Below are 92,747 nucleotides of genomic sequence, written 5' to 3' on the forward strand. Positions count from 1 at the left end.
ATACACAAAATTCTGAATATCTTACAGATTATGAAACTATAGAAACTATATTTAAAAAATTTGTACAAGTAATTTAGAATATAAAAACACGAATAGCTCTAAAAAATGGGGCTATTCGTTTTTTAATGTTTTGAAACTCCGAAACTCGGGTGAGAAGCACTGTTTTTGATACATTTTATATCTTGCTAAATCGTAGACCGATACTGATTTCGAATATTAGTATTGCTTAATACAATACTTGGCAATAAAAACCCTATGCCATAGGCATAGAGCTATATAATAAATATTTTTATTGTTTAATAACTTCAACATCAACGATGCTATCGCCATCTTTAAGGTTGATAATTTTAACACCTTTTGTGTTACGTGAAGCTTCAGAAATTTGATCAATTTGTGTACGTATTGTAACTCCTGAAGATGTTATAACCAGTAGTTCATCGCTTAAGTTAACAAAACGAGCAAAGACTAATTTTCCTGCTTTTTCAGCATTAATTCCTGTTACACCTTTAACACCACGATTTGTTAGTCTAAATTGGTCTTTATTTGTAAGCTTTCCAAATCCTTTTTCACCTAGTGTTAAGACATAATCACCTTCATTATCGGCTGAAGCCGAAATAACTTCTTGTCCTTCTTCGAGTTTTATACCTTTAACTCCTAGAGATGAACGACCTAGAGGTCTTATATCATCTGATTTAAACATTACAATATTCTTAACATTATTTGCAAGAAGTACTGCATCGTTTTCGCCTATAACAAAGGCACGAACAAGTTGATCACCTTCACGAAGTTTAAATGCAATAAGTCCATTTCTTCTAATGTTACTAAATAAACTTAAGTCTGATTTCTTAAACATACCTTGTTTAGTTACTGTAACAAGATATTGATTTTGATCATATGAATCAATATCTAAGATAGAAATAATCTTTTCACCATTTTCTGTATCAAGTCCTTGAATAATATTGATAAATGGTAATCCTTTAGATTGTTTAGAACCTTCAGGGATTTGGTGCCCTCTAAGGTTATATACTTTTCCATAGTTTGAAAATAGTAATAAGTCTGTATGAGTATTTGCATGAATAATCATAGCGATATCGTCATCATCATATGTTTTCATTGAAACTGATCCAACTCCACCACGACGTTGTGTGTTGTATTCATCTAGATCCATACGTTTTACATATCCATTTGAAGACATTGTAATAACGATTTCTCTTTCTGGGATTAAATCTTCATCTGAAATTACTCCAATAGCAGATGCGTCAATTACAGTTCTTCTTTCATCGTTGTACTTATCTTTAACTTCTTGTAACTCAAGAACAATTTCATCAATAAGTTTTTCTTCTGAAGAAAGAATTTCTTTGTAATGAGCAATTTCTGTTTGTAAATCAGTGATTTCAGCATCCATTTTTTCAATGCTTAATCCTGTTAATCTACTTAAACGCATTTCAAGGATTGCTTTTGTTTGTTTTTCGCTTAAAGCAAATCTTTGACCTAATGCAGCTTGAGCATCAGCGTCTGTTTTTGATTTTTTAATGATTGCAACTACTTCATCAATGTTTGAAACAGCAATCTTTAATCCATCAAGAATGTGAGCTCTCTCTTCTGCTTTATTCAAGTCGAATTTTAATCTACGTGTAACAACTTCTTTTTGGTGGTCTATAAACACTTCTAAAGCTTGTTTTAAGTTAAGTGTTCTAGGTTCATTATTAACAATAGCAACTAGGTTAAAGTTAAATGTAGTTTGAATATTCGATTTTTGATATAACTTATTAAGTAAAATATGAGGGTTTACGCCTTTTTTAACGTCAATAACAAGTCTAATACCTTCTCTGTTTGATTCATCTCTTAAATCAACGATTCCTTCAATCACTTTTGTTTTGTGTAATTCTGCAATCTTTTCAATAATTGTAGTTTTCTTAATTGCATAAGGTATTTCTCTGATGATGATTTTGCTTTTTCCGTTACTTTGTTCGATTACTTCACATTTAGAACGAACAGGAATACTTCCTCTACCTGTTTCATAAGCTTCTAAAATTCCCTTAGTACCTAGAATAATAGCTCCAGTAGGGAAGTCAGGTCCTTTAATATATTGCATTAGTTCTCTAACTGTAATATCAGGGTTTTTAGCTAAAGCTATTGTAGCATCAATTGTTTCCCCTAAGTTGTGAGGTGGTATTTCAGTAGCCATACCAACAGCAATACCTGAAGATCCTGAAACTAATAAGTTAGGAAAACGACAAGGAAGTACTGTGGGTTCTTGTTCACTACCATCGTAGTTATCTACAAAGTCAACTGTATCTTTTTTAATACCATCAAGCATTTCTACAGCTATTTTAGCCATTCTAGCTTCTGTATAACGCATAGCAGCTGCAGCATCACCATCAATAGAACCGAAGTTACCGTGTCCATCTACAAGTGGATAACGCATTGAGAAGTCTTGTGCCATTCTAACCATAGCTTCATAAACTGAAGAATCCCCGTGTGGGTGGTACTTACCAAGTACGTCCCCGACAATACGAGCTGATTTACGGTGTTGACTACCTGGTGTGATTCCTAGTTCGCTCATATCGTATAAAATTCTACGGTGAACTGGTTTAAGTCCATCACGAGCATCTGGTAATGCACGTGAAACAATAACACTCATTGAGTATTCAAGGAATGATTGCTTCATTTCGTTATCGATTACTACTGGGTGAAGACCATCGGTAGGTTCTGTAATAATTTGAGAAGCAACTACATATTCTTCACTTTCTTGAGGAATTTCTTCTTCATCTTCTTCAACCACAACTTCTTTTTTCTTTCTAAAAATCATTGTGTTGTTTTCTTCGTATTCAAATTCAGTATCGTCTTGAATCTTTACTTTTGGTTCTTCGTTTTCATTAGGTAAGATTTTATCTTTATCGTTCATATTTAACCTCATAATTTAATTAATAATATTAATTAAATTATATAGATTTTTATGTTTTTTACTAGTGTAGTGAGTTAGTTTTTGCTCCTAGGTCATAGGCTTAAAAGTAAAAAAATCTAATACCGAAGTATTAGAAATTTTCTTAATTGTTTTCTGTGATGATTTCTGCTTTATCATTTAATCATTCTAAAGCATTTGTAACATTAGCTACTTCACCAATAATTGTGATGATATCATCTTTTTGAATAACTGTGTCCCCTGTTGCACGCTTAAAGGTATTACCTGTCTTAATAAGCACAATTGTAATTCCCATTTGAGATAGGTGAAGATCTTTAATTGCTTTATTTTCGAGTTCCTTATTATTTACTTTAGTTGAACCAATAACAAAGTTGCCACCTATTTCTTGAAGGTTTTGTGAGTAACGGATAAAGTTTCTATTTGTAGCGATTAAAGCTGCTCTCATTCCTGATTCAAATTCTGGGCGAATAATAACATCAACACCTATTTGTTTTAGCACTCTCGCATGACGCTTAGAAGTTGCTCTAGCAATAATGTTTTTAACTTTAAGTTCAAGTAATGCAGCTACAATTTCAATGTTATCTGAAACTGCTACAACAACTGTTTCGGCTTGATCTATTCCGAGCGATTTAAGTGTTCTTGTATCAGCAGCATCTCCGATAACAATCCGATCTACTTCATCAGCAAATAGTTTAGCTGTTTCTTGATCTTTATCTAGGACAAAAACACTTTTATCCATTTTTAATAATTGTTCGATAACTGCTTGTCCAAAACGACCAGTACCGATAACCACAATATCATTTTTATAATTTAATTTCATATTTTCTCCTAACCGATAGCTACATCAGCATCGACATATTCAAATGTACGTTTTCAATTCTTCTTACGTTTTCAAACAAGAAGAGTTGATGAAATTCCAAATTGTCCAATAAACATAACGATGATTAAAGCTAATTTAGAAACTGTATTCAAGCTCTTAGTAATACCTGAAGTAAGACCGGTAGTTCCAAAGGCACTAGCTACTTCAAAAATAATGTTTTGTGTATTATAAACTTCATTTGCATTATATGCATCAGACATTGTTTTAATTGCACCACCATAATCTGTAAACGATGAAAATAGCACTAAGGAAGCAATAACTATAAGAATAAAAGCAATTGCAAGCACTTGAGAAGACATATTAACTGTTTCTTGATTAATTGAACGTTTAAATAATCTAACACGTGGAAGACCAAATAACACACGAACAATTCCCATGATGATTAAAGCAAAAGTAGTTGTTCTAATTCCTCCACCGGTTGAAGCAGGAGCAGCACCTATAATCATCATAAAGATAAAGACAAATGTTGAACCTTGAGTAAAGTGCTTAATATTTACTGTAGCAAATCCTGCACTACGTGTTGAAAGTGATGTAAATAAAGTCGCAAATGTTTTATCAAATCAATTTCCATATAGCTGTTCTTTAAATAATTCAGAGTGTTTAGCTAACATATCATAAGATTGAATTGTGTCTTGATTTGCACCACTTCTAAATCATTCAACATATTGATGATGGAATTTTGACATATCAGCAACATTATTATATAAGTTGTCTGGAATGTAATATTGATTTCATAAGGCGTATGGATTTTGTGAGCTTGCTTCAAATCCAATCGAAATTAAGAAACCTACTAAAAACACTAAAACATAAGTTACTAAAGAAATCTTGGTAAAGATAGAAAAATGATATGGAGATTTTTCTCTTCTAATTTTGCGTTTAACTCAACAAGAAAGGTCATAAAGCGCCGGATATCCTAAACCACCAATTACAAGTAAGATAATAAAGCAAATTTGTAAGAAGTAATTTTGATAATAAGGCATTAGACTATTTGAAGACATAATATCAAATCCAGCATTATTAATTGCTGATATAGCGTGGAAGATACCAAACTTAAGTGATAATAAGACATCGCCTTGAGGAGAAATAAAGTTTTTAGCTACTTCTTCACTATTTAATTGCCCATTTCCTAGCATCATTTCAATACCAGTAGTGTGCTTAGGAGTAGCAAAATAAAAGTAAAGAGTAAGTACTATGCTAAAAAGAAAAATTGAAACAATTAGAAACTTAATTGATGAAATTATAATTTGAGTAATCTTAGTGATATCTGTACCACCACGCTCACTTTGGATAAGTTTAATTTCACCTAAAGAGGATGATTTCTTTCCAAAAATAAAGTTGATAATGAAGAATTTTAAAGCAAAGATACCAACACCACCAGCTAAAATCAGGATAGCTATTATAGCTTGACCAAAATCATTTCACTGAGTAAAGGTATCTTTTACTACTAATCCAGTATCACTAAAGGCAGAAGCAGTAGTGAAAACAGCATCAATGTATGAAATTTGTTCTGTAGCTTTCGGATTTTGAGCTCAAGGTGAAAAGAGTAACAAACTAGAAACTAAAACAATTAAGAAATATACAAATAATAAGTATTTTAATTTTGAAACATTAGATTTTCAACGTCAAAATCTAATAATACTTTGTATGAATTTAGAATTGATAATTTTACTTTTTAAGTTGTACTTAAATCGCTTCATATTTCTCCTGTAATAATTGTTTTTAGTTATATTAATATCATTATATTAAATTTATATGTATATATAAATTAAATATAAGTTAGCTAGTTTAAATAAATAAATACTTTTATTCCTATCTCCTAGTACTAAAAATATAAATTAGTTAGCTTAATTTTAAAAAAATGAAATTTTTATAGCTAATTTAATTTAATATTTGCCTTAGAAATCATTTTTATAAAAAAATTCACTCGCTAATAAGTGAATTATTATTAATTGAAAAGCATTATTTATTTTTTGCATTATTCATTGATTTCATAATTTGTCTAATTTGAGATTCACTTGCTGTTCTTCCCATTTGTTTAAACATAATACGAATCATTTTTTCGTTAATAGGTGGATTTTCTCTTAGTTGTTTTTCAAATACTCTTTTAGTTACAAAGAATGTTACTAAAGCTGCTGCAATACCAACTAATAGAACAACTCCAATTATCATCCCTACGAATGCACCTGTAGACATATCAACCATATTACCTCCTTAATGTATGTAAAAATTATATATTAGATTTAATTTACTAAAAACTTTATTTTATATATTAAAAATATGATTTTCCAATAAAGGTCTAATTTTAGTTGTAAAACAAGGTTTTTTAATTTTAAATGTTATTGTATATCATAATATAGTTTTTCTCTCATAAACAGTTACTAAAATGTATTTATTAGACTTATCAAATACTACCGTGCCAATCTTGTGTTGTTGCATATTTTCATTTTGCTGTTGTGTTTTTCGATATTAGATTTTAATTACCTTATATTTTTATTCGTTACAAATTATTTTTTTCTTATTCATTTTGTTCGTGACTATCAGATAATTAAAGTGGTTCATTTCTTTATACTTTTTTATGTTAATTTTTAGTCTTGATACAAACATAAAATCTTTAATTTTTCTCAATTATAAAATAGATTTTTGTGCTATAAATAAAAAGATAAAAGAAGGATATATATGAAAAGAAATAAATTTAAATTTTTATTACCTATTTCAAGTGTTACAAGTATTATTGTACCTGCTGTGGTGGTTTCAGCATGCAATAATGTTAGCGAATCAAACCAAAATGATGATATTAAAAATCTTAAGAAGGAACTTGATGATTTAAGAGGACAGCTTAACGAAAAAATAGATCAAATCACAAGTTTAAATTCAAATATCGCAAACCTAAATAACAATATTTCATCTTTAGAGAGCCAACTTGCAGATTCTAAAAGAGAATATAATGACTTAAATTCTAAGCTAAATATTTCTAACGATAAAAATAAAGCTCTTTTAGAAGAATTAAACAACGCTCAAAACAAGATAACTTTACTAAATAATCAAATCACATCATTGCAAAATGAAAAGCAAAATTTACAATCTCAATTAACTGATCAAATTAATTCATTTAGAAATTTACAAAGTGAAAATACGAAGTTAAAAGCTGAAATAGAAACTTTAAAGAAGAAAATTGAAGAGCTAAACAAAGAAAATAATCAAAATCAAGCTCTTTTAGAAGAATTAAATAAAGCTCAAAACAAGATAACTTTACTAAATAATCAAATTACATCATTGCAAAATGAAAAGCAAAATTTACAATCTCAACTAACTGATCAAATTAATTCTTTTAGAAATCTACAAAGCGAAAATACGAAATTAAAAGCTGAAATAGAAGCTTTAAAGAAGAAAATAGAAGAGCTAAGCAAAGAAAACAATAATCAAAATCAAGATAAACCTACAACTAAGCCAGAAACTAGTCCAGATCAAAATCAAAAACCTAGCGAAAAACCAGACAGTAAGCCAAGTGACGAAAATGATTTAGGAAACAAAACGCAAATGTTTTCTCTTATAAAAAATCCAACAGTTAAAGCTAATACTCAAAATTTTGACTTAAAATCTTTCGCAACCGTAAACAGCTCTTATGAAGCAAAAGAGTCCGATAAAAACGTTACTTTTCCAGCAACTTTAACTGTTAAAGGAATAGATTTGCCAGCATTTCCCGGAACTGAAAAAACTCAAATTGTTAATGATATTACATTTAACGATAATCCACCATTTGATAAATGAATTACAAATAAGTCTTTTGGTGAAGAAAAAAATTATTTCTTTACTAAAAATACTGGTAATTGATACGACACAAACAAATGGTTTAAAGGTGATGATCCTTTTGTTATTGATGGAAAACATATAGGAGGATCTGAAAGATTATTTGGTAACGGTGGAAGTGATTCTAGATGCTGTTGAGCAGCTGCTGCAAGCAACCAAATGATGTGATGAATTCAACAAAATAGAAAGTATATAGATGAATATTACAAAGTTTATCCAGAGGATATAGTTAAACTTTTAGATGGTAAAGATATCAGACAAAGTTATGATGGAACAGATTATTCACCATTTTTAAATTACTTATGTGAATGATTTAATGACAGAAGTGGATATTCAGTATTTGCAGATAAATGAATGTTATCTGGTGAAAAAGATGCCAACTTTGATAATCCTATTAAATTCGAAATGCAAGAGCAAGCTAAAACATTCAAAGGATTTTTCCCTCATTTGTTTAATACTGAAATTGCGAACTCATTAATAGATTATAAAAAAATAGCTGGTGGAATTAACAATGTGAATGAAGTCTTTTCAAATTATGTTAAAGATGCTTTATTAAATAACTATGCTGTTACATTTGCAATCAACCCTCAAGCAAGATATAACCATGCTGTAACATTATGAGGTGCTGAATTTGATGAAAATGGAATAGTACAATATGTTTATTATTCAGATAGTGATGAACTTAATCAATCTATGTTTTTAAGACAAAAAATTCAAAGAATGAAAGTGCTTTATTCTGAAGATAATCGTACAATGAAGCTTTGCTACACAACAGACACTCCAAGTTATTATGAAGGAATGCCTGAAAACGAATACAAGATATACAAGAAAAAATGAGATAAAGAGTCTTGAGTTGTACTTTCAGTTGAAAAATTTAGTTTAGCACATGATACTTGACAAAAATGATATGAAGAAAATTTAGGTAAAAAAGATACTGGTGTAACTATAAGTGTTATCAATGGCGATACTTTTGATGTATCTAAAAAAGGTGTATACAAAATTAAATACCAAGGTACCGATCAATTTGGCAACACACAAACACAAATTGCTTCAATTACAGTTGAATAATTAGATTAGTATATATTAGAAGAAATTTTTAGACACATTCCATATTAAAAGAGGAATGTGTTTTTTATATCTCTAGAAAACGATTTACAATAGAGCAAAAATTAAAGTGTATTTCACTTGCATGAACAAATGGTATCAAAGATGCTAATAATTCATTTGTGGTTTGATATAGCATAGGAAAACTATAAAGAAATCTAAAATATAAAAACACCATATGAATGTTCTAAACATATGGCGCTATATTTCTTTTATCCCAATATATTAATTCATAGATCAATTTTATTTATATTTAATTTCGCTGTATCTATCTTGATTAAATTCTTTTAAGAAAGCTACTAGCAGATCTTTAGCAGCTAATAAATCTGATATTGAACAAACCCCAATTGGTGAGTGTAAATATCTTTGTGGTAGTGAAATTGTAAGTGTAGCAGCTCCACCACGAGCATATTGAAGTTCGTGAGCATCTGTTCCGCCACCCATTGAAACAAATTTATATGCTGGAATATTGTACTTTTGAGATACTTTAACAAATTCATTGATTAGTCCTGTATCCATTAAGTTTCCACCATCTTTAATTCTTAAGGCAGCACCTTTAAATAATGCTGTAGTACCAGGTATAGTTCCGATTGTATCATGTGAAGATGTTGTGTCTAAAGCAATTGCTACATCAGGATTTACGATTGAAACTGATGTTTTAGCTCCACGTGTTCCTACTTCTTCTTGAACTGTACCAACTAAATAAAGATCTACATCTAAATCTTCTTTAGCAATTTCTTTTGCTAGTGTTTCTAATACTGTGACACCAGCTCTATTATCCATTGCTTTACCACCGATAAGATCTTCGTTAGCAAATAAAATAGTTTCACCACTCATTTGTACTTTATTTCCAATTTCGACACCAGCTTCTAGTGCTTCTTGTTCATTTTCGAATCCAAAATCAGCATATAAATCGTCATTTGAAACAGCTTTACCTACTTTTTCTCTTTCCATAATATGAATTGATGTGTGACCAAATACACCTAAGTAAGTACCTTTTTCTGTAATTAATTTAGCTTTAGTTCCTACAACTGTATTAGCTCATATACCACCAATAGGACTTAAAAGTATTTGTCCACTTTTATCAATTCTTCTTACAATGTACCCAACTTCATCCATATGTGCAGCTATCATAACTTTAGGTGCATTAGGATTTTTACTTGCTTTATGGAAAATTATTGATCCCATTTTATCTCTAGAAACTTCATAACCTGTAATGTTTTTTCTTAATTCATCAGCTACTGGTTCTTCATATCTAGACATAGCTTCTATTTCCATGTATGTTATTAATCTTTGCTTAAATTGTTTATTCTTATCCATAAGATTTTCTCCTTATTTATAGTGTTTAAAGTTTATCAAATTCTAGCTTAAGTGATTGTAAAAAGTAATTTTAAATAAATTATTTGTGATATAAAGTTTGAAAAAAATACAAAAATAATTAAAACACATAGCTATTAAAATATTTTAAGTTTTATTCAATAGGTTTTTAAATAATGTTTTTTTAAAATATTAAAGCCTACTTAAATAGCTAATGTTATATAGTGCAATGAATTAATTCTAAAAGTTGTTGCTTGTTATCATTCATTTATTTACTATACATAACATTCAAAAATAATTAATTCGGATTTATTAGACTACTCTAATAATTAAGAATAAAAAATGATTTCATATTCAAAATGCAAATACTAATATTCTAAAAAAATATAGATAATTTAATTTTTTAAAAATATTCCATCAATTTTGAATAATAAATACATAAATTTAAGTAATGTGGAAATTTTCCATAAACATGGAAATAAATTATTTTTTCCATGTTTTTTATAGATTTATAATCGTTTAATAAAATGCTTAATATAATAAAAAAGGAGATATATGATAAATGTAGAAGATAACTTAAGTAATCTATTAAGAAATAACAAAATTGTTGTACACGGTAGCTATGCATTAAAAATGTTAAATTTATTGAATAGAAAATGTAATGATATTGATTTGCTAATTATAGATAATATTAATATTATTGAAAATAATAAAATATTGGATTTTTTTTCCTAAAAAATACAATTTTGATTTTTACTATCGAAATGAATTTATTGCAAAAACAACTTTTTGTGGAAATGTAATTGAATTTATGCAATTTAAAAATATTACAGAGGACATGATTATAAATAAAGAAGGGATTAAATTTCTAAAGCCTAAATGAATATTTGTATTTAAAATATGTCAATTATTTACATCAAAAATTATAGAGTTACGAAAAGGAACACATAAAAATAAAATAATCCAAACAATTGATGATTTAAATTATTTGCTTGAAAAATTGAATTTAAAAGAAAAAGAAATCATTTTTTTATTAATAAAAGCCATCCTTATAAATTTAAAATTTGAAATTTTTACTTACTACACTTCTCCTTATTTAGAGATATATAATTTTGAATCTTTTTTATCTGAATATCTTCATTTAATGTCTAATAAACTAATTAATTTATTGAAATATGTACAAAATAATTTGAATTTTAAAGCATTTACAAGAAAAATATTTCTTTTCTATCAAATATTTAATTTATATTTAAACAAGAAATATTTAAACGATAAATGTGTAAAGAAAAATTTTGGATATTGTTTTCTTTATGAAAATATAAATACATGTATTAATGATTTGTTATTTCTAAATAAACATTTGAATAATATCTGTGTTTTTAAAGCACTTAAATCAATAAACCAGCAAACATATCTTGATTTTAATGAAATAATTAGTATCTATTTTGACATCTTTATAAGGAGGTAAAACATGATTCAATTACAACAAGAATATACTTCGAGCGAACAAAATGATGCATTCAATAATTTGAACGAAGAAGACAAAATACAAATATTATTATTTGTAGATTTTTTATCACAAGTTAATTTAGAAGCAATAGGAATAAAAAATGAGCAAAAAAATCAACTAATTTTAGATTTAAAAAATGAATTAGAATACGAGGAAATGAAAAAATCATTAGAAACACGTAAATACTTTTATCAAGCACGTTCAATAAATAAACGTGATCAATTTTACATTCAGGATTTAACAAGATATCTAAGAGATGCTATAAAACACTTGAAAAAAGGAAGAAAAGATATGCTGATAACAGGATCGATTTATCCTGGAAAATCTTTAATACCCGGAATAGGAAAAGTTGTTATAGGCTTATTTTCTCTTATAAAAAGTATTTGTACAATCGCATTAAACCCAATGGAAATTGGTTTATCACCAATAACAATACCGAATAATATAAAAAATATAGTTGAGGGTAGTATAGATATACATAAATTAACCCAAAAAGAATATGATGTTTATTCAGATATAGTTCAAGAAGCAATAAAATATATCGAAGATAAAGTTGATGAAATGGATAAAATGATAGAAAAAATGCTTAAAAAGAATTCAAAAGACTTTGAGGATAGAATATTCCAAGCCGATGCACTTGAACAAATAAAAATTTGAATTTCAAAATTTAACGAAATGGTTAAAGACATTACAGGCATTAAATATCAAAAGACATTATTAGATAATTACATTTATTTTATTGATATTTTAATTTGAGATAATTACCATTACAATAGCTCATCAGCAAAAAGTTCCTCATTGTATAATCCAATATTAGGAGATTGATATGATCCGTACTAAAAACAAAAGCAATGATTACATTTTTAAATATGCAATTATGATAAAGAACATATTTTGATCAAATATCGGTATAACAATTGCTTTTATTTGTTTTATCATAATTTGAATATGTTTACAAATAACGGGTTCGTTTAAAGATAAAAAAGGCTTATATGTTTTATATGGAGCTTTAGGAACAGTCGCTTTAATATATTGCACATCTGTTGTTACTTATTTTGTTATAGGTTATATAGCAAGAAAGAAAATTTTGACACAAGATTTGGTACAGATAATTTTTGAAACAAAAAGTCTAAAAATGACTAATTTATACAAAAATTTACTTAGATGTATGTATCTATTTAAATACCGTGAAAAATTAGTAGAACATCTCAATATCACTTATGAAGGTGACGAATAATTATGGATAATCAACGTATAAAACTTAAAAAACCAAGTGATTTAAGTATTTATGAAACAGTTTATGCAATTTCGATTTCACGAGCATTGTTAACTTCGTTAATAGTATCATCTAGTTTCTTATATGTTTTGTTATATGTTTTAACAGAAGTTGCTACTGTTGATGGTTCTAAAGCATACTTTGGGTTATGAATATTTAATGAAATTTTTAGTATCATCTATTTTATATTTGTTTTTGCTATTTTTGATTATGGAAATTTATTTTCTAGATACAAAAATATAATTTTTCCTTGAGATTCTCAAAAATTCTCGACAGAAGCACTTATTTACTTATATCTAACAACAGAAAGCTTTATTCTAGAAAGATATATAGTGACTTTTATGAGAAAACAATTCGGCTCTAAGCACTATTTTAACTACATTAAACATTATTTATTGCAAGAGAAAAATAGTTAATGTCTAAGATTTTGGATTAAACAAATTTTTATTAACACAACGCTTTTATTAAAATATAGTAAAAGTGTTGTGTTGTTTTTATAAATAATTAAACATCCATAGAAAAGATTTGGTCAAATTAAACAATAATGTAATAAAGCAAAATTAATGTGATATAAAATCCACCCTTTTTTATTATAAATAATAAAAAAGATTACCTTTTTAACAGTACTGAGCTGATAATGCACTATAATACAATTATGAAAAAAATATACTTGCATACAAATACTGAATATTCATTCCTAAACTCTGCTATTAGAGTTAATGAATTAACTAAATTGGCTCAAGAAAAAGGATTAGATTACCTTCCTTTAACCGATATCAATAATCTATATGCATTGCAATATTATTGAGAAGCTCAAGCAAAAACAGGCATTAAACCTTTAATTGGCCTAGAACTTAATTTGCTTGAAGGTTTTACTGTATTTTTATTAGCTAAAAATAATGATGGATACCATTTTTTAAATCAATTAATATTTAAAAATTCTAAGCAAGAACCTATTTCATACTTTGAATTAGAAAACGAAAATGTATATGTTATTGATCATGAATTTTTGGGGCTAAAAGCTAGAGGAATAAGTGTAGAACGCTATTTAAATAACTTTTATTTAAATGCTAAAACTCCACAAGAAATTCAAACAGTATTTGCTCCTTGCAAGAAAATTTTATATACAGATCAAAATGAGCTAATTCCTATACTAAATAATATAGGTGGTATCGAGTATCAAAATCACTTTTACACTGACTACATAGATGAAGAAGATTTTGCTAACTTGGATGATAGTGTATATCAAAATATGCTAAAGATAGCTGAAAGTTGTAATGTAACTATGCCTGATGGTAGCATTAAACTCGCTAAATACCCAGGGAATGTTAAGGAAGAATTAGCTAGATTAATGTCTAACAAAAAAGCTTTAGATCTTATTTATACCTATGGTGAAGATGTAGTTACTAAAAGAGTATATTATGAATTTGAAGTTATCAAAAAACTAGGTTTTTTAGATTACTTCTTAATTATTCAAGACATTATTAATTATGCTAAAAGCAAGAATATTGCTATAGGTCCAGGAAGAGGTTCTGCTTCAGGCTCATTAATATCTTATTTATTAGGAATTACTGACATAAATCCTCTTGAATTTGACTTACTTTTTGAAAGATTTTTAAATGTAGATAGAGTTTCGCTTCCTGATATTGATATCGATATTCAAGATACAAGAAGAGATGAGCTACTTCAATATATCAAAGATAAATATGGTGAAAATAAGGTAGCTTTAATTACTGTTTTTCAAACGCTAGCTTTAAAAAACTCATTAAGAGATATAGGGCGTTATTTAAACATCCCAATTCCAGAAATCGATAAAATCTGTAATAGCCTTAAAGCAAGTGATGAAAGTTTAAATCAAGCATACGAATACAATGAAAAATATAAAATGTTAGTTGATATGTATCCTAAATTGCATTATTATGCAAGCCAAATTGAAGGCTTACCTCGTCAAGAAGGAATACATGCTGCTGGTGTTATTATTTGTGATCGTGATATCAAAGATGTTGTGCCTGTAACATATAATGCAAACACCTTGCCACAAGTACAATTCACTTTAAATTATTTAGAAAGATTCGGGCTTATTAAGATTGATTTTTTAGGATTAAAAAATCTTACAATTCTTCAAGAAATTGAAGAATTAGTTCCTGAGCAATATCACTTTGATAATATAGTTGGTAGAAGCTATGGAAAATTTATTGATCCCGAAATTGCTAAGTTGCTCAACAAACTATTAACTAATGGTATTTTCCAACTTGAATCACCAGGTATGCAAAATGCTATTAAAGAAGTTGGAATCGATTCTTTTGATGATATTTTTGCTATTATTTCTCTATTTAGACCTGGGCCTATGCAATATATTCCTACATACGGAAGAAATAAGCAAGATCCTAGTTTAATCGAAAAACTACATCCATCATATGATGAAATAGTTAAAAATACGTTTGGAATCATTTTATATCAAGAACAAATTATGCAAATAGCTCAAAAAGTAGCAGGTATGACTTTTGCTCAAGCAGATTTACTTAGAAGAGCAATTTCTAAAAAAGATGAGAGCAAATTACACAGTTATAAAGCAGACTTTTTTGCGGGTGGTTTAGCTAACGGAATTAGCGAAGAAATTCTAGAAAAAATTTATAGCAATATTGAAAAGTTTGCTTCATACGGATTTAATAAATCACATGCTGTAGCTTATGCTTTAATTGCATATAAACTTGCTTACTATAAAGTTAAATACCCACTTTACTTTTATAAGGTACTAATTTCTAATTCATCTTCAGATCAGCAAAACATTAAAAAGTATGTTTCTGATGCTACTTCTCAAGGAATTAAAGTATATTCACCTGAATTAAATCATTCTTCAGATGTTGTTGAAATTATTAATGGAGAGCTATATCTACCACTTTTAATGATAAAAGGTGTAGGTTCTGTAGCTGCTAGCAAAATAGTGGCTGAAAGAGAAAAAAATGGACCTTATAGTAACTTTATAGAGGCTTATTTAAGACTTAAAAATCTTGCAAACTTATCTGATAGTGTGATTGATAACTTAATTAATTCAAATACGCTCAGAGAATTTGGTGGAATCAACACTCTAATGAATGCAAAAGAAAAATTTGCTATTCCATTTAATAAATTATTTGAAGACTCTTATAAGAAAGTTAAAGAAGATAAAACTGAAATCTTGTTAAATTACATTAAAACGCAAGGTATTAATGATATTGTTATTGAAATTATTCCTACTAATATTGCTGAAGAAATGAAACTTGAAGCTTCACTTTTAGGTGCAGTATATAACGCCTTAAGTGGTGTTAAAGATCAATTTGGATATAAACAAATTGATCAAGTAAGTGCTACACCTACTTGAGTTAAATGTTTTATGTCTAAAGTACAAAAAGATCCTAAAGGAAGACCTAGAGTTTCCTTAATTGATAATAGTAAAAGTATTATGGCTTTTGGCTTTAGCTCACGAGCTGGTGAAATACTAAATACAACCGAACCACGTATGATTCTAGCTTTATTAAAATTATCAAAAGCCAATTACTACACATTTATAGATTGAAAAGAGATTAAAGATGAATAATAAACCTAATTTACACTTATTAATTGATGGAAACTACTTAATGTTTCAATCATTTTATGCCAGTTCTTATGGAAATCACCAAAACATAATGAGATCATCTAAGGGTGTTCCGACTAATGGAATCAACTTATTTATGCATCAATTAATTAAATTACTTGATTTTTACAAGCCTACACATATCTTTATAGCTTTTGACTCACAACATAAAAGTTTTAGACACGATATGTATGATAGCTATAAAGCAGGGCGTTTAAAAGCACCAGATGACCTTTATATCCAATTTGATATTATCAAAGAATTATTAAGCAAACTAAATATCGCTTGACAAGAAATGGCTGGATTTGAAGCCGATGATTTAGTTGCAGCTTATTGCTACAAAATCGCACCTGAAGAAGATAAAATCATCTTTTCACGTGATAAAGATTTACATCAATTAATTAATCAACATGTTAGTGTGATAGAAAGAGATCCACACGGATACTCACTTCTAACAGAAAAGAACTACTACTTTAATTATGGTTTTCATCCAAATCAAGTAGTAGATTATAAGGCATTAGCCGGAGATACTAGCGATAATTTAAAAGGTGTTGAAGGTGTCGGAAATAAAACAGCTATTAATCTTCTTGAAAAATTTCAAACTGTTCAAAATCTATATAACTCACGTGATCAGTGAAAATCATGCTTAACTAAATCACTTATTAATAAACTTACAGAAGGTGAACGTGATGCAATGTTCTGCCTAAAAATGGCTAAACTAAATCCAAATATAGATGAATTTAAGACTGATAGTGATTTATATTTATTTAATCCTACTTTAGAAAATGCTATGGATCAATTAAAAGAATTAGAACTTAAAGAAGTTATTGGAAAAATAACCTCAAGATGATAGCGATAGTGGGGCGAATTGCTTCTGGTAAAACAACTTTTTTATCAGCTTGCAAACAATTAGGATACTCAACATTTAACTGTGATGAGTATGTTTCTTACCTTTATAGTTCGGACCAAGAATTTATCTCATTAATTGAGCAAAAAATTGGTCCTTTTTTGATTGAAAATGGAGCAATTTCTAAAAAGAAAATAAAAGTTTGAATGATGCAAGATTTCTCTTCATTTCAAAAGTTGCAAAAAGAGGTGTTTTTAGCGATAAAAAACCACTTATTGCAACATAAATATGATTTTGTTGAAATACCTGTTCTTGCGAATGATTTTGTGGACTTTTCTGAACTTTTTACTTGTATATTTCATATGCAAATTGATGAGTTTACAAGATCAAAATTTAAGCTTTTAAAAGGTGTGGATAACTCAATAATTCAATTTTTAGACAACTTAAACGCCTATAATTGAGAGCTAAACGATTTTTTTAAAAATAAAAGGGTTGTGCATATCTTGTTGGATAAACGTGATAATTTAGAAAAAATATCAAAACTAATTCAAGAGACAAGCGAACTTCTGTAAAATATGATTGCTATCAAATATTTTAGTGTACTAAAAGGAGTGAAAATGGACCTACAATATTCATATTTTGCAATCGAAAAAAATGTCGAAATTACTAATGATGATTTAGTGAATTTCAGAGAGTTTTATGGTCCATTTTTAGGATCTAATCCTATCTTTTTGTACCAATATTTATTAGACTATGTTAGAGATAGTCAATTTAAACGTTTTACATACGATTATTTATCATTAACTGTATTTTTAAACATGGATGAAGCAACTTTATCTAAAGCTAGAAGACAATTAGAAGCTTGTGGTTTAATTAATGCTTATGCTGACCATAATAAAAAAATTATGATCTTCTCATTGCAAAAACCATTAAATGCTTTTGGAATTAAACAAAACCAATTAATTACTGATCTTCTTAAAAATAGAATTGGTGATGAAAACTACAAAAATATGATTATTGCTAAAACACGTCCTACTTCATATAAAGATACTTTTAATGTTGAAGATGTTACAGCAGATTTCTTTACAGAATTTGTTGGAGATTATTCTACAAAACAAAATGTAAACTCAAATATTTTTATTGAAGATGTATTACGTTTAGGAAAAATTAGAAAAAGTAATCTTGATAATCAAAAATTATCTTTCTCATCAGCTACTAGACTTGAAATTGGTAACATTAAATATTCAAATGAATATGAAGCAATTTTAAAACTTGATTGTGTTGCATTTGCTCAACAATTAATTAATGCTGAATTAGAACCAAGTTATTTAGCTACATTGCAACAATGAAGTGATAAAGTGCAAGATGATAAAATTATAAACTTAATTTTATTCTTATCATTCTATCATTCTTCAAAAGCATCAGGTAGACCTATGAAAGAATGATTTAAGCATGCAGGAAGCATGATTAATGAAATTCTTCAAATGAACTTACTTGAATTTAAAGTAGTTGAAAATTACTTTGATGGTAAAATCAAAAATACTTACGATCTAAAAGTGTTCCAAAAGAAAGAAATTCTAAAATCAATGTTAAAGTAAAAGGAGTTAACTATGAGTGGAATGAATATACCAACTGCATCATTTGACTTCCTTAACAATAAAAAAATAGACAAAGAAACATTGTTGTCAGAAGTTAAAAAAGAACCTTTACTTAAAAAATTATTCAAAAAATTAAAAGTCTCAGATTCGGAAATCTGAGATTACTTTAATTATTTTATAGACTATAAAAATCAAATTCTTAATCCAAAATCTTCTCCATACCTAATTGACTTTTTACGTGAAAAAGATGGAAGACTTATTATAGATAAAAAACTAGCACATAATGAAAAAGGTGATAGATTAAGACTACTAAACAATATGATGCTGCAACATATTTCTTCACCTTTTTATGACTTAACTTTACGTGATTTAGATATAAATGATAATTTATATTATGAACTTGCTGGAATTAAGGCTGAAGTTATTTTTGGGCTTGAAGCACAAAACAGAAATTTATCATTACTATATGGCGTTTACTTTCACGGGGCCGCTAATAGTTATAGAGTTAAATACCTTTCAGCATTAGCTAATACTTTTGCTTTAAGTGATGTTCATGTGGCTTATGTTGATATTAATCAATTAGATGAGTGAGCTAAACAATTAATAGGAAATAATGATGATATTAAATATTTAGTGAATGAACTATCAAATGTTCCTGTACTAATTATTGATGAAATAGGTCTTAAAACCTATACTGAATGATTTTTAGAAACTATTTTAGTTAAAGTGCTACAAAATCGTGCTCAAAATAAATTACTAACATATTTTGGATCATATTATCCTTTAGAGATGCTTGCTAAAACTATAGCAACAACAAGAAAAGGAAATACTTTAACATCTATCCCTAAGCCTTTATTAGATAAAATCATTCACCTAATAATCGAACTTACTAAAATAGAAACCTTTATAGGTGTTTAGAAAGGAAGTGTATGAATAAATTAAAAATAGTTTTAGCAGGAACACCTGAATTTGCTGTTCCGATATTTGAAGAAGTCATTAAGCATTTTGATGTAGTTGCCTTAGTTTCGCAACCAGATCGCCCTGCAAATAGGGGTTATAAACTACAGCCTACTCCAACAAAGCTTTTAGCAGAAAAATATAACATACCTGTTTTTCAGCCAAATAAAATATCAGAAATTTATGATGAATTAGCTGAATTAGATTTTGATATCTTTTTAACTTGTGCATTTGGTCAACTAATACCAGAAAAAATACTTAAATTACCTAATTTAGCTGCCTTAAATGTTCATGGCAGCTTACTTCCTAAATATAGAGGAGCCGCACCAATTCAATATGCATTATGAAATGGCGATGAAGTTACTGGAATTACTTTAATGTATATGGTTAAAGCAATGGATGCTGGAGATATGATTGTAAAGGCTGAAGTTAAAATTGAACCTACAGATACTTCAGACATCTTGTTTGATAAACTTTCACACCTAGCAGCAAGCAATATTGTAGTGTGATTAGAAAATTTTGCTTCAAGAAAATATCAACCTGAAGTTCAAAACGAAGCTGAAGTCACTTTAAGTCCTAAATTAAATAAAGATGATGCTTATTTAAAACCTGAATTAGATGTAAATGAAGCATTTAACCGTATCAGAGCATTTTCATCAAATCCTGGATGTTACTATATCATAGGCGAAAAAAGAGTAAAAATTTATTATGCAAGTAAAGAAAAAGTTGCTAATGGTATTAAATTAGACTTTGCTAACGGTTCTTTATGAGCAACTGATTACCAATTTGAAACAAAAAAACGTGTAAAGGTAAATTAGACACCATATTACTAGTTTTAAACTGAGATAAAAGAAGGAAATAATGTATTTCTATTACATCTTTTATCTCAGTTTATTTTTGCCTATTTTAAGGATTTATTAGTTTTAAAACTAATAAAAATGTTTATAATTTAAAAAGTTATTTAAAGGAGGAAAAATGATTTTTGACAAACTATCAAATATCAAAAAGTATGACGTATCAAATTCAGCGATAAAAGCTGCGCTTGAATTAGCTGCTAATGCTGATTTTGATGACTATGAGTATGGAATACACGAGTTTAATAAAGATATTAAGCTTGTCAAACGGAATTTTAGCCCCTTATTTGAAGAAAATTATGGTGAACTACACGATCATACCGTAGACATTCACGTTTATTATCAAGGCGATGAAGATATTTATTTTGATTCACACCCTACATATAGTTCTAAAGATATTTTAAGCAGAAATGAATCTGCTGATGTCTTCTACATTAAAGCACCTGAATATAGTAATCAAGTAAGATTAAACAAAGGTACATTTGCTTTATTCTTTCCAGGTGAATTACACAAAATTACATTTGCAAATAAGCAACTAACTAATAAAGATAAAATAATCATTAAAGTTAAATATTAAGGAGAAAATGCTATGCATTCAATTAAAAAATTTATATTAAAACCAGGTTTCTATGATACTTGAACAGATGTTACAGTTAAAGGATGAGTATCAACTAACCGTGGAAACAAAAAAATTCGTTTTATCGAGGTAAACGATGGTTCTACAGTTAAAAACCTTCAAGTAGTATTTAAGGGTGAAATCTTTGATTTCGATGTTTTAGATAGCTTAAAACCAGGTTCTGCTATTGTTGTAAAAGGAAGTTTACACGCTACACCTAACGCACCACAACCTATTGAACTAGTCGCCGATGAATTAGTTGAATACAAAAAAGTTGATGAAGACTATCCAATTCAAAATCAAGAAATTAACTTAGAAACATTACGTGAAATTCCACACCTAAGACATAGAACTAACTTATTAAGAGCTATTATGCTTGTTCGTTCTACATTAGCTCAAGAAATTCACAAATTCTTTATTGCAAAAGATTTCTATTTAATGGCTAGCCCTATTATTACAAGTAACGATGGAGAAGGAGCTGGAGAAACTTTCTTAGTATCAGATCCAACTAGTCAAGATCCATTTTTCGGGAAGAACAAAAAAGCAACTTTAGGGGTTACAGGACAACTTCATGGTGAATCTTATGCAGTTGGAATGAAGAAAATTTATACATTTGCTCCTACATTTAGAGCTGAAAAATCTAACACAAAACGTCATTTAGCTGAATTCTGAATGATTGAACCAGAAGTCGCTTTCTATGATCTTTTTGATGTTATTGCTTTAGCTGACGATATGCTTAAAGTAGTAATTAGAAACACAATGGCTAAAAACAAAATGGAACTTGAATACTTAGATTCAGTTACAAACAACGGATTAATCGAAAGATTAACTCACTTCGTTGAAACACCACTTAAAATCGTAGATTATAAAGAAGCGATTGCTGAACTTCAAAAAGTTAGAGATATTTTTGAAAACAAAGATATCGAATTCGGACTTGATTTAGGTTCAGAACACGAAAAATACCTTACAGAAAAAGTTTATAACGCACCTATTGCAGTTATTAACTTCCCTAAAGACTTTAAAGCTTTCTACATGAAACAAAATGAAGATGGTAAAACTGTTGCAGCCTTCGATTTACTTGTTCCAGGTGTAGGTGAATTAGTCGGTGGATCACAACGTGAATCAGATTACACAAAATTATTAACTAGAGTTAGAGAACTAGGAATTGATGAAAAAGACCTAGAATGATACTTAAACTTACGTAGATACGGTCATATGTTAACATCAGGATTTGGACTTGGATTCGAAAGACTTGTTATGTATGTAACAGGAACTGAAAACATTAGAGAAACTATTCCTTATCCTAGAACAACAGGAAACATTAAAATGTAATTTAAAGCATCCAATCGGGTGCTTTTCTTATGTAATTGTATAGAAAAACACCCTAGGATATTTCATAGGGCGTTTTAACATATTTTATTTAGCAACTAGCATCTAATCACTAGTTATTTTCTCTTGTGAGAAACAATTAATATCATAGCAGCTAATCATAAGATAGAAGTTGATATTACAACATATGCTCATCAAGGCATTCCGTGTGAGGCTGCTTTAATATCTTTAATAATTGTTGATTTCACTACAAGAGGCATTTTTTGTAATTCTTTTGAAAGTAGAATGTTTTGAAGTTGTTCTACTTGTTCTTTAGTGTATTTGTTATCTGGAGTATTAAGAATATCAAAGTATTTGTTATCGTTTAAAACATTTCCAAAATTTAGGTATTCTTCACCATTTTCTGTTCCAGATAAATTATTAATAGCTTCGTTAAATGCTTTTTGATCTTTATTTTGAAGAGCGTTAACTAAATTAATAATATTATTAGCTTCTAATTTAATATCATCAGCTTTTTCATTAAATGTATTAGCTAAATCGCTTGTTAAAGGATTATCATCATTTGCACTAGCTAATGCTTGAATTGCATTTTGTAAGTTATTTAATGCATCTTGATATTTACTTGATTTTGTATTGCTATTTTTATATGCTTTTAAAGCATCATTTAAGGCATCAAAATTATTTAATCCATTTACTAAATTATTAAGAGCATCTACAATTTCTGGTTTAGCGCTAGCTGCGATCTTATTAATTTGTTCTTGGATGTTGTTAATTTGATCTTTAGATGTAGCTGGAAGGTTATTAATAATGTTTGAGATTGCATCTTTAACACCATTAACTTCATTTCCTAGGCTTGCATTTTGTTTAATAGCATCTTGTAAAATCTTGTTAGCTTCTTCAAATGTTGTTGCTTTATTGAAGTTTTCTTTAATAGTATCTTTAACTGCTTGGCTTAAATTGTTAAGTTCACTAAGCACTTTATCAACATGTGTTGCTGGTGTATTATTAACTTCATATTTAGTATCTGGGAACTTATTAATTTCATCAGCTAATTTTTGAAGATTTTCAAGTGCTGTAGCTAGATTATCTGTATTAGTTTTATCGCTAGCAGTAACCATTGAATTAACAGTATCTAAAGCAGTTTGAGCATTTTTAATGGCTTCTTTATAAGCATTTTGAAGCGCTTCAGGAGCATTAACAAATTGGTTAGAGTTTTCTAATGCTTTAAGGTTATTTAATTTAGTTTCTGCATCTGATTTAATCTTATCAAGATTTTCTTTTCCGTTAAGGGCAGCTAAAGCTTTCTTAAGGTTTTCTAGATAATCATTAATTTCACTTGCTTGATTTTCTCCAACAACTGTTCCTGTATCTTTCTTAAGTACATTAAGGGCTTTATCTAAGGCATCTTTGTAAGCTGTTTTTAAATTATCATCAGCATAAGTGTATTTAAGTGATGTAATAGGATCGTTTTTAAGAGTATCTGAAAGTGAATTGATATAGTCAGATAATTCCTTCATTTTATTATCTAGGTCTGTAGCATTTTGAACAATAGCATCTGCTGCTTCTTTCATATCTTCAGCAGAAATATTGTAAGTCTTGTAAGCTTCTTTTAGTGCATTGTTAAGAGCTTGCATTTGAGCATTATTAAGGTTTTGTTTTTGAGCAATTACATTTAAAGCATTATTAGCTTCACTAGTAGCTTTAACAGGAGCTACAAGTTTATTTAATGCTTCTGGAGTTGCTTCTTTATTATTTAATAATTCCTTAGCTTGGTTTAGAATTTCAGGATTAATGTTTTCAACATTTTGATCTGGAGAAACGAAGTTTTCTACAGCATTAGCTAAATCGTTAGCATTTGAAGCGAATGTAATATCTTTAAGTCCATTTACATAATCCATGTAATTTGGATTTTCAGGCATTGTTTCATATTTAGCTAATGTTTCCTTAAGTTTGTTTGAAGGAACAATTATTTTATTAGCAATTGCTGCTTTGATTTTAGCTAATTTATTTTCAAATGCTTCTTTAGCATCATTAAATACTTTGTTATCAGCCTTAACTACAGTATTTAATTCATCAGCAAATTTATCATAGTAGTCTTGACTTTGAAGTGGATTATTAGCTGCTTCTTGAGCTTTATCAATAGCAGCTTCAAGGGCAGTTTTAATTTGTGCTGCTTCTTCATTTAAGCTTTGACCTTCTTTAGCTGTGAATTTAGCTAAAGCATCCTTAGCATTTTGAAGTGCATTATTAAGTTTATTTGCATTTAAAGCTGTTTGAAGCTTGTTAGTTGCTTGATAGTTAACTTCAGGAGTATTTGCATCAATTGTTTTTGCTACTTCTTTAGCATTATTTAAAGCTGTTTGAAGGTCATTAGACATAGGTTCAGATGAATTTTCAGCTTGATTAATAAGATTTAATAAGTTGTTCTTTCTTAATGCTTGTAGAAGTTTATCAGCTTGAGTATCAAATGTAGCTTTAGATGCTTCTAAGTAAGTATCGTCCTTATCTTCGAGCATATTTTTGCTTTGGGTTAATAAGGCATTAAGTTCATCAGAAAGGGGCTTAATAGCATCTTTAGCTAAATCATAAGCTTCGAATAATTTATCTTTCTTTAAATTGCTTTCGTATTTAGCAATAGCTTTTTCTAAATCTTTTAGTGAAGCATTATCATTAGCAATAATAGCATTAGCTGGAGCTAAAGCCATTTCTTTAAATGATTCAGAATTCTTAAGATTATCACTTGTTTGATTAATAAGTTCTTGCAATTTATTTTTAGCAAGTAAGTGAGCCATCTTGTAAATTTCATCAATTAAGTCTTTAGCTTGAACACCATCATTTTCTAATAATTTTTGAGCTAGTGGAATTTCGGCTTCTAAAGCAGGAGTTTTTGTAGTTTGCTCGTTAGCTTTAGTTACTAAAAGAGTTAATTTATCTTTTAAGTCTTTGATGAATTTAGCAGCAATTTCTTCTGCTTTAGCTAATTTTTCAGCTGCTTCATTATAGTAAGTATCATCCTTATCATTTTGACTTAAAGCTGTGTTAGCTTCTTCAAGTGCTGTATTGAGTAATTCTTTCTTTTGGTCTAAAGTTAAATCTAATCTAGTTTTGTTTGATTCATCAATATGTCCATGTTCAAGAATTTCTTTAATAGCGTTTGCGCTAGCAATTTGTAAGGCTAAATTATTTTTAGCTCTAGCATTCTTAAGAAGTGTTTCGGCTTTGATAATCATATCAAGAGGACTATTAGCAAGATCTTTAAGGGTTTGTTGGGCTAAGTTATCTTTAATAGCTTCAAAAGGAGTTGTTAATTCATTTGGATTAGTAAATGAAATTGTATCGTTTTGAACACCTGTAATAGTATTTACATCTTTAATAGCATTCTTAAGAAGTTCAGAACGTGGATTTTCTTCGCTTTCAGCAGGAAGTGAAGCAACAATGTTATTCATTTCATAATAAGCTTTATTTGCTAACATTTGTTTTTCAAGTTCTGCATGTGTAGGATTTGGTTGTGATAAGTCATCAAATTTATCTGAGCTTACTAATGAAGGAATTTTAGCACTTAGTTCAGAAGCATTCTTTGTAAAGTTGTTATATAAGTTTGTTAATGCTTCATTAGTTGGAGCTACTATACTATTAGTTGTTTCATTAGCATATTTATATAAAGCATTACCATTTGTTGTTATATATAGTTCTTTGATAAGTTCAGCTTCTTTAGTGTCAAATTGTTGACTTTGCATTAAGTCAGCTAAATTAGAATTATTAGCTTTAATTAGTTCACTTCATTTGTTGATGAATTCGTCAGCATTTGAAATGGCTTGATTTAATTCGTTGCTTCTTTGATCTTCAGCTACTTTTTCTTTAGCAGCATTATTAACTTTAACAATCTTGTCTAGTTTGAGTGCAAATTCAAGTTGACTTAGAGCATTGCTATAATCTTCTGTTGTAGCATTTGGGTTAGCTAACACTTCTTTAGCACCTGCAATAATGTCTTTAAGTGGTTGAGCACTATCAGCATTAATTGTTTCAGCTTCTTTAATTTTGTCTTCTAGAGCTTTTTGAGCTTCAGAATGAAGTTGAGCTTTAGTGATAGCATCTCTAAGTTCTTGAGCTGCAGTAGCAACTTGTTCTGGTGTTAGTCCTTCTTGTTCTAAAGTGTTTTTTGCTTTTTCTATAGCGTTAAAAAGTTCACCTGATTGAAGTTTTTCATTAGCTTCCGTTGCTTCTTCAAGTGCTTTATTAAGAGGATCTTTTAAGATAGCATCTTGAAGCGCCTTGATGTTTTCATCATATTTAGCTGTTTCTTTATCATTTGCTACTTGTTTTGCACTAGTTAGAGCTTGTTGTAACACTTTAGAAGGTGTTTGAATTGCTTCAGCTTTTGCAATTTCTTTATTAAGCATATCTAACTTAATAGCATTGTTTAATTTATCTGTGGCTTCTTGAACTTTTGCACTCGTTAAATCAGCATCGTTTACTAAATTGTTTAGATCTTGGTTAGCTTCTTGAATTGCTTGTGTAAGTTCGGCACTTGGACTTTCAACTGCATTAGCATTTTGAATTGCTTGGTAAAGAGGTTGTAACATAACCTTGTTTTGTGTTTCTTTAAGAATTTGACTAAGTTGTTCAGCAGTTAAGTTATTTAAGTCTTTAATTTTATTTAAGGTTTCTTCTTTATATGTTTTTAAAGCTTCTGGAGAGCTTTCAGTTACCTTATTAAGTTCGTTCTTAATTTGACTTGCAAGTAATTCTTTTTGAACTTTGTTAGTTAAATCTTGGATTTTTTGAGTAAGTGAATAAGCATCATCTTTAGAAAGAGATTGACTTTGTGCGTTTTCTTCATTGAATGGGCCAAAAATCTTATCTGTTTCAGCAAGAGCTTTATCTAAATCAGTTTTATCACTAGAAGTTAAATTATCATAATCAACTTGATTATCTGATATTAATTGTTTTGCAGCAGTTTGAGCTTTCTTAAGTTCATTCATTTGTTCATCTAAAGCATTAGCTTCTTGAATAATTGGAACAAGTGAATCAAATGTTGCATTAGGTTGAGTTTTAAGTTCGTTTGCTTTAGCTTTTAGGATTTCTTTTTGAGCTTGTGTTAAGTGTGTTAAAGCATCTATTTTATTAGCTACAGCATCAACTAATTTATTTAGACCTTCAGAGTATCTTTGGTTGTATTCTTGTTGTGAACTAATAATCGGATCAGCTGATGTTTCTTGAGCAACCTTATTAAATTCTGCTGTTGTAACAAAGTTTTTAAGTACATCGTTAGAATTTGCAAAATCTTGTTTTAAGGTTTCATTATATCCATTTAAGTTGTTAAATGCATTTATAGCATTACCAAGAAGTGTTCCTAAATTTTCTGGATCAATGATTGCTATTGTATCTGGAGTAGCTATCTTGTTGAATGCTGTATCAAATGCTTCTTTAGATGTTGCAGTAGCATTCTTATATAAATTACTTGGGTTAGCTGTTCCAATCTTATTTGGATTAATGCTATTTGTAAAGAAGTTTCTAAGTTTTTCCATTTCAGCATCTAACTTAGAAATCGTTTCTTTAAGAGATGTGATTTCAGCTGGTGTATATAAAATTTTGTTAACTTCAATAAAGCTTGAAGCAAGTGCTTGATCTTTAGAAGTAATATTTAGTGTATCTGCATTAAATAAGTTTAAATCAGTAATTTGTTTTAGAAGTGCATCTTTTTGAATTTGGTTAATTTTAGCATCACTATTTACATGTTTTTTAAGCGATTGTACAGCATCATTAATTTGAGCAGCTTGGTAAAGAGTTGCTTGCACTTTTCAGTATCATTGAGGTTGAGTTGTATTTTTAGCATCAAAATCATTAAAGTTAATTGTTCCAATTGTGCTAATAGCATCTATTAAAGAAGTTTTATCACTTTGGCTAAGGTTTTGTAATGAGTTGATGTAGGCTTTTGCTTTTTCTAAAACAAAGTTTGAAAGTTGAACATAGTATTTAGAATCATCTGGGTTAGCGCCTAGAAGTGTATTCTTAACAGCACTAAGGTTTAATGAGTTTGTAAATGTAATTGCTTCATCAGTTGTATAAAGCTGTGTAGCATTATTATCAATTTGACTGAAGAATTTTTGATTTACATAAATTAAGAAGTTGTTAAGTGCTCTATATCTACCATCAAGCTTTTGATATGCATCATTAAGTGAAGACATAAGTGTTTCAACTTGAGTTGGAGTATATGCATATCAAATGTAGTCAGTAGGAACAGAGAATGTTGTAGTTCTAAGTACACTTGGTAAGTTCTTTTCACCTTGAGCTTGTAAAATAGCACTTTCACCTAAACTATTATCTACAATACCATTAATTTTATCAGGCACCATTTGAAGTACTTGCATTGCTGCAGAAAGAAGTGCAATAAAATCTGAATTGTTTTGAGAAAGAATAAATGTTGTGTAAGCACCTTGATCAAATGCGAACTTATCTAAGTTAGTAATTCCGTAGAATTGACCATTTAAAAATGGTGAATCTGTAAAGATTTGATTTACTAAAGCTTTAAGTGCTTTGAATTTATTTGTAAGTGTGTTTACTGAATCGTTTCAAGTGCTAATAATGTTTTGATCATCAGCATTAGAAAGATTTGCATAGTCACGTTGTACGAAATAATTCTTGTATAAATCTGCTAATAATGCTGTATATGAAGCTTCATTTAAGATTACATTTGTTTTATCTTGTTTAGTATTTTCAGCATCATCATATTTAGCAAATAATTCACTTGAATTTGTTGTGAAGGTTTGAACCATTTGGCTATAGGTATCGTAGAACTTCATAACATTTTTGTATGTATCAAGAGCTGTTGCATTAGCTTCATTATTTAATTGAGCTAAGAAATTATCAAGTAGATAAGTACCTAATTTCTTAGATACACTTCTATCTATATATGAGAAAGTATCTGTTGATGTAGGATAATTTTGAGCTTGTCCGTTAAGGAAATATTTAGCTGCAGGTTGTCATACATAGTTAACTGATGCAGATGCAACAGTGGTGTTAGGGAATATTGAAATCATATTTCCACTAGGATCTTTAACAGTAGTTCAATTCTTGTGGTTGTTAGCACTTGAAATAACTTCTATTTCTGAGTTAGTTCCCCCAATTTGGTTTTCAATTAATGAACTCTTAATTGGAGCTTTTTGAATTGAGTTTGTAAGTTCTTCGCTAATTACATTTAGGCTATATTCTTCATTAAGTTCTGAGAATTTATCGCTTTCAAGTCTAATTTGGTTAGTCATCATTGCTTGTACTAAAATTAAAGCAATTGATTTTTCTCTAGCTTCATAGTTTTCAAGTTGTTGGTTAAATTCAGCTGCAGGCTTCCCATTAGCGACAAGATTTCAAAGGTTTGCAATGTATGATTGTTTTTCATGCTTTGTAAGTTTTGTTAAAGCATTTATTTTTGCGATTGTACTTGTAATATCAGTTGTAATTGATGCATATTTTTGTTCAATGAGTTCTGGATTTAATCTTAATGTATTAGTTTCGATTTTCTTGATTGTAGTAAATTCTGGGTTAACTGTATTTGTTTTATATTGTTCAATAACATTTAAAACTTCTTGAGCTTGACCCATAACAAATTCAAATCCTATAAATGTTGCATCTTTTTGATAAGAACCAGGTATCTCACCAGTAAAGTTTTGGATATTAACGTATTTTTCGTTTGAAAGTACCGGAAGGAACTTGTCATACGTTTCTTTAGCTTTTAAGTAATTCTTATCAAGTGTAACAATTGCATTAACATATTTAATAACAGTTGCACGATCTGTTTGTTGTAATATAACTGTTTTAAATGCATTTTTGTATGCTTGAGAATAAATTGATGTTTGATCGATTTTCTTGAATGCTTCTTGTAAGAATTCTTGAGCTGTTAATGGTGTATCGGCTTCAAAACCAGTTGATTTTTCACTTTGGAGTTTGTTATAAAGAACATTATATGAATCTACAATATCCTTGATTTTTTGAGCTGTATTATTTGTATCAACTACATTGTTTACATCAGTATCGTTATATACAGGTGCAGGAAGTTGGTTTCATAAAACAAGTTTATTGTATTCAGCCATATATTGTTTTTTAAGTTCTTCAGGTGCGAATGAAAAGTTTGTAAAGTTATTAATTTTTAAGCTTGTTGCTTTATCTGTTGATAAATAGTTATCATAGTTAAGGAAATTCTTTGTATCAACAATGTTTTGATCAGTTGATGTAGGTTTCTTATTGTATGCTTCAATATTTAACATTCCTTCAGCATTGTTTACTGCTGTAGTTGCATTATAGTCAGATTGTTTTAAATCATTGTATAAAGTTCATCAACTATTATTAGTAAAGTGATTTACTTTTCAGTCGTTGTAGATAGTATTTCTAAACGGACCTTGTTGATTTTGCAATAATGTTGTATTTACATAATTGTAATTTGTTCCAGCATAAATAGAACCTTGAGGCGCTAATAAATTATCTGAAGAAGGCTCAGTAGCCATTTCCATTAGCTTAAGTTTACTATATCCTAGATTTTCGGTTTCATCTTTACCTAATCATTGGAAATCTGAATAGAAAGTAATTTCACCAGTTTTCTTTAGTGAATTAGAATCAAGGAAAGTTCCTCCTATATTTTTTGCTCCATTATTTTGAGGCATTGCATTAATTGAGTGATCTGGATTGTCAGTAAAGAATGAAGCTTCTTGAGCATCTTCTCAATCTCTTTGAAGAACAAGTTTGTTAGGATCCATGAATTCACCGTATGAATTTAACATACCTTGTGGTCATGTTGTTGTATCTGAGTTAAAGGCTAAATTGATTGTAAAGTTTTGAGTTCTGTTGTCGTAGTTGTTAATCTTAGCTTGGTTTACTAAATTAGCAGGAATGTGTCCAATTTCTTGACCATCATAAAATAATTTATATCCATACCCACTTGGAATGTAGTAATTTTGTTGCGCATTGTTTGAACCGTATGGAGAGTTGATTGCTCTTTCTTGAACTTTAACATTGATTGTTCTGTATTTTGTACGTGTATATGAAACTGAGTGAGCAGCAACAAAGTTACCTCCACCACCAATACCTGAGTTACCTCTATAACCTGTAAATAATGCTGTTATACCACCATTATTTGTTGTTTTGTATGTATATTCATTATTTCCATTAATGTTTAAAGTATCTTGGTTATCTACTGTTTCAAATTCCACTACAACTGTAGGTTGATATGAGTTATTATCTCTATATCATCATGATCCCGTTGTTACTTGGAAGAATAACATTGACCCCATATCATTAATATTTTTATTTAATGCAGAATTTGGGTTTCCCTTGTAAAGTAGTGTTCCTAATGACGTTTGTCATGGTGCATTAGGATCTCCAGTTTGGTTTGCATTACCATTAAATAAATCTTGTACTTTAGAAATGTTGTCTTTGTAATTAGGATCAACGGTTTGATACATAATGTTATTTAAGGTAAAAGGTGTATTATATGTGCTTGAATTAGAAGCTCATTGGTTATCACCAGGTATTAAATATGGATTTCTAAATTTGTTTTCGAAATCTGAATTAAGTGTAACTCTTGAAGATTGGAACTGACTAGGGCTAAAAGTTTGAACTTTAGATCTATCAGTTGGATCTTGTGGATTTGGAATATAAATATTCCCTTCATTTGCTGGCTTAGAATCATCTTTATCAACTAAATATGTCACATATCCTTTTACATTAGGCGTGTTAGGTAAACTAACAGGATTATAGTTGTGATCTTTAGCTTGAATTACAATTCTTACTGAGTTATCAACTAATTGTAAGTTTCTAGAAAGCATTAAACCATATGAAAGGTTACCATATGCATCTGGTCTATAGTTTCAGTTAGCATTAGGTAATCCATCTTTATTAGGATCAGCTGGCACAAACCAGTTGTTGAATGTTGCTCTTCATTTACGTCTTGGAGTTTTAGAAATATCGTAGAATGGTGTTTCACCTTCTTTTCATGGAGTAATTTCTTCTAAGTAAACAACACCATTATAGTGCTTGTTCTTAATTTGTGTAGATCATCCACCATTTGGTGATGTTGTATAATTACCATTTCAATTTTGATATACTTCATAACCATCCATTTTAGAATTTCATTCTAAATTATTTTTATCCATTGATGGGAAGAGGTTACCAAAAATAGCACTGTCATTTTGGTTTTGACCATTTTTAACAATGTTAAGATAGTTATTACTTGAGAAGTTACCACTAAAATCTTCATCAATACCACCGAATTCATCACTACCTGTTGCTGATACAGCTGCAACAATAGGCAGTGTAATTACGCTGGCACTTGATAAAGTTAAAACAATATGTTTAAGTTTCTTGTTCATTTTTCTCCTTGTTATATATACATATACTCGAATAAACTTATGATAACTGATTGCTATCATAAAAAATTATTCTTGTATATTTAAATTATAAATTTAAATATTAAAAATTATAAAAAGTTTTATATTGGCCATTATCTTCACATTTTTTGCCATTTTTACTTATTTACAGATAAAATGAATCAAACAAAATAAATCTTATATCTCTAAATTCTAGAATTAAATGTTAAAACTTGCCTATTACAAATTTTCTAGCTGATTTTAAGAAATATCATAATTTATGTTTATAGCTTGTATTAGACTTCTAAATTAGATCAAAAAACTCCTAAACAACTTCTTGTTTATGCTTAAAGATATAAAAAAAGCTAAACCGAAGTCTAGCTAGTTATAATTAAACCTTAAGATTATTTGTTTTTGTTAACAAATTCATCTAATCTTGCATGTTTTCTTGCACCTTTGTTAGCGTGGAAAACACCTTTTGAAACTGCTTTAGCAATTGTTTTGTGTGCAAAAGCTACTAATTCGTTAGCTTTTTCATCTTTAGCTAAAACTGCTTCTCTAGCTTTACGTATAGCTGTTTTAACACGAGATTTCATTGCTGAATTCTTTTTGTGTGCTTCTTCCATTTTTGCTATACTTTTGATTTTTGATTTGATGTTAGCCATAATTATGACCTCCCTTTTTCTAATATTTTGTATTGAAAAATCCTTAATATTATAACTTTTATTTTTTAAAGCTTATTTGATTTTTTAAATTTTATAGTCCTAGCTTCTAGTTGAAAAAGAAAAACCCCATAAGATTTACTTATTATATTAGGATAAAAAATTTAGACACTCAACACCATATGATTAGAATATTCATATGGTGTTTTATATTCTAGATTTCTTTGTGGTCTTCCTGTGTTATATCAAACCACAAATGAATTGATTAAATTATAAACTATTTCATATCCCAATTCATTTGTATTGTAGAAATCGAATAATTCTCTTTGGAATATAGCAAAGAGAAATTCTGATGGTCTATTTCTTAATGAATTTCCTTTTGGCGACATTGATTGTGAAATATTCAATGAATTTAAATAATTCTTGAATGAATTATTAGCATATTCGATGCCATGATCTGAATGAAAAATTTGGGGACTTATATTATTCTTTTGAATACAATTTTGAAGTAATTTTATGCTAGATTCAGCTGTTCTTTCAGTAGATAGAGATCAGTCTAGTATAACATCAGAGTATGTTTCTGTTATTACGTGAAGATAGTGTCAAACACCATTTATTTTCACGTATTTAATATCTGCATGCAGTATTTCTCCGAAATAACTTGAAGTAAAATTTCCTTGAAGTCTATCTAGCGCTCATACTTTATGATATTTCTCTTCTTTTGGTGGTTTATCTTTACTTTTATTTCTATATGCATTAGACTTATAATCTAGTGATTCAAAGTTAATTCTAAAGGCATAACTAGAAATTTTGTGCCCTGTCTCATAGATGTATTTGTAGTAAAGCTTATCTCTTCCGATTACATTGTTAGACAATTTAATTTGGGTTTTTAATCAATCAATAAGTGTATCATCAAGATATTGATTTATTCTATCAATTCTTTCTGCTTTTTCATATTTGCTATAGACAGATGTTCTGTTAAAGTGGAATATACTAGCTGCTAATGAATTGTTATGAAAGGATTTATTCTTTTCCTTCTTTTCTTTTATCTTCTGAAGAATAATATTAGGATTAATGCCGTGATCTTCTAAAATTTCTTCCATAATTTCTTGATATAAATCTCTATCGTGTTCATCAAATTCATTAATGCTTCTTCGTTTAGGTGGTCTACCAGAATTTTTGCCTTTCTTAGGTGATTTACCAGTTTGAGATACTAATTTTTTCATATCTGTATTATATATTTTAATTCAACGCTTTATCAAAGTATCTGCATACCGATATGGATTGACATTTCTATGTTTCTTTGCTTTAGCAAGATATGTATCCTTATACCTTTCTTCTCAAAAATCTTCCACAAATTGAATTTTTGCATATTCAATTCCATTTAACAATGTAAGTTTGATGTACTTTAATTTTTGCTCTATTGTAAATTGTTTTCTTGACATAGAAAAACACACTCCTTTCTTAAATTGGAATGTGTCTAAAAATTTTCTCCTAATATATAAGATTTACTTATAGGATTTTAAGAATTTTAATGATTATTTTTTATTTTTTCCAAATACATAAGATGCAATTCCTGCTAATCAAGTAGCTACTGAAACCACTAATAAAAATGGTCATCATAATGTACTATTATTTGAGCTTGTTTTATTAGCTGAATCCAACATAGCTTTAATTGCTGGAGATGCATTTTTGTATTCTTCTTTTGCTTTTAAGTTTTCTAAAGCTTTAGCTTCTTGGCTATTGATTTCTTTGTTATTTGCAACTTTACTTGATATTTCAAATAATTCAGGTTCATTTGCTAGAACATTAGCTAATGCTTTATTATTGTTATCTAAATCATTTAAGGCTTCTTGTAATGATTTTAGATCTTTATTCTTAATAGAATTTGCTAGTTTACTAAATACTTTAGTTTGTTTTGCACTTTGATTTAATAATTCATTTGCTTTATTTGCTAGTTCTTGATATTCATCACCTTTAACAGGAGATACTTTAGCAATTTCATTAGCAAGTTCATCTAATTCCTTAAAGAATGATTTAGCAATCTTTGTTTGATTTTGTTTATTGTCTAATGCTTTTTGATTTGCATTAATTTTATCAGCTAATGAATCGATATTAATAAGTGCATTTATTTTGCTTTCTTTAGCATTTGCTTTAGCAGCATTGATATTATTCTTAATTTCATCACTATCCATAGCTGTAGAAAGTTTATTATGAATTAATGCAGCAGCTTGATCTAATAATTTCTTAACTTCTTTATTGCTTAAAGCAACATTATTAAGAATTTCATCTGCTTGAGCAAATGTTGTAGCTTTTTCGAACTCTGTAATACCATTTTTAGCTATAGTATCTTTAAGGTGATCAGAATTTTGACTTAAGAATTTTTCAGCTGCTTTAATTCTTTGCCCATTTTCATTTGTATAAGCTTCATTTGAGAATAAAGCAATTTCTTTATCAGCTTTTTGAAGTTGAGATACAACATTATTAAATTCTTCAATTCCACCAAGTTTATCAAATGCTTCAGGACTTTGTTTATAAGCTTGAATTAATTTTTGGGCTTTTGCTGTAGCATCATTATGAGCTTTTTGTAATGCGTTCGTAGCATTGTATAAGCTATTTTCATTTGTTTCTGTAGCAAATTTAAGTGCTTGTTCTACTTTTGCTTTATTATCATTAAACACTTCATCTAATGATTTAAATTTATCTTTTCCTGATAAGTTATTTAAGGCTTTTGTTAATCCTTTATTAAGTTCATCGATTTGACTAGCTTTATTATCTTTATAAACCTTACTTGCAGGTGGAAGAATATTTCTTACATTTTGAATAGCATCATCTAAAGCTTTTTGTTCTTCTTTAGTTGATAAAGCATATTCATATTTAGATTTTGGATCATTCTTGTATGCTTCATCAATATTATTGTATGTATCACCTAAAGTCTTCATGTTTTTATCAAGTTGTTTGATATCTTGATTTAGTTCTGTAACACCATCTACATCTTGAGCTTTAGCAATATTATCTATATACTTATCAATTTGAGCTGGATTGGTATGTTTTAGATCGTTAACATCGTTAATTGATGCAACTTGCTTGTTGTATAAGTTTTGTTTTTGAGTTGCTGCCTTAATTTCTTCTGCTGTAGCTTTATCATTTGCAGAAACTTCTTCAGATTCTGTTGTTACATTATGTAATTTATTATTGTATTTAGGAACTTGAAGAACAGGAGTTTCTTGGATAGTTAAATCAAGTTCATTAGTATTGATCTTGTGTTGAAGTTTATCAAAAGAGTCTTTTATAGCTTGTATATCATCGCCATCATTATCTAAGGTGTCTTCAGCATTCTTGATTTGTGATACTAATTTATTAGATTTAGGTTGAATCTTATTTGCACTTTTAATAAGCTTATCTAAAGAATCTTTTGCATCTTGCAATTCTTGAGCAGCTTGTTCTTTAGCTTTATTTAAGTTTTCGACTCCATTTAAAGCGTCTTTAGCAACATTTAGATCTTTAATCACTTTTTCAAGTTCATTTGTTTCGTTAACAAAGTCATCTAAAGCATTATTTGCCTTAGTTTTTCCTAATTTAGAATTTAGGTCAGATAATTTAGCATCAAATGTTTCTTTCTTATCATTATCAGCTTGTTTATAAGCGATTTTTTCTTTTTCAGCTTCAGCTTGCTTATTAGCTGTATTTCCTTCGCCAATAGCTTTATTAAATTTAGTTACATTATTTTGCATGCTATCTAAATCAATTTTGCTATTTGTTCCTTCTAATAATGCTTTAGCACTATCTTTTTGTTCTTTGTTTAAGTTTTCTAGCTTATCGATAGAATTTTTAGTATTTTCTAAGTTTGTTTCACCATTTAAAGCAGTTAGTGCAGGTGTAATTTGCTCTGAAATAATTTTAGCCACTTCATCTTTATCTATTGTAGTAATTGCTTCTTTATTTAGTTTAGCTCTAGCATCTGGCTGTAAAAGATTATTTACACCTGTTTGATTTCCTTCATCAGAAAGTTTATATGCTTTAGTTTCTTTAGCATGATCTAATTTTTCAACTGCTTTAAGAACGCTATCCATATTTTGATCTAATGCTGTAGCTTTAGATTTAATTTCTGTTATATCTTTAGCAGTATTAGCCACATCTATTTCGCCTTTTAATGAGGTTTTTTGAGCATTTGATAAGTGTTGTAGTTTATCAATTTCATCTTTAACTGATTTCTTAAGTTCTTCAAGACCTTTAAGAGCAGCGTTTGCTTCATAAATAGCGTTTTGCACTTTTTCTTTTGCTTTATCTACTGTAGCTTTATCCTTATCTTTTACTAGTTTACCACTAGGAGTAAGGGCTTTAGTTTCTTCTAGAACATCTTGAATTTGTTTCTTAAGTTGTTCGCTAAAGTCATTTGCTCCATTTTGAGCATTTGCCTCTTCTAATTCAGTAACTTTTTCTTTCAGTTCTTTAGTTGAATTATCCAGAGTGCTTGCTTGAGTTACAATTGGATCAATTTCAGCTTTAGTTGATACAGCATCTACTTTATCAGTAAATTGTTTTTTAGCTTCATCAGATAGGTTTTCTAGTGAATTAATTGTGTCTTTAGCTTGTTGTTTAGCATTGTCTAATTGTTGTAATCCATCTAACACACTTTGTTTTTCTTTAGTATCTGTTGCTTTATTTTGTAAGTTTGATACTAAATTATCAATTGGAGTAGTTCCATTTGATAAATCAGCTTCTTTTGCTTCTGTAATAGCTTTATCTAGTTTTTCTTTAGATGTATCAAATGGTTCTTTTGTATTATTTGAAGCTTCTACGTAAGGTGTAGTGGTTTTAGCTGCACTAGCGCCTTTAGAAACTTGTGAAGCATTCTTGATAGCTTCATCTAATGCTTTAGCTTTATCAGCGATATTATTAGCTTCCGTAGGTGTTTGAGCATTAGAAATTAAGTCTTTAAAATCTTCTTTTTGTTTTGAACTTATGTTTTCTAATCCATTAACTTTTTCGCTAGCTTCTTTTTTAGCATTGTTTAAGTTATCATCACCATTTAAGGCACCTAGTTTTTCATCTAGGTTATCTTTTAATTTATTGATTTCTTCTTTAGACTTACCTTTTAGTCCTTTGTCTAATTCATCTTTAGCTTTATTTTCACTATCTGTTAAGTCTTTTTGTTTATCTGAATCAGATAACTCATAGTTAGGTGTTGCTTTAGTTTTTTCTACTTCAGCTATTTTATCTTTTAATTCTCCTGTAACTTGATCAAGTTCGTTTGCGGCAGAAATTAATTGATCTAAATCATCTGGATTTGTTTTCTTTTCAACTTCATCTTTAAGATCTTGTTTTTGTCCAGTAGTGAGGTTAGATAATTCTTCAATTGCTGTTTTAGCATCTTTTTGGAATTTTTCAATATTTGAAATTAGATCTTGGATGTTATTTATAGCATCACGAAGCTTGCCATCAAGTTCACTAACTTCATTAGATGTCTTATCTCTATTAGCTAATTTTTCAACATTTTCATCCATTATAGCTTTTACATTACTTAAAGCTGTTTCTAGTTCTGATTTGCTTTCAGGTGTAGCTAATTTATACTTATCTTGTTTTACAAGATTATTAGCATCACTTATTGTATATTTCATTGAGCCTACAGAACTATCTAAAATTTCAACTGTATTTAATACTTCCTCGATATCTCCAATATCTGTTTTATCAGCTACCATATCTTTATAATGTTTTTTGACATCATCAGATAAGTTTTCAAGAGTATCGATGTATTGTAAACCATTTCTCTTAGCTATTAGAAGTCTGTTATCACCATCTAATTCTGTTCTAGCAGTTTCCATTTCACTTTTAGCTGTATTAAGTTGAGAAATTGTTTTAGCTAAATTGCTTAAATCTTCATTTGTTTTAGCATTTTGAAGTTTTTGACCTAATGCAGTTAATTTATTATCGAAGTTATTTTGCTTTTCATAATCAGCTTGTGAGTAGTTTGATGTAGTCTTAATGTTATCTGAAGTAGTTTTTTCGCTTACTGCATCTGAAATAGTTTTATTTAGGTTTGCTACATTAGTTGAAATTTCATCCAACTTAGCTTTACTATTAGCTAATATCAATAATTCTTTTGCTTTATTCTTTTGTTGTTGACTTAATTGATCTAAAGTATCGACTTTATCTTTTGCCTTAGTTAAATTATCTTCACCATTTAACTTATCTATAGCAGGAATAATTTGTTCTGAGGCAATTTTTGCTACTTCATCTTTATTTGTTGAAGTAATTGCTTCTTTATTTAGTTTAGCTCTAGCATCTGGTTGTAAAAGATTATTTACACCTGTTTGATTTCCTTTATCAGCTAGTTTATATGCTTTAGTTTCTTTAGCATGATCTAATTTTTCAACAGCATCAATTACACTATGCATAGTTTCATTTAATGCTACAGCTTTAGATTTTGCTCCAGTAACTTCATGTGAAGTATTAACTTTATCAATTTCACCTTTTAATGATGTTTTTTGTGAGCTTGATAAGTATTGAAGATTATCGATTTCATCTTTAGCAGATTTCTTAAGCTCTTCAAGGCCTTTTAGAGCAGTTGTAGCTTCATCAATAGCACTTTGTATTTTTTCTTTAGTTTCATCTACTGCGACTTTATCCTTATCCTTAACTAGTTTACCACTAGGAGTAAGGGCTTTAGCTTCTTCTAGAGCATCTTGAATTTGTTTCTTAAGTTCTTCACTAAAGTTATTTGCACCTTCTTGAGCATTTACTTCTTCTAATTCAGCAACTTTTTCTTTAAGTTCTTTAGTTGAATTATCTAGAGTGCTTGCTGCAGATGCTATAGGGTTGATTTCTGCTATAGTTGTAGCGTTGCCTACTTTATCAGTAAATTGTTTTTTAGCTTCATCAGATAAGTTATCTAATGCATTAATTGTATCTATAGCTTGTTGTTTAGCGTTATCTAGTTGTTGCTGTCCATCTAGATTGTTTGTTGCTGTAGCTAAGGCATTTTCTTTTCTGTTTAAATCATTTATTAATTGATCAACATTATCAGGATTTGGAATTTGTCCTTTAGCGATATTAATTTGTGAACCTAAATCGCTTAAAGCATTATCAAATGGTGTTTTTGTACCTTCTGAAGCCTCTTTATAAGGAATAGTTGACTTAGTTTCTTCACTAGCTTTTGTTTGAACTTTTTGAGCTTGAGCTATAGCTTTATCTAATTTATCAGCATTATTTACTAAAGCTTGAATATCTGATGGATCATTCTTTTCATCAATTTTGTTTCTAAATTGAGATTTTTGTTCAGGTGTTAGATTTTCTAGATCATCTATTTTGGCTTTTTCTTGAGCTTTTAGATTTTCAAGATTTGCATTTCCATCTAATTTTTCTAAAGCGTTTTGAATGTTTGCATTTAATGCATTTATATCATCTTTAGATTTATTAGATAATTCTGCTTCTATAGCATCTTTGGCAGCTTTTACAGCTGTGTCTAAGGCATTTTGTAATTCAGGTGTAGCTAATTTATATTGATTATCATTTTTAGTTTCGTTAGCTGAATTTACTTTTTCTTTAAGTTCTTTTGTAGCTGTATTTAAGTCATTAGCATTATTAAATGCTTCATTAATTGCTTGAACTGTTTTTACTTTATCAACTTCAGCTTTTTGTTCTTCTTTTTGGGCGTTGGTTAAGTCTGATAACTCTTGAATTTTTGCTTTAGCATTTTCTCTTGCTTGATGTATATCACTAGCTTCTTTTAATGCCTTAGTATTTGCTTGAGCAAGAACATTAGCTAATATTTCTAATTCACTTGATTCTTTAGCGACTTTTAATTTATTATCCTCTAATACTTCTTTAGCATTGTTTAAAGCTGTTTCTAGTTTGCTTAAAGTATCATCTGAGGCTAAATCATAGTGGTTTTCAGCTTCTGTTTTATCTGTTTCAACTTGAGAGATAATATCTTTTAAAGCTTCTGTAGATTCATTTACGTTATTTGCTTTTTCAACAACTTTATTAGCTTCTTCTAAAGTAGATTTAGATTCTAATTCACGGATGTAAAAATCTTTTACACCTTGTGATATATGATCTAATGCATTAATTTTAGCTTTATTAGTTTCAAGATTATTTGTTCCATTTAAAGCTTCTTTAGCTGTATTTAGTTCTTCTTGAGCATGAACTAAACTAGATATTCTATCTTCTAAAGTCGCTAATTCATTATCGTTTTTAGCGTTTGCTAGTTTAGAACTTAAATCTGATAATTTTTCATCAAATGTTGCTTTCTTAGAATCATCAGCTTGCTTATATTTAACTTGTTCTTTAATAGATTCAGCATCTGTATTAGCACTTTCGGATTGAGAGATAGCACTATCAAGTGCAACAACTTGAGACTTTTTAGCATCTAATTCTGCTTTATTAGCTGTGTTTTCTAATAATGTTTTAGCTTTTTCTTTTTGAATTGAAGATAAATTATTTAAGTTAGTAATTTCGCCTTTAGCAGTTTCTAAATTATTTGTTCCATCTAATTTAGCTATAGCTTGAGAAATTCTTCCAGCAAGATCGTTTACATCATCTTTATTAGTTGTTGTAATAGCTTCCTTGTTCAATTTATCTCTTTCACCATTATTTGTTAATGCATTTACATCGCTTTGATTTTGTACAGTTGCAAATTTATAGTTATTTGAAGCAACTTGTTTATCTAACTCAGCTACATTAGCAATTAATGCACCCATTGAGTTATTTAATTCCGTTGCTTTTTCAATAGCTTCATCTAATTGCGCTTGTGTTGTAGTGCTATCAACTTCGTTATTTAATTCTTCTTTTTGTTTTGATGATAAGTTGGCTAAGTTATTGATATCAGACTTAGCTTTAGATTTCTTAGATTCAAATTCACTTAAAGATTTTTGCACTTTATCAATAGCATTTTGAAGTTTTTCGTTTGTATTTGTTACAGCATTGTTATCTTTATTATCTTTTAATAGGCTATTATCTAATAACTCTTCAGCTTCTGATATAGCAGCTGAAATTTCATTAGTTAATCCTTGCTCAAAGTTAGCTGCACTTGGTTTATTTTGTAATTCTTTAAGTCTATTTAGGTTTTCTTTTAACGCACTCGTTGCTTTATCGAGACTTGTACCCTTATCAACAATAGGTTGAATTAAATTAGATGTGTTTACGCCTTGGATTTCGCCTTTAAGTGATTCTTTCGCTTCATTAGATAAGTTTACTAACTCATTAATTTTATCTTTAGCGCTGTCTTTCTTAGCTTGAAGTTGACTTTCACCATCTAAAGCACCTTGTTTTGTTTTAGTGTCTTCAACTTTAGAAGTTAGATCAGATACTAACTCTTCAATTGGATTGCTTCCATTTGAAAGATCTACTTCTTTAGCAGCAGAAATCCCTTTGTCTAAATTATCTTTAGATTTTTCAAATGCTATTTTAGTTCCTGCAGAAGCTTCTGTATATGGAGTTGTTTTCTTAGCTTCATCAGCACCTTTTTGTGTTTCTTCGGCTGATTTTATAGCATCATTAAGCACTTTACCTTTTTGCGATATTTCGTTAGCTTCTTGAGGTGTTTTTGCTTTAGAAATAAGTTTTTCTAGATCTTCTTTTTGCTTTTTGCTAATGTTTTCTAATTTTTCAATTTCTTTATTAGCTGTTTCTTTAGCATTAGATAAATTATCTGAACCATTTAATCCATTTATAGCTGTTGCAAGGCTTTCTTGAAGCTTTTGAATTTCTTCTTTAGATTTGCCTTCTAATTGAATAATTAAAGCTTTATCAGCAACATTTATAGCATCATCTAAAGCTTTTTGATTTTGCTCATCAGCTAATTTATAATCATCATTTTCTTTTGATGCTTTAGCTTCTTGAAGTTTATCTTTAAGTTCTTTAGTTGCTTTATCTAATTCTTCAGCTTTTTTAACTTGTTGAGCTATAGATTCTTCATTATTGGCTTTCTTAACTTCAGCAATTTGTTCTTCTTTTTGTTTTGAAGTTAAATCTTCTAATTTATTAATCTTTTCGATAGCATCTTTTTGAGCTTTTAATACTTTTTCAGCTTGCTCATTTAATAATTGACTTGCATGAACTAATTTTTCTTTTAAATCATTAAGTTGATCTACGTTTTGTGTAGGATCATTTAATAATTTAGTTTCATCTAATACTGCTTTAGCATTGTTTAAAGCTTGCTGCAAGTCATTTTGAGCTTGAGATGTAGCTAAATTATATTCAGGTTCAGTTACTAAAACTTCACTTGTATTAACTTGATTTTTTAATGCCTTAGCAGCTGTATCAACTTGAGTTGCTGTAGCTTTTACTTCATTTATTTCTTCAATAGATGTTTTTTGTTCCACTAAAGCTTCATAATGTTTCTTAACGTGATCTGCATCAATATTGACTAATGATTCAATATCTTTTTTAGCTTGATTTTTAGCTTCATCTAAACGAGCATTTCCATCTAGAAGTATATTTTCTAAAGCTTCTTTAGCATTAGATAATTCTTTTGTAGCTGTGGCTAAGTCATCTAAATTAGCATTTGCTTTAGCACTATATAGTTTTTCCTCTAATGCACTTTTAGCTTGTTCGTATTGAGATTTCTTGCTTGAATCAGCTTCTTTATAATTAGGTGTTGTTTTTACTTCATTAGCAGTTGTATCAGCAGAAGTAGCATCTCCGATTGCTTTATCAAAGTTTACAATTGCTGATTTTTTGCTATCTAAATCATCTTTTGTAGTAACTGCTTTAATAATTTCTTCAGCCTTAGATATTTGTTCAGGTGAAAGATTTTCAAGTTGCTTGATTTCATTTACAGCTGAGTTTACTAATTTTTCAAATTCAGTATCACCATCTAGTGCTTGTGTAGCTTTCACTAATGCTTGAGCTTTTTTACTAATTTCACTAGCATCTAATGAAGTTTGTTTTTCTTTAGCTAATTGACTTAACATATTTTCTGAAGTTAAGGCATCAAATGCGTTTTTAGGAGTTTCACTAGCTAATATGTATTTATTAGTTTTCTTAACTTCATTAGCACTTGATATAGCATCAGCTAATGCTTTCATAGCTGTATCTAGGAGTTGAGCTTTATTAAAGGCAGAAGTAACATCATCAAAAGTTTTAGCTTCATTAATGTTTTGAGCTAATTCTTCGCTTTGTTTTACTGATAAGTTTGGATATGTAGCTAATTGAGCCACTTTAGTAGCTTTAAGTTGTTGAAGTTCTTTATATTTATTATTAATTACTTGAGAAATTTCTTTAATTTTATCTTCAACAACCTTAATTGCTTCTTTATTTTGATTTACAATACCTTTTTGCATTGTTTCATCGAAATTAGACTTAATAAATTCGATATCAGCATCTAGGCTTGCTTTTTCAGCTTGATTTGTTAGAGCTTTATACTCATCACCATTAATTAACTTATTTAATTTGTTTAACTCATTTATAGCTGCACCATAAGCATTATTGATATTTGAGTATTCCTCAAATTTACTATTGACATCAGCTGTTGAATTTAATTTGCCAATTTCATCTTTAAAGGTATCTTTTAATTCTTGAGAAATATGTGTAAATTCATCAATTTGAGCTTGCTTTTCTTTAATTAATTCTTTTAGTTTCTCTTCACCATTTAATGCTTTCTTATCATTAGCATATTGTGTTTGAGCTTTAGAATATTTCGCAATAAGTGAATTAGATGCTGATTCTTCTTCATTTGGAGTAGCATCTGCAAATAATTCAGCAACAATTTTAGCGCCTTGTGATGCTAATGAATTAATTAATTCTTTTGACTGTTGATTAATTCCTTTTAAAGATGCAACAGTATTATCGTAGTTATCTTTTAGAGACTTATCAGCATCTAAATAATCTCTAGAAGCAATAACTTGAGGGTGGTCTACATTTACTAAATTATTAACATTAGTGATTTGTTCTTCAAGTTTATTGTATTTGTCGGCAGTATTTCTTGCTTTAGCAATATCGCTTGTAAGTGGTAGGTAATCCTTAAGAAGTTTTTTGCCTTCCTCATCATCAAATAGTGTGTAGTTGCTTTGATTAATTTGTTGATTTAAAGCTTCTAAATTTGAATCACCATTTAATAATTTGAATTGTTCCTTATCTTTTCAAGTATTGTATAAAGATACTGCTTTAGCATCTAAAGTAGAAATAGTATTTTTGTTTAAGTCCGGATTATAGCCAACAATTTCGTTATATTCTTTTTCAAATTCTGCATATGCTTTATCAAAATCATTTTTGTTTTTATCATCTGAGAATTTGTAATTATTAGATTTTTTAATTTTTTCAATATCTAAGAAATCTTCTTTAATTCCTTTAAGTTTTTGTAGATCCTTTTTCAATTGTTCTAATGAAGATTGTAATGATATAACCTCTTTAGCATTATCCAAACCTTCAGCCTCATTATTTACTTTGTTTATGATGTTTTCACTGATATTATGACTTGTTGTCGCTTCTTCAGCAGCTTCTTTGAATGCTTTAATAGCTTTATCAAATTCTTCAAGTGAATCATAAATAGATCTATAGTATTCATCAATAAAGTCATTTTCAGATTCAACAAGCGCTTCCATTGCTTTAGAACTGTCGCTTGAAGATTTGTTTAAATCTAAAGTGAAAATATCACCTAATGAAGCTACATTTGGATCTGTTTCTAGCATCGAAGAAATCGGATCTGATTTAATTCTTTCTTTAGTAAGAACATATGAAGCAATTGTTTTATCTAATTGAGCTTCATATTCTTTAATAAACTTATCTTTATTTTGATGCCCATTATTTGGATAATAAGTAAGTTCCTTAACTTTTTCTTTATATGTGCTTACAGCTTCTTTATAAACCTTAACAAAGAAGTTTTGATCTAATATATTGCTTAATTCAACATCGGACTTAACTTTATTATTTTCTGAATTTTGAGCAGCAAATTTAGTTGCTAAAGCTTTTGAATTACCTAATTTAATTCTTGCTTCAACTAGAGTATTTAGGAAATTAGTTGAATCAATTAAAGCTTCTTTATCTGCAAGTTGTTTTAAAGCTTCTTGAAGAGCATTTAGGATTGTTTTTAGTTCTTCTTGAGCATTCACTTTTGCTTCTGAAGCTTTTGATTCATCACCAGCTAGATATAACTTATTGTTATCAACTAAGAATTTATCTAGTGAGTAGTTGTATAAGGCGTCTAAGTAACCTGAATTATTTAATAAGACAACATCCTCTACTTTAGAAATATTTTCTACTGAGCTTTGTAATTTAGTAAATAATTCATTAATAAATTCTTGTCTCAATGATGAATTATTAAATTTACTTTGTGCATTATTTTTAAGTGTATTTCAGTAGTTAAAGTTATTTTCTTTAAGTATCTTATTTAATTTATCAGCTAAATTTTCATCTTCTTGAATTTTCTTTTCAATAAATTCATAAATATTATTAGCTGGTTTGATTTCAACACCACGAATTGCTACATTACGCATGAAATCAGATAAATATGAGCTTGTATCAAAATTACTTAATGAAGTTGACTTAATTTGAGCTATTTTATCTTCATTTAATTGTCCTGTTTCAGGATCGTATCAAGACTTAATTCCTTCATAATCCGAGTAATATCCTCACATATAAAGAATTGTTTCAATTTGCTTATTAAGAGGAATAATTTTAGGATCATCACCAGGACTTAAAGAATATGCATCTGACTCATCATTGATTCTAGCTACTAAAGTATCTAAGTTATATTCGCCTAGTACATTTTCGCCTAAAGATTCACCATATCCTAATAATTTAGTGATTTGTTTATATTCTTTAGAATCTTTATTTCTAATGTTTGCTACAAAACTTTCAATAACTTGATATCTAGCATAGTTATCTAAATATTTATTTACTAACGTTTTATAATTGGCAACATTTGTGTTTTCATTTAACACAACATCATGCAAGTATTCTTCTAATTTAGATGTATTTTCTGCTAAAGCTTCGTATTGAAGTAGTCTAGAACTTGAATCGATTTGCTTATTATCTAAATTTGAAGCAAGATTATATAATGAAATGTTTTTCTTAATTAATTCTAATTTTGCATCAATTTCTTTAGTGATTTTATCAAAATTGCTTTGACCATTCATTTCAGCAATTAATTTTTTAAGGGCTGAAAATTTTTCATCTAAATTAAGTTCTTTAGGATTGATTTTAATATTATCGTTTAATAATACTTCTCCATTATTTTGAATATTAACTTTTAAATTATCTAAGTCAATATTAGATGCTTTTGTAATTTCAGCTAACAGTTTATCTATTTCAGCTTTATTATCTGAAAGTCTATAGTTAACTCCATCTAGTAAGCTGATTAAGTCTTGTTTTTTATTCTTGTAGTAGTTTAATTGAGATATATGTTTAATTAAATCTTGTCAAAATGTTGAATATAATGTTGAAGCTTTCTTTGAATCGTATTGAGTTTCACCATCAAAACGATGTTTAAATCAGTCTTTTGCATTCATCTCATTTCTTATCGCACTCTTTTGTTGAGTAGTTAGCTGTGTATCATTGTACAATAAGACTGATTCTCATTGAGATCTTAATAATTTATCATCCAGAGCATCTTTAGCTAATTTATATTTAGAAATTGTATATGAAAGATTACCTGTTAGTGTACCTGTAGCTTCATCAAATTTAAACACACTTGATTTAACATCATAGCTAAAATCACCTCTTTGATCCATGATTGGTTTTAAAGTAATTCCATTTAAATCATTTAAGTGTTCAGTATTGAGCTTAAAGTTTCTTAATGTAGCTTTAAATTCTTTTCTTTCTAAAGTACCAGCATTATTTCTTTCGCTGTTTTCTCATTTATAAGTTAGTGTATCAATTAAATTTCCATCTTTATAAACTTTATATCCTGTAACAGTAGGGAATTCGTCATTATACTCTTCGCGTCTTTGAAGTTTTTCGGTTAGATTAATATTGATACCACGGTTAAAAGTTCTATCTGCATAAGAAACATTTAATGCAAAGTGTTGGTTATTACTGTTACCCATTTCTTTAGGGTCTTTTTCTTTTTGCACTTTATCTCTAAAATAATTTCCTTCTGGCTTATCAGAGTGTATCAGTCCCATAACAAATGACGATTGATTCATTTCTTTTTGTTTTTTATCTAGATAAGCCGAACTAATAAAGATATTCAGGACAATACCTTTCGTTTAAAAAATTAATGTATTCGTTTGGACTCATGTAATTTAAGGTTTTAATTGGTCTCTCACTATTTCAATATTCAACATAATTATCAATTAATTTTTTTACATATTTGATATCAAGCTTATTGATGTTATATTGAGAGAAAAGCTCCTCACGAATTCTTCCAAAAATATATTCTATTCATAAATTATCATTTGAATGACCTACTCTACCCATAGATTGTTTTACACCTATGGATTCTAAATAAGCTCTTACATTCTTTTCAAAATATTGAGCACCGTGATCGGTATTCATTATTTTTACATTTAAATCTTTCAATTTTGTTATATCTTTATAAACTACATTTGCTGATTGGTTATCACTTAATGTATATGCAATAATCTTGTGTGTTTTAATATCAGAAATCATATGCAAATGATAATGTTTATCTTTATTTTTTATAATCATGAAATCTGCAGAAACAGCTTCAAAAGGTTTTAATTCTTGACGTTTTTCAAAATCTACAAGATATCCAAAATCATCTTTTGTATTTTTCTCTTCTTTGAACTTTTTAGGCTTATTCTTAGTGCTATTTACATATAGGTGTGAGTTTGACATTATTTTAGATACGGTTGGTTGTGATATATTAATTCCAAATTCTTTTTTAATTAAGCCAGAAATTTTATCTGATCCTATATTTCCTTTGTGAAGATTAAAAACTTCATTAACTAAAGCAATCATTTCAATTTCAGTAACCTTTGAATCTTTTCTTTTCTTGTAGCCAACATTATTTTTTCTATCGTAAAATCTTGAACGAGAAATACCAAAAAGTTTGCATAAATTATTTATAGATGCACCACAATTATTCTTTTTGTTTTTAATCTTTTCAATAACTTCTGAAACCTTATTATTTCGTTCTTTTTTGGTAGAATCTTCCCCTAATAATTCATCTAATAACACATTTAAAATAATTTCTAAATCTTTTTGGGAGATATTTGTTTTACCTTTTACATTACGATCTTTATTCTTTTTCTTACCTGTATTCATACTTTTAAAATATCTTTCTTTATATTTTTTATTGTTATAAGTATTATAAGGTAAAAATTCAATAACTTTTCTATTCGTGTACCTTAATGTATTCCGTTTGAACTGATTAAATCAATGTTTGAAGGTTTTTGCTTCAGTTCACCCATAATCGAGTTCTTTTTTATAAATTTCTTTCAATTCTACATCTTGTGTTAAAAGCATTAATGATTTAGAAAATCTACTAATTCTATGTCATTGTCCCATGATATTTGTACCATTTAGTTGTCCCAGATACCTTTATTAATTCGAGCATTTGAATAAATATATTCTCTTTCTTTTGTTACGGTTCCATCTGGATGTTCAACCTTCTTATCATCATATCCATCACCAATCATCACATCATTGTATTTTTTACGTGTTTTGAATTTAATTGTTGTTAGAGGAATAGGTCTTATGTTACCAGCATATCTATTTTTGTCTAAAGCTGAATAGTAATTAAAGGCGAAATAAGTTCCGATATTATTGTCTAGTGGATTATAGCTTTTACCAAAAACTTTTTCTGAGTTATTATATTTCTGTGTATCAAATGCAACACCTGCACCTATACCAAAATATCTATTATAATCATGGCCCATATTAAGTTCTCAGTCAGGAATCTGTGTTCTACCTAAAATTGTATTTATATCATAAGGAGCAAAACTTTTTCAGCCATTTTCCTTTCCATAGTCTTTTTTATCAGTAGTTATAATTTCTATAGCATCTATACCAGGTCTTTCGTCACCTATTTCAGGGATTATTGGTATAAAGAAACTATTTTTATCATCCCCTCCATACATTCAATTACCTTTTCTTAGAGAACCTGAATCAAGAGGAAATTCATATTTATATTTATTATCAGCTTTACTATTAATATCTCTTACAATGTAGTTATCTATAGTATCTTTTTTGTCATCAGGTCATAGATTAAAAGTTTGATCTGCTGAACTATCAAATTTCCCATTTTTATCATTAAATCTTAGATATAAACCATGTTTTCCTTGAACATATTCATTTGTATCATACATAGTTCCTTCAGCATCATATCCTGAATGTCTTCTTCTATCGGTTTCATTATGAATTTTAAATAGATGATCATTATTACCTGGTCAGATAGTTTCATAATCTTCAGTACCCATATACTCCATTTTGATAGATAATGTACCTGGCACAATTTCTAAGTCATTAGAAAGTGCGAACCCATATGTACGAGTTCCGAAGACATATTCGTTTTTTCATCAGTTGTTAGAGTACATTGTCATTACACCATCAGTCAATGTACCTGATTCATAAATTAATTCTCAAGTTTGCTCATCTTTATTTCAATCATCTTGAGAAGGTTTATTAGCAAACTTTACTAATCTTTCTGCATTAGGAATACCTTTGTTATTTTCAGTTGTTTCTGAACCAAAATCACCATAATCATTTCTGTTTGAAAAACCATAGATCTTATTTGTTACGTTTTCATATTCTTTTTTGTTATCAAATCTGTTCGCATCAACCACTACATCTGGAATAAAATTTTGTTCTACTGTAGTTACGGCTGCAGATTCAGTTTCATTTGAACCTGAAAATAAGGCTAAAGGTAAGGCAGAAATAGCTGATGTTGTCGCTAGTGTTATTACAGCTTTCTTTAGTTTTTTATTTTTAGATTCACGAATATTATTTGGTTTCATATATACTCCTTTATTTATAAAAGAATTAAATTACATTAATAATTATATTAAATTTTTAATTTCATATCTTGTTTTGCAAAACGTTCCACAAATTTAAATCTTTAAATTATTTTTTGAAAAAATCAGTAAAAATATCCAAAAACATAGATAAATTATGTTATTTTTATGAAATATTGTCTTTTTGAAATAAATTTAAATTTTTGCATTTTTTAATAATAGATAATTTAATAAGCATTAATCCGTAAAACATAAGGATCAATTTATAATGAAAGTAAGGTTTTTATAATAACAATATCTGCATACTCAAAACATACTTTTTTAGAAAAAAATGCGCTTATAATCAAGTTATAAGCACATAGATTTTTATATTATTGGGTTCTATTATTTTAATTACTTGTCGCAGGGTTATTTGTTACATAAATACTTGCTGAGCCAGGAATTTGAATTGTTTCATCAGAACCATCTTGACCATTAATTCCTATTTCTAATTGATATTGTAATTTAAAGTCTAATCTGTCGTATTCACCATTAGATAGTTTAAAATCATTAAATTTAACTAAATTTAGACTCATAGAATTAATTTGGAAACCATTTTGATTTGGACCAATTAATTTTGTCGCTAGATCTATTTGGAATGGATCGTATTCATCACCTATAACACCTGTATCGCCATTAAATAATGCATTTATATAAATTTTTTTATTAGCAGGGCTAACACTAATTCGATCACCATCTTGTGAGCCTTCTACATCTCTTATTATTAAGATATTATTATTAGAGAAAATACGTCTAAATTCAGGACTTGTTGAAACAATTTCATAATTTTCTTTATTTTCCACTTTTTTATACTGATCAATTAATTTAACAAGGTTTTTGTTGCTTTCTTTTAATTTTGCTGAATTAACTACAACCACAAATATCTTTTTCAAGAGTTCTGGTGATACTTTTAAAAAGCCTGTAAGCGTTTCTTCTTTAAATGTACTTGATTGATATTTTTCATCACTTCTATTTCCTTCAAATGATAAAGAAATATTCATTGTTAAAGTACCATTTATATCATCAGCTCTAAAGTCAGATTCTAGACTTATAGGAATTTCGTTATATGTATCAAATCCATCTGTTATAGTAAATAATTCACTTGTTAGATCAACGCCTTCTAATTTTCTTCCTTCGAAATATGAAGCATAATATTTAGATATTTCCATACCATTTTCATTACGTTGGACTTTATTTTTTAAAACATAATTTAAGTAATCAGTTTCGTTATAAGAAAGCCCTGATACACTACGTTGATTTGATCCGAAAAATGCTGCTTTGGTAACAGATGTTGGATTATTACCTTCAATCATGGTTCAAACATTATAATCAATGTTTATGTCTACTACATAAGCATCTTTGTTTTTAACAACTGTGAATTTTTTAATATCAAAGTTATTATTTGTTAATAAATCATTATTTTCACCATTTGAATATATACTAAAATCACTTAAATAAGGCTTAATATCATTATATGGTTTATTTATAAAGTATTCAGGTTGTTTTTTCTCAGAAATTATTTTATCTGTATTAAACTTAATTGTTATATTTGATACAACTTCATAAACATATAGTCCACTCAATTCAAATGTTATGTTCTTTAAATCAACATCCTTAAATGTTCCTTCAACACCGAATGATAGGGTTCCTTTTTCATCTGAAAATGATTTAACTAAGATTTTATTTATCTTATAATCTTGATTACTGAATGATTTATTATTTATAGCATTATAAACATCATAAGCACTCATTTTATTGCTTAAATTTAATAGTTTTAACAATTCTAAATGTTTATTAATTGCTACACCATTATGATTTCCACCTTGTATTGAATTAACATCTATATTTGCATTAGGATCATCTCCTTGAGGATCTTTTGTTCCACCATCAGAAGGATTTTGCCCGTTTCCATTTTGATTTTCTGACCCACCATGTTGATTATTATCAGGTTTTTTAGTTTCCTCACCTTGAGTTGATTTGTTTGCACATGCTACAGCTGTTGCTACTGTTCCAAGCCCTAATAAAGAACTAAAACCTAAAAAGTATTTTTTCATTTTTCTCATAATATAACTCCTAATAGAATTTTTTACTATTATACTTTAGTAACATATTATTCCAAATTTACTCCAGCACTAGAACATAGGGAAAAATAATGAAAAAGTGCTTATAGTTTTACCTATAAACACTAAAAATTAATATTTATTTCATCTAATTATCATAATAATAAGTGAATTAAATGTTTTTGTTAATATAAAAATATGTCTTATTCTGTTGTTTTCTTCAAAGTATAAGTTATGTCGTATGTATATTTAATATCATTAAAATCTTTTGATATTAATTCATATTTTAAGTTTAATTTGCCTGAGGCATCATCTGCTGTTACTTCAATTAAATTTACATCGAATAATTCTTTATTGTAGTTGTAGAATTTAATTCCCTTTGCCTTAGCTTGTGATGGTAATAAATTAGCATATTCTACGTCAGAAGTAATACTATTTATAACGTTTGTATATTTAAATAATTCGTAGATATTATTCTTTTTCTTGTTTTCGCTTGAAATTACAAGTTTTTTATTGAAGTAAAGGTCTTCAACCAAACGATTTCATTCGTTACAAATATCCATATTAGTTCAATTATATTGATATATAAGAAATGGCGGATTCGAAGCATATCCTTGAATTTCGGATTCTTTATTTTCAATATAATTTGTCATTTTGTATTTGTTAATCGGATTCATATTCATTTCATTCGATTTAATAAAGCTCTTAAAAGTATATATATTCTTTTGTATTTCAGGCATTAATTTAGTTTCAACATAATTTTTGTCAAAAATAATGTCAGTTCCTATAGTATCTCATGCAACACCTATTAAGAAAGATATATTTCTTAATTCTGATTCCATATTATTTTTTAGCCTTTCAGCAATATCATTAAAATATTTCAAATTACCAAGGTTATTTTTTTCAATCATTTTAATAAATTGATCAGCTACATCTCTATTAATTGCTTTAATAAAATCACTATCATTCTTACTTGCATCACTTATGTTGCTTGAAATTTCAGTCGAATCATCTGTATTATGATTATTCGGATCTAATTTATTAATAAATTTTTCAAAGGAAGGTGTATAAATAGAATCATGACTAATAACATAAGATTCATTTCATTCAGGATGGTTTTTCATTATTTTAATTTTATTAATTCAATCTTCTATATCAGATTTAGGGCCTTTATAATTTTCTTTGTACTTATTAATAATATCTAATAAGTATTCTGCTCATACTTTGGCAAAATCCAAATTATCTAAATTGTATAATCTATTTCAATAGTCTTTTGATAATTCTAGAGCTTCATGTTTTAATTTTTCTATTTCGTGATTATCTATGTTTTCAATCAATAGTTTAGAAATAATTTCATTAGCCTTTTTATAATATATTTGACCTGTATCATTTCAATGTTTAACAGTTACGAAATCAAGCATTCCTAGGATCTCCTTAATTTGAAAATCTCTATATTTAGGACCATCCGTAACACTATTATTCAATCCGTGATAATAATCGTCAAATTTTTCATAATATTCTATATTATCTTTTATCTTTTTCAAATTATTTTCTGTTAATTCATTTTTATTTGCAAAATCTAAAATATATCAGCCGACATAACTAGGCAACGGTCTTCCCTCATACAATTGTTTAAAATCTTTATCAAATTCATCTAATATTCTTTGATATTTTTCTAGATTAGGGTTTGCCTTATTATTGAAGTTTTTTATTTCGAGTTCTAGATTTTTAAGCTCTTTATAATATTCTGGTAATGTTTTTTTACCAGTAAGGTTGCTGAGTGCATCAAATTTATTAGTTAGTTCAGAAGGAATATGCTTTAAAACAGAACTTCCGTTTATAAAGTTTATAATATTTCATATATTATCTTTTAGCTTTTGAATTTCCATTTGTCAAATATTGTAAATTTCACCATGCAATTGACTTATATAATCAAGATAAACCTTTATTGCTGTTAAATTTCTATGGTTTAGTTGATTTGATAAGTAATAATTAGCTATATCATTTAATAATTCATTACATTTATTAACAATAATTGATGAACTTAGTTTGCCATTTAAATGATCATATTCATCTTTATCTTTTTTATCCCAATTCATATATCATAAATAAGATTGAATTAAATCATCTAGTTCAACATTTGATATTTCAAATTGATTTAATGCATTGTTATTTGGAATATGTTTAACACCATAATCAATATTAATAAATGTTTTTTTATCACTTACAATACCTGGATACTTCTTAGATGATAATTTATAAGAAACAATTAGAAGATTAAAGTCATCCATTGGATATAAATCTTCGATTTCATATTCAAATAATTGATTATCATAATTTGAGGCATTTATATCTGAAGGAACAATAGATGAAGGAATTTTATTTTCAGTTACTTCAAATTTTAAAAAGGTTTTTTGTAGCTTATCAACTACTTGATTTTTTGATTGTTCTTCAGGTTGTTCTTCTCTCGGTCTTATTATTCTAAAACCTGTTAAAATTCTTTTATTTTTCGTTTTAAATGTTTCATTATTTTTTATTGCTGCATCGTATGTGATAGTTAATACTCCATAATAATTTTCAGGGAATAATTGAATATTACTGATAACTACGTCATCAGGGTGTTTGATGTTAATTTGTTCTATTGTTACATTTGATGCTAGTAATGATGATTTATCTCCTATAAATTCAATATTATCATGAGATGATAATGTTGAATCATAAACATATTCTTCAGCCTCTGATAAAACAACTTTATTTAATTCTTTAGAAATTGGTAATTTATAAAAATCTTCCAATGATGCTGTTTTTTCTATAAATAAATTCGGATAATTCTTAGATGTTATTTTATATTCAACAGTTAAAATACCATTTACATCATCAGAACTAATTCTTCTAATTTGATAGTCAAAAAGTCCCTTAATAAAACCAGAAATATTAATATTGTTTTTAGTTATATTAGAAGCTAATGTCTTATTTCTATTAATTTCGTTTGATATCCCTATTGTAATTAATGAATTATTCAATATTCTTCTAGTTTCATCTTCATCAATATTTAAATTTCTGAATCCGGTAAAACTTTTATCTGCTTTTAAGCTGATTTCTGGATATTCTTTTGATTTGATAATAAATGTAACGGATAATTTCATTTTAATATCATCTGCAGCAAGTTTTAATACCTCAACTTCAAAAAGATTACTATCAAACCCAGATATCACAATATCTTCTTTTCTAATATTTGATGCTGGATAATTTGATATATTGTTCTTTATAGTGCGTTCTAATTCCACACTAATTCTAGTATCAGAAAGCTTTTCCTGAAGTTCTTTTTTCTTTTTGCTGATTTTAATTTTGTCTATTTCATCTTTTAGGCTGTTCAAGGCTTTTTGTATATTTTCTTTTAATTCTTGAATGTCTTCCTTACTTTTTGCTTCTAATTGAGCTTTGATAGCTTCATCCGCCAATAAAATAGCATTATCGAGTTTGTTTTTATTTTCAAGATCAGCTAATTTATAATTAGCATCTTCTCTTGCATTTTTTGCTTCTTGAAGTTTATCTTTAAGTTCTTTAGTAACTTTGTTTAGTTCTATAGCAATATTAACTTGTTGAGAAATAGATTCTTCACCTTGAAGCCCATTAATTTTAGAAATTTGATCCTCTTTTTGCTTTTGAGTTAAATCAGATAACTTATTAATTTTTTCTATATTCAGATTCTTTACACCATTTAGGTTACTCAAGGAAGCTTCAATATGAGAAATTAATTCTTGAATGTCGTCTTTACTTTTCGACTCTAATTGTGCTTTGATTGCTTCATCTGCCAATAAAATAGCATTATCGAGTTTGTTTTTATTTTCAAGATCAGCTAATTTATAATTAGCATCTTCTCTTGCATTTTTTGCTTCTTGAAGTTTATCTTTAAGTTCTTTAGTAACTTTGTTTAGCTCTATTGCAATATTAACTTGTTCAGAAATAGATTTGTCACCTTGAAGCCTGTTAATTTTAGAAATTTGATCCTCTTTTTGCTTTTGAGTTAAATCAGATAACTTATTAATTTTTTCTACGGCTTCTTTTTGATTTTCTTTAGGAAGAATTTTATATCCAGTACGTTCAGTATCTTTTAAGATAAATAAATCAGGATATTTTTTAGATACAACTTTATAGGAAATTCTTATGCTACCTTCATTATCATTAGATGATAAGTCAACGAAAATGATATTGAAATCATCAATATTATTTCCTTTAATAATTACATTTTCTTTTTTCAAGCTCGAAGGCAGAGTATTTTCTTTTGTGCCATCATGCTTTAGCTCCACAGATAGATTTAAATTTTTAAGCTTTTCCTCTTCGAGTTTTTTAGCTAAAATATCTTCATTTTCTTTATCAATTTGTTTAGACTCTTTATTTGTGTTGTTACATGAGGAAGCAATTATGGTAGTTGCTCCAATAGTAATACTTGTTAAAGTTAATAAAATATTCTTAAATTTTTTCATATTCACTCCTACCATTATTATTCAGTTTTTTTTTTTTTTTTGGAAGCAATTTCCACAAAATGTTTTTTAGCACTATTTTTTAGTGCTAAAAATTGTGGAATAAAAATGATTATTATTTTTACGGGATGTAATTATCAATCGGAATTTAAATTATTAATCATTATAAATTCATATACATAAACATATTTACCTCAACTTTATAAATTTCAAGTGATATGAGAATAAGAAAAATAATATAATTTAAGAATTAAAAATAACAAGGAGAATAAATGAAAAAAGATTTTAAACTTATTGCTTTCAGGATTAAGCATTACTAGTGCAACAGTTGCAGTGGTATCTTGCAGCAATAAAAATGACGCAGGAAATAAAAATCCTGGTAGTGACCAAAATACACCAGGAAATGGAGATAAACCTTCTAATGGTGATGGACAAAATCCAGGCAGTGGTCAAGTAAATCCAAACCCAGAAGATAAACCAGGAGATGGAAATAAGCCTTCTAATGATGGCACACAAAATCCAAGCAACACACCAGAAAAAACAGAAGAAGAATTATATAAAGAGAAAATGAAGGAGTTAGCTTCTTATTCAGAAGAATTCGCTAACTTAGCTCTAAAGTTATTAGAAATAAATAACCTAAATGGAATTAAATTATTCAATGAATATGAAGCTAAAGTTAAAAATAAAATTTTAAATGGAGTAACAACAAGTCAAGAAGCAGAATCCTTAATTAACATAACAAAAGGCTTAATCGAGCAAGCTAAAAATATTTTAGCTAATGCAGGAACAGAAACTTATTTACAAAAATTCCAAAACACTTTAGAATTATCTAAAATGATTCTAAATAAGGTAAATAATCCTGTTTTAAATTTTGTACAAACTGAATATGACGCCTTAAATCTTTTAATACAAAAGGTTGAAAAAATTAATCCAGAATCTGTATCACAAATAGAATTAGAAGGACTTACAACTCAATTAGAAAGCGCTATTAATAATTTAATAATGGCAGTATCGCCAATTGAAGCAAAGTTTGAAGCATTAAATGTTTCTGTTAATAACATAAAGAAACTTATTGCTTCAATTCAAAACAAAGAACAAGCTGAAGCATTTTCAAATGAATTACAAAATGAAGTAGTTAATAATATCTCAAAGGCACAAAATATTGATGATCTTAATGCATTAATATCAAAAACTGCAAAAATATCAAAAGCTGTGATGTTAGAAATATCAAAAACCGATAATACAATCAAGCCTAAAGTATTAGAAGAATTTCAAATGATGGTTAAATCAATTAATATGACAATAGAACAAATTAGCACTTTTAACCCTGCAAAAGCTAATGAATATAAAGCTATATATGACAATCTATCAAAAAATATAAATGAAAACTCTTCTCTTGAACAAATTCTAGATGCACGTGACAACATCATAGAAATTATGAAAGAAATGGAAAAAATAGCTTTAGCACATATGCAAGTAATTAAAAACGTACAAAAAGCTATTGTATCTGTGCAAAATGGAATTTTATCAGAATTAACTAAACCTATTTACAATGCACTACACTCTAAACTTTCATTAGCTATAATTGATTTAACAAAAAATACTAATAAACCAACAGCAGAGTTAGAAAAACTATTAGCTGATTTCCAAAAAACAGTGGCTGAAGTTACAGAAGAAAAAAATAAGATTGATCAAGAACAAGAAGCACAACAAGCACAACAAGCGCAACAAGCTGTTACAGAAGCCAAAAATAATGTTAATAGCTTAGTGTCACAATTGCAAAATAAAATAGCTACAATTAATGCTTACGATACTGAGTTTACTACTCAAGAAACAGCAAAACTAAATGAAGCAATTAAAGGACTTGAAGCCTTAAATTCAGTATCTGAGATTCAAACTGTAAAAACAAATGTAGAAGCAATCTTAAATGAAGTCAATACTTATCTAAATTCTAGAAACAAGAAAATTGAAGAATTAAACAATGCTACTCTAAATATTAATAATGAAATTAGTAAATATAACAAGCCACTTTATAATACAGGTGAAAACAACATCTTACAACAAGCTACTGCAATCAAAGAATTATTAGCTAACTTTAATAATTTATCTCTAGCTCAATTAGAAACATTATCACAACAATACTTAGAAAAATTTAATGCACTTCAACAAACATTAAATAAACTAAACGATGATGCTCAAAAAATAGTTGATTTAGGTAACAACATTAAAAATACTCTATCACAAAAGCCCGAAGCTGAATTAAATGAAGAACAAAAAGAAATGTTAGCATACATCGAAACCTTGCCTCTAGGTAATTATGAATTAATTCAAGGTAGTCAAGTTTTAGAAATTCTTGAAAAATTAACACAATTTCAAGCTAAATTAAATGCAGCAGCTTAATAAGCCTACAAAGCGTCCTACTAGGGCGTTTTTGTTTGCAAAAAGCCCTTCAGCATAGTTGATTAGCGCTGTACTGATACTTTGGTCAACTAATTCGCTATAAGGTTGCACAAAAAATCCCATAGGGCTTGCCTATAGGACTTTTTAAATTATTTCTTCTTAAATATGTAAGATATTATTCCTGCAAATCAAAGGATTACTGATGCACCTAGAGCAAATGGTCATCATGGTAATTCACGATTATTTGCTTGGAAGTCTTGATTTACAAGTGATTGAAGTGCATTAGATGCTTTAGCAAATTCAGGAGATTCCTTAAGTTTATTAATTACATCTAAATCACTTTGTGTAAGGCTATTATTCTTGGTTCTATCAAGAATTTCTGGGAAGTTATTTGTAGCAAGTAAGCTTGCAAATTCTTTATCTTCCTTCATGTTATCACTTAATCCAAGTACTGCTTGTTTTAAGCCTTCATTATTATTTGATGTTATAGCTTTAATTGCATCAGCAAAGCTGTTTACATCATTCTTGAATGAATTAATCTTATCATTTGCTTTAGCTTCTAATTCACTATATTCACTTGCACTTGGGTTTGATAAGCTATTAGCTTTATCAATTTCTGCTTGTAAATTAGCTTTAAATTTAGAATCTGTAGCATTTTGTTTAAGAAGTTCTGCAAAACTATTTGCATTATTATTTAATGCATTTGCGATGTTATCAAGTTTAGCTAAAGGTTTAACTTTTTCTTCTTTTACAGCATCAGCATATGGTTGAAGTAAGTCATTTACATTTTCGTTCATTCTGTTCTTATCAAGTTTAGCATCTACTAATTCTTTAGCTAAATCAATATTAGCTTTAATCTTGTCGTTAGTATCTTTAGCATTGTTAAGAACTTCGTTTGCTTTTGTAAATGTTACATTCTTATCAAAGTCTTCTAAAGCTTTTGCTTTAGCAGCTTCATTTAAGAATTCTGAATTATTGTTTACAAAGTCTTGAGCTTGTGTGATCTTTTCGTTATTTTGATTTAGGAATTCTTTATCTGAGAATTGATCGATTTCTTTAGCAGCTTCAACTGCAGCATTTACAAGCTCATTTGTTTTATCTAATCCACCCTTGTTTATAAATTCAGTTGGGTTAGTGTTGTATAAGTCAAGCATTTCTTGAGCTTTGTCTTTATTATCATTTCATTTATTTTGAAGTGATTTTGGAGAGTTAAATAATTTATTGTCGTTTAATTTGTTAATTGCTTTATCTAGTTCAGCTTTCTTATTATCGATAGCTTCTTTAGTTGTTTTAGCAACTTCCTTACCTGAAAGTGCTTTAAGAGCTGCATCTAAATCATTATTTAATTCAGTAATTTCATCAGCCTTATTTGTTTTATAAACATTTCCGTTAGCAGGTGTAACTTCACTTGCATCTTTAAGAGCTTTATTAAAGGCATCTTTTTGTTCTGGAGTTGAGAATAGATAATCGTATGAAACAATTGGTTTAGCTTTTAATTCACTTGGAACATTGTTGTATGTATCCTTAAGTGTATTCATAGCTTTATCAAGTTCTTTAGCATTATCATTTTCATTCTTAACATCTTCAGCAGTAGTTTTTGCAGTTACATCTGAAACATATTTATCTTTTTGAGCTTTATTTAAGTTGTTTAAAGCATAAACATCATTAATTGCATTAATTTGAGCATTGTTTAATAATTGTTTATCAAGTTGAGCTTTAATTTCTTCATCTGTAGCTTGTTTGTTATTTGAAACAGCTTGTGAGTTAGTTGTTTCAGGAAGAACTCTGTCTTTATATTCGCCTTCTGCGATGCTTGGAGCATTTTGGATAGCTAAGTCTAAATCGTTTGCTTTAGTTGCATGTGTTAAGTTAGTTACTTCATTTTCAATATCAGCAAGGTTTGTATTTTCTAAGTTTGCTTCCATTGCTTTAGCAGATTCTAATTCACTTGTAAGATTATTAGATTTATCTTCTAAGGCTTCAACAGCTTTAATAGCATCTTTAAGAGCTTTAGCAGGTCCTTCAAGAGCTTTCTTGCTTTCTTTAATAAGTTGAGCTAATTTTTCAGCTTCATTATTATAAACATCGCTTGGTTGTTTATCTTTCTTAGCAATTTCTTTTGCTTCGTTTAGAGCTGAATCTAAGTTACTAATAACTGTTTCTCTAAGTTTACTACTGTGACCATTATTAGCATCTTTTAGTTCATTATTAAATTGTTCAGCATCTTCGATTGTTTTAACAAGGATGTCCTTAGCAATTAAGTCTTTAATCTTATCGTTAAGTTCATCAAGTTTATCATTAGCAACTTTATTAGGAGTTTCGATAGCTTTCTTAGCTTCTTCTAATAATGAAGTTAATTCTTGAGATTTATTTTCTGATTGATCAGCTAATTTAATAGTTTGATCTAAATCGTTAGCTTTTGTAAATCATCTAAGTTTTTCAGCTTCTTTATCGTAGTAATCTTTAGTGTTTTCGATATCTGTATTTGCATACTTAAGAACTTCTAAAGCAGCTTGAAGAGCAGGTGTAACTTTGCTTGTTCATTCTGGATTACTTTCAAGTTTCTTAGCATCATCGTAAGCTAATGCTAATTCATCTTTAAGAAGTTGGTGATTTACTTTAGCTAAGATTTCATCATCAGTAGCTTTAGATGTTGAAGCATCTAATTCATCACTAGCTCCTAAGATTGTTTGAGCAAATGCTTCAGATGCTTTTAGGTTTTCTGGAAGGTTATCCTTGAATTTAGCAAGTTCATCTTGAGCTTTAAGATTTTCTAACGTTCTAGCTACTTCTAATATTTCATATAAGTTTTTATTATTTTTCATTAGAGTATCGGCTACTGATTGAGCTTTAGCTTTGATTTTTGCATCAAACATTTGATCTATGTTTGCAAAGTCAACAGCTTCTTTAGCCTTAGCTTCTGTAGCTGTAATTTCAGGTTCAACAGCTTCTTGTAATGAGCTTGATTTAGATAATTCACTTTTTACAGCTTCAAGGTTAAATTCAGAAGATTTTAGCACATTTTCAATTGCTCTTAGCTCTGTTTGTAATACATCTTTATCAACTGCAATACTATTAATTAAGTCACTAAATTCACTTACATGAGCATCGTTGAATAGTCCTGGTTTAATAAATCTTTGCATCAATGTAGATAAACCATCAATTTTTGCTTTTAATTGTCCTTCTGCTGTATCTAAAGCTGTAGCATCAGCAACTAATTTTGATAATTCAGCAAATGATTTTTGTTTTTCTAATGAAATAAATGCTTTAGATCTTTGTTTTGGATTTAAGTGTTTTAGACCTTCAATTGTTTCTGAAGCATTATTAAAGTTTGTTTCACCATTTAATTTATCTGTAGCTTCTTGAATATCATTTACAAGTTTTTCTACTTCTGATTTATCAGTTGTACTAATAGCTTCTTTTTGTAATGAAGCTAATTTAGCTTCTTCAGTAAGAGCATTTACTAAATCTTGGTTTTCAGGATTTGAGAATTTGTATTCTTTTGTGTCCTTGATTGTTTGAAGTGATTTAACTTTAGGTTCTAATTTCGCCATTGCACCATCAAGTTCTGTAGCCTTAGTTACAACTTCTTTTGCTGCTTCTGCATCAAGAGCTTCGTCAATTTCTTTATTAAGTTTATCTTTTTGAAGTTGCGATAAGTGTGTTAAACCATTGATTGATTGTTTATCTTGTGCTTTTTGATCGTTTAATTCGCTTACTTTTTCTTTTGCAGCTTGAAGTAAGTCTTTAAGTGCTTTAGTTTCAGTATCTGTAGCTGGCTTATCGTGACCTGAATTAAGTTTGTTACTATCTAAGAATCCATTTGCTTTAGCAAGTTCTGATGTAATTTGATCTTTAACATCTTGAGGAACAAATTGAGCATCTTTAGAAGCATTAAATGTATTTACATCACTTATAGCATCTTTTAGAGTTTTAGCAGATGCATTAAGTTCAGTAGCATTAGTTACAATATCCTCGGCATCACTTGATGAAGCAGCTTTCTTAACTTGGCTAATAAAGTTTGCTTTAACATCATCTGATAAGTGTTCTAATTGATTAATTGCATCAACTGCATTATCAATAGCACTTTCTAAGTTGCCTTCACCATTTAAGGCATTGATATCTTTAACAACTGTATCACTTTGCTTATTAAGGTTAGATGCAACTTTTTTAACAGCTTCTTGATTACTAAAGTCATTTATAGCAACAGCAGAAGCAAGTTGAGTTTCTAATCCTTTTTCATCACCATCAAGTGTGTCTTTTAATTGTTGATCTGATTCAAGATATTTGTTTGTCTTAACAACTTTATCGTTTTTAGCTTTAGTTTCTTTAGCTTTCTTAATAGCATCATCTAATGTTTTAGCTAAGTTAGCTAATTCTCCAGGTTTAACATTATCGTTAGCCTTGTTAATTTCTTCATGTAACTTATCTTTTTGTTCGCTTGTTAAGTTATCTAACTCATCAATCTTGTTATTAGCTTCTTTTTTAGCATCATTAAGTTTTGTATCTCCGTTAAGAGCATCAGAAGCATCTTTAATGTCTTTAGCTAATTTGTCTAGATCTTCAGCAGATTTGTTTGCAAATTCAGCATCTTTAGCTTCTTTAGCTGCTTGCATTGCGTTGTTGAAGTCTTGTTGTTTATCTTCATCAGCTAATTTATAGTTATTTGCTTCTTTATCTACACCTTCACCATTTGTGATTGCATCTTTAAGAGCTTTAGTTGAAGCATCTAAAGTATTTGCTTTAGTTACAACGTTATTAATATCAGCTTTTGTAACTTTTGTATCAACTTCATCTTTTAGTGTATTCTTTTGAGCTTCAGTTAAGTCAGGTAATTTTTCAATAGCTTCTTTAGCTTCTTTTTGAGCTTTATTAATATCAGCTATATCGTTTGTAACATTTTCAAGAGCTTTAGCAAGTTTATCATTTAGATCGTTAATTGCAGCTTGTGAATTATTATTTGCTTTAAGCTTGTTGTTTTCAAGAATATTTTTAGCATTTTGAATTGCTGTATTTAGAGCTTCTTGATGTTCTGCTGTAGCTTTATTAAAGTCTGTTGAACCTTTAACATTTTCGGCTTTAGCAAGTTCATCTGCAAGAGCTTTTGTAGCTGTATCAAGTTTTTGAATTTCAGCTACTTTATCATTTACTTCGCTTACTAAGTTAAGTTGTTTAATAGCTTCTTTATCAGCAGCAATGTGAGCTGGTGATAAGTTTTGCATATTATCTAAGTTAGTTCCAGCATTTTCTTTAGCTTTAGCAAGGTTTGCATCTCCATCAATGTTTGTATCAGCTTCTTTAAGAGCGTTATTTAATGAAGTTAATTTATTAACCATTTCATCAACATTAGCAGAACTTGTAACACCTTTAGCATTTTCAAGTCCTTCTTGTGCTTTAGTAATAGCATTTTCTAATGCTTGAGTTTTATTTTCTGAAGCATTTAAGTAGTTGTATTTAGTTGGTTCATCTTTCTTAGCTTGATCAATATTAGCTAATGATTTCTTAAGAGCATCAATAGCTTTATCTAGAGCATTAGCTTTTGAAACCACATTATTTACGTCTTCTACTGTGTTTAAGTCTTCAAGTTCGTTTACTAATGGTGATTTTTGGTTTTGTTCTAAGTTTTCTTTAGATGAAATAGCTTTTTTAGCTTCTGCTTTAGCAGTATCAAGGTTAGCTTGTCCATCAAGATTTCCACGAGCATCATTTAGTTCACTAGCTTTTGATGCAATTTCACTAGGAACGATGCTTGTTTGTTTATCTTTAGCTAATGAATTTAAATTATCTTGTGAAGCAACTTTATCAAATGCTTCTTTAGGTTGTTGTGAAGCTTCTGTATAGTTAGGAGTTGTTTTAACATTTGTAGCTTCAGTTACAGCTTGAGCTAGGTTATCCATAGCTTTATCAAGTTCTTTAGCTGTTGTCTTAACTCCATTAATTTCATCTTTTGTATGAGCAGCTGTTACTTTTGCTTTTAAAGCATCTTTTTGAGCTTGTGATAAGTGAGTTAACTTATCAATTTCTTCATTTGCTTGTTGTTTAAGTTGATCAATATCAAGTAAATCACTATTAAGAGCTTCGAGAGCTTGTGTAAGTTTTGCATCAGCAGCTTCAACAGTTTCTTTGCTTACAGCATTATTTAATAAGTTATCACTTAGAAGACCATTTGCTTCGTTTAGAGCAGCTTGCACTTTAGCTTTAGTATCTTGACTAGCACCTTTGTAAGCTGGTTGAGAAGTTTTTTCTGTAAGTGCAGCTAAGTCATCTTTCATTGTACCTGTTGCTGTATTTAAAGCTTTAGCATCTGAAACAACTTTGTTTACATCAGCAATTGTGTTCTTTTGATTTGCTAATGCTTTAAGAGTTTCTTTATATGGAGTAGATAAGTGTTCTAAAGCACCAAGTTTTGTATCAGCTTGTCCTTTAGCATCATTTAATAATTGATCTCCATTTAATGCATTTCTGTTTGTATCAGCATTATCAGATTTAGTATTTAAGTCACCTGCAAGATTGTTAATTGCATCAGCTGAAGTTAAAGCATTGTTTTCTTTAGCTGAATTATAAGTTGTACTTAATGTTGTATCAGCTGATTCAAAATTATTCTTGTGAGTTGAATCAGCTTCTGTGTATTTAGGAGTTTCTTTAGCAGCTGTATCAGTTTCTAAAGCTTTCTTAGCCTTAGCTAAGGCATCATCTAATGATTTAGCAGCATCTTTAAGTTTATCAACTTCTTTATCATCGTTTGTGTCTTGGATCGCATTCTTAATAGCTTCTTTTTGTTCAGAAGATAAGTTGTTATTCTTATCAACTTCTTTTTTAGCATCATCTTTAGCTTTTTGAAGATTTGCTTCACCATTTAAGGCATCCATAGCTTCTTGTAAGCCTTTTGCAAGGTTATTGATATCTTCTACACTCTTAGAAGCTAATCCAGCAGAAATTGCATCAGTAGCAGCTTGTTTAGCTGTATCAAATGTATTTCTTTTTGCTTCATCAGATAATTTATATTTGTTATCTGTATTTTGAATTTGATCTGCTGTTGCTTTTACTTCATTTAATTTAGCTGTTGCTTCATTTAATTGAGTTGCTTTAGTTGAAAGAGCATTTACATCTTGAATTGAGTTAGCTTTATTAATTTCAGATGTAAGTTGAGATTTTTGTTCTGGTGTAAGTGATATTAAGTCATCTAATGCTTTGATTGCATTAGCTCTTGCTTCTTTAACAGCTTGAATTTGTTCTTTAATTGCATCCATAGCTGTTTGGATAGCACTAACTTTGTTATCTATTTGAGCGACAAGTTCGTTAGGTTTCATCTTGTTAGTTTCATCAAGAATGTTATCCTTAACATCATTTAATGCTGTATTTAAAGCTTGTTTTTGTTCTTCTGTTGCAATAGCCTTAACTTCAGCATCTTCTTTATAAGAATTTCCTTCGTTGTATTTAGCAATTGCTTGACCAGCTTTAGTATTATCGTTTGAAGCAGCTTCTTTAAGTTCGTTAACTTTAGCTATTGTTGTAGCTTTTTCAACTTCAGCTTTAACTTGAGCTTTATAAGCATCATTTAAGTTTTCTAGTTTATCAATAGCTTCGTTAGCTTGTTTTTTAGCTTCATTTAATTTAGCAGTACCATTTAATTTCTTGATGTTTTCATCTAAAGTTTTCATAGCATCATCAGCAGGTTTAACAAATTCGCTGTATGTTTCAGGAGTTGTCTTGCTTGCTTCTTTAAGGTTTTCTAATTTATCTTTTAATGCTTTTAAGTTATTATCAACATCGCCTTGTTTTTCACTATCAGCTTGAGTATAGTTGATTCCTGTTTTAGCTTTTTCAGCTTCCTTGATTTTATCTTCAACTTCTTTAATCTTGTCATCGATATTCTTGTATGTATCTTTAAGTTCATTTACTTTTTCTACACTTTGAACATCGTTAAGTAATTCGTTGAAGTCAAGTTTTTGTTCATTATCAAGATGTGGTAACTTAGCAATTTCTTGTTTAGCAGCATCTTTTGCTTCTTCAAGAACTCTATCTCCATCAAGGGCATTAATAAGTTTATTTAAATCAATACCTTTTTGAAGAATATCTACAGGGTTAATTGAGGTTTGTTTTTCTTTTGATAATTTATCTAATTCATCTTCTGTAGTAGCATTTGTAAATTTAGATTTAGGATCTTGTGTAGCTTCTTTGTATTTAGGAGTTGCTTTAACTGCTTTAGCTTTTTCAACTACATCACTTAAATCCTTCATATCTGTATCTAGAAGAGCTGCTTGTTTCATTATCTCATCAAGTTTTGCGCTTGTATTAGCTTTATTAATTTCATCGGTTAATTTTGAAATTTGAGTTTGAGATAAGTTTTTGTATTTGCTTAAGTCAGCAATTTTTTGTTTTTTAAGTGCTTCTAGAGCTGCTAAATCTTTTTTGATAGCTTTATCGGCTTCATCAAGTTTTGCTTTAGCTTGTTCTATAGCTTCTGATGTTGTAGGGTTCTTTAATAAGTTGCTATCAAGTAAGTTATTAGCTTCGTTTAATGCTTCTGTAACTTTTTCTTTTGTTCCTTCAGAAACACCTTCATATGTAGGAAGAGCTTCTTTTGCTTTTAATGCAGTAATTTTATCTTTTAGTTCACCTGTCTTAGTATCTAAGTCATTTGCTTTAGATAAAACATTATTTAAATCAGCAATAGATTGGCTGCCTTTAGCTTGTTCTTTAAGAGCTTCTTTATATGGATCAGATAAATTATTTAAGCCATCAATTGTCTTTTCAGCTTCTTTTTTAGCTTTATCTAATAAATCTTGTCCATTTAAGTTTCCTCTAGCAGTATTAGCATCTTGAGTTTTTTCTTTTAATGCTTCTACAAGAGATTCAATAAGTTCAGGTGTAGCTAAGTTTGTATTTTCTTTAGCACCATTCACAGTGTTATTTAAAGCTTCGTCTTTACCTTTGAAGTCTTCTTGTTTAGGTTCTTCAGCTTCTTTGTAGTTTTGTTTTTCTTTTTCGCTTGCATCGTTGTCTAAAGCTTCTTTAGCATTTGCTAGCGCTGTATCTAACTCAGTAGCCTTATCTTTTAACTTATTAATAGTATCGTTATTATTTTCTTTTTGAACAGCTTCTTTAAGCTTATCTTTTTGAGGTTGTGATAAGTTAGAAAGTTTTTCAATAGCTTCTTTAGCTGCCTTTTTATTATCACTTAGATTCTTTTCACCATCAAGTGCATATAATTTATCTCTTAAATCTTTTGCAAGCGCATTTATATCTTCAATTGATTTTTCAGCTAATTCTTTTGCAAGTTCTTTAGAAACACCTAATTTAGCATTGTCAAAGTCTTCTTTAATATTTGGAGTTGCTAAAGCATATCTATTTTCACTTGGTTGAACTGCTTGTGCTTTATTGTAAACATCTTTAAGAGCTTTTGTAGCTGTATTAAGGTTATTAGCTTTTGTTGAAAGTTCTTGGATGTTTTCTAGAGTATTTGCGCCATTAATTTCATTAATTAAAGCTTGTTTTTGTGCTGAAGTTAAATCAGTTAAGTCATTTAACTTATTAATTGCTTCTTTTCTAGCATCTTTAACATCTTGAATTTGTTTATTAATTGCAGCCATTGCATCTTGAAGCGCTTTTGCTTTTGGTTCTAGATTATTAGCAAAATCATTAGGTTTCATCTTGCTGTTTGAATCAAGAATATTTGTATTTACATCATTTAATGCATTTTCTAAAGCTTGTTTTTGATCTGATGTTGCAATATTAACTGTATCTTGATTTTCTTTTAAAGTTTTAGCTTGAACAGCTTTTTGAATTAATTCACCAGCTTTAGTATTTTGTTCTGTAGCTGTTTCTTTAATTGTATTAATGCTATCTAAGCTATTTGCTTGCTCAATTTGAGTATTAAATGCTGATTTAACATCTTCATTTAAGTTATTTAGCTTGCTTATAGCTTCTTTAGCTGTGTTTTTAGCTGAATCTAATTTGCTATCACCATTTAATGCTGTTGTAGCTGTATCTAAAGCCTTAGATTTTTCTTCAGTTGGTTTTAAGGCTTCAGTTACATTTGCAATTTCAATAGCATTATTAGCTTTAAGATTGTTGAGTTCATCATTAAGTTCTTTTACAGCTTTATCAAATTCTTTTTGTTTTTGTTCATCAGCTTGTGTGTAATTTGTTGATGCTTTTGTTTCTTCAGCTTTAGCTAGTTTATCTTTAGCATCCTTGATTTTATCGTCAACTTGTTTTGCAAGTTTTTCTAGATTATCAAGAGCATCTTTATTATTTGCTTTTGTTACTAAATTTTTGAAGTGTTCTTTTTGACCTTCGCTAATATTTGTAAGTTCATCAATTTTATCTTTAGCATCTTTTTGTAATTTAGCAAATTCAGTATCACCATCAAGTGCATCAATAACTTGTTTTGCTTTAGTTACTAATGTATTAACATCATCAACACTTAATGCGTTAGCAGCATTTGTTAAGTATGTAGCTTCTGGTGTAAATAAGTTATCAAAAGCTTCTTTAGGTGTGTTTGTTGCATAAGTATATGCATTTGTGTTTTTAACTTGACCCGCTCTTGTAAATTGAGCCTCAAGTTCAGCCATTTTAGCATCTAAATTATTAACATTAGTTACTACATCATTTAATAAAGCATTATTGTATGTTTCTTTATCATTGATTTTTTCTACTAATTTAGCTTTTTGAGCTTCGTTTAAGTGAGGAAGTGCTTTTACTTCTTTAACTTTAGCTTCTTTAGCTTTTAGAAATTCTTCATATTTAGTATTAATTGTATTAATTGCTGTTTCAATAGCGCTTGTTACTTTTTTAACTTCTGCTAAAGGTGAGTTAACACTACCTTTATTTTCAGCATCAAAGTTTGTTTTAGCTTGACTTTGGACTGAAGTTACAGTAGCACTTTCTTCTAAACCATCTAAAGCATGGAATTTGTTATCTTGAGCTGTATTTGCAACTAAATCATTAAGTTGAGCTAATTTTTCAGCTGCTTTTCCATATTCATCATCAACAGCTTTGTCTTTAGCAAATACTTCATTAGCTTTAGCCACTGTGTTTTGAGCCTTAATATCTTCAATAAATGCTTTCTTAATTTCTTTTGAAACATGGTTAAATTCACTGTTAACTTTAGTTTCAAGTTCTTTCTTAAGACTGTCTAATTTTTCTGTTCCATTAAGTGCAGCTAAATCAGCCTTATATTTATTAATATCTGATTGGTTTTGAGTTGCTAATGCTTGAAGTTGATCTGGTCAAGTTGGCGCAGCATGATCTGCTCCTTGAGCCAATTGTGCTAATTTAGTTGTGGTATTTTTAGCTATATCAATAAGTTTAGCTTCAGATTTATCATAAGCTGATTTAAGTTCTTCATCAGCATCTAAGTATTTTTGTTGTGATTTAATAGGTGTTTTTTCAATGGCATTATTGATTGCATCAGCTGACACAAATGTTTTATTAAATGTTTCAAATGAAGCTTCTGCTTCAGTTGCTGATGCTAAATCATCTTTATTTTTAAGATTGTTTTCTAGGTCTAATTTTTGTTCTTCTGAAAATGCTCTAAGTTGTGCATCTTTCATTTTTTGAACTAAATTATTAATATTTGTTTGACCATCTAATTTTTCAATAGCTTTATCTATTTTTCCTACAAGTTCTTTACTTGAATTAATAATATTATCTAAATCGCTTGCTTGAGTAATTGAAGTACCATCAATTGTATCTTTTTCGCCACTTAAGCTTGTTAAAGCAGTATCAAATTCTTGTTTAGGTCCCTCTGAAGCAAATCTATAAGGAATGTTTGTTTCAGATTTAGTTTTAAGTGCTTTAGCATTTTCAAGTTTAGTTGAAAGATCTGTGTAAGCTTTAATTACTTGATCAAGTTTACTATCTAGAGCTTTTACTTGTTCAATTGAAGAAGAATTTGAAGCTAATGTTTTTAAGCTTTCTTTAACTGTTTGAGGAAGTTTTGATTCAGTTACTTTCTTATTAAAGTTTTCAATAGCTTTATCTAAATCTTGAAGAGTTTTAAGTTCGTTGTAGTAATATTGATCAACATTTGCATCTTTAGCTGTTAAGATGTCGTTTAGAACTTTTTTGCTTTCTTCAGCTGATAAGTTATCGTTAAGCTTAAAGAAGTTTCCTTTAGTATCTCAATCAGATTTAAGAGTTGCATTATTTTCTCAGAAAACAGGTGATTTAATGTTGTCTAATCTATCTTTTGTAAGAGCAAAGTTAGCAACTGTTTTATCTAAGTTATTCTTAAAGTTTGAAATCACTTGAGGATTCTTAATGTTTTTAAGTTTATCTGCTTCTTCTTTAGCTTTAGTAACTGCTAATTTAAAGATATCGTTATAAACGTTTGCGTCAAACATAGTTGCTAATTCTTCACCACTAAGAACTGTATTACTTGCTTTAGTTGTATCTAAAATGCTCTTAAATGCATTGTAAGGTTCTTCTAAAGTGGCTTTTAATTTAAGAACTAATGTAGCAAGATTTGCTGCATTTTCTTCATTATAAATAGAATTATTTTGTTTGAATCCATTATTACCCGCAATAGGTTCTAAGTATTCAGTAATTAATTCAGATATTTTTTCAGCATTTTGAGCACTAGCTTGTTTTAAAGCTTCTGAATTTACAACAGCAAATTTATTATTTGCCATTAAGTAGTTAGCAACTTGTGATGAATATAATGCATCAAGTAAACCGATATCTTGTGAAATTGCAAAATTTTCTAATGAAGGTTGAATTCCTGATTCCATTAAATCATTAAGTCCTGCTGATAAAGCTTGTTTATTTGCTTCTGAATCAGAGAAAATCTTATCTTGTCAGTTTGTTATAACTTGTGCTAAGCTAAGTTCTCTTTCTTTTAGAATATTATTTAATTTTTCAGATAATTGTTCACTAACTTCATTTTTGTGTTTTAGGAAGTTATAAATATCAGTCTTAAAGCCATTTGATTCTAATTTTTCAATTGCATTTACTTGAGTTGCTACATAACTTCTTGCATCCTCGTTAATTTCATATTTAAATGTAGGTGAGTTTAATGGTAATAAATCTCTATTATTTTGCAAATCATATCAGTGAGATAAATTTTTAAATTCTTCATATGATTTTACGAAATACATAGTATCTTTAAGTTTTTTAAGAAATTCTGGATCTTCACGTCTTTCTTCTAATAATTTGTTTGTTAAATAGTTGATATCGTAGTTATTAATGATTGAATCTTTAAATTCTTTAGCTTTTTGTTCAGACATTTTGTCGCCAACATAGCTGTCTTTGTATCCTAATCATTTAACTAACTTTTTAAATTCAGGATTTTCTTCATTTCCTACATTACCAACAAATTTTTCTAGAATTACATATCCTGGAACATTATTTAAATATTCTTCATATGTATCTTTAAAATCTGATAAGTTGTCTTTTGTAATAACATCTTTTAAGTATTTTTTGATTTCTTCAAAGTTTTTTACTACAGCAACTTGGTCATTAATATCAAGGTTTGGATTTTGTGTATTATCTAAATCTCTTGCTAGTTTGTATAAATCATTTCTCTTTTTAAATTCAGCTAATTTAGAATCGATATCAGCAACCAATTCTTCATATTTAGCTTGACCATTCATTTCTCTGACAAGCTTATTAAAACTATCAACAATATTTTGGTAATCAGTAGTCATAGGATTATCCAATGGTGTATCAAATCCGATTTCACCATTGGATTGATTTATACTCATTTTAAGTTTGCTAAAATCTTGTTTTTGAGCCTCTCTTACCTTAGGAAGAAGTTGATCAATTTCTTCCTTATTATCTGATAATCTATAGTTAACATTGTTTAAAACACTTAAATCAATGTTGTTAAGAGATTTTTTATCATAGTTTAATTTACTAATTTGCTTAATAAATTTAGTTCAGAATTCATCATAAAGAGTGCTATCTGGATACATTACATGCGGAACTGACTTTCCATCAAAACGTTGTCTTCAAAAGTCTAAGCCTATAACAGCTTTTATTTTAAATAATTGATCATTTGTAAGTGGCTCATCTTTGTAAAGTAAATCGGAATCTATTTTTGATTTTGATAATTTATCAAGTAGCGCTTCTTTATTTTTATATTCTTGTGAAACACTATATGTTAGTGAGCCACTTAAAACACCTGTTTTTTCATTGAAAACAAAAGGTGTAGAAAGAATATTAAATTTAAAAGCACCTTCACTATCTGTTACAGGATTTAATGAAATCCCATCCATGTTTTTAAGATTTTCTATATTAAGCTTAAAGTTATTTATTTTTGTCTTATAACCAGATTGTCTATAAATATCTTTATTTTTATTAGGATCTCAAGGAATTTCGATTGTATCTATTTGTTTTCCATTTTGGTAAACATTAAATCCTTTAATTTCTGGATAATTTTCATATCCATCTTTATATTCTTCCATAGCTTCGGATAAATTAATGGTTATAGATCTATTATCAGTTCTTGTTGCATATGAAATTGCAGCACCTGTATATTGATTATCTATATTACCCATTCCACTTGGGTTTATATATCATGTTTTAAATTTTTCTCAATTATATCCAGTGTTTTCCATGGTTTTATTGAAAGCTCACCAGCTTTCTGGATTTGTTGCATCACCAGTTTGATCTTTATCAGAGTGATATAAACCAGCAACAAAAGAAGAATAATCTTTTTGTCCTTCATTCTTTAAAAATGTATTACTTGTAACTTCTTTTTTCGGATCTAAAGTATCCATTACTATAGATGGTGTATATTTTTTTCTGGTTTGGAACTTAACTGTAACAAGTGGAACAGGTCTTCAGTTTGAATTTTCATATCTATTTTTTTCTAAACCTGTAAAATAGTGGAATAAAAACATTGATCCAATATTTTCTACAAATAGTGAATTATCATCTTTTTTCTTAAGAGCATCTTTAAAAGATTTGTTTCCTATAACTGTGTTAGTATTTAATGCTACACCAAAATATCTATCGTACCCATTATCTTTCATTTCATCAGGGATTTGAGTCATTGAAAGCATTTCGTCAATTTGTTTAGGTGAAAAAGCGCCATCATAAGAATGGGAATGTGTTGTATCTGTTGTAATATATTCAATGGCATCAATAGCGGGTCTAGCGCTACCTAAATTTTCATATTCAGGGATGGTATTGATTTTTCAAGGTTTAATTTTTTGATTTTCTTTACTTGTGGGATTTCATCAATCATACATTCAGTTCCCTTGACGATGCGAACCATTTTCAATATCAAATTGTGCACTTTTAACTCAGAAATTATCTATAAAATCATTTCCATATGACCCTAAGTTAAAATCTTGATCCACACTTTTGTCAAAGTTACCTTTATTATCAACTAAACGAAGATATAAACCAGTTTTATCTTCTAACCTTTTTGGTTCATTACCTGTGCGAATAGAATTGTCAGCTTCGCTTGGGATTAAATCTGGGTTCTCACCAGAAATTGAATTCCCCATGTTTTTACGACGAAGCTTTTCATCGGTTGACATATGGTCATTATCTTCAACTCCCATATATTCCATTTTAATAGAAATGGTACCAGGAACAATTTCTAAATCATTAGACAACGCAAATCCATAAGTTCTTTGCCCGAATGGATATTCGTTACCTCATCAAGTACCTAATTTATAAAATTCTTCATCTATTGTTCCATTTTCATAGATTAATTCTCATGTTTGCTTATCTGAGTTTCATTCATCTTCAGTAGGAACTTTTGAAAACTTAACTAATCTTTTAGCATTAGTATCATTCATTATCTTGTCATAAGGTTTTGAAAAACCAAAATTAATATTTTCTATATTTTCATATTCTTTTCTATTTTGATATTGATTAGCATCTATTGTAACATCAGGTGAAAAAATCTTGATGCCTTCTTCAACATCAACACTGTTAGTATTAGATAAAGCAGCTAAAGGTAAAACTGAAGCACCTACTAACGGTATAACAGTTAATAAGGCTTTTTTACTCTTTTTGCTGTTTTTATTTTTAGTGGAATTTTCCGACATAAAATCTCCTCTTTTAACAATCTTTTTTATGATTTAAAGCTCATATATATATATATATGAACCACAATAAATTTATAATTAAATTATAAACCTTTTATAAAAATGGTTATATAGTTCGAACAATTAGAACCTAAAACATATAATTCTAAAAAATAGAGCTATATGTTATTTTTAATCAAATTTGCAGAAAAAAATTATTTTTACTATAAATTTAAATCATTATTTTACTTTTTGATTTTAATTCAATTTTGACTCTTTAAATAAAGTTTGATTCTGAATAGTTTTTTAAAGAAAAAATGAAAAATAGGCTCACTATTCTTAAATTGATAGTGAACCTATTAAATAGTTAATTTATAGCTTAACTTCTATACTATATGAAAAGATTACAGAAGTTAAAATTATTCTTTATTAGCTGATGCATTTTGTCATAAGGATCAATAAGCACCCTTAGCTTTAAGCAGTTCTTTATGAGTACCTTGTTCAAGGATTTGTCCTTGATCTAAAACAATGATTTTATCAGCGTTTACTATAGTTGAAAGTCTGTGAGCTATAATGAATGAAGTTCTATTCATCACAAGCTTATTCATGGCTTTATCTACAATAATTTCTGTGTGTGTATCAATATTAGATGTAGCTTCATCTAAGATTAATACAGGAGGGTTTTTATAACTTGCTCTAGCAATAGAAACAAGTTGTCTTTGTCCTTGTGATAAGTTTGAACCCGAGTTTACTAAAATAGTTTCGTACTTATCGTTTAATTTATCGATGTGACCATTTAAGTGAGCAGCTTCAGTTACATCATTAAGAACAAATTCATTAATTCCTTCTGACCCATAAGCGATATTATTTTTAACACTATCACTAAATAAAACAGTTTCTTGAAGTACATATCCAAGAGAACGACGTAATGAATCTTTTTCAATTAGCTTAATAGGAATTGAATCATATAAGATTTCACCTTCATTAATTTCATAAAATCTTGAAAGAAGGCTTGTTATTGTAGTTTTACCAGCTCCAGTAGCTCCTACTAAAGCTATTTTTTGTCCAGATAAAGCTTCAAAACTAATATGTCTTAAAGTATATTCGGTACCATATTTGAAGCTTACATCTTTAAATTCAATGTGCCCTTTTAGAAGTTTATATTCGAAAGAATTTCCTACAGGTATTTTTCAAGCAAACTTACCATAACTTTCAGCAAGAGGTACTTCTATATATTTACCCATAGCTTCTTCTACTCTAACAAGAGTAATTTTTCCTTCATCGATTTCAGGTTTTTGATCCATGATATCAAATACTCTGTTAGCTCCTGCTAAAGCTAAAACAACTGAGTTAGCATTTTGTGTCATAGAAGAAACAGGACCTGAGAATGATTTAGCAAATTGTGTGAATGAAATAAATGTTCCAAGTGTTAATCCAGCTAAAGCTCCAGCTGTAGCTCCATTTCCAGCTGCTAGAGTATTAATAACCATAATACCACCAAAAATAGACACAACTGCATAAGCTATATTGCCTAGGTTTTGAGCCGTAGGGAAGATAACACTAGCTCAAAATTCTGATTTAAAACTTACGTTAGCTAATTTTGAATTAATTTTGTCATATTGCTTAATTGCATTTTCTTCTTGTCCAAAGATCTTAACAGTTTTTAGCCCACTAATAATTTCTTCAGCATATCCTGTTAATTCTCCTATTTGTTTTTGACGTTTAATGAATGCTCTAGAAGAGAATTTTCCAATTACAAAAGAAGCAATAAAGATAAGAATAATAACACTAATCATTATTAAACTTAGTGCTCAATTTAATACAAGCATAATGATGATAGAAGCTGTAAGAATAATTAATGATTGTAAGATTGAAGGGAATGTTTTAGATAAAAATTGTCTTAATGTATCAATATCAGCAGTAAGGCGTGAAACTAAATTCCCTTTAGCGTTATCATCAAAGAACTTAATTGGAAGAGATTGCATATGGCGATATAAATCTGTACGCATATTTGTCATAGTCTTATAAGTTATATTAATCATGATTCTATTAGCTGCAAATCCTGAAAATATACTAAATAAGAATAAAGCAACTGATCCAAATAGCATTAAGTAGAATTGATCTCAGTTGAATGTATCAACTGTTAAACCATTTTTAAGTGCAGGTTCTAGGAATAAACCTACAACAATTTTCCCGATAAAGACTTGTTGGTATAACATACCAACTGTTGAGAAAACAATTAATAAACCAGCTAGAATTAATCATCATTTATTATCTCTTCATAAGATTTTAATTAATCTACCAAAAGTTGCTTTTTGTTGTGCTTTAGAAAGCTTGCTGTATACTGGTTTTACATTATTATTGAAGGATTTCACTTATACCTCCCATCGCTTGTTGAGCATTGTATAATTCAGCATAAAAGCTTGATTCTTTTAGTAGTTCTTTATGACTTCCTACATGTTTGATTTCACCATTTTCAAATACTAGGATACGGTCACAATCTTTAATTGAGTTAATCTTTTGAGCAATAATGATTTTGGTACAATTTTCAATTTCATTAATTGCTTGTTTAATTTTAGCTTCAGTTTTAAAGTCAACAGCTGATGTAGCATCATCTAAAATTAAGATTCTAGGTTTCTTAATTAGAGCACGTGCTATACATAAACGTTGTTTTTGACCACCAGAAAAGTTTTGACCTTTTTGCGCAACTGGATAATCCAGTTTTTCATCAAGTCCCATTACATAATCATAAATATTAGCTTGTTTTAATGCTTCATAAATTTCTTCATCGGTTGCATTAGCATTACCTCAAAGCATATTTTCACGTAACGTTCCTTTAAATAGGATAGATTCTTGGAAAACTTGAGCTATTTGTTCTTTAGTACGATGTAATTCTAAATCCTTGATGTTGTTTTCATCTAAGAATACTTCTCCTTCTTGAGGATCATAAAATCTAGCAATAAGAGAAGTAAAGGTTGTTTTACCTGAACCAGTTTCACCTATAATACCAATAGATTCACCTGGTTTAATATTTAGATTAATGTTCTTTAAACTAGGTTGATTATTACCGTGATATTTAAAAGTAACATTCTTAAATGTAATTCCACCTTGTAGGTTAGCTTTAATAGCATTTTCAGCATTTTTAATGCTTGGTTCGTGATTAATGATTTCTTTAACACGTTTAACGCTAGGGATAGCCATTAAAACCATTCCAAGCACATTCATAATTCCCATTAAGGAACCTGAAATCATTCAGATATAAGAACCAAAAGCTACTATAGAACCTATTTGAATACTATTTCCTAGTACAAGTCTAGTTCCAATACCTCCAAGAGCAACCACAGACATAAAGATTGTTCCTAAGATAACTGGTGTGTTTCAAGATACTATTTTATCAACTTTAGTATTTGTGGTTTTAAGCTTATTAGCAAGTGTTAAAACTTTTTCTGCTTCAGATTTTTCTGTTACGTATGATTTAATAGTTCTCATACCATTTAGATTTTCTTGAATTTTTTGGTTATAAGCATCATATTCTTTATAAAGTAATTTATATTTAGGATATGAGCTATATCAAATAACAAGGAATAATCCTGCAATTAGTGGTAGAGATACTAAGAAAATTGCAGATAAATTAAGAGATTCTTTTATAGCAAAAACAATAGCTGCTATAAACATGAAAGGTAAACGTACAAAAGCTCTAATTATCATCATAAAAGCCATTTGTATATTATTAACATCATTATTTAAACGATTTAAGATTACCCCATTACTAAATTTGTCTATGTCATTGAATGAGAACTCTTGCACTTGAGCAAAAATTGCATGACGCATATTTTTAGAAAATATGGTTGCAGCTTTTCCTGAGACAAAAGCCACTAATATACCGGAAGCAAGAGAGGCAAGAGCTAATCCAATTAGAATTAGACCTTTATCAATAACGATTTGTTTGTTTTGTTGCTTAATTCCTTCATCAATAACACTACCTACGATTTGAGGCATGAATACTTGCATAAGAACTTCAGCAATTACTAAAATAATAGATAAGATCGCATACCAACGAGCACCTTTAGTTAAATGATATAAAGAAGGCGTTTTACTTTTCACCTTCTTTATAATTCTTTGCTCTTTACTTTTTGTCATGATTATTTAAAATACATTCTTCATCACGGTGCACGTGTACTTGCTCATGTCCATCGTTAAAACATTTGCAGGCATATTGTTGGTAAACATCTTGTTGTACTAAACACATTATTTCTTCAATTAGTACTCCGTATTTAGAAACAAATCCAGGATCTAAATAATAGTAATTAGCCACACCTTCTTTTCTAATTTTAACCACTCCGGCACGTTTTAGGTTACCTAGGTGTTTAGAAACATTAGGTTGTTTTTCTTGTAATGAATTTAGTAAATCATTAACATCACATTCACGTTCATGGCAAGTATATAGGTGAATAATTAGTTTTAATTTAACATCTTTGGATAAGAAGTTAAGTATTTGTAAAGTATCCATATTATCCTCCTTATTCTTCTTCATCTACGGATTCGATAATTCATTCAGCTGTAGCATCATGTATACTTGGTCTATCACTTAATTTAGTATTTCTTTTAACTGAATTTTCAGCTTCAGCAACTTTAGCAAGTGTGTCTTCTTCTAAATCATGATGTAAGACTACTTGTGTTCTATTGTTTTCATCTTCATCATCGTCAAAACTAAAGTTAATTACAAATTCATCATCAGCTAAGTCTTCTTCATCTTCACTAGCTCAAGAAGATTCTTCTTCTATTGATGTTTCATTTGAATCAGACATAGATTCTTCGTTATTTTCAACTTTCTTAATAAATTGAGTAACTTCTTTTGTAAGTTGGTCAGCTGTATTTTCAATAGCTAGTGAAATTTGATTAGCATCTTCTTCATCGTTTGAAAGTTCGCTATGTGGTTCACTTTGAATTTTATCACTAGCATATAGTGATATTTTTTCTTCTAACTTAGAAAGATCAATTCCTAATTCTGAAAAATCAGTTTCAAATTGATCTACGAAACTTTCTTCTAAGTCTAACTCACTGTCATCTTGAATTTCTTCAGACTCTTGAACTTGATTATTATCTTCTTCTACTGTTAAAGTTTGATTTTCTTCAAATTCATTTTCTTTTTGTACTTCTTCAACAAGTTCTTCTGAAGTTTCTAAGTCTTGCTCATTAGCTTCTTTAATTTCTTCTGATGTTCAAGCAAATTCTTCTTCACTTACAACATAAGCATCAAAGTCATTTTGGTCTTCAGAGCCAATTACTTCTAGTTCTTTAGTTTCAAGCATTTCATCTTCTGCATCATGAACCTCATTTTCTTCTTCAAATGAGGTTTCTTCTTCGATTTCTTCAGTGATTTCATCTTGAATTGATGTAGTAGTTGTATCTTCTTTTAATGTTACAGTAGATGTTGAAAGCTGTTCTTCAGTTACATTTAGCCCTATAACATTGCTTGTTTGAGTTTGTTTATCTTCCTCAAGTTCAATTTTATTGATTGCATAAGTGTTTGTTTTATTTGATAAAGAAGATTTTTCAAAGCTATTAATTTCTTTAGTGTTAAATCATTTTTCAACATTGTTTTGTTCATATATTCAAGAAATAGGATTAATTACAGTAACATCATATTTCTTAGATTTAAGGAATTTAATAGCATCATATAGGACAACATATTTTTCAATTGAGTTTGAATAGTTAAAAGTATCAAAGCATATACATTTGAAAGGAATTTTATTATATGTAACTACAATGTCAATATCAATTGAACCTACAGTATAGTCTTTAAAGATTTCAAATCTTGGATTTGAAGCAACAACTTCCTTGATTTTTTCAAATACAATATCTTTAAATCATTGATCCTTATTAAAAGTATTAGAAATAGCACTATGTTTTGTATCAAATGATTTTTTAAGCATCTTTAAGCGTTCTTCAGGTGTTCTTTCTAAGAATTCAAGTCATTTCTTGAAGATACGCATATCTTCACTCATTTCATATTGAGAAACAATATCACTTGATTTTATTGTTTTAATAACAATCATCTTGTCTTTAGCACGTGATATTGCTACGTTTAAGGCATTTTTACCACCCGGTCTACATACATAAGTTGAATTTAGCTTAGTATTTTTGTCGTAAGCAACCGTTGCTACAACTAAGTCAGCTTCATCTCCTTGAATGTTTTCGATATTTCTTATTAATAGACGTTTTGAAGCGATAGCATCTTCTAAATCATGGTGGTTTTTATAAATTTCATTAGTTAAGTAATCACTTTGTTTAGCATTGAATGAAAGAAGGATAATTTTATTATATTTGTCTAGGTTTTCTTTTACTTTTTCAATAGCTAAGTGAGCTTCCATTAAGTTTCGATTGTTATCTCACTCTCCATTTACTTCATAAACCTCGATTGGATCATTATTTCAGACACTAGCTGCATCTAAAACATCTAATTGTCCTTGATAGAAGTTTCTAGAAGAAAAGGTCATAAGAGATGCATGATTAGATCTATAGTTCTTATTAAGCATAATTGAATGTACACCTAAAGAAAGTGCATAATCAAGTACAGATTCAACTTGTCCGAAGATAGAATCGTCTGTATAACGAACACCAAATCAGTTACTTGGCTTCATTTGTTCTGTATCACCAGCTAAAATATTTACTTTAGCTAAATATAAAATAGGAAGGGCATTTTCTATAAAAATTTGACTTGATTCATCTAAAATAGCATAATCAAATTCTTGTTTCTTTCATCCTGAAAGATCTGTGTTAGGTGTTGCAATAATAATAGGATAAATTAGTTTAATCATTTCTGAGTATTTTTTAACGAAACGATATGGCTCTAGGTTATTAATTCTAACTGATTGAGCAAACTCACGGTAAAGACGCTTTTGGTCTTCGTTAAAATTATTAATTCTGTTAAAGATTTTTTCAGTAATGATTTGTTTTAAGGCTTCTTCATTAGAAATTAATGGTTTATGTGCAATATCAGCATTTAATTTAATTAATTCATTAAGTCTTCTAAATGGTGAATATTCAGAATCAACATTATTAAATCCGATGCTGATAATAAAGTCCATTAAGTCAGCTCATGAGCCATCAAAATTAGGCATTCTACCATCTATTTCATTACCTATTTTTCTTAATTCATAGTACTTTTTAACAAATGGGAAGAATGTTAAACGAGAAATCTTAAGTAATTCTTTAGCTGTTTGACAATGTGTAGGATTTTTTGGATATTTTATATCTCTAGGTAGAGATAAGATGAATTCCATATCTTTTACAAAGTCAAAATTGTCTTTATGTTGTGCAATATAGTAGTATGCTTTTAAAACATTTTGAGCTAAAGCATCATTTAAATATTCAGAAGCTTGAGAAATAAATTCAAGCTCACGTTTTGTAATAGTTCCAATAGATTCAATTTTTCTTGAATCATTAAAGTTTTCAAGCATATCTAAATATTCTTTAATAGGCTTATAGAATGCTTTTCTATTCATATCCTTAGTATTTAGGATAAATAAACAAAATGGTGCTAATGAGTTCATTCTGTTTTTAATAACGTCTAAAGCAGCTTTCTTTTGACTAGCAACTATAGCTGTTTTTCCATAGAATAGAATATTAGCAAGTAAATTAACGATTGTTTGAGATTTACCTGTTCCAGGAGGACCTCAAATTACAGTGTTTTGGTTTAATGCCGAAACAATCGCCTTATCTTGAGATAAGTTAGATTCAGTGATTCTAAGTAGTGTTAAATTAGGATTAAAAATTAATTTATTAATTACTTCTTTATAGACATTTTTGTTAAATTCAACTTTGATAATATCATCCATTTCGTTATTTAGGATAATATCCTTCATCCGATTTCGTGAGTAACCACCTCAAGGTTGATAAATACCTAAAACAGCTCCAGGATAGAATCTAATGTTTTCATTAGTAATATCTTCATATGTAAATCTTTCAAACTCACTAGCAAGATTTTCAGGTATTTTATATAACCCTTCTCAATCTTGACGAAGTTTAGAAATCAATGAAGAAATCTTATAATCTTTAAAGTCTGTATCAATACTTAAATTAAATTCATTGTTATTTAAGAAGAAAAGTAACTTTTCATTAACCTTGATATCGCCATCACTTTTAATAATAGGTTTACCATTAGTAAAAGTGATATTTGCTTCTTTTAGGAATAAAGGTGCATAAATAACACGATCATCTTTTTTAAGAGAAAGAAATAAGAAACCTATGTGTAAAGGTCAAATATTAGTTTCATCAAGAATGTTTGTGACTTTATCATTTAAAATTTTTCACTTAAGAATTGATTTTTGCACCTTTAATTCAAGTTGGTTTAAAATCTTTTCTTTGTTATGTTCATAATTTTCGTAGATGTTTTCACTATTAAATCTAATGCCTAATCTTTGAAAATCATCAGAATGAGATTCCATATATTGAACTAAATTTTCTGAGTTTGAAATATTTAAAATGCGCTTGATGTGTTCTACTACACTATCATCAAGTGCTGATACTTGAAATGTTTCATTATTAAAAATTGTCTCAATATTCTTTTCACCTACAAGTTGATAAAGATCCATATAATATTTATCATTTAAACGAGTAAATATTGATGAATCACTTTGTGTAATATCAAGCAAGTTATCAAGCACAATTTTGTATTTGTTTTGTTCTTGCATCATACCCTCCTTACTTAATTAATTTTTGTAACTCTTTGTATACGACTTGTGTATATTCACCTAAAACAAGAGATACTCCGTTGCTACGAGCAACAATTCCACTAATTCCTTTCAATTTGTTTAAATCTTGTAATTTAACTAGTTTAATATCTTTAACACCAATGTTTATACGATTTAATCTAGTCTCAACTTTAGCAATATTATCATCACCTAAGCAAATTAAAAAATCACTAAATTTAAAAGGCAATTTATCGTTTTGATAAATTGTGTTTTTTTCTTTTTTAATTTGTTTACTTCACTTAATTCAAATTAATCCTAGTGTAATGATTGTTAAAAATACTATTAAAAATTTATCCTTTTTCATATGCATTTATTATAATATTATTTATAAATAAATTTATAAATAATTACATTTTTTAGCCTTATTTATAAATGTTTTCGATTTATTTATTTAGAAGTAAAATAACAATAGCATTAAAAAGAAGGTAGCAAAATGCAACATAATAAATACAAAGATATCATCATTTGTTCTACTGATACAGTGTGTGGTATAGGTGGTCCTGTTAACGGTACAACTCTTGAATTACTTTATGAACTTAAACAAAGACCTAAAAGTAAAAAAATAATGATTTTAGTCGGCTCTCTTGCTCAAGCACAAGCCTTTCCACAATGAAACAAAGAAGCAACTAAACTTGCTAAAGAAAAATGACCTGGAGGAGTAAGTATAGTTGTTAATGATCAAGGCTTTAGAATGCCAAATTGTCCTGCTCTTCAAGCTTATTTAATATCAAATGGCCCTATCTATATGAGTAGTGCAAATATTTCAGGACAAGCTGTTTTAACCTTGGAGCAAGTCTCAAAAGTATTTCCACAAGTTTCCAATGTTTATGATTTCTGTCAGCCTAATGGAAAGCCTAGTGATATATATAATTTAGATACTGGAGAAGTAATTATTCGTGAAAAATAGTCTGCTTAGCAGATTTTTTATTTTTAAAAAAAATCAAGCCCTCAATTGAGCCTGATTTGTAGTGGTTTATATTAAGCTGCTGGTCTTGCACTAGGTGTTTCTTCTGTTCCAGATGTTGTATCTTTTCCTGTTTCAGTTGAACCTGTAGAGTTATTAGTTCCTGCTTCTACAGGTTTTTCTCCACCTTCAGCTGGTGTTGTAACAGGTGTAGCTTCAGGTTTTGCAAATTTAATAGTTAATTCATAAGGATTTGAGAATGTATATATATGGTTGATGTCTTTAACAACTCTATATTGAATTGTTAATTCTCGTTTTTCTTGGTCAAATTTTACAATATCAAGAAAGCCGGAAGGAGTTAGATAATTTTTCTTATTTCTAAATGCAATTTTATTTGCTGAAGCAAGCTGTAATTTTAAGTCTCTTATATATATATGACCTTCTGTAAGGTTCACATATTTATTTCTTTCACTAGGGTCTTTTACATTAAGAATGCTTTCTGAGAAATAATAACTTAATTGTTTTTGTCCATTTTGTTCACTGATTAATTTAAATGCAGCTTCAATATCTTTTTGATTTGTTGTTAATGTTATTTCGCCTATTGTTAGTGGTTTTAATGCATCAACATCTTCTTGTGGTACGGAATGGAAGCCTTTAATAACTACAGATTTTTCTGCTTTAACTTTGTTATCAGTTTTTAGTTTTAATTCAAATTTAACTGTTAATGTACCTGCTGGATTATCTGCAGCAATACTTAAAACTGTTGCATCATATTTTTCTGTATCATATCCAGCTAGATTTAATTTACTTGTTGTTAATGCACTTGCATTAACTTTTGCTTTAGAAGCATCAACATTTTCCATAAAAGCTTTCGGTAAATTTACTTGAACTTTTTTAGTTTCTTCTTCAACTAATTGTGCTGGTGTTTTAACAGCTGGATCAGCTTGAGGTGTTTTTTCTGGGGCTGGTTGTTCTCCATCAACTGGTTTAGGTGCAGGTTTTACATCCCCTGGGTTTGTTGTTCCACCTTGAGCTGGTTTTTTCCCATCAGCAGGTTCAGGAGTAGATGTTTCAGGTGCTGGTTTTTTTACATCAGTTTTTTCTGGAGCAGGTTTTTCTGCTTCTTTTTTAGTTCCATTGTTACATGAAATTGCTATCATAGGAGCTGCTAATGCAGTTACTCCTGTTAAAGTTAATAAAATAGTTTTAATTTTTTTCATTTTCTTATTCTCCCTTTGTCATTCAATTTAATTGTAATACTTTCCATTATCGTTATATAGAAAATGGGTAAAAATGGAAAAAAATTCCACATTTGTTCCACATTTTTTATAGAAGATATAAAAAATCTATGCTAATAGCATAGAAATTTAAATTTATTTAAGTAAGTATGCAACATTGTGATTATTGCTGAAATATTGTAATTGATTAATATTGCCAAAAGCCAACTTATATTTAAGAATTAATTCATTTGTTTCTGGATTAAATTTACAAGTGATTAAATAATTGGGTTCACCATTTTGTAGTGCAGGTTTTTCTTGATTTACAATATAAAATTCATATTCAAGTAGATTATCATTTGCATGTAGTATCGTTATATCTTTCCCATTGATATTAGCACATACTAAAACATCAAATAATTCATCCCCTTTTATTATAGGAACTATCTTTAAATTTGCATTTTCCTTTAAATATTTCACTATGGCTTCTTTATTTTTAGCAAAATCATTACTTATTTCAAATAAATTTTCAGTTATAGAATTGTCGAATCCAGATTCAGATTCATCAACTAAGTTTAAATTTGAATCCACTTCATTTTCATCTTTAGGTGTTCGACTTAAAACAATAGTTGATGACTTAAGATCTGAAAGATACACTTTACCCTCATTAGTGCTTGCTATTCTATAAGTCATAACAAACTCATTCCGACTTAAATCAGCACTTGAAAGTATTTTTTTAGAAGTATTAAATAAATTATTTGCATCTAGAACAATTTCTTCATTAGTTAATGTTTCATTTTCTAAGAGATCTAATTTTTGGCTTAATAAAGGTAATTTTCCATTATCTATCAAGCCGTAAAGCATTTTGCTTTGTGGTTCAAAATAAAAGTAATTTTTAATCTCAAAGTCTTTTTTAATTGATTCTAAATTTAAATAATCTAGAAACTTATCTATTTCTTTTCCTTTAGCAGGAGCAAAATTTAATTCTCTATCTTTTTGTTCCTTTTCTCACTTGCTTATAGGTCTGAAACCTTTATAAACAAGATTCTTTGTTTCTATATCGTTAGAATCATTTTTGCTTAAGGATAATTTTATATTTAATGTTCCTTTTTCATCATCTGGTACAAATCCATCTAGGACATAGCTCTTAAAATATTTTGTATTGAGATTGTCCACTTTAAAATATTCTTTATATTGTTCTTTATTAATTAAACTTGGATATATCGAACTGAAAAGTTCTGCTTTTTTAGCGTCCTTAAGCACAAGATTCCCTCAATTGTTTTTATGTTCTTCTTTACTACAAGCCAGCATACTTAAAGGTAATAATCCAACAATCGGTAATGATAAAAATTTTAGCTTTCTACTTCATTTCATTTTGTCTTCTTTCTTATTGAATTATATTATTTTAAGCTGTAGAGACTTGCTTTTAGCTCATATTTGTGGAAATGATTTATTCGTTCCACAAATATGCTGTAAAACTCTTATTTATAAATAAATAAGATATTAAATATGTGGAAAAAAGTTAATTAAATGAAGTTTATTAGTATACATACGATAGGTAAGTGTTAGAATTATATTACTATTAAAATTTGATTTAGATTTAATATTAATACAGGAGATTTTATGACACCACATATTAGTGCTAAAAAAGATGAAATAGCTAAAACAGTTATTATGCCAGGAGATCCACTTAGAGCTAAATACATTGCAGAAACTTACTTAGATCCAGGTTACAAGTTAGTTTCTTCAGTACGTAATGCTTATATTTTTACAGGAACATACAAAGGAAGACCAATAACAATTGCTTCTAGTGGTATGGGAATTACCTCAATGGGTATTTATGCTTACGAACTATTTTCTGTTTATGATGTAGATAGAATTATTCGTACAGGATCAGCTGGTTCTTATAAAGCTGATTTAAAACTTTATGATATTGTAGCCCCTACTGAAGCAATTTCTGATTCAACTTCATTTAGAAGACTTCTTTTAGGTAAAGAAGAAAAACTTTCTTATCCAGATGCTGAACTTAGAAATGAAATTTTAGAAATAGCTAAAAAACAAAATGTAGAAGTTAAAGGTGGTAGAGTACATACAACAGATTCTTTTTACTCAATTCTTCCTTTTGAACAAAGAATAGCTGAAACTGATGCAATTTGTGTCGAAAACGAAGCTCATGCTCTATTTACTGTTGCTGAAGCTTTAGGAAAGAAAGCAGCAGCTATTGTTACAATTAGTGAAAACTGAATTACAAAAGATCACACATCAGCAGAGCAACGTCAATTTACCTTCAACAAAATGATGGAGATAGCTTTAGAATTAGCTAAATAAAGCTTAAATTTATGTAATCTAGAAGCATTCTGGATTACATTTTTAATTAAATTAAAAATTTAATTAGCAGGTTGAAAATTTGCTAGAAACATTCAAAAATCCTATAAATAAATAAGGGTGTAAAAACCTTATTTTTTAATATTTAAGTGTTAAAATTATATTGACTATTAAAGTCCAAATGTCATAAGCATTTTAATTTAATTAAATAGGAGGTTATTAATTATGACACCACACATTAATGCAAAAAAAGAAGATATTGCTAAAACAGTTATTATGCCAGGAGACCCATTAAGAGCAAAATTTATTGCTGAAACATACTTAGACCCTGGATACAGACTTGTTAACACAGTTAGAAATATGTTTATGTTCACAGGAACATACAAAGGAAAACCAATCACAGTTGCTGCTAGTGGAATGGGATGTCCTTCAATCGGAATTTACTCATACGAACTTTTCAAATTCTACGATGTTGACAGAATTGTTAGAATTGGATCAGCAGGATCATACAAAGCTGATTTAGGATTATACGAAGTTGTTCTTGCTTCAGAAGCTGTTGCTGATGCTGATGCATTCAGAAGAATCGCTTTAGGAAAAGAAGGAGTTGTTGCTACACCTTCAGCTAAATTAAACGAAGAAATTAAAGCTATTGCTAAAGAAAATGGAACACCACTTACAGTTGGTAGAGTTCACTCATCAGACGTTTTCTACTCAGTTGTACCAGTAGAAAAAAGAATTGAAGACACACAATCATTATGTGTTGAAATGGAATCATACGCTTTATTCACAAACGCTGAAGCAACAGGTAAAGAAGCTGCTTGTTTATTAACAATCAGTGACAACATTATTACACATGAAGAAACTTCTGCTGAAGAACGTCAATTCGCATTTACAAAAATGATGGAGATTGCTCTTAAATTAGCAAGATAATTATGCGTGTAGTAGATATAATCGAAAAAAAACGTTTAAACAAAGAATTAACAAACGAAGAAATTAAATTCTTAATTACTTCATATGTAAAAAACGAAACACCAGATTACCAAATGAGTGCTTTCTTGATGGCTGTTATGTTTAACGGTATGTCATCAAGAGAAATTGCAACAATGACAAAATACATGATGCACTCAGGTGATGTTATTGACTTATCAGCTATCCCAGGGATTAAAGTAGACAAACACTCAACAGGTGGAATTGGAGATAAAACAACACTTGCTGTAGCACCTATTGTTGCAGCTTGTGGAGCTCCAGTTGCCAAAATGAGTGGACGTGGATTAGGACACACAGGTGGAACAATTGATAAACTTGAATCTATTCCAGGATTTACAGTAGAAGTAAGCGAAAAAGACTTTATTGAACAAGTTAAAACACACGGTATTGCAGTTATAGGACAAAGTGCACAACTTGTGCCAGCTGACAAAAAATTATATGCTTTAAGAGATGTTACATCAACAGTTGAATCTATTCCTCTTATTGCATCATCAATTATGTCTAAAAAACTTGCTACAGGTTCAAATGCTATTTTACTTGACGTAAAATGTGGTAATGGTGCATTCATGAAAAACCTTGAATCTGCTCGTGAATTAGCTCGTACAATGATTAACATCGGTAAAGAACTAAATGTTGATGTTAGAGCTGAAATTACAAACATGTCTAGACCAATCGGTAGAGAAATCGGAAATAAAAATGAAGTTTTAGAAGCAATGTGAACTTTACAAGGTAAAGGACCTGCTGACTTTAACGAATTAGTTTACTCTTCATGTGCTACAATCTTAGAACAAGCTAAAATTGCTACAGATCACGAACAAGCTCTTGCAATGGTAAAAGATGCTGTTGATTCAGGTAGAGCTTTAGACAAATTCTACGAATTTGTTACAGTACAACACGGAGATGTAGAAGCACTTAAATCTCCAACATTCTGAAACCCTAAATATAAATTAGAAGTTATTGCAGATCAAGAAGGATACTTAGAAATCTTTGATGCATTAACATTCGGAATTGTTTCAATGAAACTTGGAGCAGGAAGAAAAACTAAAGAAGATTCAATCGACTTTGAAGCCGGAATTACTCTTAACAAGAAAACTAACGAAGCAGTTAAAAAAGGTGATGTATTATTCACTCTTTACTCTTCAAACCCAATTGATGTTGAATTAGTTGAAGAACTTAAGAATGGATACAAATTCAACCAAGAAAAAGTTGAAAATAAAATTATTTTAGATAAATTAAAATAAGGAAAAAGGATACATTATGAATTACAACAAAATGATCGACCACACATACTTAAAACCAGAAGCTACAAAAAAAGACATCGACAAATTAATCGATGAAGCTGTTAAATACGATTTTAAAACTGTTTGTGTAAACTCTTCATGAGTTAAATATGTTGCTGAAAAATTACAAGGTACAGGTGTAGGAATTACATCAGTAGTTGGTTTCCCTCTAGGAGCTATGATTACTCAAGCTAAAGCACAAGAAGCTAAATTAGCTATCGAACACGGTGCAGATGAAATCGATATGGTAATTAACATCGGTAGATTTAAACAAGGTGACTATGAATATGTTTTAAACGATATCAAAAAAGTTAAAGAAGCATGTGGAACACACGTATTAAAAGTTATTATCGAAACAGCTTTATTAACTGAAGATGAAATTAGAGAAGCTACAAAAATCGTTATGAAATCAGGAGCTGAATTTATCAAAACATCTACAGGATTTAGCTTTAGAGGTGCTAACTTAAACGATATCAAAGTTATGAAAAGCGTATGTGGAGACACATTATTAATTAAAGCTGCAGGTGGAATTTCAAACATGGATGATTTAATCGCTATGTATGAAGCTGGAGCAACAAGATTCGGAACAAGTCGTTCAGTAGCAATTATTGAAGGAAAAGAATCTAAAGGTGGATATTAATAACCTTTCAAATGCCTAATTTAGGCATTTTTTCATACTCTTTTTTGCCTATAGAGCGCGCTTTTATTCTGAACTTCATCGAAAAAGATAATAGGAAAAATTGGTAATAGACCGAATGTTGTGTAATCACCTTCGTAAATAGAAAGGTGATTTTTTG

Annotated in this window: 41 protein-coding genes; 19 read left to right on the forward strand and 22 right to left on the reverse strand. The window is 28.8% G+C overall.

What is annotated here, in order from left to right:
• Positions 1–289: 289 nt before the first annotated feature.
• The 4 genes from gyrA to ACX1M8_RS01225 all read right to left on the reverse strand — a co-directional run bounded on the left by gyrA (position 290) and on the right by ACX1M8_RS01225 (position 6,008).
• Positions 290–2,908: a DNA gyrase subunit A gene (gyrA, locus tag ACX1M8_RS01210; RefSeq protein WP_458797701.1), complete on the reverse strand. Its 2,619-nt coding sequence runs from the start codon at positions 2,906–2,908 to the stop codon at positions 290–292.
• A 142-nt stretch (positions 2,909–3,050) separates the two neighbouring features.
• Positions 3,051–3,746 carry a potassium channel family protein gene (locus ACX1M8_RS01215; protein WP_458797702.1) on the reverse strand — a complete coding sequence of 232 codons (696 nt, stop codon included), beginning with the start codon at positions 3,744–3,746 and terminating at the stop codon, positions 3,051–3,053.
• Between the two features lie 8 nt (positions 3,747–3,754).
• Positions 3,755–5,503: a TrkH family potassium uptake protein gene (locus ACX1M8_RS01220; RefSeq protein WP_458836626.1), complete on the reverse strand. Its 1,749-nt coding sequence runs from the start codon at positions 5,501–5,503 to the stop codon at positions 3,755–3,757.
• 262 nt (positions 5,504–5,765) lie between these two features.
• Entirely contained in the window at positions 5,766–6,008 is a 243-nt protein-coding gene (locus tag ACX1M8_RS01225) for a YneF family protein (RefSeq protein WP_458797704.1), read from the reverse strand.
• Between the two features lie 474 nt (positions 6,009–6,482).
• On the opposite strand from ACX1M8_RS01225, the gene ACX1M8_RS01230 reads away from it, so the two are divergent.
• Positions 6,483–8,681 (forward strand): IdeS/Mac family cysteine endopeptidase, encoded by a 2,199-nt coding sequence (locus tag ACX1M8_RS01230; protein WP_458836627.1) that lies wholly within the window; start codon positions 6,483–6,485, stop codon positions 8,679–8,681.
• 279 nt (positions 8,682–8,960) lie between these two features.
• On the opposite strand, the gene ACX1M8_RS01235 is transcribed toward ACX1M8_RS01230, so the two are convergent.
• Positions 8,961–10,037, reverse strand: a complete 1,077-nt coding sequence (locus ACX1M8_RS01235) for a M42 family metallopeptidase (protein ID WP_458835554.1) — start codon at positions 10,035–10,037, stop codon at positions 8,961–8,963.
• 552 nt (positions 10,038–10,589) lie between these two features.
• On the opposite strand from ACX1M8_RS01235, the gene ACX1M8_RS01240 reads away from it, so the two are divergent.
• From ACX1M8_RS01240 to ACX1M8_RS01255, 4 genes are all read left to right on the forward strand, one after another.
• Entirely contained in the window at positions 10,590–10,769 is a 180-nt protein-coding gene (locus ACX1M8_RS01240) for a hypothetical protein (protein ID WP_458836628.1), read from the forward strand.
• A gap of 76 nt (positions 10,770–10,845) precedes the next feature.
• On the forward strand, positions 10,846–11,502 hold the full coding sequence (locus tag ACX1M8_RS01245; protein WP_458836629.1) for a hypothetical protein: 657 nt from the start codon (positions 10,846–10,848) through the stop codon (positions 11,500–11,502).
• Between the two features lie 3 nt (positions 11,503–11,505).
• Positions 11,506–12,384: a hypothetical protein gene (locus ACX1M8_RS01250; RefSeq protein ID WP_458810559.1), complete on the forward strand. Its 879-nt coding sequence runs from the start codon at positions 11,506–11,508 to the stop codon at positions 12,382–12,384.
• Complete coding sequence (locus tag ACX1M8_RS01255; RefSeq protein ID WP_458836630.1) at positions 12,371–12,781, forward strand: hypothetical protein; 411 nt, start codon at positions 12,371–12,373, stop codon at positions 12,779–12,781. Before ACX1M8_RS01250 ends, ACX1M8_RS01255 begins: the two co-directional genes overlap by 14 nt.
• A 61-nt stretch (positions 12,782–12,842) precedes the next feature.
• Here the strand turns inward: ACX1M8_RS01255 and ACX1M8_RS01260 are convergent, their stop codons facing one another.
• On the reverse strand, positions 12,843–12,998 hold the full coding sequence (locus tag ACX1M8_RS01260) for a hypothetical protein (protein ID WP_458797709.1): 156 nt from the start codon (positions 12,996–12,998) through the stop codon (positions 12,843–12,845).
• Between the two features lie 477 nt (positions 12,999–13,475).
• On the opposite strand from ACX1M8_RS01260, the gene dnaE reads away from it, so the two are divergent.
• The 8 genes from dnaE (at position 13,476) to asnS (ending at position 22,637) form a co-directional block, all read left to right on the forward strand.
• On the forward strand, positions 13,476–16,397 hold the full coding sequence (gene dnaE, locus ACX1M8_RS01265; protein ID WP_458836631.1) for a DNA polymerase III subunit alpha: 2,922 nt from the start codon (positions 13,476–13,478) through the stop codon (positions 16,395–16,397).
• Positions 16,390–17,286 carry a 5'-3' exonuclease gene (locus ACX1M8_RS01270; RefSeq protein ID WP_458616147.1) on the forward strand — a complete coding sequence of 299 codons (897 nt, stop codon included), beginning with the start codon at positions 16,390–16,392 and terminating at the stop codon, positions 17,284–17,286. The genes dnaE and ACX1M8_RS01270 overlap by 8 nt, the downstream gene beginning before the upstream one ends.
• The gene (locus ACX1M8_RS01275) at positions 17,280–17,852 is read left to right on the forward strand and encodes a dephospho-CoA kinase (RefSeq protein WP_458836632.1); all 573 of its coding nucleotides are present in this window, start codon (positions 17,280–17,282) and stop codon (positions 17,850–17,852) included. Before ACX1M8_RS01270 ends, ACX1M8_RS01275 begins: the two co-directional genes overlap by 7 nt.
• Before the next feature lie 45 nt (positions 17,853–17,897).
• Positions 17,898–18,878 carry a replication initiation and membrane attachment family protein gene (locus tag ACX1M8_RS01280; RefSeq protein WP_458806944.1) on the forward strand — a complete coding sequence of 327 codons (981 nt, stop codon included), beginning with the start codon at positions 17,898–17,900 and terminating at the stop codon, positions 18,876–18,878.
• Positions 18,879–18,890: 12 nt separating this feature from the next.
• The gene (locus ACX1M8_RS01285) at positions 18,891–19,796 is read left to right on the forward strand and encodes a hypothetical protein (RefSeq protein ID WP_458806946.1); all 906 of its coding nucleotides are present in this window, start codon (positions 18,891–18,893) and stop codon (positions 19,794–19,796) included.
• A gap of 11 nt (positions 19,797–19,807) precedes the next feature.
• Positions 19,808–20,653, forward strand: coding sequence for a methionyl-tRNA formyltransferase (fmt, locus tag ACX1M8_RS01290; protein ID WP_458806947.1), 846 nt, complete (start codon positions 19,808–19,810; stop codon positions 20,651–20,653).
• A gap of 157 nt (positions 20,654–20,810) precedes the next feature.
• Positions 20,811–21,266: a YhcH/YjgK/YiaL family protein gene (locus tag ACX1M8_RS01295; RefSeq protein ID WP_458797715.1), complete on the forward strand. Its 456-nt coding sequence runs from the start codon at positions 20,811–20,813 to the stop codon at positions 21,264–21,266.
• A gap of 12 nt (positions 21,267–21,278) precedes the next feature.
• Positions 21,279–22,637: an asparagine--tRNA ligase gene (gene asnS / locus ACX1M8_RS01300; RefSeq protein ID WP_458836633.1), complete on the forward strand. Its 1,359-nt coding sequence runs from the start codon at positions 21,279–21,281 to the stop codon at positions 22,635–22,637.
• A 113-nt stretch (positions 22,638–22,750) separates the two neighbouring features.
• Here the strand turns inward: asnS and ACX1M8_RS01305 are convergent, their stop codons facing one another.
• The 8 genes from ACX1M8_RS01305 to ACX1M8_RS01340 all read right to left on the reverse strand — a co-directional run bounded on the left by ACX1M8_RS01305 (position 22,751) and on the right by ACX1M8_RS01340 (position 58,095).
• Positions 22,751–32,992: a hypothetical protein gene (locus ACX1M8_RS01305; protein ID WP_458836634.1), complete on the reverse strand. Its 10,242-nt coding sequence runs from the start codon at positions 32,990–32,992 to the stop codon at positions 22,751–22,753.
• Between the two features lie 401 nt (positions 32,993–33,393).
• On the reverse strand, positions 33,394–33,654 hold the full coding sequence (gene rpsT, locus ACX1M8_RS01310; protein ID WP_458616156.1) for a 30S ribosomal protein S20: 261 nt from the start codon (positions 33,652–33,654) through the stop codon (positions 33,394–33,396).
• Positions 33,655–33,815: 161 nt separating this feature from the next.
• On the reverse strand, positions 33,816–35,096 hold the full coding sequence (locus tag ACX1M8_RS01315; protein WP_458836635.1) for a DDE-type integrase/transposase/recombinase: 1,281 nt from the start codon (positions 35,094–35,096) through the stop codon (positions 33,816–33,818).
• A 93-nt stretch (positions 35,097–35,189) separates the two neighbouring features.
• Positions 35,190–48,737, reverse strand: a complete 13,548-nt coding sequence (locus ACX1M8_RS01320; RefSeq protein ID WP_458836636.1) for a hypothetical protein — start codon at positions 48,735–48,737, stop codon at positions 35,190–35,192.
• A 31-nt stretch (positions 48,738–48,768) separates the two neighbouring features.
• Positions 48,769–50,064 (reverse strand): IS3 family transposase, encoded by a 1,296-nt coding sequence (locus ACX1M8_RS01325; protein ID WP_458836637.1) that lies wholly within the window; start codon positions 50,062–50,064, stop codon positions 48,769–48,771.
• 14 nt (positions 50,065–50,078) lie between these two features.
• A complete protein-coding gene (locus ACX1M8_RS01330; protein WP_458836638.1) occupies positions 50,079–51,512 on the reverse strand; it encodes a hypothetical protein in 1,434 nt (477 codons plus the stop codon).
• 386 nt (positions 51,513–51,898) lie between these two features.
• Positions 51,899–53,611, reverse strand: coding sequence for a lipoprotein 17-related variable surface protein (locus ACX1M8_RS01335; protein ID WP_458836639.1), 1,713 nt, complete (start codon positions 53,609–53,611; stop codon positions 51,899–51,901).
• 200 nt (positions 53,612–53,811) lie between these two features.
• Positions 53,812–58,095: a coiled-coil domain-containing protein gene (locus ACX1M8_RS01340; RefSeq protein ID WP_458806956.1), complete on the reverse strand. Its 4,284-nt coding sequence runs from the start codon at positions 58,093–58,095 to the stop codon at positions 53,812–53,814.
• Positions 58,096–58,386: 291 nt separating this feature from the next.
• On the opposite strand from ACX1M8_RS01340, the gene ACX1M8_RS01345 reads away from it, so the two are divergent.
• Complete coding sequence (locus ACX1M8_RS01345; RefSeq protein ID WP_458836640.1) at positions 58,387–60,492, forward strand: hypothetical protein; 2,106 nt, start codon at positions 58,387–58,389, stop codon at positions 60,490–60,492.
• Positions 60,493–60,641: 149 nt separating this feature from the next.
• On the opposite strand, the gene ACX1M8_RS01350 is transcribed toward ACX1M8_RS01345, so the two are convergent.
• From ACX1M8_RS01350 to ACX1M8_RS01375, 6 genes are all read right to left on the reverse strand, one after another.
• Positions 60,642–76,502 (reverse strand): hypothetical protein, encoded by a 15,861-nt coding sequence (locus ACX1M8_RS01350; protein ID WP_458836641.1) that lies wholly within the window; start codon positions 76,500–76,502, stop codon positions 60,642–60,644.
• A 398-nt stretch (positions 76,503–76,900) separates the two neighbouring features.
• Positions 76,901–78,856: an ABC transporter ATP-binding protein gene (locus ACX1M8_RS01355; protein ID WP_458810581.1), complete on the reverse strand. Its 1,956-nt coding sequence runs from the start codon at positions 78,854–78,856 to the stop codon at positions 76,901–76,903.
• Positions 78,840–80,621 (reverse strand): ABC transporter ATP-binding protein, encoded by a 1,782-nt coding sequence (locus ACX1M8_RS01360; protein ID WP_458836642.1) that lies wholly within the window; start codon positions 80,619–80,621, stop codon positions 78,840–78,842. The genes ACX1M8_RS01355 and ACX1M8_RS01360 overlap by 17 nt, the downstream gene beginning before the upstream one ends.
• Positions 80,608–80,991 carry an ArsR/SmtB family transcription factor gene (locus tag ACX1M8_RS01365; RefSeq protein WP_458836643.1) on the reverse strand — a complete coding sequence of 128 codons (384 nt, stop codon included), beginning with the start codon at positions 80,989–80,991 and terminating at the stop codon, positions 80,608–80,610. The genes ACX1M8_RS01360 and ACX1M8_RS01365 overlap by 14 nt, the downstream gene beginning before the upstream one ends.
• Positions 80,992–81,001: 10 nt before the next feature.
• Complete coding sequence (locus ACX1M8_RS01370) at positions 81,002–85,177, reverse strand: AAA domain-containing protein (RefSeq protein ID WP_458836644.1); 4,176 nt, start codon at positions 85,175–85,177, stop codon at positions 81,002–81,004.
• A gap of 10 nt (positions 85,178–85,187) precedes the next feature.
• Positions 85,188–85,547: a PTS sugar transporter subunit IIB gene (locus ACX1M8_RS01375; RefSeq protein WP_458836645.1), complete on the reverse strand. Its 360-nt coding sequence runs from the start codon at positions 85,545–85,547 to the stop codon at positions 85,188–85,190.
• 123 nt (positions 85,548–85,670) lie between these two features.
• On the opposite strand from ACX1M8_RS01375, the gene ACX1M8_RS01380 reads away from it, so the two are divergent.
• Complete coding sequence (locus ACX1M8_RS01380) at positions 85,671–86,144, forward strand: L-threonylcarbamoyladenylate synthase (RefSeq protein ID WP_458806966.1); 474 nt, start codon at positions 85,671–85,673, stop codon at positions 86,142–86,144.
• 71 nt (positions 86,145–86,215) lie between these two features.
• Here ACX1M8_RS01380 and ACX1M8_RS01385 read toward each other — a convergent pair whose 3' ends face one another.
• A complete protein-coding gene (locus tag ACX1M8_RS01385; protein WP_458806967.1) occupies positions 86,216–87,361 on the reverse strand; it encodes a hypothetical protein in 1,146 nt (381 codons plus the stop codon).
• 153 nt (positions 87,362–87,514) lie between these two features.
• Complete coding sequence (locus ACX1M8_RS01390; RefSeq protein WP_458797731.1) at positions 87,515–88,732, reverse strand: lipoprotein 17-related variable surface protein; 1,218 nt, start codon at positions 88,730–88,732, stop codon at positions 87,515–87,517.
• A gap of 249 nt (positions 88,733–88,981) precedes the next feature.
• Between ACX1M8_RS01390 and deoD (ACX1M8_RS01395) the strand changes: the two genes are divergently transcribed.
• The 4 genes from deoD (ACX1M8_RS01395) (at position 88,982) to deoC (ending at position 92,590) form a co-directional block, all read left to right on the forward strand.
• Positions 88,982–89,686 (forward strand): purine-nucleoside phosphorylase, encoded by a 705-nt coding sequence (deoD, locus tag ACX1M8_RS01395; protein ID WP_458836646.1) that lies wholly within the window; start codon positions 88,982–88,984, stop codon positions 89,684–89,686.
• Between the two features lie 222 nt (positions 89,687–89,908).
• The gene (gene deoD / locus ACX1M8_RS01400; protein ID WP_458797733.1) at positions 89,909–90,613 is read left to right on the forward strand and encodes a purine-nucleoside phosphorylase; all 705 of its coding nucleotides are present in this window, start codon (positions 89,909–89,911) and stop codon (positions 90,611–90,613) included.
• Between the two features lie 2 nt (positions 90,614–90,615).
• A complete protein-coding gene (locus ACX1M8_RS01405) occupies positions 90,616–91,911 on the forward strand; it encodes a pyrimidine-nucleoside phosphorylase (RefSeq protein WP_458806970.1) in 1,296 nt (431 codons plus the stop codon).
• Between the two features lie 16 nt (positions 91,912–91,927).
• Complete coding sequence (gene deoC / locus ACX1M8_RS01410; RefSeq protein ID WP_458616942.1) at positions 91,928–92,590, forward strand: deoxyribose-phosphate aldolase; 663 nt, start codon at positions 91,928–91,930, stop codon at positions 92,588–92,590.
• The last annotated feature ends 157 nt before the right edge of the window (positions 92,591–92,747 follow it).

This window comes from Mycoplasma tracheobuteonis (genome assembly GCF_054456995.1).